The organism is Terriglobia bacterium (assembly GCA_020073185.1).
Taxonomy (GTDB): domain Bacteria; phylum Acidobacteriota; class Terriglobia; order Terriglobales; family Acidobacteriaceae; genus JAIQGF01.
Genome location: JAIQFT010000005.1, coordinates 1 through 101,467, shown reverse-complemented (window position 1 = coordinate 101,467; position 101,467 = coordinate 1). Strand labels below are relative to the sequence as shown.

88 protein-coding genes are annotated in these 101,467 nt (G+C 61.9%); 39 read left to right on the top strand and 49 right to left on the bottom strand.

What is annotated here, in order from left to right; translation table 11 throughout:
* Window positions 1-163: 163 nt before the first annotated feature.
* Window positions 164-604, top strand: coding sequence for a DUF4928 family protein (locus LAN64_02590; GenBank protein MBZ5566719.1), 441 nt, complete (start codon window positions 164-166; stop codon window positions 602-604).
* A gap of 354 nt (window positions 605-958) precedes the next feature.
* On the opposite strand, the gene LAN64_02585 is transcribed toward LAN64_02590, so the two are convergent.
* Together LAN64_02585 and LAN64_02580 are read right to left on the bottom strand one after the other, a co-directional pair.
* Window positions 959-1,621 carry a DUF2306 domain-containing protein gene (locus tag LAN64_02585; GenBank protein ID MBZ5566718.1) on the bottom strand — a complete coding sequence of 221 codons (663 nt, stop codon included), beginning with the start codon at window positions 1,619-1,621 and terminating at the stop codon, window positions 959-961.
* 232 nt (window positions 1,622-1,853) lie between these two features.
* Complete coding sequence (locus LAN64_02580; protein ID MBZ5566717.1) at window positions 1,854-2,036, bottom strand: hypothetical protein; 183 nt, start codon at window positions 2,034-2,036, stop codon at window positions 1,854-1,856.
* Window positions 2,037-2,494: 458 nt separating this feature from the next.
* On the opposite strand from LAN64_02580, the gene LAN64_02575 reads away from it, so the two are divergent.
* From LAN64_02575 to LAN64_02565, 3 genes are all read left to right on the top strand, one after another.
* Window positions 2,495-3,751: an ABC transporter permease gene (locus tag LAN64_02575; protein ID MBZ5566716.1), complete on the top strand. Its 1,257-nt coding sequence runs from the start codon at window positions 2,495-2,497 to the stop codon at window positions 3,749-3,751.
* A gap of 33 nt (window positions 3,752-3,784) precedes the next feature.
* The gene (locus LAN64_02570; GenBank protein ID MBZ5566715.1) at window positions 3,785-5,038 is read left to right on the top strand and encodes an ABC transporter permease; all 1,254 of its coding nucleotides are present in this window, start codon (window positions 3,785-3,787) and stop codon (window positions 5,036-5,038) included.
* 130 nt (window positions 5,039-5,168) lie between these two features.
* Window positions 5,169-5,528 carry a hypothetical protein gene (locus LAN64_02565; protein ID MBZ5566714.1) on the top strand — a complete coding sequence of 120 codons (360 nt, stop codon included), beginning with the start codon at window positions 5,169-5,171 and terminating at the stop codon, window positions 5,526-5,528.
* A 3-nt stretch (window positions 5,529-5,531) separates the two neighbouring features.
* Here the strand turns inward: LAN64_02565 and LAN64_02560 are convergent, their stop codons facing one another.
* From LAN64_02560 to LAN64_02550, 3 genes are all read right to left on the bottom strand, one after another.
* Window positions 5,532-6,503 (bottom strand): radical SAM protein, encoded by a 972-nt coding sequence (locus tag LAN64_02560; GenBank protein ID MBZ5566713.1) that lies wholly within the window; start codon window positions 6,501-6,503, stop codon window positions 5,532-5,534.
* 275 nt (window positions 6,504-6,778) lie between these two features.
* Entirely contained in the window at window positions 6,779-7,975 is a 1,197-nt protein-coding gene (locus LAN64_02555) for a glycosyltransferase family 4 protein (protein MBZ5566712.1), read from the bottom strand.
* A 63-nt stretch (window positions 7,976-8,038) separates the two neighbouring features.
* A complete protein-coding gene (locus tag LAN64_02550) occupies window positions 8,039-9,592 on the bottom strand; it encodes a M20/M25/M40 family metallo-hydrolase (GenBank protein MBZ5566711.1) in 1,554 nt (517 codons plus the stop codon).
* Between the two features lie 105 nt (window positions 9,593-9,697).
* On the opposite strand from LAN64_02550, the gene LAN64_02545 reads away from it, so the two are divergent.
* Window positions 9,698-10,063, top strand: a complete 366-nt coding sequence (locus LAN64_02545) for a VOC family protein (GenBank protein ID MBZ5566710.1) — start codon at window positions 9,698-9,700, stop codon at window positions 10,061-10,063.
* Window positions 10,064-10,300: 237 nt separating this feature from the next.
* On the opposite strand, the gene LAN64_02540 is transcribed toward LAN64_02545, so the two are convergent.
* The 3 genes from LAN64_02540 to rpiB all read right to left on the bottom strand — a co-directional run bounded on the left by LAN64_02540 (window position 10,301) and on the right by rpiB (window position 12,742).
* On the bottom strand, window positions 10,301-11,599 hold the full coding sequence (locus LAN64_02540) for a serine hydroxymethyltransferase (protein MBZ5566709.1): 1,299 nt from the start codon (window positions 11,597-11,599) through the stop codon (window positions 10,301-10,303).
* 137 nt (window positions 11,600-11,736) lie between these two features.
* On the bottom strand, window positions 11,737-12,216 hold the full coding sequence (locus LAN64_02535; GenBank protein MBZ5566708.1) for a GNAT family N-acetyltransferase: 480 nt from the start codon (window positions 12,214-12,216) through the stop codon (window positions 11,737-11,739).
* Between the two features lie 67 nt (window positions 12,217-12,283).
* Complete coding sequence (gene rpiB, locus LAN64_02530; GenBank protein MBZ5566707.1) at window positions 12,284-12,742, bottom strand: ribose 5-phosphate isomerase B; 459 nt, start codon at window positions 12,740-12,742, stop codon at window positions 12,284-12,286.
* 142 nt (window positions 12,743-12,884) lie between these two features.
* Here rpiB and LAN64_02525 point away from each other — a divergent pair, with 142 nt between their 5' ends.
* Window positions 12,885-13,676 carry an enoyl-CoA hydratase/isomerase family protein gene (locus LAN64_02525; GenBank protein MBZ5566706.1) on the top strand — a complete coding sequence of 264 codons (792 nt, stop codon included), beginning with the start codon at window positions 12,885-12,887 and terminating at the stop codon, window positions 13,674-13,676.
* A 118-nt stretch (window positions 13,677-13,794) separates the two neighbouring features.
* On the opposite strand, the gene LAN64_02520 is transcribed toward LAN64_02525, so the two are convergent.
* On the bottom strand, window positions 13,795-14,865 hold the full coding sequence (locus LAN64_02520) for an alpha/beta hydrolase family protein (protein MBZ5566705.1): 1,071 nt from the start codon (window positions 14,863-14,865) through the stop codon (window positions 13,795-13,797).
* A gap of 288 nt (window positions 14,866-15,153) precedes the next feature.
* Here LAN64_02520 and LAN64_02515 point away from each other — a divergent pair, with 288 nt between their 5' ends.
* On the top strand, window positions 15,154-16,668 hold the full coding sequence (locus LAN64_02515) for a restriction endonuclease (GenBank protein MBZ5566704.1): 1,515 nt from the start codon (window positions 15,154-15,156) through the stop codon (window positions 16,666-16,668).
* A gap of 3 nt (window positions 16,669-16,671) precedes the next feature.
* Here the strand turns inward: LAN64_02515 and alr are convergent, their stop codons facing one another.
* A complete protein-coding gene (alr, locus tag LAN64_02510) occupies window positions 16,672-17,814 on the bottom strand; it encodes an alanine racemase (GenBank protein MBZ5566703.1) in 1,143 nt (380 codons plus the stop codon).
* Window positions 17,815-17,979: 165 nt separating this feature from the next.
* On the opposite strand from alr, the gene LAN64_02505 reads away from it, so the two are divergent.
* Window positions 17,980-18,285, top strand: coding sequence for a hypothetical protein (locus LAN64_02505; protein MBZ5566702.1), 306 nt, complete (start codon window positions 17,980-17,982; stop codon window positions 18,283-18,285).
* 241 nt (window positions 18,286-18,526) lie between these two features.
* Here LAN64_02505 and dnaB read toward each other — a convergent pair whose 3' ends face one another.
* Window positions 18,527-19,897 (bottom strand): replicative DNA helicase, encoded by a 1,371-nt coding sequence (gene dnaB / locus LAN64_02500; GenBank protein MBZ5566701.1) that lies wholly within the window; start codon window positions 19,895-19,897, stop codon window positions 18,527-18,529.
* Window positions 19,898-20,619: 722 nt separating this feature from the next.
* On the opposite strand from dnaB, the gene LAN64_02495 reads away from it, so the two are divergent.
* Window positions 20,620-20,865 carry a hypothetical protein gene (locus tag LAN64_02495; GenBank protein MBZ5566700.1) on the top strand — a complete coding sequence of 82 codons (246 nt, stop codon included), beginning with the start codon at window positions 20,620-20,622 and terminating at the stop codon, window positions 20,863-20,865.
* A 15-nt stretch (window positions 20,866-20,880) separates the two neighbouring features.
* On the opposite strand, the gene rpoD is transcribed toward LAN64_02495, so the two are convergent.
* From rpoD to LAN64_02470, 5 genes are all read right to left on the bottom strand, one after another.
* A complete protein-coding gene (gene rpoD, locus LAN64_02490) occupies window positions 20,881-22,581 on the bottom strand; it encodes an RNA polymerase sigma factor RpoD (protein MBZ5566699.1) in 1,701 nt (566 codons plus the stop codon).
* Between the two features lie 310 nt (window positions 22,582-22,891).
* On the bottom strand, window positions 22,892-24,820 hold the full coding sequence (locus LAN64_02485; protein ID MBZ5566698.1) for a DNA primase: 1,929 nt from the start codon (window positions 24,818-24,820) through the stop codon (window positions 22,892-22,894).
* Window positions 24,821-24,856: 36 nt separating this feature from the next.
* Window positions 24,857-25,135: a hypothetical protein gene (locus tag LAN64_02480; GenBank protein ID MBZ5566697.1), complete on the bottom strand. Its 279-nt coding sequence runs from the start codon at window positions 25,133-25,135 to the stop codon at window positions 24,857-24,859.
* A gap of 142 nt (window positions 25,136-25,277) precedes the next feature.
* Complete coding sequence (locus LAN64_02475; protein MBZ5566696.1) at window positions 25,278-25,874, bottom strand: carbonic anhydrase; 597 nt, start codon at window positions 25,872-25,874, stop codon at window positions 25,278-25,280.
* 2 nt (window positions 25,875-25,876) lie between these two features.
* Complete coding sequence (locus tag LAN64_02470) at window positions 25,877-28,429, bottom strand: Smr/MutS family protein (GenBank protein MBZ5566695.1); 2,553 nt, start codon at window positions 28,427-28,429, stop codon at window positions 25,877-25,879.
* Window positions 28,430-28,605: 176 nt separating this feature from the next.
* Here LAN64_02470 and LAN64_02465 point away from each other — a divergent pair, with 176 nt between their 5' ends.
* The 10 genes from LAN64_02465 to sucB all read left to right on the top strand — a co-directional run bounded on the left by LAN64_02465 (window position 28,606) and on the right by sucB (window position 40,445).
* A complete protein-coding gene (locus tag LAN64_02465; protein ID MBZ5566694.1) occupies window positions 28,606-29,085 on the top strand; it encodes a polymer-forming cytoskeletal protein in 480 nt (159 codons plus the stop codon).
* A gap of 179 nt (window positions 29,086-29,264) precedes the next feature.
* Complete coding sequence (gene hemB / locus LAN64_02460) at window positions 29,265-30,320, top strand: porphobilinogen synthase (GenBank protein MBZ5566693.1); 1,056 nt, start codon at window positions 29,265-29,267, stop codon at window positions 30,318-30,320.
* Between the two features lie 290 nt (window positions 30,321-30,610).
* Complete coding sequence (locus LAN64_02455; GenBank protein ID MBZ5566692.1) at window positions 30,611-32,395, top strand: CocE/NonD family hydrolase; 1,785 nt, start codon at window positions 30,611-30,613, stop codon at window positions 32,393-32,395.
* Between the two features lie 218 nt (window positions 32,396-32,613).
* Complete coding sequence (lpdA, locus tag LAN64_02450; protein MBZ5566691.1) at window positions 32,614-34,041, top strand: dihydrolipoyl dehydrogenase; 1,428 nt, start codon at window positions 32,614-32,616, stop codon at window positions 34,039-34,041.
* An 84-nt stretch (window positions 34,042-34,125) separates the two neighbouring features.
* Window positions 34,126-35,037 (top strand): lipoyl(octanoyl) transferase LipB, encoded by a 912-nt coding sequence (gene lipB, locus LAN64_02445; protein ID MBZ5566690.1) that lies wholly within the window; start codon window positions 34,126-34,128, stop codon window positions 35,035-35,037.
* A gap of 221 nt (window positions 35,038-35,258) precedes the next feature.
* Window positions 35,259-36,554, top strand: coding sequence for a thiamine pyrophosphate-dependent dehydrogenase E1 component subunit alpha (locus LAN64_02440; protein MBZ5566689.1), 1,296 nt, complete (start codon window positions 35,259-35,261; stop codon window positions 36,552-36,554).
* Window positions 36,555-37,265, top strand: a complete 711-nt coding sequence (locus tag LAN64_02435) for a DUF3800 domain-containing protein (protein ID MBZ5566688.1) — start codon at window positions 36,555-36,557, stop codon at window positions 37,263-37,265.
* Complete coding sequence (locus LAN64_02430; GenBank protein MBZ5566687.1) at window positions 37,258-37,758, top strand: hypothetical protein; 501 nt, start codon at window positions 37,258-37,260, stop codon at window positions 37,756-37,758. Before LAN64_02435 ends, LAN64_02430 begins: the two co-directional genes overlap by 8 nt.
* A gap of 126 nt (window positions 37,759-37,884) precedes the next feature.
* Window positions 37,885-38,859, top strand: coding sequence for an alpha-ketoacid dehydrogenase subunit beta (locus LAN64_02425; protein ID MBZ5566686.1), 975 nt, complete (start codon window positions 37,885-37,887; stop codon window positions 38,857-38,859).
* A gap of 155 nt (window positions 38,860-39,014) precedes the next feature.
* Window positions 39,015-40,445: a 2-oxoglutarate dehydrogenase, E2 component, dihydrolipoamide succinyltransferase gene (sucB, locus tag LAN64_02420; protein MBZ5566685.1), complete on the top strand. Its 1,431-nt coding sequence runs from the start codon at window positions 39,015-39,017 to the stop codon at window positions 40,443-40,445.
* Between the two features lie 92 nt (window positions 40,446-40,537).
* Here the strand turns inward: sucB and LAN64_02415 are convergent, their stop codons facing one another.
* From LAN64_02415 to LAN64_02310, 22 genes are all read right to left on the bottom strand, one after another.
* The gene (locus LAN64_02415; protein ID MBZ5566684.1) at window positions 40,538-40,798 is read right to left on the bottom strand and encodes a hypothetical protein; all 261 of its coding nucleotides are present in this window, start codon (window positions 40,796-40,798) and stop codon (window positions 40,538-40,540) included.
* Between the two features lie 175 nt (window positions 40,799-40,973).
* A complete protein-coding gene (locus LAN64_02410; protein MBZ5566683.1) occupies window positions 40,974-41,210 on the bottom strand; it encodes a hypothetical protein in 237 nt (78 codons plus the stop codon).
* Between the two features lie 34 nt (window positions 41,211-41,244).
* Window positions 41,245-43,557, bottom strand: coding sequence for a hypothetical protein (locus tag LAN64_02405; GenBank protein ID MBZ5566682.1), 2,313 nt, complete (start codon window positions 43,555-43,557; stop codon window positions 41,245-41,247).
* A gap of 88 nt (window positions 43,558-43,645) precedes the next feature.
* Window positions 43,646-44,623 (bottom strand): hypothetical protein, encoded by a 978-nt coding sequence (locus LAN64_02400; GenBank protein ID MBZ5566681.1) that lies wholly within the window; start codon window positions 44,621-44,623, stop codon window positions 43,646-43,648.
* The gene (locus LAN64_02395; GenBank protein ID MBZ5566680.1) at window positions 44,620-45,117 is read right to left on the bottom strand and encodes a hypothetical protein; all 498 of its coding nucleotides are present in this window, start codon (window positions 45,115-45,117) and stop codon (window positions 44,620-44,622) included. Before LAN64_02395 ends, LAN64_02400 begins: the two co-directional genes overlap by 4 nt.
* Window positions 45,118-45,136: 19 nt before the next feature.
* Window positions 45,137-45,541, bottom strand: coding sequence for a hypothetical protein (locus LAN64_02390; GenBank protein MBZ5566679.1), 405 nt, complete (start codon window positions 45,539-45,541; stop codon window positions 45,137-45,139).
* 153 nt (window positions 45,542-45,694) lie between these two features.
* Window positions 45,695-46,315, bottom strand: coding sequence for a hypothetical protein (locus LAN64_02385; GenBank protein MBZ5566678.1), 621 nt, complete (start codon window positions 46,313-46,315; stop codon window positions 45,695-45,697).
* Window positions 46,316-46,398: 83 nt separating this feature from the next.
* Complete coding sequence (locus tag LAN64_02380) at window positions 46,399-47,358, bottom strand: hypothetical protein (protein ID MBZ5566677.1); 960 nt, start codon at window positions 47,356-47,358, stop codon at window positions 46,399-46,401.
* 119 nt (window positions 47,359-47,477) lie between these two features.
* Complete coding sequence (locus LAN64_02375) at window positions 47,478-47,915, bottom strand: hypothetical protein (GenBank protein ID MBZ5566676.1); 438 nt, start codon at window positions 47,913-47,915, stop codon at window positions 47,478-47,480.
* A gap of 83 nt (window positions 47,916-47,998) precedes the next feature.
* Entirely contained in the window at window positions 47,999-48,592 is a 594-nt protein-coding gene (locus tag LAN64_02370; protein ID MBZ5566675.1) for a hypothetical protein, read from the bottom strand.
* Between the two features lie 241 nt (window positions 48,593-48,833).
* Window positions 48,834-50,027, bottom strand: a complete 1,194-nt coding sequence (locus LAN64_02365) for a phage portal protein (protein ID MBZ5566674.1) — start codon at window positions 50,025-50,027, stop codon at window positions 48,834-48,836.
* 74 nt (window positions 50,028-50,101) lie between these two features.
* Window positions 50,102-50,902 carry a DUF3037 domain-containing protein gene (locus LAN64_02360; protein ID MBZ5566673.1) on the bottom strand — a complete coding sequence of 267 codons (801 nt, stop codon included), beginning with the start codon at window positions 50,900-50,902 and terminating at the stop codon, window positions 50,102-50,104.
* 15 nt (window positions 50,903-50,917) lie between these two features.
* Window positions 50,918-51,742, bottom strand: coding sequence for a phosphatidylinositol kinase (locus LAN64_02355; protein MBZ5566672.1), 825 nt, complete (start codon window positions 51,740-51,742; stop codon window positions 50,918-50,920).
* 159 nt (window positions 51,743-51,901) lie between these two features.
* A complete protein-coding gene (locus LAN64_02350) occupies window positions 51,902-53,461 on the bottom strand; it encodes a terminase (GenBank protein MBZ5566671.1) in 1,560 nt (519 codons plus the stop codon).
* A gap of 73 nt (window positions 53,462-53,534) precedes the next feature.
* On the bottom strand, window positions 53,535-54,539 hold the full coding sequence (locus tag LAN64_02345) for a M28 family peptidase (protein ID MBZ5566670.1): 1,005 nt from the start codon (window positions 54,537-54,539) through the stop codon (window positions 53,535-53,537).
* Window positions 54,539-55,258: a hypothetical protein gene (locus LAN64_02340; protein MBZ5566669.1), complete on the bottom strand. Its 720-nt coding sequence runs from the start codon at window positions 55,256-55,258 to the stop codon at window positions 54,539-54,541. Before LAN64_02340 ends, LAN64_02345 begins: the two co-directional genes overlap by 1 nt.
* Entirely contained in the window at window positions 55,255-60,378 is a 5,124-nt protein-coding gene (locus tag LAN64_02335; protein MBZ5566668.1) for a discoidin domain-containing protein, read from the bottom strand. Before LAN64_02335 ends, LAN64_02340 begins: the two co-directional genes overlap by 4 nt.
* Window positions 60,379-60,446: 68 nt before the next feature.
* Window positions 60,447-60,905, bottom strand: a complete 459-nt coding sequence (locus tag LAN64_02330) for a dual specificity protein phosphatase family protein (protein MBZ5566667.1) — start codon at window positions 60,903-60,905, stop codon at window positions 60,447-60,449.
* A 184-nt stretch (window positions 60,906-61,089) separates the two neighbouring features.
* Window positions 61,090-61,260: a hypothetical protein gene (locus tag LAN64_02325; protein ID MBZ5566666.1), complete on the bottom strand. Its 171-nt coding sequence runs from the start codon at window positions 61,258-61,260 to the stop codon at window positions 61,090-61,092.
* Between the two features lie 56 nt (window positions 61,261-61,316).
* On the bottom strand, window positions 61,317-61,976 hold the full coding sequence (locus LAN64_02320; GenBank protein MBZ5566665.1) for a hypothetical protein: 660 nt from the start codon (window positions 61,974-61,976) through the stop codon (window positions 61,317-61,319).
* Window positions 61,973-62,200: a hypothetical protein gene (locus tag LAN64_02315; protein MBZ5566664.1), complete on the bottom strand. Its 228-nt coding sequence runs from the start codon at window positions 62,198-62,200 to the stop codon at window positions 61,973-61,975. Before LAN64_02315 ends, LAN64_02320 begins: the two co-directional genes overlap by 4 nt.
* A 142-nt stretch (window positions 62,201-62,342) precedes the next feature.
* The gene (locus LAN64_02310) at window positions 62,343-62,618 is read right to left on the bottom strand and encodes a hypothetical protein (protein ID MBZ5566663.1); all 276 of its coding nucleotides are present in this window, start codon (window positions 62,616-62,618) and stop codon (window positions 62,343-62,345) included.
* Window positions 62,619-62,755: 137 nt separating this feature from the next.
* Between LAN64_02310 and LAN64_02305 the strand changes: the two genes are divergently transcribed.
* Both LAN64_02305 and LAN64_02300 read left to right on the top strand, forming a co-directional pair.
* Window positions 62,756-63,472, top strand: coding sequence for a S24 family peptidase (locus LAN64_02305; GenBank protein ID MBZ5566662.1), 717 nt, complete (start codon window positions 62,756-62,758; stop codon window positions 63,470-63,472).
* Window positions 63,473-63,615: 143 nt separating this feature from the next.
* On the top strand, window positions 63,616-63,837 hold the full coding sequence (locus LAN64_02300) for a hypothetical protein (protein MBZ5566661.1): 222 nt from the start codon (window positions 63,616-63,618) through the stop codon (window positions 63,835-63,837).
* Between the two features lie 180 nt (window positions 63,838-64,017).
* Here the strand turns inward: LAN64_02300 and LAN64_02295 are convergent, their stop codons facing one another.
* The 7 genes from LAN64_02295 to LAN64_02265 all read right to left on the bottom strand — a co-directional run bounded on the left by LAN64_02295 (window position 64,018) and on the right by LAN64_02265 (window position 74,146).
* The gene (locus LAN64_02295; GenBank protein MBZ5566660.1) at window positions 64,018-64,464 is read right to left on the bottom strand and encodes a hypothetical protein; all 447 of its coding nucleotides are present in this window, start codon (window positions 64,462-64,464) and stop codon (window positions 64,018-64,020) included.
* A gap of 192 nt (window positions 64,465-64,656) precedes the next feature.
* Window positions 64,657-66,540, bottom strand: a complete 1,884-nt coding sequence (locus LAN64_02290) for a LysM peptidoglycan-binding domain-containing protein (GenBank protein ID MBZ5566659.1) — start codon at window positions 66,538-66,540, stop codon at window positions 64,657-64,659.
* A 167-nt stretch (window positions 66,541-66,707) separates the two neighbouring features.
* On the bottom strand, window positions 66,708-67,898 hold the full coding sequence (locus LAN64_02285) for an aminotransferase class I/II-fold pyridoxal phosphate-dependent enzyme (protein ID MBZ5566658.1): 1,191 nt from the start codon (window positions 67,896-67,898) through the stop codon (window positions 66,708-66,710).
* A 118-nt stretch (window positions 67,899-68,016) separates the two neighbouring features.
* Entirely contained in the window at window positions 68,017-71,742 is a 3,726-nt protein-coding gene (locus tag LAN64_02280) for a TonB-dependent receptor (protein MBZ5566657.1), read from the bottom strand.
* A 206-nt stretch (window positions 71,743-71,948) separates the two neighbouring features.
* A complete protein-coding gene (locus LAN64_02275) occupies window positions 71,949-72,896 on the bottom strand; it encodes an isoaspartyl peptidase/L-asparaginase (protein ID MBZ5566656.1) in 948 nt (315 codons plus the stop codon).
* 108 nt (window positions 72,897-73,004) lie between these two features.
* The gene (locus LAN64_02270; GenBank protein ID MBZ5566655.1) at window positions 73,005-73,664 is read right to left on the bottom strand and encodes a CDP-alcohol phosphatidyltransferase family protein; all 660 of its coding nucleotides are present in this window, start codon (window positions 73,662-73,664) and stop codon (window positions 73,005-73,007) included.
* A complete protein-coding gene (locus LAN64_02265; GenBank protein ID MBZ5566654.1) occupies window positions 73,661-74,146 on the bottom strand; it encodes a transcription elongation factor GreA in 486 nt (161 codons plus the stop codon). Before LAN64_02265 ends, LAN64_02270 begins: the two co-directional genes overlap by 4 nt.
* 287 nt (window positions 74,147-74,433) lie before the next feature.
* Between LAN64_02265 and LAN64_02260 the strand changes: the two genes are divergently transcribed.
* From LAN64_02260 to LAN64_02225, 8 genes are all read left to right on the top strand, one after another.
* Window positions 74,434-74,970, top strand: a complete 537-nt coding sequence (locus LAN64_02260; protein ID MBZ5566653.1) for a CarD family transcriptional regulator — start codon at window positions 74,434-74,436, stop codon at window positions 74,968-74,970.
* Between the two features lie 78 nt (window positions 74,971-75,048).
* Window positions 75,049-75,288, top strand: coding sequence for a hypothetical protein (locus LAN64_02255; protein ID MBZ5566652.1), 240 nt, complete (start codon window positions 75,049-75,051; stop codon window positions 75,286-75,288).
* 760 nt (window positions 75,289-76,048) lie between these two features.
* On the top strand, window positions 76,049-77,632 hold the full coding sequence (locus tag LAN64_02250; protein MBZ5566651.1) for a hypothetical protein: 1,584 nt from the start codon (window positions 76,049-76,051) through the stop codon (window positions 77,630-77,632).
* A 173-nt stretch (window positions 77,633-77,805) separates the two neighbouring features.
* The gene (locus LAN64_02245; GenBank protein MBZ5566650.1) at window positions 77,806-78,894 is read left to right on the top strand and encodes a VWA domain-containing protein; all 1,089 of its coding nucleotides are present in this window, start codon (window positions 77,806-77,808) and stop codon (window positions 78,892-78,894) included.
* Between the two features lie 24 nt (window positions 78,895-78,918).
* A complete protein-coding gene (locus tag LAN64_02240) occupies window positions 78,919-79,434 on the top strand; it encodes a rhodanese-like domain-containing protein (protein ID MBZ5566649.1) in 516 nt (171 codons plus the stop codon).
* Between the two features lie 3 nt (window positions 79,435-79,437).
* Window positions 79,438-79,968: a TlpA family protein disulfide reductase gene (locus LAN64_02235; protein ID MBZ5566648.1), complete on the top strand. Its 531-nt coding sequence runs from the start codon at window positions 79,438-79,440 to the stop codon at window positions 79,966-79,968.
* A 168-nt stretch (window positions 79,969-80,136) separates the two neighbouring features.
* On the top strand, window positions 80,137-81,381 hold the full coding sequence (locus LAN64_02230) for a BON domain-containing protein (GenBank protein ID MBZ5566647.1): 1,245 nt from the start codon (window positions 80,137-80,139) through the stop codon (window positions 81,379-81,381).
* 414 nt (window positions 81,382-81,795) lie between these two features.
* Entirely contained in the window at window positions 81,796-85,047 is a 3,252-nt protein-coding gene (locus tag LAN64_02225) for an N-6 DNA methylase (protein ID MBZ5566646.1), read from the top strand.
* A gap of 470 nt (window positions 85,048-85,517) precedes the next feature.
* On the opposite strand, the gene LAN64_02220 is transcribed toward LAN64_02225, so the two are convergent.
* From LAN64_02220 to LAN64_02205, 4 genes are all read right to left on the bottom strand, one after another.
* Window positions 85,518-85,961, bottom strand: a complete 444-nt coding sequence (locus LAN64_02220; protein ID MBZ5566645.1) for a hypothetical protein — start codon at window positions 85,959-85,961, stop codon at window positions 85,518-85,520.
* A gap of 44 nt (window positions 85,962-86,005) precedes the next feature.
* Window positions 86,006-86,935 (bottom strand): carbohydrate ABC transporter permease, encoded by a 930-nt coding sequence (locus tag LAN64_02215; GenBank protein MBZ5566644.1) that lies wholly within the window; start codon window positions 86,933-86,935, stop codon window positions 86,006-86,008.
* A gap of 1 nt (window position 86,936) precedes the next feature.
* Entirely contained in the window at window positions 86,937-87,833 is an 897-nt protein-coding gene (locus tag LAN64_02210) for a sugar ABC transporter permease (GenBank protein MBZ5566643.1), read from the bottom strand.
* Between the two features lie 97 nt (window positions 87,834-87,930).
* Complete coding sequence (locus LAN64_02205; protein ID MBZ5566642.1) at window positions 87,931-89,259, bottom strand: ABC transporter substrate-binding protein; 1,329 nt, start codon at window positions 89,257-89,259, stop codon at window positions 87,931-87,933.
* A gap of 284 nt (window positions 89,260-89,543) precedes the next feature.
* Here LAN64_02205 and LAN64_02200 point away from each other — a divergent pair, with 284 nt between their 5' ends.
* The 10 genes from LAN64_02200 to LAN64_02155 all read left to right on the top strand — a co-directional run.
* The gene (locus LAN64_02200) at window positions 89,544-90,062 is read left to right on the top strand and encodes an LUD domain-containing protein (GenBank protein MBZ5566641.1); all 519 of its coding nucleotides are present in this window, start codon (window positions 89,544-89,546) and stop codon (window positions 90,060-90,062) included.
* A 3-nt stretch (window positions 90,063-90,065) separates the two neighbouring features.
* A complete protein-coding gene (locus LAN64_02195; GenBank protein ID MBZ5566640.1) occupies window positions 90,066-92,390 on the top strand; it encodes an LUD domain-containing protein in 2,325 nt (774 codons plus the stop codon).
* A gap of 100 nt (window positions 92,391-92,490) precedes the next feature.
* Window positions 92,491-93,729 carry an amino acid ABC transporter substrate-binding protein gene (locus tag LAN64_02190; protein MBZ5566639.1) on the top strand — a complete coding sequence of 413 codons (1,239 nt, stop codon included), beginning with the start codon at window positions 92,491-92,493 and terminating at the stop codon, window positions 93,727-93,729.
* A gap of 7 nt (window positions 93,730-93,736) precedes the next feature.
* Window positions 93,737-94,630 carry a branched-chain amino acid ABC transporter permease gene (locus LAN64_02185; protein MBZ5566638.1) on the top strand — a complete coding sequence of 298 codons (894 nt, stop codon included), beginning with the start codon at window positions 93,737-93,739 and terminating at the stop codon, window positions 94,628-94,630.
* On the top strand, window positions 94,627-95,652 hold the full coding sequence (locus LAN64_02180; protein ID MBZ5566637.1) for a branched-chain amino acid ABC transporter permease: 1,026 nt from the start codon (window positions 94,627-94,629) through the stop codon (window positions 95,650-95,652). Before LAN64_02185 ends, LAN64_02180 begins: the two co-directional genes overlap by 4 nt.
* Window positions 95,561-96,337 (top strand): ABC transporter ATP-binding protein, encoded by a 777-nt coding sequence (locus LAN64_02175; GenBank protein MBZ5566636.1) that lies wholly within the window; start codon window positions 95,561-95,563, stop codon window positions 96,335-96,337. Before LAN64_02180 ends, LAN64_02175 begins: the two co-directional genes overlap by 92 nt.
* A complete protein-coding gene (locus tag LAN64_02170) occupies window positions 96,327-97,061 on the top strand; it encodes an ABC transporter ATP-binding protein (protein ID MBZ5566635.1) in 735 nt (244 codons plus the stop codon). The genes LAN64_02175 and LAN64_02170 overlap by 11 nt, the downstream gene beginning before the upstream one ends.
* A 78-nt stretch (window positions 97,062-97,139) precedes the next feature.
* Entirely contained in the window at window positions 97,140-98,699 is a 1,560-nt protein-coding gene (locus tag LAN64_02165) for a hypothetical protein (protein ID MBZ5566634.1), read from the top strand.
* Between the two features lie 34 nt (window positions 98,700-98,733).
* A complete protein-coding gene (locus tag LAN64_02160; protein ID MBZ5566633.1) occupies window positions 98,734-100,260 on the top strand; it encodes a hypothetical protein in 1,527 nt (508 codons plus the stop codon).
* A 998-nt stretch (window positions 100,261-101,258) separates the two neighbouring features.
* The coding region (locus LAN64_02155) for a transposase (protein ID MBZ5566632.1) at window positions 101,259-101,467 on the top strand (209 nt) is incomplete at its 3' end.

Below are 101,467 nucleotides of genomic sequence, written 5' to 3'. Positions count from 1 at the left end.
TTTTCCCAAAGTGCTGAGGGTGTGGTAGCTTCGCTTCAAGGCGGTTCTCCTTTCGTTGAGAAAGTTTCCAACCCGACTCTATCAAGAGCCGGGTCGAGAACCGCCCCTCAACCTTCAACTATGGATGGGACACCCTCGGAAGTCCGACGCAGTTGCACAGTACTTGGTCGGTGCAAAGCTTCAGCTCCGTTTCCCGAAGGCCGACATCCCAAACCAATCGTATAGCACGGCAGACGAGCAGCTCGGGCGAGCCGGGGATTTCGAAATCGGAGACACTGTGTTTCACGTAACGATCTCCCCTACGTCCGGCCACTACGAAAAGTGTGTTAGGAACACCGAGCGCGGGCTTTGCCCCTATTTGCTCGTCCCAGGTGCTTTGTTGGAAGGCGCAAAACAGAATGCCGACTATTCGGCACCCGGACGCATTACGGTCGTGTCGATCGAGTCGTTCATAGCCCAAAATGTGGATGAACTCGGGCAATTCACGATTGCGAGCACGAGAGAACACCTTAGGGGATTGCTTATCGCCTACAACGCGCGAGTCGAAGCAGTCGATACGGATAGGTCTCTTTTGGTCGAGGTGCCTCTGAACCTGCTCGACTAGTCTAGTTGGGCGGAATTGTTGTTCCAAGCTGCCATCCGTTCCAATTTGGAACCGGCACCGCACCAAACCGCAAATTTTTCCTGAACATCACAGACTTTCGCCCCCTTCAACCAGCTATCCTGGCTTTGCGCACCAGTGCGTAGGAGTGGTGGTGTCGATAGCCGCCACTAGTTAGTTCTTTGACAACAAAATGCCTCGCGCCGACTCGTCATTTCGCTACCTGACGGTAACCGACGGTTACCGTGCGGATTTGACGGTATACCGTTTGTAACTTATTGAATATACGCGCAAGCAGGGGGATGGGGGTGGGTGCCGTCCATGGTTTACTGATTGGTAATCTTACGACGCTACTGCTCATTTCACCATCACCGCCTTCTTTTGGAACGTTCCCTGCCAGGCGATGACCACCGACGGCACGAATCCGGCCAGCGCGATGACCGTCCACACCGTCGAAACGACGCCGACTTCGCCCAGGCGCGCGACGGCTGGAATGGCCAGCACGGCGCGCACGAAAACAAACACCATGGCGAAGGGATAGCCGCGCATCATCCACTGGCGGTGCTGCTGGATGTTGCCGCTGCGCACGCAGTAGAGCGCCACCGCGGTGCACAGAATCCACCCGCCGGCCTGGACGACGGTGGCCATGAGCAGCGTCGGCGGGCCAAGACGCATGGAGATGACAACCGCGACAGGAGCGGCGATGAAGGTCGCGCCGATGTAGATGCGCCCCATCAGGCGATGCACCGCCAGATATCGGCTGCGCAGCCGGCTGGAGAACTGGAAGATGCCGAGCGTGAGCGCGAGCGCGCCGAACACGCCGTGGGTCAGCATCAGCCAGGGTATGGGCGCAAAACGCTGGCGTAGCGGCGACGCGGGATCGAGCAGCGCCAGGTCACGGGTGTAGAGCACGAGCAGCGTCAGCAGGCCGAAGACGACAAACAGCACGTGCTTGGCTTGCAGCGGACGAGTGCGCGGAGCGGACGGAACGGTTGCGGTTGTTAAGGACGGAGCGGCCACGGTTCCCCACCTCCCAGTGGCTGAAAAAGTGATGAGAGAATAGCAGAAGGAGAAGACGGCGGTCTATGGTCGACGGTCGACGGCAAAAGCAAGGCAGTTTATCCGGCGCACACTGCGTTCATCGGCGGCGAAGAATTGCACAATGGTGCTTCTCGTAACCCAGGTGGTGCGTCAGTTCGGCGCGCATCGCTGCAGCGGGCTTGAGACGGCCGATTGATGTCGAGGCTTTCGGTCAGGCCGAGAGCTTCTGCCGACGCTTGATCCGGCGGGCCCGATCCCGGGCAATCAGATCGTGCACGTCGTATCCGTACGGTCCATAGGCGCGAAACACCGTGGGATCGTAGAGACGCTTGATGCCGCATTCGTTGCACACCTGATACGAATAATGTTCGTCGTACTGCAGCGGCCAACCCATGTGCGTATGCCAGCACCCTCGGAAGAGGATGGTCGCGGCAGCGCCTAGTCCAGCGACCGCAAGGCCAAGCGGCCAAATCCAGTGCGAATGTTTACCACCACGGGACATCTGGGAACCTCACAACGTATGCAGCTATGGTAGCGCACCGGTGAGCAATGTGCGACAACGTTCGAGGGCCTCTCGTTGGGGATACGGCAATTCCTGAACTGCTCCAACGAAACAAGCTGTTCGACGCGCCGGCAAGGTTAGCCGCAGAGGGCACGGAGAAATAAGCAAAAAGCCTTCTGTGTGCGCTGTGGCTAAGAAGGGAGTTTAGGGTGTCCTTCGTGCGTTTGCTCGAGTGCCGCGGGGTAACGGTTGCGAGCCAGGTCCGTCTAATTCGCAGATCGAGGCCGTAAAACTCCGAACCAGAATGCCGGTTCGGACGTACCCTCGGTTAGCGGTAAAGAACTGAGCCCATGCAACTGCGAGACCTGTTTCTCGACACGCTCCGGACCCTGTGGACGCACAAGTTGCGTACTTTTCTTACCATGTTCGGAATCGCCTGGGGCGTCGTGTCGATCATGTTGATGGTGGCGGCGGGCGAAGGTTTGCGAGTGGGGCAGCAGAAGGTTTCGCAGAATTTCGGGCGCGACATCATGATTATTTTTGCCGGCAGGACCAGCACCCAAGCCGGCGGTCTGCGCGCCGGGCGGCGCGTTCGCTGGGAAGACAGCGACATACCGCTCGTCCAGGAAAAAGCGCCCGCGTGCCGTTATGTATTGCCCGAACTGGGGAACAACGTTCGCATCCATAGCAACTTCAACGCCGCAACGCTGCTGGTCACAGGCTCCCATCCGTCGTTTGCCGAAGTGCGCAGCATCAACGTCGGCGAGGGGCGTTTCTACAACTGGGACGATGTTCGCGAGGCGCGCCGAGTCGCGTTTCTGGGCAGCGATGCGCGCAAGCAGTTGTTCGGCTCGCGGCCGGTAGTTGGTGAAAGCGTCTATCTCAACGACATTCCTTACCAAGTCATCGGGGTAATGCAAACCAAAAAGCAGGATTCCAGCTATGACGGCATGGATGTGAACAAAATCTTCATCCCTTACCCACCAATGCGCGAGGACTTTCCGAACAAAGCGCCGGACACGCCACATACGCTGGACCGGCTGCTGGTAACGCCGCGCAGCGTCGCGCTGCACGAGCGGTGCAAGGCGGAAGCGGTGGCGGCACTGGCCGGCATTCACAACTTCGATCCCACCGACAAAGAAGCCGCCAACGTCTGGGACACGGTGGAGGAGGCCAAGGCATTTCAGACCATGACCGACGGGATGAAGTACTTCCTGGGCGCGGTCGGTCTGGTCACGCTGTTTCTCGGCGGCATCGGGGTGATGAATGTCATGCTGGTCGCGGTGCGAGAGCGTACCCGAGAGATCGGTGTACGCAAGGCCGTGGGCGCCACTTCGCAGACCATCCTGCGCCATTTCTTCCTGGAAAGCCTGATCGTGGTGTTCCTCAGCGGCTCCATAGGTTTTGCGGTTGCGTTTGGCATATGCGCGCTGGTGGATATGGCGCACATGCCGGATTACTTCGCGGGCCTGATCCCGACATGGCAAGCGGGCGCCCTGGCTTTTGCGCTGCTGGGCACGGTTGCCGTGGCATCGGCAATTTATCCGGCGCGCCGCGCCGCTTCGGTCGATCCCATTGAAGCGCTGCGGTACGAGGCGGGAGGTTAAGCAGGGTATGGCTGGTCGGTTCCTGGCGCACAGATGTTGATCCAAACCATCGCCGATGCGTGGCACGCCTTGCTTCGCAGCAAGACGCGCTCCATCCTCACCATGCTTGGGGTGGTGTGGGGGATTGTGACGGTGACGCTGCTGGTGGCCTACGGCAGCAGTTTCCGCGGTGTCCTGGTGCGCGCCTTCGAAGCGTTTGGCCACGGCGCCGTGGTCTGCTGGCCGGCGCAGACCAGCGAACAGCCCGGCGGCCAGCGTGCCGGCAAGGTAGTGCGGTTCGAGCAAGCCGATCTGGAGCGCGTCAAAGAGGAAGGGACGCTGGTGAAGACGGTGTGCCTCGAAACCGTGAGGTGGCTGTCGGTTTCCTATCAAGGAAGGCTCGCCAACACCGCCATCCGCGGCGTCTGTCCCGAGTACGGCGAAATGCGCAACGAGGTGGCGAAAGAGGGACGCTGGATTTCCGCGCAAGACCTGGTCGAGCGGCGCCGCGTAGTCTTCCTGGGAGGACGCATTCGCGAACAACTATTCGGAGGCCGTCCCGCGGTCGGAGAAGAAGCTGAGATCAACGGCATGAGGTTTACCGTCATCGGCATCATGGACCGCAAGCTGCAGATGAGCAATTACTTCACCAGCGACGATCGTTCGGTGTTTATCCCGTTCACCACTGCCGGTGACCTGTGGAACACGAAGTACGCCAGCGTAATGGTTTTCGAGCCGGTGGCGCCGCGCTTCGAGGCCAAGGCCGAGGCGCAGGTGCTGGCGGCCATTGCCGGGCGCCAGGGTTTTTCGCCGACCGACAAGAAAGCGATCCAGATGTTTGGGCGTGAGGAATTCCGTCCCATCATTGACGGCATCACCATTGGGCTGCAGGTTTTGCTGGTGTTTATCGGCGCGCTGACCCTCGGCATCGGCGGTGTCGGGGTGATGAACATCATGCTCGTCTCGGTCGACGAACGCATCCGCGAGATCGGTTTGCGCCGCGCCCTCGGCGCGACCAAGTGGCACATCCGCATTCAATTCCTGGTCGAGGCGCTGTTGATCATGCTGTTCGGCGGCCTGTTGGGCATCGCGCTGTCCTACGCGGTGGCCGCGCTGGTCCCAACGCTCCCGTTGCTCGGCCCACTTTTCAAGGACACCTCCGGGAAGGGCGATATTACCTTGCATATCTCCCCGACGACGGCCATGTTTTCCGCAATTATTCTGATCATGGTCGGGACCCTGAGCGGAATCTTTCCCGCCCTGCGCGCCGCCAAGCTGGACCCGGTCGAAGCCTTGCGCTACGAGTGAACGGGGCGTCCCAAGTTTCCACAACAGCATAGACACTGCGCGGCCAGCGACCTCCATGTCGGGATCATTGACCGGCATTCCCAAGCTGGCGTAGCTTGTCCGTGATCCTTCTCTGAAGCGTGAGTCGAACATGGCTGATCTGCGGGGACGCAAGCTGATCGAAGAGCGCTTTGGCAAGCTGGGGAGCGGGACCGATACGGTTCTCATCGGCGATGCCGAATACGATATTGGAGCCGTGCTCGCGCGCCTGGACCTCGCTCTTGAAGATAGCTGGCCGATTGATATCCAGAAGGTCTCGGAAGGGCATTTCTGCGTCCGCTACTACGACGGGCAGGACCAGCGCATCGTCGCGCACGAGTTCGACGCGGATTTCAATTTCATCGCCGAGTACCGTGGACATATCGCGGAGTGGGTGGGCGAGGATCTGTATTACGAGTGGTTCCGCAGTACGCCGTTCCGCTGTCCGTTGGTGCCGGGAGATGATTTTTGATGGCTAGGCCGCTTTCGCCCGCGCTACTGCGGAGCCGACCAGGTTGGAAGCGCGCAGAAAACCGGCCAGGGTGACCCCCGCGAACTTCTTCCGCCCAACGCCCGCCAGTGCCATGGAAGCGACGCAGCCGCATTGCGAGCAGTCCGGATCGCCGCCGAACTGGCAGGGCGTGATGCGCGTCTTCAGGTCCGCCGAGACCGTTTCCGTCGTCTGCGCAAAGACGCATTGTTCCGGCGAGGATGGCGGGTATTCGTACTCGCGAATCGTCTCCTCCTTCATGTCCAGCTTGGGATACATCGGCCGGAGCCGCAGCATCTCGCGCACCACGAGGCTCCGCTGCGCCCGGGTGAGGACCTCGGGCAACTGCTCGCCCTTTTGTGGGGTAAACGTGCTGAACCACACGCGCTCGATCTCCGGGCGCGCCGTCCAGAAATCGAGAAAGCGCTCCAAGTAGTCTGGAGAATTCAGCATCAAGCCGGTGACGGTGCAATGCACCGTGACACGCTGGCCTGCGATGTTGTTCAGGATGCGCTCGTAGGTGGCCGGTTTGCGGCGGGCGTCGTGTTCCGGCTGCAGGCCGTCAATGGAAACCACCACCTGCACCCGATTCATGCCGGCCCATGCCGGCGGAAGCGGTCGGAACGCGCTGGTCACCAGCTGCACAAAAATTCCCCTGCGCACCAACTGCGGCATCAGCTCTTCCAATTCGCGGTAGCGGACCAGCGGATCGCCCCCCACAATCGAGACGTGCAGCGGCTGCAGGCGGTCCACCAGTTCGAGCACCCCGCGCACCAAGGCGTCGCCGCGGAGATCGCGCAGTTCGCGCAAGGTTGTGAGACCGCCGAGGTGCTGGTCGCCGTATGCATAACACCCCGGACAGCGCAGCGGACACTCGCGCGTGATTTCGATGGAGAGCAGCGGTTTTCGCCCGGAAAGAATTCGCCCCCAGGCCTGGAGAACGTCGTTACGATTCATCGCGCCTCGTTTGCGGTAGTGACCGCGTGGCCGAAGGGGGACACTGCGACGAACGGGAGAAGTGCCACCAGCAGAATTCCGACAATGACGCACGGCTCTCCCCACATCGCAAGTGGTTAGACGTAATCCGCCGCCGAGAGGTTGTTTTTTGTGGCTGAACCTCCTGGAGAAAGAGAAATCGTGAGCCACCTGTGGCCTGCGAGTAGCCGCCGGCTTGCGGATCGAAGGACAGGGGCTCGACAGGAGAAGGTCAAGACTGCCGACTGAAGATGGTCTCAGGCCTGTCGCACTCCGGTTGGCGCGGGTATGACGGCGGGTGCACCGGCAACCTCGCGATAGACATTCAGGATGCGCTGCACCGAAGCCTCCCAGGAGAAGCGCTGCACCTGCTCGTAGCCTCTCCGCTTGAGTTTCTCGCGCAGGGGCGGGTCGACCAGGACCTTGTGCAGGGCGCGCATGATCTCGAAGACGTTCTCCGGATTGACCAGCACGGCGGCATTCCCCACCACCTCGGGCAGCGAAGAGGTGTTGGAGGTCACCACCGGCGTGCCGTGCGCCATCGCCTCCAGCGGCGGCAGCCCGAACCCTTCGTACAGCGAGGGGAAGACGAAGACTTTTGCCACGTCGTAAAAGATGCGCAGCACCTCGATGGGCACGAATCCCAGGAAGCGCACGTCGTTCTGCACGCCGCTCTTGATCACGGTGCGTCGCAGGTCGGGATGGCGCGAAACTTCGTCTCCGATGATGATCAGCTTCAGGTCGGGGAACTTGCCTTCCTTCTCCAATTCCGTCTTGAGCGCGGAGAACGCCTCGATGATGCGGACCACGTTCTTGTGCGGGCTGATCCGGCCGGCGTAGAGCAAGAACGGGTAATTGCACTGGTAGCGCTCGGCAATCAATTCGCGGTCCGCATCGGTGGCGTGGCCGACGCGGAAGCGGTCGTCAATGGCGTTGTAGGCGACCTCGATCTGGCTCTCGGGAATCCTGAACAGCCGCTGAATATCCATCTTGGTGAACTGGGAAACCGCCAGGATGCGCGCAGCATGGCTGATGACGCGGTGGGTAAGATAACGCTGCGCGGCGCGCCGCATTCCCGATCCATTGTGTGCGCGGTACATGAAATCCAACAGGTCGTGCACCGTCAGCACGTACGGGCAGGGGAGGTACAGAGGTGTCCAGTACAGGTGCGGAATGTGCACCAGGTCGCAGTCGTAGTAACGCAGGACTTGCGCAAACCCGATGTAGCTGCGCGCCGAGCCTTCTTCGACGGTGAACGGAACAATGTGGAAGTTCGGCGGGAGCTTGCCGATTTCGCGCACGCGGTCGCGTCCGCCGATCAGGAAGTAGTCGCTGCACTGGTCTAGTTGCCCGAGCGTCCGCACGACGTTTCGGACGTAGGTTCCGACGCCGAAATCGTGGATCGGGCGGATGTCAATTCCAACGCGCACGTGGATAGTGTAGCGCGAAGGCATACTCGAAGCTCGGAACGGTTGAAGCTGTGGCCTGTGCCGGCTTAGACCAACCGCCGGCCTGCCCTAATTCCCGCCGGCCTTGCTGCTCTCTTGCTTGGCAGTTTCCTTGCCCAGATCGCCGAACGGCCAGATGCCGAACGCCTTCAGCATTGTGTCCTGCTTTCTTTCGATGAGCATTCTCGCCGTCTTTTCCGCCGGCCAGGGGCTGGCGAACCGCTCCGGACGCGAGGCGATCCAGTACGACGTGAGCGCCACCAGCGCGGCGTCGCGCGTCAGCAGATCGGGCTTCACCTTGTCGAAGGTATCCACCACCGAGTGGTGCGTGTATTTGTACTCCGGCGAGTCCTGGTTCATGTTGATGCCCGGCAGACCGGCGAGGATGAACGGGCCGGCATCGGTGCCGAAAACGGCCCTGTCGTCCACCTTCACCTCGCCGAATGCCTTCACCGAATCGGCAAACTTTTCGACGGCTGGAATCAGGTCCTTATGCCCACCGAGATTCAGGCTGACCACCGGCCCCTGGCCGTTGTCCAGAATGACCGCGCCGAGGTGATTGGCCATTTCGGCGGCGTGCGTCTTGGTATAGGCCAGCGAGCCGAGCAGACCCTGCTCTTCGCCGGTAAAAAGAACGAAGCGTATGGTGCGCTTTGGCTTGAAACCACTGGCCATGATCGCCTCGGCCGCGCCCAGCGTGGTCGCCACGCCGCAGCCGTCATCGGTGGCGCCCTGCGCCAAGTCCCAAGAGTCGAGATGCCCGCCGACCACCACCACTTCCTCCGGATGTTCCGAGCCGCGGATATCGCCGACCACGTTCGCCGATTCCACCGGACTACTAGTCACCTTGTTCTGTACATTGATCCGAAGGCGCACGCTTTTGCCGTGGTCGAGGAAGCGTTCCAGTTGCGCCTGGTCCTCGGCGGTCATGCTCACCACCGGGATGTCGTAGTACACGTCGAAGCCCATCGCACCGGTGTGCGTCAGGTGCATGCCGCTGGCGTGCGACCCGCCTTGGCCGCCGATTACCGCCACCGCGTGCGCTTCCCAGGCCTTCTTCAGCAAGCCCCCGAACTTGGCGAAGGTGCCCATCCTGTCTTTCGGCGGTTCGCCCTTCTTGACTATGATCAGGATCTTGCCCGCCCACTTGCCGGAATTCCGGTTGATCTCCTCGTCGAGCGCGTTGATGTTCACCGGCACCAGTTCGGCGGTGACGCCGTCCTTGGGCGTCGATCCAACCCATCCCATGGAATCGATGTCCAGCTTGCGCTGGATGGGCTCCACCAGTTCGGCGGTGGCGGAACCGCGCGACCATCCGCGCGCGAGAGACCACTTCTCCGCGTGCACGTTGTCGAGCCCGATCGCCTTCATCTTGGCGATGCCCCAGGCGATCGCCTTCGCCGCTTCCGGCGAACCCGTGACGCGCCCGCCGATCATGTCGCTCAGCTCTTCCAAGTCTTCGTAAGGATGAGCGCTCATCATGCCGTGGCCGGCAATCGCGACCAGCGCCGGCATGGTCCCGTCGACAGAAGGCGCGGGCGGTTCTGGGGCGGAGGTCTCAGCCGCAACGCACATCGTGAAAAGCGCAATGACACACACGAACGGCAGTGAAAGACGACGCATATACAAGGTCTCCAACGAGAGATGCGGAAGCGAACTGTACTGTAACACCCACATCATTGGGCGCGCAAAAGCCTGCTAGAATGACGCCGCTCTGAAGGAGTCCTGATGCCTCCCAAGTTCGCCAATGGCAAAATCTGCTACATCGAGATGCCCGCTACCGATATTGCGCGCTCGGCTGATTTCTACCACAAGGTCTTCGGCTGGAATCTCCGGCAACGCGGTGACGGTCACACCGCCTTTGATGACTCGGTCGGCGAAGTGAGCGGCACCTGGGTGCTGGGGCGTCCCCCCGCAGCTAAGCCCGGCCTCATGGTTTACGTCATGGTGGACAGCGTGGCCGCGACCCTGGAGCTGATCGCCGCCAACGGGGGCGAGATCGTGCAGCCGATCGGCGTGGACGCGCCCGAGATCACTGCCAGGTTCCGCGACTCGGCAGGAAACGTGATCGGTCTCTACCAGCAACCCGGATGATCGCAGGGCTACGCAGTAGTCAGGTGGCGCACGAACTTCGATTCTCCGAAGTCCGTGGTGCAAGAATGGCGCAGGCTTTGAGACGTGCGATCCGCAGCCAAGAAGACAAGGGCTTCAGCCCCTGAGGTACTGCGCCCGAAGTACCACAGTGGCTGAAGCCGATCTCGAATGGGCAGCTTTCGATGCAGGGCTTGAAGCCCTGCTCCACCCATCTCCATCAGAAACTGAAACTCGAAACTATCTAGTCCCCGCCATCGCCCGTGCCCTTCGCTCCGGATAGAGCGGGAAAGCCTCGCACATCGCCAGCACCTCGCGCTTGATTTTGGCCAGCACCTGCGCGTCGGTACGGTTGTTGAGAGCCTGCGCGATCCAGTGCCCGATCTGCAACATTTCGCGTTCCTTCATGCCGCGCGTGGTGAGCGCCGGGGTGCCGATACGGATGCCGCTCGGCTTCATGGGGGGGTTGGTATCGAAAGGAATGGCGTTCTTGTTGACCGTGATGCCGGCCTCGCCCAGCGCCTTCTCCGCTTCGCTGCCGAGCATGCCCTTGCTGAAGACGTCCACCAGCATGAGGTGCGTGTCGGTGCCGCCGGAGATGATGCGGAAGCCATCGTCGGCCAGCGTTTTCGCCAGCACCGCGGCGTTGGCGACGATCTGCCGCGCGTAGTCCTTGAACTCGGGCTGCATCGCCTCGTGGAAACACACCGCCTTGGCCGCCACCATGTGCACCAGCGGGCCGCCCTGGTCGCCGGGGAATACCGTCTTGTCGATCGCGGCCGCCAGGTCCACCTGCTTGTCGCCAATCTGCGCCATCTTCTGGCACAGGATCATGCCCGCGCGCGGGCCGCGCAGCGTCTTGTGCGTGGTGGTGGTGACAATCTGCGCGTGCGGCACTGGCGACGGATGTACGCCGCCCGCCACCAAGCCGGCGAAGTGCGCCATGTCCACCAGGTAAAGGGCGCCGACCTTGTCCGCGATCTGGCGCATGCGCACGAAATTAATAATGCGGGGATAGGCCGAGCCGCCGCCGATGATCAGCTTCGGCCGCTCGCGCTCCGCCATCTTCTCCAGGTCGTCGTAATCAATCGTCTCCGTTTCCTTGGTCACGCCGTAGGGGACGATCTTGTACGTCTTGCCGGAAAAATTGAGGTGATGCCCGTGGGTGAGGTGGCCGCCATGCGCCAGGTTCAAACCAAATACCACGTCGCCCGGTTGGACAACCGCGGCATACGCTTCCATGTTCGCCGACGAACCCGAGTGCGGCTGCACGTTGGCGTGGTCGGCGCCGAACAGTTTCTTGGCGCGCTCGCGGGCCAGCGTCTCCACTACGTCGGTAAACTCGCAGCCGCCGTAGTAGCGCTTGCCGGGATAGCCCTCGGCGTACTTGTTGGTGAACACCGAGCCCATGGCCTCCAGCACGGCTTCGCTGACGAAGTTCTCGCTGGCAATCAGCTCCAGCCCCTCGTGCTGGCGGCGCTCTTCGTTGGCAATGGCGGTGGCAACATCCGGATCAACTTCAAAAAGAGGGCGGGACATGCGGTGGTTGTTCATAAAGGCTCTCAGCTCTCAGCCGTCAGGTCTCAGCCTGCGCGGCGAATCAGGAAACGGTAAAGCATACTCCGCAACAGGAGCGTATCCAAGACGGAGGCGGGCAGCAGAGGTCGGAGATGCGGTTAGCCGTGCTTATACATCCCCGGATCGAAAATCTCCATGTAGGTCGCCGGATCGGTGAGTGCTTTGAACCCGACTTTGGCGTAGATGCGCTGGTCATGCGTGTAGAGCATCCAACGGCGCAGCCCCCGCAATTCTGGACGCTGCTGGATGGTCTGCATCAGCCATTTGCCCAAGCCGCGGCCGCGATGGCTCTCCTCAATGTAGTCGTCAAGAATAAAAGCGAAGGTGGCATAGTCGGTGACCACGCGCGCAAACCCGATTTGCCGCGCGCCCTCGTACACGCCGAAGCAAAGTGAATTCGCCAACGCGCGCTCCAGCGTCGCGCGTGGGATACCGTCGGTTTCCCAACCCGGCCAATGTGACAGGAATTTGTGAATGGCGTCCAGGTCCAGGCGGCGAGGATCGGTGCTGATCACGTACTCGCCGTTGCGATACTCCTGGAATTCCGGCGGGCGATTGGGCCGTGGTTGCGTGGCCATAGATGCCTCCGGTGATCAGCCGAGTCGCGCGTGTATCTTGCGCGCACCCGCGATGCGAGACCCGCGACTAGGCACTAGGTACTCGTTCTTCGCGCTCGATCTGGGAAATCTTGTCCACGCGCCGCTGGTGCCGCCCGCCAGCGAACTTGGTGCGCAGCCATGCGTCGAGAATGCCGTGCGCCTGGTCCTCGGTGAGCACGCGCCCGCCCAGCGTGAGCACGTTGGCGTCGTTGTGCTCGCGGCTCATCTGCGCCTCAAACACGGTGTGGGGATTGGCGGCGCGCACGCCCGGGATCTTGTTGGCCGCGATCGACATGCCGATCCCGCTGCCGCACACCAGGATGCCGCGGTCGGCCTGCTTGGCAGCGACCGCTTCGCCCACGATGCGCGCGAAGTCGGGATAGTCCACCGACTCGTTCGAAAACGTGCCCTTGTCGTCCACCTGTACACCTTGTTCGATGAGCCACTGCTTGACCCGTTCCTTCAGCGGAAACCCGGCATGATCGGCGCCCAATGCGATTTTCATAGGCCTTCATTGTACCCCGGGCAGATGAGTGCGGCAGCGGTCGTGTGGCGCGGGTCTGCGACCCGCGATAACCGACACGTCAGCTTGTCCGGCCGGCCGTTTCGTCACATAATGCGCCCGCGGAACAATTCGGGAGGAAGACATGGCGAGCAGGCCAGGCGTCGCGCAGGATTTCAAGTACATCAAGTTCGACCACAGCACATTCGTCGCGCGCATCACGCTGAATTACCCGCCTTACAACGTGCTCACCGTGCCGCTGATGGTGGAGCTGGCGCAGGCCATCGAGAGCCTCAACGGCCGCGCCGACGTGAAGTGCATCATGCTCGATTCCTCGCAGAAGACTTTTTCCGCCGGCATCTCGGTCGAGGACTCGCGCCCGGAGCGCGTCTTCCAGACCCTGGAAGCCTTCAACCGCGTTTTCCAGGCGATTAACGAAATCTCCAAGCCGCTCATCGTGGTGGTGAACGGACCTGCCATCGGCGCCGGCTCCGAGCTGGTGGCCTTCGGCGACATGGTCATTGCCACAACCAACGCTCGTTTCGCTCAGCCCGAGGTGAAGATGGGCGTGTTTCCGCCCTTCGCCGCCGTCATGCTGCCCGCGGTGATTGGCCCCAAAAAAACCTACGAGCTGATCCTTACCGGCCAGCCGCTGACCGCGGAAGATGCGCTGGCGCTTGGCTTCGTCAACAAAGTGGTGTCGGAGGCCGACCTGTCCAAGGCGGTCAACGAAATCCTGGCGCGCATCTGCGAGTTCAGCGGGCCGGTGCTGGAGATGACCAAGCGCGTGATCGCCGGCACCAGCGGCAAGCCCCTGCCCGAGGCGATGAAGGAATCGCATGATATCTACCTCAACCAGCTCTACGAGTTACAGGATGTCGCCGAGGGGCTGCGCGCCGTGGTGGAGAAGCGCAAGCCGGTGTGGAAGAACAAGTAAGAGATTCCCAAAGTTCGCAGGATTTGCACCATTGCTCCACGCGGAACAATTTCCCGAAAAGAGAACGAGGGCGGCTGGCGTAGCCTCTTGGGATGATATATCGTAGGGCGATATTTCGTTAGAGGGCGTTGCTGATGAACCGCACCAGGTGCCAGGCGTCGAGAAATTTATAGGGCGTCTCGCCGGTGGTGTAGTGACCGCAAGGGAGGACGGCGACGCGGTGATCGAGCCGGCGGCGCCGGAACTCGGCAACCACCTGGCGCGAGAACTCGGGCAGAAACGTCAGGTCATAGGTGGCATAGACAATCAGCGATTTCTTGGGGAAGCGGCTGAACTGGTGGAAATACGACATGGGGCTGATGGCGAGCCAGGACTGGCGCAGGCTTTCCAGCGTGATCTCGCGCTCGACTCCGGCGCGAATGTGGCGGGTGGACTGTCCGGTCCAGACGACGTCGGCAAAGTAGGTCGAGGCGTGGTTGAAGGCGTTCACGCGCAGGCGCTCGTCGTGGGCGCTGGCGATGAAGGCGTAGCAGGAGCCCAGGCTGGTGCCGAGAATGCCGAACTGACGGTAGCCCTGCGACTGGAGCCAGTCGAGGCAGGAGCGAACGTCCAAGATGGCCTGGCGGGCGGCGGCAATGGTGCGGCCGACGTTGGCGGAGACGGCGTAGTCGGCGCGCTCCAGCTCGGCCGGGCGGCGGACGTCGTGATAGGGCATGCTGAGGCGCAGCGCGGCGATGCCGCAGAAGTTCATCATGCGGCAGAGGGCGTTGTGACCGATCGCGTCGGCGTTCCATTGCGGCAGCACGATCATGGCGCGGCGTCCGCGGGTGGGAAACCAATGCGCGTTGGCGATGTTGTTCTCCGGATACGGCGTCGAAACGGCCGAGGTGAACCGCAGGAAATCCCCCACGCCGCGGTCTTCGTCGTCGCCGTGATTGCCGCCCGCTGCGTGCAGCTTGACGGGATGCTGCTCGATGCGGAAGTCGGTGGGGGTGCGGTAGGCGAAGAACTCGTCGCTGTGGACGACGATGTGGCGGTTGAGGCGGTGGAAGAATTCTTCCTCTGAATCGTGAGTCGGAAGGTTGCCGTTTACGCCGGGCCAGCCGCGGGTCCATTCCACGCCCCAGTCGAACGGACGCACCACCCGGTTGGTGTCGCGGGTGGTGAGGCGGGTCTCCCAATCGTGCATCCAGTTTTGATAGCGCCGGCGCATGGATGGAAAAAGCATAACAAAAGCGGTTCGCTTTTGGCTCTTAGCGTGGGCTCGTAACTGCCGGAATCCCTTGTGCCGCTTACCGCACGGGAGGCGCTCGATCCGCGTCGCTTCCCGCCGCCCTGTTTCCCGAAATGAAACAACACTAAAGTAACTGCACGTTGTCGTTGGAAAGCGCACCAGTTCCGGTAGCCTATAAGTTCTCTCCCCCAGTAACAGAGTTCCATGCAACGGCGCATTCCTTCTCCACCGAAGTTGTCTTCCTTGATCGACACAGAGGTGGTTTACTGCGGCGACAATCTTGACCAGCTTCCGAGGCTACCCAACCACTGCATCGACCTCGTTTATATCGACCCACCGTTCAACTCGAATCGCAATTACGAAGTGTTTTGGGGCGAAACGCGGGAGATGCGGTCGTTCGAAGATCGTCACGGCTCCACCCAGGCGTATATCGATTTCATGCGGCCACGGTGCGTCGAGTTGGCTCGCGTACTGAAACCGACAGGTATCTTCTACTACCACTGTGACTGGCACGCCTGCCACTACGTCAAAGTGATGCTGGACCAGATCCTGGGCGAGGACAACTTCGTGAACGAGATCATTTGGAAGCGCCAGTCATCGCACAACGACGCGAAGCAGGGGTCAAGACATCTGGGACGCGTGCATGACACGCTGTTCATGTATGCGGGCAGCAAAGATCACTACTTCAAGCACCTGTACCGACCGTACGACGCCGAATACATTGAGAAGTTCTATCACCACGTTGAACCGGAGACCGGTCGGAGATACCAGCTAGGCGACCTCGGCGCACCTGGGGGCGCCGCGCCTTCGAAGGGGAACCCGCATTACGACTTTCTCGGGGTTAGTAGATATTGGCGCTACAGCAGAGAAAACATGCAGAAGCTCTATGCTGAGGGGCGCGTGGTTCAGACAAAGCCGGGTGCGGTGCCACGCCTGAAACGCTATCTTGATGAAGGGAAAGGAGTGCCTCTAGGCTCCGTTTGGGATGACATCGGGCCGGTGCAAGGAGTCGCTGACGAGCGCATCGGATTTCCAACCCAGAAGCCGCTGAAACTGCTCGAGCGCATTATCGAAATCTCCTCTCAACCGGGAGACCTGGTGCTAGACGCGTTCTGTGGATGTGGCACGGCCCTGGTGGCTGCCCAGAATGCTGGTCGCCACTGGATTGGCATTGATGTTTCACCGACCGCATGCCGGGTCATGGCGAAGCGACTGCGCGACTCTTGCGGCCTGACGGAGAATGAGAAGCTCTGGAAAATTGGCCGTGGGTTCGTGGTTCGTGACCTGCCGTGGACGGAAGAGCAACTGCGGAAGCTGCCTCCGTTCGAGTTTGAAAACTGGGCGGTAATTGCCGTCGGTGGCACGCCGAACAAGGCCCACGTGGGAGACATGGGCATTGATGGCCGAATCTACCCCATGTCTGCTATTCCCAAGGGCAGGGCACGCGAGGACCAGTTTGCGTTTATGGATGATTGGTTCCCTATCCAGGTGAAGCAGCGCGACAAGGTGGGACGGCCAGAGATCGACCAGTTCGAAGCCGCCATGATGCGTGAGAACCGCGAGAAGGGCTTCTTCGTAGGCTTCGACTTCACATCTGACGCGCGGGCCGAAATTGCTCGATTCCATGGCCGGAGCCAACGAGAAATAATCGCTATTACCGTCGGGGAACTCCTGCAGGACGAACAAGTTAAACGTCGCATCCCCCCGTCGCCCGCGAAAGCGAGTAACGGACGCATTCCCAGGATGCGGTTCAGCTGAACGCTATTCCTGATACGTGCGGCGGACGCGGCTGCCGACGCGGCAGAGGACTTCGTAGGGGATGGTGGCTTCGAGGCGGGCGTGCTCCCAGGCGTCAATCATGCAATCGCCATCGGAGCCGATGATGGTGACCTCATCGCCGAGCGCGGCGCCGTTGACGTCGGTGACGTCCACGACGGTAATGTCCATGGAAATGATGCCCACCATCGGCGCGTAGGTTCCGCGCACGATCACGCGACCGCGCGAGGAGAGATGGCGCGAGAGCCCATCGGCGTAACCGACGGGAAGAACGGCGAGCTTGGTCGGACGGTTGGTGACGTAAGCAGCCTTGTAGCCGACGGTCTGGCCGGCGCCCACGTCTTTCATCGAAATGATCTTGGTTTTCCAGGAAAGAGCGCGCTTGACCGGCAGTGGGTGCGGAATCTCGGGATCGTTTTCGGTGCGCATGAGCGGCAGGCCGTAACCGTAGAGCAGCATTCCGGGACGGACCATGTTGCGCCAGAGCGAGGGACGCCCGCCGACGGCGGCGCTGTTGGCGATATGGCGAAACTGGGGTGAGAAGCCGTGATCGGCGATGAACTGCTCGAATTCGGCGAAGCGGTTGGCCTGCTGCTTGGCGTCTTCGGCGTCGAGCACCTCGGCGGAGGCGAGATGGCTGAATACGCCTTCGAGTGCGATTGGTTCTGCGGCTTGGAGGCGCTTCAGGAATAGGCCCATGAAGTAATCGGGCACGCCGAGGCGGGCCATGCCGGTGTCCACCTTGATGTGCACGGGAAACGAGCGGGGCGGTGCGTTCTGTTTGGCGAGCATCGCCTCCAGCGCCCCGATCTGCCACCATTCCCACACCGTGGGAGTGAGGTTGTGGCGGATGACGTCTTCCTGCTCGCCGCGCCAGAAGCCGGTCATCAGCAGGATGCGGCCGGCGACATCGGCCTCGCGGATCTTCACGCCTTCCTCAGTGGAGGTGACGCCGAACCAGGTGGCACCGGCCTCCTGCAGGGCGCGGGCGCATTCGACGGCCCCGTGGCCGTAGGCGTCGGCCTTGATGACAGCGCAGACGGTCACGTCGGCTCCGACGTGCTGCTTGATCAGGCGAAAATTATGGCGCAGAGCGCCGAGCGATACCTCCGCCCAAGTGGGTCGCATGGGATTTCCGATATAAGGCCGGCCGTTTCAGATTGCCGAACTGCGATTGTAAACGACGATGTGCGAGCAGGAGCGGAAACGATAGTGTGACTGAAAATAAGTTTGCAAGAAATGGTTGGGAGCGCGTTCTAGCGGCGGAAGTGTGTTGTTCCGAGGGAGGAGATCATGATGGCAGAGTCGCTGCAGGAGATTGTGGCGGCGCGTCGGCGGTGGAAAATGATCGCCATGGCGCTGCTGATCGCACTGGTTGGCTCGTTGGCGGTGAATGCTCGCGCCGACTTGCCGTTTCCCGAGCGGGTGAGGGCACGCACGGTGGAAGCGCAGGAGATCGTGCTGAAAGATGGCGAGGGGCACGTCAGAGCACGGTTCTCGGTGCAAGGGGAGGCGGCGCGGCTGATCATCTTTGATGCGAAGGGGAAAGCGGTGGCTGAGCTGCCGGAGCGTGCGCGCATGAAGGAGTTGGGGCAGTAATTCAGTCGTCTCTACGGGACTTGGTGCGACTTTGCAGCCCGACCCGGCACTTGAGGCGCCGGGCTATTTTCATTCGCGCCTGCGGCGCTGCACGATCGAGCACTGTCTGACGCGTCGCAACAGCAGATTTCCTCGCGGGCTGAGAGCCCGCTCGGAATGGTAATTTCTTAAGCGTATGTTTCGCCGGGCTGAAGCCCGGCGCATCCAGCCTGCACACGCGAGGGCGCGGCGCCACAGCGCGCTATTGGCTGTCGGAGGCTCGGGATTCGAAACGGGTGCTGCGCTTGAGGAAGGCCAGGTCCACCTTACCGGTGGGGCCGTTGCGCTGCTTGGCGACGATCAGTTCAGCGAAGCCTTCGTTCTCCGGCTTGGGGTCGTACACCTCTTCGCGGAAGATGAAGGCGACGACGTCGGCATCCTGCTCAATGGAGCCGGATTCGCGGAGGTCGGATAATTGCGGACGGTGGTCGCCGCTGCGACTTTCGGGGGCGCGGCTCAACTGGGAAAGCCCAACCACGGGCACACGCAGCTCCTTGGCCAGCAGCTTGAGGCCCCGGGAGATGGCGGAGACTTCCTGAGTGCGGTTCTCGAAGCGCGTTTTGCCGCCGGGGACGCCGCCTGACATGAGTTGCAGGTAATCCACGATAAGAAGGTCCAGCCGCCCGCCCGTCTGGTGCTGCAAGCGGCGGGCCTTGGCGCGCATTTCGCTGATGGTGACGCCGGGCGTGTCGTCAATGAAGATGGGCGCTTCGGCGAGACGGCCGAGGGCTTCGACGAGCTTTTGATAATCGTCGCGACCAAGAAAGCCGGAGCGCAGCTTGTGCGAGTCCACCTGCGCGTTGGAGCAGAGAAGCCGCAGTAATAGCGCTTCGCGCGACATTTCCAGCGAGAACATTCCGACCACCTTGTTGTCCTTGATTGACGCGTTCTCCGCGATGTTCAGCGCAAAGGCGGTTTTGCCCATCGAGGGACGGGCGGCGATGATGATCAGGTCGGAATGCTGCAAGCCGCTGGTTAGGTTGTCGAAATCCACGAAGTGCGTTTCCAGGCCGGTGACGCGCTGGCCGCGTTCGTAGAGCGCATCAATGGAGCCGAAGGACTCTTTGACGATCTGCTTCACGTCGCGGAAGCCGGAGATGAGCCGCCTGTCGGAGAGTTCGTAGATGGCGGCTTCCGTGGAGGTAAGGACGTCGTGCGCTGGCTCGGATTCGTCGATGGCGCGCGCGATGGCGGCGTTGGCGGCGAAGATGAGGCCACGCAGCAGCGCCTTGTCCTTGACGATGCGGACGTATTGTTCGATGTTGGGGCGGTGCGGCAGGCCGTCGGTGAGTGAGGACAGGTAGGCCACGCCGCCGATGGCTTCCACTTCCTTGCGCCGGCTTAGCTCCTCGGCGAGGGTGACCAGGTCAACGGGACGGCCGGAGTCGGCTAGCTCGGTAATGCGAGCGTAGATGCGGCGATGCGAGTCGAGGAAGAAGTCGTCGGCTTGGAGGTTTTCCGCAGAGGCCTGAGTGTAGGTGAAGTTGTCCAGCAGGATGGCGCCAAGGATGGAGCGCTCGGCGTCAAGGTTGGCGGGCAGGCCGCGCTCGAGACTGTATTCGGTGGTGGCCAAAGTTTACCGATCAGAATATGAGGCGAAGCGGGGGAAAAGACAAGATGGAATATCGGAGATTAACGGTGGAAAAGCGGGAAGTTGGCAAGGTGCACGTGCGTGAGAGCGATTAGCGATGGGCAATTAGCGATTAGCCATTGAAAATCTAAGCAATCGGCACTGACAATTAAGAAGCGCGGTTCACGCCAGCCAACGTGAACCGCGCCGTTGCGGATGTCCTAGAGCCGCCGGGAACGCGCTTCAAGCAGAGATCGCTCCCAGCACCGGTTCAGCGCCTGCAGCGAGTTGGAACTCAGGGCGGCGCTCTCCGGCTGTGCGCGGTTCGGCACCCCTCGACGGCGGACCGCTGCGGGCGACAGGCACGGGGTTCGAAGCGCCCTTCGGGTGCGGAATCCGCATCCATCGGCGTCTCGGCAAGTCCAGCCGCCTCGGCCGGCACACGCAATCCATGCCTGCTAACCGAGGCCAGTGGGCCGAATGCCGTGCCACGCTCCCCTGAACCATTCAGGTGGAAACCGCCTTCCACCCCATCACGCGCAAAACCGGCGCGTGCTGGGAACCCAGGTGGGCTGCGTTGCCAAGCACCCATGCTGCCGTGTCGTGCCCGCAGAACTGGCCGTTACCTACGAGGAGCTCGGAAGTGCCGAACCTGCCAAGCCAGTCCTCCGTTGCCGAGGACCGGTTGCCAGCGAACTGCGCTCTCCGTGAGGCGCAGCGGGCCGTTGCATCACCGCAAGTTCGGCATTTTACCCGCGCGACGCGCTCCAGACATCAACGCTCGCGTGCGAAAGAATTTGCCTGAGTCCGTTGATCCGCTCAATGCGAAACTGAGGTTGCGCTGTGCAGAAGTTGTGAAGGTCAGGGATTTGTTGTGGAAAGGACTGGAAATCGAGGTTGAAATTCAAAACGTCAACCGCGAAGGACGCAAAGCAAAAAGAAAGGCGCTGCTGTTTGTAGCGCCCTTTTGATCCGAACTTGGATTGTTAGTCCCGCACGCCGTCCATGAAGGCGCGGAGCTTGCGCGAGCGCGAGGGATGACGCAGCTTGCGCAGCGCCTTCGCCTCGATCTGGCGGATGCGTTCGCGAGTGACGGCAAAGGACTGGCCGACTTCCTCGAGGGTGTGTTCGGAACCGTCTTCCAGGCCGAAGCGCATCTTGATGACCTTCTCTTCGCGCGGGGTGAGAGTGCGCAGCACCTGCGCCGTCTGGTCCTTGAGGTTGACGTTGATGACGGCCTCGGCGGGTGAGATGACGGCGCGGTCTTCGATGAAGTCGCCGAGATGGGAATCTTCCTCTTCGCCGATCGGGGTTTCCAGCGAGATCGGTTCCTGCGCGATTTTGAGCACCTTGCGGACCTTGGCGACCGGAATATCCATGCGCTTGGCGATTTCTTCCGAGGTCGGTTCACGACCGAGCTCCTGCACTAGCTGACGCGAGGTGCGGATGAGCTTGTTGATGGTCTCGATCATGTGCACCGGGATACGAATGGTGCGGGCCTGGTCGGCGATGGCGCGGGTGATCGCCTGGCGAATCCACCAGGTGGCGTAGGTGGAGAATTTGTAGCCGCGGCGGTATTCGAACTTGTCCACCGCCTTCATCAAGCCGATGTTGCCTTCCTGGATCAGGTCGAGGAACTGCAGGCCGCGGTTGGTGTATTTCTTGGCGATGGAGACGACGAGGCGCAAGTTGGCTTCGATGAGCTCACGCTTGGCCTGCTCGGCGTCAATGTCGCCCTGGATGATTTCGCGCTGAGTGCGCTTCAGCTCCTGAAAGCTGGTGCCGGATTCGACTTCCAGGCGCTCGAGGTCGGCGCGAATCTGGCGCGCCTGGCGGCGGAGGTCCTTTTTCTGCTCCTCGTTGCGCGAGGCGTCAATCTTTTTCTCGGTGTTCTGAATCTGGCGGTCGAGCGCGCGCATGCTGTCGACGGCCTTGTTGACGCGCTCGATGAGGCGCTTGCGCTCGTTGTTGGTGAAGCCCAGGAAACGAATGCCGCGCGAGACTTCGACCAGCTCGCGAGCCAGCGCCCAGCGGCCGCGGCGTCCTTCGCGCTGCTTTTTCTTGACGGCGGGAATGGCCTCGAACTTTTCGGCGAGCTGCTGCGACTTCTTGTAGTGCTTGTTGATCTCGTCGATCTTGCCGGTCATCTCCTTCAAGCGGTTGAGAAGGATTTCCTCGGTGATCTCCTCCTCGTCGAAGGTAGTGATCTCCTTGACCGAGCGGACGCCCTTCTTGAGGTCTTCGCCGAGGCCGACGATTTCGCGGATTACGATGGGGGAACGGGAGAGCGCCTTCAGCACGCGGAGCTGGCCGCGCTCGATGCGCTTGGCGATCTCCACCTCGCCTTCGCGAGTGAGCAGCGGAACCGTGCCCATCTCGCGCAAGTACATGCGAACCGGGTCGTTGGTCTTTTCCAGCGCGCCGGGCGTGAGATCGAGCTCGACCTCTTCGCCTTCCTCGATTTCCTGGTCGAACTTCTTCTCCAAAGCCGAGGAAGGCAGCTTCGCCGGACCTTCGAGCACATCAATGCCCTGCGTGCCGATGGTGGTCAGCAGGTCGTCGAGGTCCTCGGGCGAATGCACGTCGTGCGGGATGAGGTCGTTCACCTCGTTGTAGGTGAGATAGCCCTTTTCCTTGCCCGCATCGATCAGCTTCTTAATGTCGTCGTACTTGTCTTCCAGAGCCAAGTGGCAATACCCCTTACTGCACGGCACTTCCCGTAGGGCCGGGAAGCCGGTCGCGCGCATAGCGGCGGGAGCTGTATTAGGAGACTACGGCCAAGCCAAAACTTTCGAATTTTAGCACAACCAGGCCGCGAGTCTCAGCAACAACCAAGTAAACCTTTCCAATTCTGGAACTATTATGCTTGCCGTCAACAGTTTAGATGTCCCAGACCGGCCTTTGGTTTCGAAGAACCCTCATTATCTGACCTCGTAGCACAGCACCCTACGGCGATAAAGTGGCGCTGTCCGGGGCCGCCGTGCTACCCAGGGCACGTTACTCAGCCGTCTGAAGCGGTGCGCCACTATAGTTTCTCGCCGTCGGTGCGCCCACTAGGTTGCGCACAGCGCGTTCCAGTCGGCTCTGTTCGGCTAAGAGCTCCACCGGAACTTCATTAACCGCGAGCCGCATTGCCTTGATCTTATCCTGAAGCAGCGTGAGCTCTCGTTTGAGCTTCTTTTCACGCAGCGCACTCAGTGCTGAATCCACGCGTTCGGGCGTTAGTTCCTCTTGCTCATGCAGCAGGACCTCGGCGACGAGGCGGCGGTGGGAGTCGGACAGCGGGAGAGACATTGCGTCAGCCGACTCGTTGGCGAGTAGTTGTTCGAGCAGAGACTCGGTGGCGAGGCCTTCTTGCAGGGGCTCGTGATGCAAGGCGAAGCGGGCTTGGCGCGCGGGATCGAATTCGTCATCCGCGCCGTTACGGGAGGAGGTGGAGTTCTCGCCAGGTGCGATGTTGGCGGCAGAAGCGAGGGCGCGGATCAGGATGCGCTCCGCCTGTGTGACCTGGGCTTCGGGCGAGGCAGTGACCTGCCGGACGCCGCGATTGGCCGCGGCGTGCTTGAGTTCCTGGCGCAGGACAGCGGAGTCAATGCCGAGTTTCTGGGCCATTTCGTTGGCCAGTTCGTCGCGCACGATGCGGCTGGGGACGCGCTGCAGGTGCGGGAGCAGGTAGTTGACCGCCTTCACCTTGCCCTCGGGCGTGCGCACGGGGAATTGAGCGCGGGCGCGGTCGATGAGGTAGTCGAAGTATTTGGGCGCATGGCGGAGGACATCCTCATACGCTGCGTTGCCCTTGCGGCGGATGAAAAGGTCGGGATCGAAGCCGGGCTCGAGCGTGACCACCTTGATCTGGAAGTCCTCCTGAACCAGCAACGCCAGGGAGCGCTCGGCGGCAGCGGCGCCGGCGGCGTCGGGATCGAAGTTGACAAAGATTCTTCGGCTGAAGCGCGCCAACAGACGTGCCTGTAACTCGGTGAAGGCGGTGCCGGAGGAAGCGATGACGTTCTGAATGCCGGCCGCGAAAAGACTGATGCAATCCATCTGGCCTTCGACGAGGATGGCGTAGTCGAACTGGCGAATCCACGGCTTCGCTTTATCGAGATTAAAAAGCACGTGCGACTTGGAGTAGATGGGCGTTTCCGGCGAGTTGAGATATTTCGGGCCGGCCTTCTCGTCGGTGCTCAGGGTGCGACCGGTGAAGGCGATCACGCGCCCGCCTTCGTTGCAGATGGGGAAGAGGACGCGGTTGCGGAACTTAGAGTAAAGAGTCGGCGGCTTACTGTCTACGGTCGACGGCGGTTCGGCTTTGGTTTGGCCGTCAGCCGTCGACCGTCGAGGGTCGACATCTGATTCCTTCCACGAGAACAGGCCGCTGGCCTTAAGGATGTCTTCCTCGAAATCACGTTTTAGAACATCGCGCAGCAGGAAGCCGGAGTCGGGGGCGTAGCCGATGCGAAAGCGCGAGATCGTTTCCTCGGTGAGCCCGCGGCCGGCGAGGTATTCGCGGGCGTGGGCGCCTTCCGGCTTACGCAACTGCTCCTGGAAAAACTCGCAGGCGCGCTCGTGGATGTCGAGCAGCGCGCCGCGTTGATGAGCCTGGCGCGCTTCCTCCGGACTGCTGAATGTAACCTTGGGCGGCGCGATGCCGATCTTCTGCGCGACGGCGCGCACCGCCTCCGGGAAGGTGATGTTCTCGATCTTTTGCACGAAGCTGAAGACGTCGCCGGAAGCGCCGCAGCCGAAGCAGTGGTAGAACTGGCGGGTGGCGTGCACCGAGAACGAACCGGTTTTTTCGTTGTGAAAGGGGCAGAGGCCGGTGAAGTTCTGCGCGCCGGATTTCTTCAGCTTCACATACTCGCCGACGATGCGGACGATGTCGGCCTGCTGCTTGACGGTGTACGCGAAATCGCCGGGGTTCGCCATGAGACAGTGATCAGCGCTCAGCGACGGCCGTGGCGACTAGTGGATGTCGTACTCCCCAGGCGCATCGAAGCTGAGATACGAAAGACGCCGCAAGGTGCAGAGGTCATGCGACAAGCAGCACTCATAAATCTGTTTCCAGTGGCGGAGGTAATCTTCCGGTGGCAACTGCGCGTCGTCATGCGCGAGGTACTGGCGCGCGTTGATCCAGAACAGATTCTTCTTCCGCAGAGCGGCCGGCAATTTCTGCATCAGCAGTGTATCGCGGAACTCAGACTCCGGTATCCACTCGGGAGCCCGGGGGAGATTGTCTTTCATAGAGACGCCGTAAAGAGAGGCCTTTAGTAGCCTCTCAACCGCGGGGCGCGTCCACAAGAGCAAATCTACGCATTTCTGTTGAATACCTGTGGAAAACTAGGCGAAAAACTGCGGAAAACGTCGGAACACACAGGGTAAAAAGTCACAACCGTTCGACTACGCCGGTGTCGAGGCGATAGTAGGCCGTCACCACTGCAAGGTCGCCACGCTGCGCACGGTCGCGGAGGAGATCGCTGCGATCGAGCACGGAGCGCGCGACATAGCGGGCGTTTTCTTTCACCGCCTCGCACCAGCTTGCATCACCCACGGGGTCGACGCTTGGCCATGCGCCGGAAGCTCGAATGGCCTTGACGATCGCCTTCAGGTTGGGCGAACCGGCCTTATCGCTGGAACAGGCCGCCTTCACACCACCGCAGCTCTGGTGGCCGATGACGACGAGCAAGGAAACGCCGAGCTCCTCGGCGCCGAATTCGAGCGATCCGAGGGCCAGCTTGTCGATGACGTTGCCGGCGATGCGGACGACAAACAGGTCGCCCAGGCACTGGTCGAAAATGATCTCCGGGGAGACGCGGCTGTCGCTACAGGCGAGCACCAGGGCTTTCGGGCGCTGGGATTGCGCCACCGCTTCGCGCTCGCGCCGCAGGTCGCGCGGCCGTGGTTGGCCAGTGCGGAAGCGCTCATTGCCGACCATCAGGTCGGACCAGATCTGCTGGGGGTTGGGAGTGGTTTCTGTTTTCACGGTCAGACCCTCAGTTCCACCACCGTCGCGCCTCCGCCGCCTTCCTGCTGCGGCGGCTCGGTGACGCTGGCGACGTGCGGGTGCAATTTTAAATATTCGCGCAAAGCTTTGCGCAGAATTCCCATCCCGCTGCCGTGCACGATGCGGACCTTGGGCAGGCCGGCGAGGAAGGCGCGGTCCACGAATTTCTCGACTTCGCGGGTGGCGTCGTCGACGGTGCGGCCGATGACATTGATCTCGGTCGGCATGGTGAGATCTTCCTTCTCCAGCGTGACGGAAATACCGCGGGCGCGCGCCGCCTTGACCGGATTGTCGGCGGCATGGGCCACTACTTCCGCGATGTCGTCCTGCCGAACTTTCATCGTCATGAGGCCGACGGCGACCTCGTACTGATTGTCGGATATCTGGCGCTTCACCTGGGCAGTGCGGCCGAGCGACTTCAGCTTTACCGTGTCGCCCTCGAGGATGTGCTGCACAACGTGGGGCTGGGCATGCTGGTCGCCGCGGTCGGCGCCGGTGCTGTGCGCGACGACGGTCTGATCGAACTGCTCGCGGAATTCGCGGCGCAGCTTGGCCATGCGCCGTTCCGCTTCTTTCGACAGCTTCTGCTGCGCGGCGCGGTCCTGCACGGCCTGCACCGCGGCGCGCGCGTGGTACTCGAAATCGCGCATCAGGGAGGCGAGCTTGTCTTCGAGTTCGCGGATGCGCGCGCGCTGCTCCTTCAGACCCTCGGCGGCGAGACGGGCTTGTTCGCGCTGCAATTCCTGCTCGCGCGCCCGCACGCGGCAGCGTTCCGATTCCGCGTCGCGCAGTTCGGCGTGGAGGCGGTCGAGAAACTTGCCGACATCCTGCGCCTGGGCGCCGAGCCGCGCGCGCGCCGATGCGATGATGGTCGGGTTAAGCCCGAGGCGCTGCGCGATGTTAATCCCTGCCGAGGCCCCGGGCACGCCGACCCGCAGCTCGTAGGTCGGCTGTAGCGTGCGCTCGTCGAAGCCGACGGCCGCATTGACCACCCCAGGCGTGTTCGCGCCGTAAACCTTCAGTGACGTGTGATGAGTGGAAATCACGCTGGTGCAGCCGATGCGGAGAAAGTGTTCGGCGATGGCGACCGCGAGTGCCGCGCCTTCCTCGGCATCCGTGGCGGAGCCAAGTTCGTCGAGCAAGACAAGCGAATCGGGCGTCGCGGTGCGGGAGATGAAGTCAATGTTGGTGACGTGCGCGGAAAATGTCGAGAGGTTCTGCTCGATGGACTGGTAGTCGCCGATGTCGGCGAGCACGGCGTCAAAGACGGGCAGCTCGGCGCGCTCGGCGGGCACGGGAATCCCGGACTGCGCCATCAGCGCGAGCAGGCCGATGGTCTTCAGAGCAACGGTTTTACCGCCGGTGTTGGGTCCGGTGATGACCAACTGGCGATGAGCCGAATCGAGCTCAACCGAGATGGGGACTACGCGCTGATTTTTCGGACGCAGGGCGCGCTCAAGCAGAGGGTGACGGGCATTGTGCAGGACCAATGTTTCGCCATGTACCTCAGGGGCTAAAGCCCCGGCGTGAGCGCGGCTTGAATTCGCAGGGCTGAAGCCCTGCGCCGCCCGGTTACCAGCGACGAGGCCGACGACTGTGCAGTTGTAGTCTTCACCGAACCGCGCCTTGGCGAACTGCAGTTCCAGTTCGGCGAGCGTGTCGGTGGCAGCCTGGATGGCCCACGAGAGCTCGGCGACGCGGCGCGTCATCTCCAGCAGGATGCGGTGGATCTCCTCCTGCTCCTCCTCGAGCAGACGCACCAGTTCGTTGTTCTGCTCGATGGTTTCCAGGGGCTCGACAAACACGGTTTGACCGCTGGAGCTGGCGCCGTGGATCACGCCCTGCACGCGCTTCTTCTGCTCCACCTTGACCGGAATGACAAAGCGCTCGCCGCGAATCGTGACCAGTTCTTCCTGCGCTGCGCCGCCCTCGGCGAGCCGGCGGACGTAGGCGCGCAGCGATTCCTGGATGAGGCGCTTTTGCTTTTCGACGTCGCGGCGAAGGCGCGCCAGCTCGGGCGAGGCGCGGTCGTCCAGGGTGCCATCGGGCAGGATCTTGTTGCGAAACAAGCGCAGGAAGTCAGTGAAATCGGCAATGGCGGAGGAGAGCTCGGTGACTGCGGGCCATGGATTGCCGGTCTCGTCCGTCGTTTGCCCTGGCTGGCCCGGCTTGGGCGCGCGCATGGAGGAGGGCGGATTCTGCGAGATGTGGCGCCACTCGTCGGCGCGGTCCACCACCAGCACAATATCGCGCAACTGGCCGGTCTCGAGCGCCGCGCCTTCGATACGCGATTTCTCCACCAGCGCGGCGGGGTCAGTGAGTCCGGAAAAATCAAAATGCCCGCCGCAGCGTAAGAAGCGCCGGACTTCGGCGGTGAGCTGCTGCTGGCGCTCGATCCACGTCCGGTCGGCGGTGGGCTGCAGGCGTTCGATGCGCGATTTGCCGAGCGGTGACCAGGCGTAGCCGCTCAACATCTGGCGCAGCGAATCGAATTCCAGCACGCGCGCGCTGGGGTGGCGCGAAGGTTCCAGCATTCCCGACATGGTAAACGGTTTTGGGTCGGGAGGCACGGAAGGCCAATGGCCCGGGCCATGGCCTATCGGCACCTGTAATTGGGGGGCGGTCCGCGATATGAATTCAGAGCGCCACGATCCTGGAGGCATTTGCCATGTGGAATTCCAAGCCTGCGTATCCTCCCAAAAGCTCGCCTATGACCGAACCGCTGGTGGAATCGCCGCGACCGCCCAACACAATCGCCGCGCGGGTGTCGGCGTTGCCGCAGCCGGGGGCGGCGGTGATCGGCAAGACCATCACCATTGCTGGCGACATTACCGGGGCCGAGGCACTGCACATCGAAGGACGCGTGAAGGGACGTATCGGACTGGAAGGCGCCTACCTGAACATCGGGCCGGAGGCGGTAGTGCAGTCCGACATCAGCGCGCGCGAGGTGGTAGTGCGCGGAACGCTCACCGGCCAAGTGAACGTTAGCGAGCGCATTGACATCCGCAACGGCGGTTCGCTGGTGGGCGACGTTTCGGCGCACAGCGTCAGCATCGAGGAAGGAGCGTACTTCAAGGGCAGCATCGATATGCGGCGCTCTGAATCGACGCGGCAGAGCGCGCCATCTGTTTCGATTTCTACCTCCCCCAAATTGGTGGAACCGGAACGTGCGACGGTTGTCTCGGCGTAGCACCATCGGTTGACCGGGCGATCATGGCCGGGCCCGGGGGGACTCGGCCTTGGTCACCCGATCTCCCGCCAACTTCCATCACCTCCGTCTGTGACCGCCATCACACCTCGCTTAATCATGCCTGGCACGAATCGCTGCGCGATTCCCGGTGCTAGAATTTACTTTTACGCGAGGTCATGATGAGCTTCCCTATTCAGCGTCCACGCCGCCTGCGCTCCAGCGACGCCCTGCGTTCGTTCGTGCGTGAAACCCGCCTGACCCCCGAGGGATTCATCTATCCGCTGTTCGTCTGCCCGGGTGAGGGCGTGCGCAAGGAAATCCGCTCCATGCCCGGTGTCTTCAACCTGTCGGTGGACGAGGCGGTGAAGGAAGCGCGCGAGGTGAAGTCGCTCGGCATTCCGGCGGTCATCCTGTTCGGCCTGCCGGAGAAGAAGGACGAGATCGCCACCGGCGCGTGGGAAGACGACGGCATCGTGCAGCGCGCCACGCGGGCGATCAAACGCGAGGCGCCGGGCCTGATGGTGGTCGGCGACGTCTGCCTGTGCGAGTACATGAGCCACGGGCACTGCGGGATCGTGCAGCAGAAGGCGAAGCCGCGGCGGGAGACGCAGCGCGTCGTGGTCACGCATTCGGTGGGGGCCGCCGTCGAGCAGGCGCTCGCGGACGAGTTCGAGATCGTGAACGACGCCACGCTCGACATACTCGCTAAGACGGCGGTCTCGCAGGCGAGGGCGGGCATGGACATCATCGCGCCCAGCGACATGATGGACGGGCGCGTGGCAGCGATCCGCAAAGGACTCGACGACAACGGCTTCACCAACACTCCCATCCTTAGCTACGCCGCGAAATTTGCCAGCGGGTTTTACGGGCCGTTCCGCGAGGCGGCCGATTCGGCGCCGCAGTTCGGTGATCGGCGCAGTTATCAGATGGACCCGGCGAATTTCCGCGAAGCGCTGAAGGAGATCGAACTCGACCTCGAGGAAGGCGCGGACATCATCATGGTGAAGCCGGCGCTGCCGTACCTGGACGTGATTCACGCCGCCTACGAGCGCTTCAAAGTGCCGGTGGCGGCCTACCAGGTGTCGGGCGAGTTCGCAATGATCGAGGCGGCGGCGCGCAACGGATGGATCGACCGCGAGCGCGTGATGCTGGAGTCGCTGACCTCGATTCAGCGCGCCGGCGCAAGCATTATCCTCACCTACTTCGCCAAAGACGTGGCGAGGCTGTTGGCGTAGCAAGCCCTCAGCCGGTGGCATCTGGCCGCTCAGGCTCCGTGCTGATCCTGGGGCTTACGATTGGCAAGCGCTTGCAGTGCTACAGCCGTTGCGGTGTAATGCCACGTTCTGGTCTTCCCATCACATCGTGAGGTGATTCAGTGCGCCTGCTGAAGCGCGAAGTTCTGCTGTGCCTTGTCATCCTGCTGCTCGCGGTCGTGCCGGCTGCGGCGCAGGAGCGCAGCGAGCCCACGGCGAAAGAGAAAGAGCTCGCCGAATTCGTCAAAGCCAACTACACCAAGCACGAGTTCATGGTCGCCATGCGCGACGGCGTGCGCTTGTTCACCAGCGTGTACGTGCCCAAAGACGCGTCGGCCGCGAACCCGTACCCGATCCTGTACGACCGCACGCCGTACAGCGTCGCGCCCTACGGCACGGAGAATTACAAGGGACTGCTGGGTCCGTCGGAGCTGTTCACGCGCGGCAAGTACATTTTCGTCTACCAGGATGTGCGCGGCGCGTTCATGTCGGAGGGCGAGTTTGTGAACATGCGTCCGGAAGACGCGGCGGAAAAGGGCGGCAAGGCGGTGGACGAGTCCACCGACACCTACGACACGATTGAGTGGCTGCTGCGCAACGTTGCGCACAACAACGGCAAAGTCGGGATGTGGGGGATCTCGTATCCGGGTTTCTATACCTCGACTGGGATGATCAACGCGCATCCCGCGCTGAAAGCGGCGTCGCCGCAGGCGCCGATTGCGAACTGGTTCGTGGGCGACGACTTTCACCACCACGGCGCGGTCTACCTGCCGCACTTTTTCGGATTCATCTCCGTCTTCGGCCTGCCGCGTCCGGAGCCGAGGAAGGAGTGGCATCAGCGCGCATTCAAAATTCCCAACGACGGGTATGAGTTCTACAAGGGCATTGAGCCGCTGCCGCTGGCCGACGAAAAGTATCTGCATCACAAGGTCGCGTTCTGGGACGAGTTCCTGCAACATCCCAACTACGACGCGTACTGGCAAGCGCGCAACCTGCTGCCACACTTGAAGAACATCAAACCGGCGGTGCTGACGGTCGGCGGCTGGTTCGACGCCGAAAATCTCTACGGCGCGCTCAATACCTACAAGACGGTGGCGGAAAATTCTCCCGCGTCAGCAGTGCGGCTGGTCATGGGTCCGTGGTGTCACGGTTGCTGGGCGCGCATGGATGGCGAGCAGTTGGGCGACGTTCGCTTCAATGCAAAGACAGGCGAGTTTTATCGCGAGCACATCGAGTTCCCGTTCTTCGAGTACTACCTGAAAGGCAAGGGCGCGAACGACCTGCCGATCGCGTACGTGTTCGAGACCGGCACCAACCAATGGCGCAAGTACGACGCCTGGCCGCCGAAGAACGCGGCGAGGAAGACGCTTTACTTCGGCGCGAACGGAACATTGTCGTTCACACCGCCAGCGGAAACCTCCGACGCCTTCGATGAGTACGTGAGCGATCCCAACAAGCCGGTGCCGTATTTCGATCACACGTTCAGCGGCATGGCGCGGGCGTACATGGATGGCGACAACCGGCTGCAGGGACGACGCACCGACGTGCTCGACTATCAGACCGAGCCTTTGCCGGAGGACATCACGCTGGCAGGGCCGGTGCAGCCCAGCCTGATGGTCTCCACCAGCGGCACCGATTCGGATTTCATCGTCAAGCTGATTGACGTGTATCCCAATGATGCGCCAGATCCGGATCCGAACCCCGCCGAGGTTCACATGGGCGGCTACCAGCAACTGGTGCGCGGCGAACCGATGCGCGGCCGCTTCCGCAACAGCTACTCGAAGCCGGAGCCTTTCCAGCCGGGGAAGATAACGAAGATTGAGTTCGTGATGCCGGACGTGAACCACACCTTCCGTCGCGGGCACCGCATCATGGTACAGGTGCAGAGCTCATGGTTCCCGCTGGTGGACATCAATCCGCAGACGTTTGTGGACATTTACACGGCGAAGCCGTCGGATTTCCAGAAAGCGACCGAGCGCGTGTATCGCGGGAAGAACGCGGAATCGCACGTCGATGTGTTTGCTCTGCCAGCGGCGAGTGCCGGAAGCGGTAATTAGCCAACAAGGCCAGAGGTTGAATTTCCCAAGCTGGCGGAAAAATTCATCGGAACAATTCCTGCGAATTAGCAGCAGCTCTACGGATGCTTCAGCCTTGCTCTTGAGCTTGGACGCAGCCGCGTTCGATGCCAAGCCGTCAGTTCGCGCATCGCGCCCCCGTGTCGTAGAATCACTTGTTTGTGGATTGGCTCGAATTCATTCCTGTACGGAGCTAGACGGTGGCAGACAAGATTTATGACTTGGCAATCATCGGCAGCGGCCCGGCCGGCTACACCGCTGCGATTCGCGCCGGACAGCTTGGATTGAAGGTCGCGCTCATCGAGAAGGACAACAAACTCGGCGGTACCTGCCTCCACGTGGGCTGCATCCCGACCAAGGCGCTGCTGTTCAACGCGGAACTCTGGGACCACCTGAAGGCCGCGCAGGAGTTTGGGATCGAGGACCTGGGCACGCCCAAACTGAACTGGGGCGCGGTACAGCAGCGCAAGGACAAGATTGTCACCAAACACGCCAAAGGTCTCGAGTTCCTGATGCGCAAGAACAAGGTGGACACAATCACCGGCTACGGACGTCTGACCGGACCCGCCAAGAACGGCCTGCACGAGGTCGAGGTCTCTACCTCGGGTGGCGCGGCCGGGGAGCGCAAGACGGTCAAGGCGAAGAACGCGATGCTGGCCACTGGCTCGGAAGCGCGCATGCTGCCCGGACTGCAGCCCGACGACCGCATTCTCACTAACATCGAGATCCTCAGTCTGAAGGCCATTCCGAAGTCGCTGATCATCGTCGGATCGGGCGCGGTGGGCGTGGAGTTTGCTTCCATCTACAACTCCTTCGGTGTCGGTTGCACGGTGCTGGAAATGCTGCCGCGCATCGTGCCGCTGGAGGATGAGGAGATTTCCAAAGAACTCGACCGCGCATTCCGCAAGCGCAACATAAGGACGCTGGTGAATGCGTCGGTGAAAAAGGTGGAGAGGACCAAGGACGGGGTGGCGGTCAGCTTCGAGGTGGACGGCAAGTCACAGACCGCCGAAGCGGAGAAAGTGCTGATTGCGGTCGGGCGTAAGCCGCGCACCGAAAACGTTGGCGTGGAGAAAACGAAGATCAAGACCGAGCGCGGCTTCGTCCACGCCGATGGGTGGATGGAAACTGCCGAGCCGGGCATCTATGCTGCCGGAGACATCGTCGCGGGCATGCCGCAACTGGCGCACGCCGGATTCATCGGGGCCAAAGTCGCGGTGGCACATATCGCCGGGAAAAACGCGAAGCCGCTTGACCGCAATAAGATTCCCGCATGCACCTACTGCCATCCCGAGATCGGCAGCGTCGGCCTGACCGAGGCGTCGGCCAAGCAGGCAGGACGCACGGTAAAGATCGGGAAATTTCCGTTCTCGGCGAACTCGCGGGCGTCCATCGTCGGCGCGCACGAGGGATTCATCAAGATCGTTTCCGACGCGAAGTATGGCGAAATTCTCGGGGTGCACATCATCGGGCCGTCGGCGACCGAACTGATCGCCGAAGCCGTGGCCGCGATCGAACTGGAAGCCACGGTCGAGGACCTCATGTACACCATCCACGCCCACCCGACATTGTCCGAGGGCATGCTAGATGCGGTGGAGAGTGTGGACGGATTGGCAATAGATTTTTAGACTTCAGCCACAGAGGACACAGAGGTTTTTCGAGCGGTCGCTTCTTGCTTCCATTTCCTCCGTGACCTCTGTGGCTAGTTTCTTGTGATTATTTCCGTCGTCCAACTCGGCACCGTGGATTACGCCACCGGGCTGCGGCTGCAGCAGCGGCTGGTCGAGTTGCGCAAGAACAACGAGGTCGCCAACGTGCTGCTGCTGCTGGAGCACACGCCGGTCATCACGCTGGGGCGCAATGCGCGGCGGAACAATGTGCTCGCCTCCGATGAATTGCTGCAGCAGCGCGGCGTCGAGCTGTTCGAGTGCGACCGCGGCGGCGACGTGACCTATCACGGCCCGGGGCAACTCGTCGGCTATCCCATTTTCGATCTGCGCAGTTTTCTCGGGCCTGACGGGCGGCGCAAGACCCTTGGCGCTGTCGAGTACGTCCGCCGCTTGGAAGAGGCGCTGATCCGAACCTGCGCCGATTACGGCATCGCGACGGAGCGCGTCGCCGGCATGACCGGCGTGTGGACGCAACTTTCAACCGCTGTCATTCCGAGCGGACCGAACGACCCTGAGCTTGTCGAAGGGGAGCGAGCGCAGTCGAGGGACCCCTACCCGACCCACGAATCCCAGGCCAAAATCGCCGCCATCGGCGTGCACATCTCGCGCGGCGTCACCTCGCACGGCTTTGCGCTGAACGTCACCGACCAGCCCCTCGAGTATTTCCAGCTCATTGTTCCGTGCGGCATCAGTTCGAAGCCGGTCACCTCGCTGGAACAGCAGTTGTGTGGCCCGGGTCTCCGGTCCGGGGCGCGCGGGTCCGAGGCCCGCGCCACACCGTCCATGGATGACGTTGCGCAGGCGCTGGCACGCAACTTCGGGCGCGTCTTCAATTCGCAGATCGTCTGGGTGGATTCGCTCGATGCCCTGCTCGGCCGCTCGGTCGGAGTCCCCACTCGCGCACCCGAAGAACTGCGCAAGATGGTGGGCGAAGAAGATACGTTCTGGGTCTAGGCATTCAGCCGCCCCTACGGGGCTCTCATCTGACCGCAATGGATCCGGCAGTAAACTGAGGGGCTACTCTCATTTCGTCCCGTACGGGACGGCATGAGAATAGCCCGCCACTTGAGTGGCAGGAGTCGACCGCAAACGCGTCTGAGTCTCGTAGCGACGGTTGAAATCCTGCCTGCAGTGTGCCATTTCGTTGGGCGGTGCAATAATGTCCGGTCACGCCAATGGCCAAGAAGCGTTATGGCAGGACCAACAAAACGAAAACGCCGGCGTCGAAGAACTCGCGGCCGAGGGCGGCCGCGCCACTAGCGTCCGACCAGCGCTGTTACACCATCGCCGACTGGCGGCTGGAAAAGCCGGAGTTCAAGATCGAGCAGCAGCGCGAGGGTGAAGAAGTCCGCTACATCGTGCACGGCGACCTCAGCCGCGCAGCGCCGCCGATCCGCGAATCGAAATATCTCACGCGCGAGCAGCACATCGAAATCTACCGCTGGATGCTGCTCAACCGCCGCATGGAAGCCGCGTTGGAAAATCTCTACAAGCAGGGCAAGGTCGTCGGCGGCGTGTATTTCGGGCTCGGGCAGGAAGCGTGCTCCTGCGCTTCCACTTACGCGCTGAAGAAAGACGAGTGGATGGGCCCGATGATCCGCAACCAGGGCTCGCTGCTGGTCAAGGGGTTCTCCGCGCGCGACATCATGATGCAGTACATGGCGAAGGCCGGCTCGCCCACCTTCGGCAAGGACGCCAGCTCGCACTTTGGCGACATCTACGAGCGCAACGTCGTGTCGCCGATTTCAACTTTGGGCGATTTGATCCCTGTACTCACCGGCGTGGCGCTGGGCGCGCGCCTGCAAGGGCGAAACATCGCGGTGATGACCTACATCGGCGATGGCGGACAGTCCACCGGCGTGACCTACGAGGGCCTGAACTTTGCCGCCGTGCAGAAGCTCGGCCTGGTGCTGTTCGTCGAAAACAATATCTGGGCCTACTCCACGCCGACCGACGAGCAGTTCCGCGTGAAAGATCTGGCGGAGCGCGCAATCGCATACGGCATTCCCGGCGTGATCGTGGACGGCACCGACGCTTGCCAGGTGTACGACGTGGCGCACGAAGCCTGCGAGCGCGCCCGCCGCGGCGCGGGCCCGACGCTGATCGAGGCCAAGATGATGCGCATGAAGGGCCACGCCATCCACGACGCGGCGCAGTACGTGCCGCGCCCGCTGTTCGAGTACTGGACGCGGCGCGACCCGATTGCACGCTTCGAGAACTACCTGGTCAACGTGAAAAAGTGGCTCACGCGCGAGGAAAACGAAAAGCTGGTTGCCGAGGTCGAGCGCCAGTTGGACGAAGATCGCGAGTATGCCGTCAATTCACCAATGCCGGATCCGGCGACCACACCGCTGAACATCTGGTGCGAGGGCTGCCACGAGGTGAAGCTGAAGTACGCCGTGCCGCAGTATCCGAACGAAAAGAAATCCGCCGGACGCAAGCAGGTGGAGGCGGCGGGACATTTGAAATAGATGCCCAACACTTTCAACATCTACTGCGATGAAAGCTGCCATCTGGAACATGACCGACAACCGATCATGGTGCTGGGTGCAGTGTGGTGCCCGACAGAGAAGTCACGCGAGATCGCAGTCCGTATCAGAGAGCTGAAGCAGCGCCATGGGATCTCGCGTGACTACGAAATCAAGTGGGAACGGGTATCTCCGGGCAAGTTGGAATTTTATCTAGACGTTGTCGATTACTTCTTTGATGACGACCACCTCAACTTTCGTGCTTACGTCGCCGCGAAGCACGGTCTTCGTCATGAGGAATTCGGACAGGACCACGACACTTGGTATTTCAAAATGTATTTCCACATGCTCGCGTTGTTGTTGGACCCCGAGAGTCGCTACCGCATTTATCTTGATATCAAAGACTCACGAAGCGCAGCAAAGATCGCCAAACTACATGATGTCCTCTGCAACAATATCTATGACTTTCAACACAGGATCATAGAGCGGGTACAAACAGTTGAGTCAAAGCATGTGCAGCAGGTGCAACTGACCGATTTGCTTGTCGGAGCGGTTTCGTATGCGAATCGCAACCTGCAAACGAGCAAAGCAAAACTTGCGATTGTAGATCGGATCCAGAGGCGCTCGGGATACAGTCTGACTGGGAACACCCTGATGAGAGCACAGAAGGTGAACCTGTTCCATTGGTACCCCCAGGGAGCGCAACATGCCTGAGCCAGCGTGGGTACCGGCGCTTGTTTGTTTGGCGGATTCCGGTAACGACTGGACCGTGTACCTGGATGTCGTGTACCTGATGTTCAAGAAGGATTTCGTTGAAACTACCCCGGTGTTCGAAGGGCAGCGACTGCGCCTGAAGCGCCATCCGATGAAGGACGGACGAGAGGCGACCTTCTGGCATTTAGTCAGCGAAGGTGATGATGAAAGGTCGCGCGTTCCTGACGAAATGAGGTGCGAACGTATCCGCTGGCCAAAGGCAGTGATCGAAAAAGTCCCGTGCACGGAACTGAAACGCTGGGAATCAAAGCGCGGTAGCGAAACGAGGGTTGTTATCGCTTTTGACGATTACAGCTATGTCGTCGTCCTAGCAAAACGTAGCGGCTACTTCTTACCTTGGACGGCGTATCCGGTTGAGCGAAAGCATAGACGCGCCAAGCTGCGGAAAGAGTGGGAAGAGTACCAGCGAAAAAATACTGGGGCCGCCACATAGTGACGGCCCCGTTACTCCTTCCACAGTGGTGGATGAGCTACCTAAATTAGATGCGGCATGCACCAAAAAGTCAACGAAAACAGCGGCCGTGCTATCAATAGTTTACCCGGAACCTACGGTACCAAAATGGCACTAGTCACTTATCTCGAAGCCATTCGCCAGGGAATCTGGGAAGAGATGGAGCGCGATCCCAGCGTCTTCTGCATTGGCGAGGATATCGGCATCTACGGCGGCGCGTTCAAGGTCACCGAGGGCTTTGTGGACCGCTTCGGGCCGGAGCGCATCATTGACACGCCGATAGCCGAGTCGGCGATCGTAGGCGCGGCGTTCGGCGCCTCGCTCACCGGCATGCGTCCGGTGGCCGAGTTCCAGTTCATGGATTTCATCGGATGCGCCTTCAACCAGATCGTCAACATGGTCGCCAAGGCTCATTTCCGCTGGGGCGCGCCGGCGCCTCTCGTCTTACGCGGGCCCGGCGGAGGCGGCGTGCACGGCGGGCCGTTTCATTCGCAGAATCCCGAGGCGTGGTTTGTGCACGTGCCGGGGCTGAAGGTGGTCTGCCCGGCGACGGCGTACGACGCCAAGGGGCTGATCAAGTCGGCGATCCGCGATAACAATCCGGTGGTGTTTTTCGAGCACAAGTTTCTCTACCGGCGCATCAAGGAAGAGCTGCCCGAGGGCGATTACACGGTTCCGCTCGGCCAGGCTCGGGTAGCGCGCGAGGGACGCCATGTTTCCGTGATCACTTACGCCGCCATGGTGCACGCGGCACTGGAAGCCGCGGAAACACTGGCGAAGGAAGGGATCGATCTGGAAGTGGTGGACCTGCGTACGCTGCTGCCGCTGGATCGCGAGGCGATCGCGGCGACAGTGAAGAAGACGAACCGCGTGATCATCCTGCACGAAGATGTGCGGACCGGCGGCATCGCGGGCGAGGTTTCGGCCATCATTAATGAAGAGGCGTTTGACTGGCTGGACGCGCCGATCATGCGCATCACCGCGAAAGATACCCCAGTGCCATTCTCGCCGCCGCTGGAGGAATGGTTCTTGCCTAAGGCGGAGGATGTCGTCGCACAGGCGCGAAGTTTGATGCTTTACTGAGCGTTCTGCACTCAGCGGTCGGCATTGTGCCGCGCAGGGCTTGCTGGGAACCTCGGCCGGCTGAAATGCTGGCAGCTTATAATATTCGGTTGCGGATGAGGTGTCCGCATCACCGGTACTTGGTTCCGCTCTGGTTTCGCGAAAGAAGGACGACGATGCCGACTGACGTGGTCATGCCCCAGATGGGGGAATCGATCTTCGAAGGCACCATCACCAAGTGGCTGAAAAAGCCGGGCGACAAAATCAATCGCGATGAGCCGCTATTCGAAATCTCCACCGATAAGGTTGATGCCGAGATTCCGTCGCCGACGGCGGGCGTGTTGAAGGAGATCAAGGTTCCCGAAGGCACGACCGTGCAAGTGAACACGGTGGTGGGGACGATCGCCGCCGAGGGCGAAGCCGCGGGAGCACCGGCCGCCGCGCTCGCGCCTGCCAAGGAAGAAGCGTCGTTGCGCGCGCCGGCGCCAGCCAAGGTCACACCGAAAACTGGGGCAGGCACAGTTTCCACCGAGGGCCCCGCAATGCAGCCCGCGCCGGTGGCCAAGGCAAAAGTTCGGGAAGCAGCGACAGAGAAGCGCGAGACGGTGCTTGAGTTCCCGAATGTCACCGAGCCACAGCAGGGGGAGCGCATCCGGTCTTCGCCGCTGGTGCGCCGCATTGCCCGCGAGAACAACGTCGAACTCAACCGGGTTGCGGGCACCGGCTTGGGCGGACGCATCACGAAGGAAGACATCCTGCAGTTCATTGAGCACCGTCCGGCGCCGGGGCAACAACCGGCAGCGGCGGCGAGCGCAGGAGCGCCGGCGCCCGCGGCGCAGCGCGCGGCGTATCAGCCCGGGACGGCGGCGCCGGCCATGCCCAGCCAGCAGCCGATTGCGATTCCGGGCGAGCTGGTGGCGATGTCTCCGATGCGCAAGAAGATCGCCGAGCGCATGGTGGAGTCGAAGCGCACCAGCGCGCACGTGCACAGCGTCTTTGAAGTGGACCTGTCGCGCGTGATGGCCATGCGGCAGCGCGAGAAAGCAAGCTTTGAGCAGCGCACCGGCTCGCGGCTGACCATGATGACGTTCTTTTGTCGCGCGGCCATCGAAGCGATGCGCAACTGGCCGATCGTCAACGCGTCGGTCGAAGGCGACAACATCCGTTACCATCGCAATATCAATCTTGGCATCGCGGTGGCGCTGGACTGGGGACTGATCGTGCCGGTGATCAAGCACGCCGAGGAGCTGAATTTCCTCGGCGTCCAGCGCGCCATCCTCGATCTGGCGGAGCGTGCGCGCAGCAAGAAGCTGCTTCCCGACGAAGTCGCGGGCGGCACCTTTACCATCACAAACCCGGGCAGCTACGGCCAGATGTTCGGCCTGCCGATCATCATGCAGCCGCAGGTGGCGATCCTGGGTGTGGGGTCGATTAAGAAAGAGCCGGTGGTGATCACGGCCGAGAGCGGCGGAGATTCTATCGCCATACGATCCATTTGCCACCTGATCCTCGGCTACGACCATCGCGTGATTGACGGCGCCGTGGGCGACCAGTACCTGCGCGACGCGGCGAAATACCTGGAGAACTGGAACGAGCCGCTGGGATGACGCGGCCATCGGCTATCGGCCGTCGGCTTTCGGGCCGGCGGCCTTTTTCTGGTGGTCGCTTCGGCCGATCGCCGATGCCGAAAGACGACGGCCTATTTCGCCTTCGCCCAGGCGGAGGCGTTCAGGCACTGCACGGTGCCGTCGATGATCTGGCCGAGGCCGTTGCGGAACGTTTCCGGGTCCACGATCTCTTTCTCGGTCACGGCCTGGGTGATGGAGAGCGCCGAGGCCACGAAGTTCAACGCCGCCTCCTTCTTGTCCGTTCCGCTCTTGCTTCCGAAGACGGATTCGACGCCCTGCACGACGGCGGGGACGAAGGCGATGCCACGAAGTAGTTTTGCCAGGAAATTCATAGCTGCTCCTTATTATTAAAGATCGGGTGATCTGGTGATCGGAATCCAGCGTGTCGAGGCGGTTCTCGCGAGAGACGCGCAGGGGCCTCTCCGCGTGCTGCGGATCGGTGGCCCAGTGAGCGCCGAGGGCGCGCGCGCGTAGCGGCCGCAAGAAATTCAGGCTTGGTCACGCTGGTCAGCGGCTCACGCGGAGGAATTGGAGCACGACGTGGGCGACGGTCATCAGTGCGGCGAAGACGCAGCCAACGCCGGCGAAGCGCTGCACAACCCGCTCATGGCGATCGACGCGCTCCGTCAGTTCCTGGATGAAGCCAGGTTTTCCATTCCCGAGGAGCCAGCGCATGTTGGTCTTGATCTCGGCAAGGTCTTCCAGCACCTGGCGCTCGAAGTCAGCGACGGCGATTTCATGCATGATGTGCGTTCCTTGGAGAGAACCGGCCCCAGCGCTACCAGGGATAATCAACGTGCAACAGCACGGAGTATTGCGAGTAGCGCGGCGGCACCGAGGCGTCGTACTGGCGAATATAAAAGTCCTGCACGCGCGAGAGGCGGGACAGGAACAACACCGGTTCGGTGTAACGGCCGATTAGGTTGCGATCATTGTCCGCCCCCCAGGCGGTGTCGCTGCGCCGAACTTCGAGGCCGCCGCCGGCTGGCGGATCGCCGTGCGTGTCGATCATGACCGAGGTCGAGGTGACGTCAATCACCTCGGCCTCGGTCAGTGGCGTTAGCGGGGCGCCGGTGGCGGGGGCGGTTGCAGCTTGTGCGGGCACGGCGGCGTTGGCGGCCGGCCCAAGTTGGAAAGCGAACGGCTCGGCAAAATCGGTGGAGAACTTGATGGTGTATTGTGCGGCATCGCCGGCGAGGTCGGCGGCTTCGATCTCTACTTCGCGGACAATGGCGCGGAAAGCGGCGCCGCGCGAGGGCACGTTGACGGCGAGCGCATCGCCGGGCAGGACGTCCGCTGCCGCGCCGGGAAGGAAGTTGCTCCACACGGCGTATTCGCCCGACCACGCCGGTTGCGTGCTATCGTCGAGAAAGGCGAGCGCGGCCTGCTCACAATCGTCGGTAGTGCGGGCGGGCGGGGCGGTGAGCGACACCACGGCGCCACGCATACCATCGTCATTGTCGGTCGCGTTGGCGGCGATGCTCGCCGTATCGCACAGTCGTGCGATGGCGCGACCGGCGGAGCGGTAGCTGACCACGATTTTTTCGCTGGCCGCCGGCACATATGTCGGATAGAACGAGAGCTCGGGGGCGCTGGAAATGTGGCTCTCGGCGCCGTCAGAAAGCGCGCCGACCAAACGGCCGCGGTAACTGCCGCCCAGGGGGCAACTGCGCACTTCGGCGTCCACCGCGCGCAGGATGCTCGTGAAGGCCAGCGAGGCATGCAGGCTGGCGCCGTCGAGCAGCGCATAGGTGCAGAAGTCGGGCGCGGCGGGCAGGTAGGCGTCGAAGAGCACGGTGGAAGCGGAGACAATGGTCGACGGATTGTTGGGATCAAGATCATGCGCTTCCAGGATGACGCGCACCGCCGCCGCGATCGCCGCGCCGCCGCGCCCGCTGCCCACCGGGTGCAACGACGAATGAAAGGTTTGGGTGCGCCGAAAGATTTCCGACGCGTAGATGCGAGTGGTCAGCACGTAGCGATGCCCGGCAATGGTGGTCATGGTGGTACCGGCGGGCGAGCCGTTGACGATGGGGGCGATCACTGACTGCGCGCCCGAGGGAGTAACGCGGAATCCGGCGAAGCAGTCGGCGAGCGACACCGCGCCGGTGTACAGTCCGCCCACCGCGCCATCAGACGGGGCGGTAAAGCTGATGTCGCCGTGCCGCAAGAGGAGCGCGCCTCCGAGTTCGATCGCTTCGGCGAAGCGGACGGTCGCGTTGCCCTCGATGCGCAGCTCGCCGCCGGTAACGGCGACCGCATGCGCAGGATCATTGAGGAGCCACGCTGTCGGGCGCAGCACGCTGCCCGCGTATTCCTCATCGAGCACAAGCGATGAGCTGCGCCCGTACGGCACTTCGGACAAGTAGAAGTGCAGCGTGTAGCCGTCGCCGAGGAAGTAGTCTTTCACGTAGGCGCGCGGTTCGACGTACCCGACCACGGTGACGTCGTTCACAGGATGCTGTGACGAGCTGAGCCGCAGCGCGTCGGGACAAAAGAGGGGCGCGGCTTCATCGAGCGCGTGCTCGGTCGCGCCGATGGGACGAAAAAACAACTGCCCGTCGTGGGCGCGATAGGAGGCGCGGCTGAGCAAGGCGAGTCCGGCCGCGTGCTCGGACCACGGTTTGCGCGAATCCACAAAATAGCTGGGAATGACGGCGAGGTCCTCGACGCCGGTACCGTCGAACGCTCCGGGTTGGAGGTCTTCCGCGAGCTGTTTCAGCGCGTTCCCGGCGGCGCGATGGGTGAACGGGGCGCGCTGCGGGAGCGTTTTGTTGTCGAGCAGGAACTCGTCGCCAGCGGCACGCAGTGCGTAGCGATAAACGGGGCCGCGCGCGCCCCAGCCGAGGTATTCGTACTCCGGTGTGCTCGTGAGGTAGCCGGTGAAGATCTTTTCGCCGTCGTTGCGCGCCAGAACCACACCAGCGCCGCGGGTCGGCACGACAAACTGCGCATCGCCAGCGACGAGCGACGCCCGCAGCTCGGCCGGCCGATTCAGGCGCCGACGCACGCGCGGCGGGCAATCGACGTCGAGCGCCGCGGTGTAGTCGCGTGCGCCGGCGCCGTCGAAATTATCAATCGTCAGTTTCATGGGTTGCTCAGCTGGCAGTCTCCAGCCGTCAGCCAGCGGTTCCAGGCAGTTTCTCCTGGCGGCCGATGGCCGACGGCCGAAGACTTGCTCAGTACAGCGCCGAGGAGGGCGCGGGGAAAAAGCTGCGGTAGCAGACTACCTGCTCGCCGTCGTTGAAGTCGGTGAGCGGCAGAGCGAGGAACGACGCGTGCAGCGCCCAGCCGCTCAGTGATGCGGGCAGTTCGAAGCGCATCTCCCCGGCGGGCGCGGCCGGCTGTAGGCGCGGGTAGTGGAAGCAGACGCGCGCGCCGCTCTCCTGCTCCAGCACGAACAGCGCCGACCACTCTTGGAAGAAGCTGCCCCCTTCGCGGTCCACGAACGCGACCACCTTCTGTGCCGCCGCGCCCGCGGGCGGCACGCCGCCGATCAGAGGTTGCGCGAGGGTAACGGTGGTGACGGTTTTCAGGGCTACGCGGCCGACGTTGAAGGTGACGCGGCGCACGTAGTGCCGGTCGCGCAACACGTCCACGGGGTTGTTGACGTACGCGCCCGCGACGCCGGTGCCGACGTAGCCGGTCTGCTGCTGATAATCCACGTCCACGGCAAGCAGGTCGCCGTCTGCGAACGCCTCCACCGCGCCGGCGCCGAAGATGAGTTCCTGCGCGGTGGAGCCGGGCAGCACGGCGGTGGCCGAGAGCGGGCTTCCGCCGGAGGGCATGGCGTCGGCGTTAACGTCGGCGGCGAGAACGTTCATGTGCTGTGATCCGCCGGCGAGCGCCATCTGCAATTTACCCCACTCACGAAATTCGCACTCCACGCGCGCCTCCAGCTTCCGGCGCAACTGTGCGGTCGGCGCCCCTTTTGCGCCCGCGCGCACGGTGGCGAACGACGTCGCGGGAATGCGTTTCAGGCTTTCGAGCCAGCCGAGGTCGATCCACGGCGCGGGCGGCGTGTCCAGCTCGAAAGCGCCGTGCTTGGACGGATCGTAGATCGCCGGTGCGCCGGTTTCGCGATTCACCGGGGCGAAGTAGGCGCGCGTGCGCCGGGAGATGGCGGCCATGGGACCACGGGGTGCGAAGCTGCTCATGCCTGGTCCACCTCGGGAAAGAAGAAGACGGTGAGGCGCGCCTGGCGCTTCAGCTCATCGTGGGCGCTCTCGATGTCGCCGAATTCCGGCAGGCCCCAAAACACGGTGGTGCCGAGGCTGACCGGCGGCGTGGGAGCGCAGTCAAATTTGGGTGTGCGCGGTGGCGAGACGAGGCGCAACAGCTCGGAGTCGAGCGCAGCCAGGGCGCGTCCGCGGTCCACGGCTCCGGGCTGCGCGCCGCTGGCACAATAGAAGAAGCGGCAGTCGATCTTCATCAGCGGGCGGCGTGCGGACTCAGTGCCCTTCACGAACGCGGGGATTCCCCAGGTCAGGTGGAAGGCGTTGGGCAGAGGCGGTGCGGAATTTGCGGGCTCGTTTTCGTCCGCCAGTACGGCCGGCCGCATGCGGCCCTCGACCACCACGGTTCGCGCCGGATCGAGTGCCGCGAGGCGATCGCGCAGGGCGATGTAGAAGCTGTCTTTGGCAAATTGCATAAGGCATCTCACCTGTGAGCTAGCAGCTTTCACCGGCAACGACGCGGTAGAGGTACGGTGTCCCGGCGAACGAATCGGCAGTCATGCTCTCCACGTGCAGAAGTTTGTGTCCGTAAACGATGCCAAGGGCGCCGGTGAAGAAGTCTTCCGCCGATTCACCGCGATCGGCGAGATAACGCGCGAGCGAGGCAGGCGCGAAGAGGAATTCCAGACGCAATCCCGGGTCCGACGCCCGCGCCACACTGGAGCGCGCGACCGCGGGCGTGACCGTGAGGTCCACGGTAACCGGGCCTTCGATGCCGAGTTCGGCATTAGCCGCATTGCCGGCGGGCGCGACGGGACAGCGGATTACAACATCGCCGCCGCCGAGCGCGCGCAGCATGGCTTCGGCGGCGCGGGCCAGGGCGGCGGTGCGAGAGTTCATGGTGATATCGGGCATTTGTCTAGTCCTTGAACGGGGCCGTTAGCCGCAGAGGACACGGAGAACAGCAGGCAAAGCATTTCCGGTTTCTCGTGCGCCGCGCACATCGGCTGGTGAACCAATTCCTCTGTGTCTTCTGTGGCTAAATGCCCGGCGTCAGAGTTTCTGCGCGACGTAGGGCGCCAGCAGCTTGCGGACGGTGGGGTCCAGGAGCGTGTCGGCGAAATATTCCAGGTGCATGGTGGCGAGCGAGCCGGCGCGGACGTTGAGCGCGGGCGTGGCCTGGGCGTTGCGCACGATCTGCGCGCAAGCGACCTTCACCGCCCCAGGCAGATCACCGAACCCTGCGTTATAGGTCACATCCAGCTCGTTGAAGGTCAGGCCGAGCGCGTTGGCGGGCAGCGTTATTTCGCCGGTGTCGGCGCTCCATTCGATGGTCGCCGGGTCGAGTGCGGTCCACGAGCCCGGCAGCGAGAATGCCTGCGCGATCTCGTTGGCCGCGTCGCCGAGGCCGTCACCGCGACGCGGCACGCCGTAGCGAGCTTGCACGGTGACAAACGGAGTTGGGGCGGGCGCAACCGGCGCCAGAGGGAGGTAGCTCAGGCGGACCGTATTGCGCCCGCAGTCGAGGCGCGGGCGCTCGCGATACTGCGCCACTTCGAGTGTGGGACGTCGGCAGTGGGCGTCGATGAGCGCCGAGGCGGCGGCGATCCACGCGGCGGAAGTGGTCGCCTCCAGCCCGTACGCCTCGTATTCGTCGGGAGTCAGATAGTTCATGAAGTAAGGCTCCAGGCTTCAGGCTGCAGGCTTCAGGAAAGCCGGCCCGGAGCCTGACGCCTGAAGCCTGATGCCTAGTGTGTTTACCGCTCCACGTTCACTTTGTAGTGCGAGTAGCCGGCGCCCTTGACGACGACGGCGCCGAACTTCACCACCACCATCTGCTGTGCCAGCGAGCCGCTCAGTCCCAACTGGAAGACGCGCGGGTTGGGGTCGGTGAGCCAGTGATACTCGATCATGTCCTCGCTCACGATGTAGGCGGGGAACACGGCATCGGTGCCGGGCGTGCCGGTGTAAGGGAGCGACCACTCGGGGATGAGCGGCAGTTCGCCCGCCTGCGTGGAGAGCGTCTTCACGCGCAGGCCGGCCGCAATCTCCGTGGTGGAGAGCACAACATTGAACTGCGACTTCATCTCGCGGTCGACCAAGTCGAGCAGCACCGGGTTGGCGTAGATGGCGCTGGGGCGAACTTCGTAGGAGGAGTTCGCGACCATACCGGCGATGATCGCCTTCAGTCCATCGACGATGCTGGGATCGGCGCGATGAACCAAGCCCACATTGCCGCCGCCGGCGATCTGGCCGGCAGCGCCGAAGTACTGATTGGTGGTGGGCGCCGACAGGGAAGTATCGTTGCCGTTCCACAGCGCGACGTCGTGGGTGCGCATCAGGCCGTCCACCGCGTCCGCCAAATCCTTGGCCTGCAGGAACGCGAACTGCGATTGCTGCTGGCCGACCTCGAGGTCGAACAGGTTGTAGTTGATTTGCGAGACCAACGCCTTCAGCGGCACGCTGCGCTCGACGCGCGTGGGCGAGCCGACGGTGGCGACGATGTTGCGCGGGTCAACGAATGCGTTGGCGGCAGCGGGCGAGGTGATCGCCGTCTGCTCGAAGAAGCGCGACGGATGCCCGGTGGCGGGCATCTGCCCGAACACGCCGCGCCGGCGCACGATGTCGGTGATCTCGGATTGGTAGCGGTTGACCTCCAACGCGCCCGGACCGAGGAAATCGGCCGCCGCGTGCAGATCGAGGAATTGTGCGTTCATTTTTTCTCCGTTTCGTGAAATCCACCCCAGAGACACAGAGGCACAGAGCAACACAGAGGCTTCTTGGTCTCTGTGTCTCTGTGCCTCTGTGGTGCTGGTTTGATAGCTCGGGTCTGGGATTACTCCAGCAGCCCCGCACGCGCCATTTCCGCCTTGACGGCGATGCGCTGTTCGAGCGAGAGAGAGCCCAGAGCCTTGTCGAGCGCGGCGGAGTCGAGCGAGTCGTCGGCGTTGTTCTTGGAGAGCAACGCCGAGACCAGCGGCGGAAGCGTTTTGCGCAACAGGCGCGCTGCCTGCGCTTTCAGCTCCTGGTTGGCGTGCTCCAGTTCGGCGACGCGGGACTTCAGTTCCGCGGCTTCGGCGGGATCGGTCTGGTCGCCGGGGGCTTGTTCAATGCGCACCGCGATGGTGTCGTCAATAGCGGCGACGATGCGTTCCACCTTGGCGTTGAGTTCCTGGTGCTGCGCATCGAAGCGGGTGAGGGCGTTCTCCAGCGCTTCAGCGGCGGCGGCGAGCCGGGTGGCGGCAGTGGTGAGTTGTTCGTTGAGTTCGTCCATGTTTCTCCTGTTGAAATCGGGTGATCGGGTGATCTGGTGATCGGGCGATCTGAACTGTGGCGGATGTTCTTCCGATCACCGGATCACCCGATGAGTTCAATCCACGTGTCGCGGTACGCCGCTTTGTCGCGGCGGAGGACGGCGGCGCCGGTGAAGGTACACTCGCTGACCGTCCAGATGGCGGCGCGGAGGTCGTCAATGCGCGCGTCGGTGATCTCGTAGGACATGCCGAGTTTCTGGGTGGCGCGGGCGCCCTCGCCCGCGATTGTTTGCCGGCGCAGCTCACGCATGACCTCGGGGAAGTCGCGGGCGTAGAGGTAGCCGGCAATTTCGATGCGAGAGTGGTCAGTGGTCGGTGGCCAGTTGCCAGTCTTTGGTTTTGGCTGACCACTGATCACGGAACACTGGCCACTAACAATGTTGGCCTCGGTGATGATCCCCACCTTGTGGCGGGTGTCGTGGCGGTCGAGCGAGGGCGCGTAATCCAGCCCCATGCCGAGCAGCGAGGGCAGCGCCTGCTCGGCGGCGGAATGGGTGAGCACCACGCGATGTCCGCGCGCGCCCGAAGGCGCACGGTCGGATGGTGTGTCCAATAGGGTGAGCACGCCGCAAAACGGCGCGCGGTTCGGGTGCGCCGCGATCGGCGGCAGGTCAATGGCCATGGATTGCAGTTCGATGTTCATGTTGTTGTTCGGACGCGGTAATGGTCTAATTCGAGACGATGGCGAACGGCGAAGGACGAACACCGGACGCAGAGGTGTTAACAACCCGACTCCCGAAATCAAGGTACTTACCTTCGCTACATGCGTAACGGCGGTGCTCCTCTTCGCAATAGCACTACTAACCCTGGGATACCTGACGTGGGCGCTCTGCAAAGCGTAGCCCGTACTCTCCCAATCTCGCACTGCTCTGTTCTAGCTACAGCGGCGCCAATCCCCGCATTTGCCGCACTTCGTTCACCGTCAGCACGCCGGAGCGCAGCAGGATTTCCTGGATCTCGGCTTCGTCGCGCTCGTTCTTCGCGTCCACGTCGGTGAAGACAAATTCCAGATCGCTCCAGCCGAGTTTCTTGTGGAGCGCATCGCGCGTCAGGTGCTCGGCAAAGAGGCGCGCCGTGGGCACGATTGCCTGGCGGAAGGCCAAGTCGCTCAGTTCGGCGGCGGTGGAGCGGTTTACGTCGTGCTCCACGCCGAGGAAGAACGGTGGCAGATCGAAGGCGTCGGCGATGACCCTCAGCAGGAACTCCTGCCAGGCCAGCCGCAGGTCGCTGTCGTTGCCCTGGCCGAAGCGCAGTACCTCAGGCTTGGATTCCACCGAAAGTATCGGCACACGACCTGTTCCCTCAATCTCGTCCTGCCACCAGTGGATCAAGCGCTCGTGCTGCGCTGGGCCCAGGTCCTGCAGCCAGAGCGCGTACTGCACCACCGAATTCGAGGCCAGCCGCGCGGCGTAACGGTGCGCGCTGAGGAACTCGTTGATGGTTTCGAACGCCACCTCCAGCCGGCCCAGGCCAAAAGGCGTGTGCGTGCGCGGGTTGAGGCGGATGTAGCAGAGCTCGTCGTCGTTGAGCACGATCTGCCCCTGCGGCCCGTAGCGCCCGGTGGCCTGAACATAACGCGGTGACGTGGGCTGGCCGTCCCAGTCAGCTTTCATGCGGATGCTGGCGCCGTCCACCGGCCACATCACCAGCGGCTGTGAGGCGTCGCCGGTGGCCTGCAACTCGATGGCGCCGAAGCCGCCGACGATAACGTCCTCGAGCACCTGTTCCGCGAAGGAACGGAAGCTGTCGTCGGAGTTGGGCGAGTCGAAGTTGTCGGCAAGGGCGGCGATGCGCTCGGCGCCGAGCGCCAGTTCTTCGACGGCGCGACCCTTGCGCGCCTGCACCCGCCAGCGCATGCCGGCGATGCGGTCCTTGATGGTGTTGATCGCTTTGCGCGCGACCGGCGTCTCGGCGAAGCGACGCAGGTTGGCGGGCGTCGGCTTCGGCAAGGCGTCGGTACGCGGCGAGTAAGTGGAGAGGATCGAGGGCAACGGTTGCGTGCGCCGTTTTTCCGGCGCACGTACTCCTGCGATGCGGCCCATGAGGCCGCGAAGCGATTCTCGAATGTTCATGGTTTTGGCAGTCCGTAATCCGTAGTCGGTAGTCCGGCTACGCGAGGCGGTCGGTTCGGCTAGTTAAGATGCGCTTAGATTCGCAGGTCAAGTCGCGCCGCTTCGGCGAGGCGCGGTAGCTCATTCGTGGTCGCCACAGCGATCGCGCTGCGCTCCAGGGTTGCCAATGCGAACAGAATGGCTTCGTCGCTGCGGTCGAGGTCGGGTTCGATGATGGCCGTCAGCTCGGATTTCGCTTTCTCCACGCGCGCGATGCCGTCGCGAATGTCGGGATAAGTGAACGCGAGCACCTTGACGGCGTCCACATCCGAGTCGAGCGAGACCGCGTGGAACATCTTGATGACACCGTTGGGGCGATAGCCGCAGTCGATCTTGAGCGGGTCGCCTTTGTGCGTGTACTGCGCGGCCGCAATCTTCTTCTTCATCAGTGCCCAGACGCCAGCCTGCTCGAAGGCGTCTTTCATTTGGCCGAAGATCATCTGTCGACCGCTGGTCTCGCGGGCGCCGGCACGTCGCCGCTCCAGATACATCTGCGCCAGCGCTTGCAACTCCTGGGCCGGGTCAGCGGTCAGGCAGCCCTTGGGCGCGGTGAACTGCAGGCCGTTCGAAAGGTAGTCCTGCAACTTCGTCAGGAGCGTTTGTCGGTCGACAACACCTTGTGTGAGTTGTCGGCGCAGGTCGGCTTCGAGCGCTTCCAGCATTTCGACATCGGCCGCTGGATCGAAGCAGCGGACGCGGCGCCAGTCGCGGGTAAAGCGCAGATCAGCGCTGTCGCCGCTGAGCAGCAGCACGCCGATATTGACGAATTCATCCTTGACCGCATCGGGAACGTAGCGGATGAGCATGAACTCGCATTGTTTCAAGCTATCAGCCATCAGCTCAGCTTTCAGCTAGGCATGTCCGATCACCACTTCTGCCGCCGTCCAGTGCGGGAACGGCTGGCGGGAGGAGTGGCGAAACTCCGTAATCAGCGCCCGCACACGCGCGCGGCGCATGACGAGCGATTCGATTAGGCGCTCCAAAGCCTCGAAGTCGCTGCCGTACCACTCCGGCGGCACGGCCTCGGCGCATTGCCAGATCTGTTGCGCGTTGAGTTGCTCCAGGCGCGACAGCCAGGGCTCGAACGAATCCCAGCCGCGCACCCATTCGTAAACTTCGTTGCGAAGATACACGCCGCGCAAGGGAGCGTCTGGAAACGTCCACTCACCGGCGTTAAAGCAGTAGCCCTGGTCAATAAACGTTGCGTGATACTTGCGCTCGCGCATTTTTCTCCAGAACGCCGCCTGGCGGCCGTTGGCGTTGCAAGTCCACTTGTCGAGCGCAAGCATGCCGGCGAAGGCAGTCAGGTTTTTCACCTGCGCCAGCGACCCCTCCGGCAAATAATCGAACACCTGGCCTTCCGCCGGATCCACCACGAAGCGCGATCCGAACTGCAGTCCCGGCTGGCACGGGATAGTCTGGCGCGCCAGTTGAATCGTCAGCTCCGGCGTGTGCTTGACCAGCCAGTCTTCGACCTCGATCACCTCCGTTTGCGGCACCGGCAGGCCGACGCGCTCGGCCAGGCGGCTGACGATGAAGTCGTTGGCCAGCACGCGCCTGTGCTGCGGGTTATTCTGAAACTTCACCACGTAGAAGTTGCTGTCGCTGGCGCGCATCAGGTGCGCCTGCGCGCCGCCACGCATCCTTCGCACGTGTTGTACCGCGAAAAGGGCCATGGAGAACGCCGAATTGTACGCCTGTAGGCCAACCCATTTCCGTGATGGAACCCGAAACCATTTCCGACCGTGGATGGCCGATTGCCGCTTGAGCGCCGAGTACCCACTACCGAGCACCGAGGGGGTGGGGGAAAGGCCCGATACTCGATAGCTGGGTACTCATCTCGCCAGGCTGGCGAATTCCAATTCCTCGCGAAACTGCGGGCGGCCGGCCTGTTCGAAGCGGACCGCCTCGGCGATGGCCATGGCCATGACAGAGTCATCGTGCGTGCCATTGGCCGCACCGGCGGCGCCGTCCTCGTGACGAACAAATGTCCGGCACTCGCTGAGCAGGCGCGGACTGCTAAACAGGTCCGGGTGACGCGATAGCAGCGCGGCGAACTGTTCGATCATGCGCGGACGGCTGATCGAAGAGGTCAACCACCCGGGTTGCCGGTGCTGCTCGTAAATTTTCGAGCCGTCGTAGTGCTCGCTGGCGTCGAGGTGCGCGAGCACGGCGTGGCCGTGGTTGTTGCGCTCGACCGCAATGAGCGCGTCGTTGTATTCCCGGCCGAGCGCGGCGACGCGCGCGGCCAGCTCGCGAGGCGGCACGTGGTCCTGCAGTTCGGCGCATTGCAGTCCCGTGAGGCGATCAACGACCTGCGCGCAGGCGTAGTCGCCGGCGCAGCCGCCGCCGGCGGGATCCACGCCGATAATGTACGAGGCGCCGGGACGCGGCGGCCAGAAGATCAGCAGGCGGCCGTTGTCGCGAACCTCGATCGGTCGGACCACGGGCGTGGCGCTGCTCTCGGACCCCCGAGAACATAGGTCAGAGACCTGTGCCACACCATCACCGCCGCATTCGGCGAGGCGGCGCTGGACGATGTCGAGGTCGAAGACGCACTCCCCGGAGGCGATGAAGCAGGAGACCGGGTCTTCGGCGAACTCCTGGCGCGCCAAGCCCCGGAAGGTGGCGCGGACATCGCGGCGGTAGGCGATCTGTTCCGCTGTCAGGCGGTGCTTGGCGATTAGGTCCAGTTCTTCAACCGTGAAATCGTCAGCGGCTAGCGGGTTCTCGGTAGAACCCTGTACACACGAGGGCGCCTGTGCCACACGATCAATGGCGTATTCCTCCGCGTACCACCAGGGAAAGAAGTGCCGGCGGTAGCCGGTGCGCTCGGCTTGCTGCCACTCGTCGTAGAAGCAGCCACCGGCGCCGTTGGGCGTGGACTCGAGCACGATCATTCCGCCGGGTGGGACGGCGGCGCGCAGTGAGGCCAGGGTGGCGGCGGAATCGCGCGGCCAGCGGGCCACCTCCGAGCAATGCAAGTTGTTGATCGTGAGCCCACGGCCGGCGTTGGGGTCAGCGGCGGTCTCCACGCGGTACTCACTGTCGAGACGCGGAAAGACCAATTGGCTGACGTTGGCGCGCGAGGTGACCAGCAGGCTCCCAAGCAACCGCTCCGGTAGGTTATCCAGGAAGCGGTGCACGATACGGAAGATTTCTTCGGCGGAGCGCTGGTCGTGCGCCACCTGCACGCTCAGCGTCCCGGGCCGGGTGACGGTCGAGACAAAAAACCGCGCCGCGACCCAGGTGGTGATCCCGAGCTGTCGCGCCTTGAGCACGATGTCGCGACCGGTGGCCCGGCTTGCAAACTCGGCCTGGGCGCGATTGGGCACGAGCGGCTCCAGGTTTCCGTGCTTGTCGCGAATCTTGAGCAGGCCGGAGAACGTGAACATAATTGCTTCCTTAGCGCCAAAATGGATTGACACGCCTGCTCATGGCGCCACTCCCCTCTACAGGCTAGGCCGGTCATTGCATCGTGACCCCACCACCTATCCTTACTGAGCCGCTGATCGTGTTGCGGTTCGTGGCGGCATCGGCGGGCAGGGCCAGATGCGCCGCCGTACCCAGCGCGGTTTTCACGACCTTGGTGTAGTAAGGCAGGTTGAGCGTGGAAACCGAATCGCCGCTGCCGTTCATGTACGGTGACAATTCATTCACGTCCTCAAGGAAGCTCACCGCCGTCTTGCCGGCATTCCAGAAGGGCCAAGTATCGAGCGCACCGGGCGTGACCATGATGTCGCCGGAAACCTCGGTCAACCCGAGACTGTAGGTCGAAACCACGTTGCCCACCAAGGTCGCAATGGCAATTTCCGTTGCCGTTCCCGTGTGCTCGCTGAGCCCGCCCCCGGTGATGACGCTGAACTTATTGTCGGCGTTGGCATCGTAGGCGACCACATCGAAATTGATGTCCGCGTAAATGTTGTCGGAGCCGAGGCTGGCGACGTAGGCGGTGGAACCGAGTTCGGCCTGCTCTTCGCCGGTGACCAGGATGTATCGGAGGGTGCGCTCGAAGGTGTGCGACGCCATGATCTCGGCCAGATTGATGACCAGTACGCTGCCGGAAGCGTTATCGTCGGCGCCCGGCGGCGTGGCATCGATGTGCGCCGTCAGGGTGATGATCTCGGTCGCCTTGGTAGTGCCGGCCTTGGTGCAGATCACATTACGGCTGCTGTAGCCGCGGTCACTCCAGTTCTGATAACTGGCGGTTAGCCCCGCAGCCTGACAGCGTTCGTACATCCACTGCGTAGCCTTGGTTATTGGTGTGCCGGAATCGGTGGCGCGACTGGTGATGGTGTAGCTGCTGCCGCCGACGGTGATTGCCGTCACGCCGGTCAGCCCGTTCAGGTCGCTGGTGAGCGCGGTTTGCGAGACCTGCCCGATCATGCTGGCAACGGTGGCGGAGTACGTAACCTGCGCCATCGCGGGCAGGGCCATCATCAGCGCAAGCGCAATTGCCGACAGTCTCCGCATCAGTTCGCTCCAAAGGCGGCTGCGTAGGCCAGGCTCGTGCTCACGTTACTCTGCCCGAAGCTGGCGCTTAATCCAGTGCCGGCGGCGACATTAAGCCGGTACTCGATCACGTCCACGTGGCTGTGCTGGTAGGTGCTCAGCGTGAAGCCCGTGCCCTGTGTCCACGTCGGATCGGCATTTTCATTCAGCACAAAGGCCACAATCGCGGTCACGTGCGTGGTGTTGAAGGTGCTCGTCGTGACGGTGGTTTCGGCAACTGCCGGTGTGTGCGTCCCCACTCCGTCAACCGTTCCCACGAATCCTGTCGAGGACGTAACCTCGAACGTTGTGAGCCCGCAGTCAGAACCGCAACTGGTCAGCGTCACCGTCGCCGCGCCCGTTCCCGTAACCACGCAGTAGAATCCCTTGATCGAGCCGGCGGGCGTATTCAGTACGGCGCCGACCTGTGTCATGGAACCGCTGGCACAACGGCTCGCGGTGATGGCGGCGGTCGGGTTGGAAGTGCTGTCATTCCATCCCGCAAAGACCCCGATCAGATTGCCGGCGGTCACGTTTCCCGGAAAAGCGCAGGAGGTTGCCGGATAGCAGGAAGTTGTCTGGGTTGACGACCAGGTGATTGTGGCCGTGGCTCCTGCCGAATGTGGCGTGCCCGGCCCAGGCATCATCCCACCTTGAGCAAAGGCCGCAGCCGTCAGCGCCAGCCAGATCAACCGCCTCATCGCACGATCCTCCAGTTCAGCGTAATCGCTCCCGGCGTAATTGCAGCCGAAGTGTTATTGCAGACCTTGAAGTTCACGTTGTCGGCGGTCGGGTAAGCAATGATCGTCAACATTCCCGTCGTCGCCGGAGCGTAGCCGGTCACCCCGGTCGGGTCGCCGTTGAAGCCCCACCATACAACGTCGGTGGTCGCGGTTCCGGTCGCCGAAGTGGTTACCGCGGTGGCGCAAGCGGCGGATGCAATTGAACTCGTTCCCATTGCCGAGGAGCCGGCGGCGATGGTCCGGCTCGCTACTGCCGTGGCGCCGTTCGAGCCGAATACCAAGTTGTGAGTTGTAGAATTCACCGCAATCTGGCCATCCACGGTTGGGGCTCCACCCGCCGTAGTCGGAATCTTCAGTCCCGCCGTCGCCGCCGACGCGCTGAGGTCGAGAATGCTTGAAGCCCCTCCACTCAACGTATGCGTGCCGAACGTGAAGTCGGCGCCCATATCGCTAACTGCGCCCGTTGATGTCGCGTAATAGGCAATATGGCTAGCCGTGCCGGAGTTGACCGTGCCGGAGCCGCCCGCACCCAGTCCGGTGATACAGGCGAAGGCGTGGGTCGAGTTGTTCCATTGCAGCGCATCGCCACTGCCGGAGCAGCCATTGGTTCCGGTCGTCGGCAGCGCTTTAAATAAGGGATCGGCGCCGGTGGTGCCGTAAAGCAACGAATCGGCCGACGGCACCGTGATGGCCGAGGGAGAAGTTGTGGCGTTGCCCGCGTAAAGCGCGTGCGTCGTCAAAGTGCCCAGCCCGGTGCCGCCTTGCGCGACCGTCACTGCAGCGTTGCTGGTGAGAATCGTCGCGCTGGCATCCGGCAACGTGAAGGTTTTCTCGGCTGTCGTCGGGCCGCTGAACTTGGTGAACCCGTTCGCGGTCCCGCCCAGAGCCGATCCTAAGACGCTGGTAAACGTCCCAGTCACTACGTTGGCGGCATTGCTCCAGGTCAACAAGCCACTTCCCGCAGCGCCCGGGAACAGCAGGTTGTAACTGCTGACGCTAGGTGGAGCGGTGAATCCGACTGACGTCGTGCCGAGTGAGGCTGCGGTGCCTTGTTTCAAGTACACAGTGCCCGCGCCGGTGCCACTGGTCGCAAGCTGCGGAACCGCGATTCCACCAGTCCCCGAGTAACTCAGAGTGGTGCCATCGTCGGAGAGCAACGAATCGTCAAGTGTTGTCGCAGCGGTGTATTTCGGGATGGCATTGGTCGCACCGTTGCTGATGGCGCCTGAACCGCCGCCGCCGGAATCTGCCGAACAGGTCAGCGCGCCGGTCGAAGTATTGACACTGCTCACGTGCTGGCCGGCGGAGCAGTCAGCCGACATGTAGACGCCACCCAGCGCGCTGGTGGTGGGCTTGGGCAGCCGGGCGGCTGGCAGTGTACCGCTGCTGAGATCGCCGGCACTTCGCGTCGCCAGGTCCGCCAGGCTCGATGTGGTCTTGTCGATATTCGCCCAAATCGGCTGCGTTTTGCTGAACGCGTGGGTCGCCGAGTTGTAGCCGGTGAGGAAGTTGTTGGTCGCGCCCGGTTCATTGCCCGGAAGGTCAGTGGTCACCGCCAGCGTGCCCGAACTAGGGAAGGTCACGCCCGACATGTCCGCACCGGTGCCGCCGCGCGCTTTGCCGAGCGTGCCCGTCCAGCCGAGTGTGAAAGTGTGCGTGCTCGTAGCCGAGCCGATGGAAAGCGTGACGTTGGTGTCATCCACTTTGGCAAACGTCTGCGTGGCGGCGCTCAGCGTGTTAAGCGCGGTGATGCCGCCGCCGGCACCGCCGATTTGATCGGCGGAGCACACCGGAACGCCGTCCGTGCCGATGGCGGAAACTTTGTCGGTGCCGGTGCAGGTGAGCGACTTCACGCCGCCGAGCGCGGATGCGGTAGGTGTGGGTAACTGCGAAGCCGCGACCGAGCCGCTGATGTCGGTGAACGCGGGCCGCGTCTGCGCGAAGGCGCCGGTGGTGGCATCGTAGGACGCCAGCCACTTTTGCGATGCGCTCGTTTTGGTGGCGGGTAGAACAGTGGTCGCGGCGAGAAAGTCACTGGCGTGGCGTCCGTCGACCTCGTCCGCGTCGATGTTCTGTACCACGTCAATGGACATTTCGGCGACCGCCGGATTGGCGTTGCCATCGCCCGAACTCAGGATGCTGAACTTCACGTAGCGGGAGTTGGTGGCGGCCCAGGTCACGACCTTGGCGGTGTTGTCGTTAGCAAAAGTGCCCGTTGCGACCGCAGAGCCGTAGGTCGTGCCATCGCTGGAGAGCGCCACGGAATAATTCAAGACGCGGTAGCCAACGCTGTAGGGCGTATAAGTCAGTCCCGCGATGGGCTGTACCCGCCCGGTGTCGATCACGAGATCGGCAGTCGTACCAATGGCGTTCCAGTAGGTAGTCGTATCGCCGTCAATCACGTTGGCAACTGAGCCGCCGCCGGTGACCGCAGTTGAGCTTGCCGTCCACGGCCAGCGCACTAAAGTGGAGTTGGTGATGGGAACGCCATTCATCTTCAGTTTCGCGCCCAGCGCTAGATTGATGGAGCCGTCAGCGGTGCCCACCGTTGGGCACGCTCCGTTCGCCGCTAGACCCGTGTCGCTGAATTGCATCTGGGGAACGCCCGCGAAGGCCCAATTGGTCTTATCCGTGACGTAGACTGTGCCAATGATTCCGGTGCTGGAGGGCGTACCGCTGGAGGCTGTGCGGCAGACGTAATAGGCATAGAAGCCCGGACTATAGGTACTCGCTAAAGCGGGGTAGTCGGTCGAGTTCAACACCGCCGCGCCGTTGGTGACCGTTACCGATGGCCCGAGTGCGACCGTCCCGGCGCCGGATAGCCCGACAAGTTGGTAGGTATAGTGAGTCGAGCCTGCCGTGCCGTGCCAAGCGTATGTCAGGTTGCTGCTCATGGCTGCGACCTTGGTTGCTAAGCCACCCATGAATGGCGGTTGCGCGGTGACTCCGATATTGGAGTTGGAGACACCGGTGGGGTGGTAGAGAAGCAACGATGAGAAGTCGCTGGCACCAAAGCCTTCCGGCATATTCGCGAGCACGTAGTCGTCCCAGGCGCCGGCCCACGACCTGAAAATCAGTCGCGACGGCTGCCCATACGAAGTGTCTGGAGGCGCCAATCGCAGATCGTAGTTGCGCTCTTCCGTGGGCTGCGTCTCGGCAAGTGCGGGGTACTTCGATGCGTACTGGAAAGCCCTGCTGTCGAATAATCCGGTAAACGTTCCCGATGTCCATGCCCAACGGTTGGTGCCGTCGTCCATGAGGGACATCAGAGCGCCGTGACTGCTCAAGCTGTCGTGGGTGCCGATCAACGGGGCGTTGCTGGGCAGGTTGGGCGCGGCGTAGGTGTTGAAGCGGTTGTTGCGCAGCGTCGTCATGGGGCCTGACACATAGATGGCGCTGGTACTCGGCGCGATGTCGTTGGTGGCAAAATCATTGCCTTCAAACGTCAGATAGCAACCTGCCGCCGCCGCGACATCCAGAAATACGCCGGTGCCTTCCGTGCCCTTGTTCCAGCCGATGTACTGACTGGTGAGGCACGACTGAATGTGGATGGCTGCGCCGCCCGCGCCGAAGGTCGAGTAGGAGCCGTTATATCCGAACGTATTGTTGCGAATCTTGGAACCGGCGGACTGCCAGATGCCGTAATAGCAGTTCCCGATGTTGTTTTCCTCGACGATGTTTCCTTCGCTGTTGCCGCCGCTGATGTAGAGGCCGGTGCTGTTCGAACCGTAACAGCTGAAGTGATTGCCGCGGATCTTCATGTCCTCCAAGTTCGGTATACCCGCGATGGAGAGGCCGATATAGTTGGCGGCGACGCCATAGCCAAAAAACGAATTGTCCTGGAAAGTAAGGCTGGTTCCGGTGTAGCCTCCGCCTCCCGTGTTCGTCACCTCGATCCCGGTGGTCGCGGTGGAGGAGCAATAGGGACCGACATTGCGAATCATCAGCCCTTTGATCACCCCGTTGCCGGATCGGTTGAACTTGAGCACGCTCGTGCCCGCGGCCAGACAGCCCCAGAGCGTGAATCCCACCCCTCCCGTGGGTGATCCGCCATCAATGTAGAAACTCGTCTGACCGAAGACGACGATCTGGGAGTTGGTTCGGGCGGTGCAATCCGAGCCGAGCGGAAGCATCACCTTGCGCCCGGACATGTTGTTGAAGAGCGCGTTCAGGGCGGCATAAGAATCGGTCGTGCCGGTGCAGTCGATGGTGTAATTCACGCCCCCAACTGTGAAGTTGCGCGGGTCAATAAACACCGGCGCCTGCGCGGCGAACTTGGTGCCGTTGTAGGTTAACTGCTGCCCGGCCGCGTTGGGGTTGTCCACCGCCTTGCCCTGAATCTGCGTGGCGTTTGATGATCCGCCACCTGGCCACGCGCCTCCATTCCACAGCGGATTGCCGCCGTCCTCCCCGATCTTGGACAAGCTGGCAGCGTTGGCGAGGGTCGCCTGGAAGCTGCTGGCGTGCTGCCCATCGACCATGTCGGCATTGCTGGTCGCCACGCTGCAGTCGGAGGGTGCCGTTTCCAGGCGGGTGCCGCCTTCGGCGACGCGCACGCAGCGCCCCGAGGTCCACGAACTCTGGCCAGTGCCGCCCTTGTTCAGCGCCAGCGGGTTGCTCGGCGTGCCTGCGGCGGCGGCGATGGCGCTATCCACGTACTCGCGCGAGACGACCTGCAGGGCCACTGTGGCGGGCACAACCGAAGATCGAATGGCGGAGATGGAGGTCGGCGAGTTGCTGGGGACGGACCAGTATTCTTGCGAGCTGGCGCCGTTGTCGAGGGTGAAGATCACCTTGTAATAGGTGCCGGCGGGCGTGGCGCCCTGGGTGGGCACCAGCGGAAGGTTGACCGCGCCGTCACGGATCTTCACGCTTAACGAACCGGCGGCGACCGACTTGCCATCGGCGGTGACAAAGGCCGGCCAAGAGACCACCAATGTGCCCGCGGCCGGCGAACCATCCGCGCGATAGAGGGTATCCTGGATGAGAGTCTTGGCGGGATCGGCGGCCCAGGCAGCATGGCCGAACAGCAGCAGGCAACAAAAAAGCCGCACGAAGCGGCGGGTATCCATAGTCATAATGATTCGTCGCTAGTTGTTGGTCGTTGGCTAAGGACACGCGCGGGCGCGTCGGGCACGGTCGTTTCCTATTTGGCCGGAGCGGATTCGTAGGCGCGGATGAAGTTCTCCACGCTGCGCACGTAAACCGCCGCAAAGTCTACCACCGGGCGGCGGCCCTCGATCATTTCCATGGCCTCGGGCAACGGAAAACCGAGGACTCGAAGGATGCCGAGGGTCATCATGGGCGCGCGGTGCACGCCGGCGGCGCAATGGACGAACAGCCGATTACCATGGCCGCCATTCAGGGCGCCGAGCGCGAACTCGACGCCGCGCCGAAACACTTCCGCGCCCTTCAGCTGGAAATCGTCGTCGGTCGGGTTCCACAGCACCTGGATGCCGTGGGGCTGGGCCAGGGCAGTGTCGTCGAACTCGACCTGCATATCAATGATGTGAGTGACGCCGCTGCGCGCCACCTGCTCCATCTTGTCCTTCGTCCAGATACCGCCGCCGACCGCGATGCGGTCGGTTACCCAGGTCATGTCCATGCGATCAGCCGCTCCCGTGCAGCACGTAGGTTTTATAGATTCATTCTACGGCACGACGTTGGCTGAAAATTCGGTGGCAACTCATTCCTGCGATTCCGGAATCTGCAATTGGTCCAAAAGCAAACGCAGGTCCGCGATCTGGTCCAACGGCGAAGTATGGCCCGCCCGGGTAATGTCGCCGAACTCAAAGAGGCCATTTGGCGCGCTGATAGCAGCCGTCGTCAACGGCCTTCTGCATGACGGCATGGACGATCTTGTCCTTCGCTTCCCGAATCTGGGTGAGGGCGTCCTGCAATGGGCCGCCGGGCTCTAGTTCCAGGGTCGGGTCGGCCAGGCTTTGCTTTAATTTCATCATAAATAAGGAAAAGCGCGTCGGTTGCCCGGCGCGCCTCTCAGAAAGATTGCTTCTAATCAACTTATAAATTCAGCATAGCACACTCGAGAGGGTAAACCCGCCACATCCGGAAGAATTATATTTTCTTTCTCTTGGGGAGGATAGAGAGGATTGTCCGGATTTGGGGGCTTGACAAGCAATTTCTGCGGTTGGGGAATGTCGGCTGTGGGGCGGATTCTGGATGCGGTGGCTTGAGCCTGGATGCGTGCCCGTTGAGGAACGCGCTTGCGACAATGGACCTGCTTTTCGGCGGGCAGAATGGCATGGTGAGGAACGCGCTGCGCGGTGTTGAGCATGGAATTGTTCAGAAACATCTCGGTGAGCGCATCGAGCGCTTCGGGCAGACGGCGCTCGATGGTGCGCAGGCCACAGTGCAGCAGCTTGGCCGCCTCCTCTTCTTCGTATTCCTGCAAAACGATACGCGCCACCAGATCCTGATCGAAGGGTTGGAGGCGGTCCAGGCAGCGTTCGACATCAATAACGAAGATGGCGATGTTCTCGAAGGAGTGCACGTGATAATCCTGAGCGTTCGTGCGGAAGTACTCGCGGCCGAGCAGGGCGGGCAGACGTCCGATCTCGACCGCCATGTAAAAATAGCGGCGCAATAGGGCAATGCAGTGGTCGCGGTAGACGGAAACTTCAGGGCGAGGGACTGGCAGAGGCTCACCGTCAGTCATACCCACCATCCCGAAATCACCGTGAGCATGGAGACCATGGCAGGAACCAAGGCGCGACGCACCGGCTTGCGCTGGTTGCGCGGGTTTCGCAGCGGCAGCACGGCCATGAAGGGCTCGCAAGCGGGACAGTAGGGAATCGTGGCCCCATCGGGGCGCAGCCAGAGGCCGCCACAGCGCTCGCAGTACTTGAGTTGGAGGTGGGGGAGGGTAGTAAGGGAATGCATGAGTTCTCCTGGATAATAAGAAACCCTGCTGCCGTGCGGCGCGGGCCGGACGGAGCAGGGCTGGTTGATCGTACCGTGGACCTGCTGGGCTATTTAGTTGGAAACGGCGTCTTGCCGGCTCGACCGGCGGCGGCCAGCATCGCTATCCGCTGCCGAGGTCGTTATTTCTCCGGAAATATCCCTCTTCATAAGCGGACTTGATAACGCGACCGTTATGGATGACGACGGTGAGACGGCCGTTGAAGTGCGTCTTGAGCAGCAGCCGCTCGGTGGCAGAGGAGAGTAGTTCGGACTCTTGCACTTTGCGGCGCATTTCGAGAAACATATTTTCGTCGGCGGAACAGATGTTGGATCCGGTGCGGGCCGGCGTCCTCGAAATGGAACCGGTTTCCGCAAGTGGACTCGGAATTTCGGACATCGCTGCACCTTTTCGGTCAGCTATACGAAGAATTGCAAGATATAGCTTGCTGCAGTTCCTTGTCAAGATTTCTATTCCTTTTGTCTTTGGTAACTTGCGCGATGTATAGCTGCATGATATTGCGGTGATAAATCTCCATGAAATTCCGCACCTTGCAGGAGAGGCTCCGGCGACTGCTGCTGGCGCGTATCGCGGCGGGAGAGTTGACCGGCTTGAAAGTGGCGCGGCTGGCGGGTTTCCAGCAGGCGCACGTCTCCAACTTTCTGAACCGCAAGCGGGCGCTCAGCCTGGGGGCGATGGACCGGGTGTTGGTGGCACTGCGCCTCTCGGTGCTGGACCTGCTGGACCCGGCCGAACTCGGCAAGCGCGCCACCATCCTGCCGCCCAGCGAAGACGAGTTCGAAAACGTGCTGCTGGTGGAGGGGACGATCGCCGCCGGCGAGCCGGTGATCACCAGCGAGGCGGTGCGCGACATCCTGAAGTTCAAGAAGGCGTTCCTGCGGCGGCTGCGGGCCGAGCTGGCCAGCCCGCGCCAGGGCTGGCGCCGCTTCGTGCTGGTGAAGGTGGACGCCCACGACGGGATGAGCATGTACCCGCGGATGCTGCCCGGATCGCTGTTGCTCATCGACCGCCATTACAATTCGTTGAAGCCGTATCGCCGCCACGAGCAGAACATGTACGCGGTGCGCGCCTGCGGCGGCTGCACGGTGAAGTACGTTGAGTTGGCGGGCCGCAACCTGGTGCTGCGCCCCCACAACCCGGCGTACCCGGTGTGTGTGCTGCCGATCGAGGAAGGAAAACGGTTGTCGGATTACATCGTGGGCCGGGTTTGCCATGTGGGGATCGAGACGTAACGAGTTGCGAGTTGCGAGTTTCGAGTGACTGCGGGGCTGTTCGCATGCCCTTTGGTATGATCGTCAGGCATTGATCTTGGCGCGGAGCCGCGCACACCCGCGCAGACCAGCCCTTCATCCTTATCTCACAGGGAGGAGTTTTCATGGACGAAACGCCAGGCGCCACCGTCGGTTCGCGGCGCAACGAGGACATCGCGCTGGACATGATGAAGTTCATCGCCATGACCACCGGCTACGGCAAGACGGGATCCGCATCGGGAGTCACCGGATTCCAAGGCGGCCAACCGGTGAAGCCGTCCGAATATGTCGACCATCTGCTGGATCTCTACGGCCGGTGTTTGAATGCGGTGCAGGGGAAGAAGTAGCGGGTTGCAAATGTCGAGTTCTGAGCTGCGATCAGCGCGCTGGCGCCCGGGCGGGCTTGAGCGGAGGGTTTGCGCGGAACTACAAAAGCCGCGAACTATTCGCGGCTTGGCTATATAACCTGCAATGGATCTCAGATCGCGAGGCTGAACACGCGAGGGTGCGTGTGCCACACCTTGCGTCTAGCGGCGCCCGCCCTTCTTCTTCGCGCCACTTTTCTTGCGGGCAGCGCCTTTCTTCTTGCCTCCGCCCTTCTTGGGCGCGGCGGCGCCTCTCTTTTTCGCACTGGCGGCTTTCTTTTTCGCGACGCTCTTCTTCGGCGCGGCGGCGGCTTTCTTTTTCGCGACGCTCTTCTTCGGCGCGGCGGCGGCCTTCTTTTTCTCGCCGGCTTTCTTGCGGGCCGCTTTTGTAGGTTTCCCGCCGCCAACGGCGGCAGCCTCCCCCCCCGACGGGGCGCCGCCGGTCGCGATGCCTGCGCCGCTCGGAGTTGAGGTCAGGGCGCCCGCCGGCTCTTCCTCCTCTTCCTCTTCTTCCTCGAAATCCTCTTCCAAGTTCTCGCCGTAGGAGCCGGCCTCGCCGAATTCATCCATTTCGTCATCCCGTCCGTAAAGGGTGATGTCGTCGAACATGTTTCCTCCAAGTTTGGCGAGCGGGGCGTCATCGCACCCAGGCAGCTCGCGTTGTGCCCGGTAAAAACAGACAACAGAACCGATGAATGCAAGCAAAAACCGCGGCGGATTATAGCACAGCAATTTTCTTGTCAAGGACCAAGCTCAGAGATGGATGCCGCCCAAAGTGGGAGATGTGCGCGGGGGAATCTGCTATGGCGTGCGTATGACGAGTACGTCGCCGGCCTTCAGGCTGGATACCCTGTTGTCGCGGCGGAGGGTGGCGACGCTGGTGTTGTAGCGGCTGGCGATGCTCACCAAAGTCTCACCCTTCTTGACCTTGTGGTGCAGCAATTTACGCCCGTTGGACGCCCGTAAGCTGCTGGATTTACTAGACTTTCCATTCCTTCTTGCCGCCAGCGTCCGCCCCACGGCGGCTTCTGCCGCGACCGGCCGGTAGATACGCAGCGAGTGCCCGGCGCGCACCTGATTGCCACGTAGATGGTTCCATTGGCGGACCTTCGCGGCTGGCACACCAAAATCGTCGGCAATGGAAAGCACGGTGTCGCCCTTCCGTGCCTTGTAAATGGTCGGGCGCTTGGAGTAGACGACCCCTCCCATCTCCCCTGCCCCGCGCCTTCCCGGAGCGACGGGAATGATCAACTTGGACTCGGCTTCAAGGTCGCCTTCACGCAAGTTGTTGACTTCGGCGATCGCGGCAGACGTGGTGTGGTACTGGCGCGCGATTGCGGTCAGGGTCTCGCCCCGGTTCACCTTGTGATAGCGCCACCAGACACGCATGTTTTTGGGAATGGCGGCGATGGCCTGCTGGAATTTTTCCGCACTGCCGGCGGGCAGCGCCAGTGAGAACGAGCTATCTTTGGGTGTGGTCATGCGCAGCAGGCTGGGATTGAGTTCCTGGAGGGTGGCCACGCTGGTGTCCGCGCACTCAGCCACCAGGCGCAGGTCTAGCGGGTAATTGATCTCGACGCGGTCGGCCTTCAGCGGGGGTTCCGGTGTGAGATGGTCAAGCCCGTACTGCGCCGGGTTCTTCGCCATGATGGTAACGGCCAGGATGATGGGCACGTAGTTGCGAGTTTCGTTGGGGAGCACGCCACGGCGGTACAACTGCCAAAAGTCAGCGTACCCGGTACGCTGCACCGCCGATTGCACCGTGCCCGGGCCGGAGTTGTAAGCGGCCATGGCCAGATACCAGTCGCCGAACTGGTTGTAGAGATCCTTCAAGTGGCGGGCGGCGGCGCGCGTGGCCTTCTCCGGGTCCTGGCGGTCGTCCAGCCACCAGTTTCGCTGCAATCCGTATCCCGAAGCGCGTCCGGCCATGAACTGCCACATGCCGCGGGCTCCCGCGCGCGATAGGGCCAGTGGGTGGAAGCCCGACTCGGCCTGCGCCAGATAGATTAGATCCTGCGGCACACCTTCTTGTTTCAGGATGCGCAGGATCATCTCGCGGTACCGCCCGGCGCGGGTGAGCGCGTGCTCCAGTGTGCCGCGTCCGCGGCTGGAGAAATAGCTGATGTAGCGCGCGACCTCGTCGTTGATCACCAGCGGCAAGTCGGAGTGGATATCCTTCATCTCCGCTTCGGCCTTGGCGCGAATGTTGGGATCAACCGGAAACGTGACCTCGTTGGCTTCGTCGATGGGCGCGGGCTCGGGTTTCTGTTCCGTGAAACCGTCTCCCGCCTGCAGGGCGATTATTTCCAGGTTGTTGACGCCCTCCACCAGCTTGTCGAATTCCTGCTGCAGGCGGTCGTTGCCGCGCACGTCGAGCCCCGACTGGAGCAGCAGGTCGAAGGCGCGGTCGAAATTTTCCTTGGCGGCTTCGAGGTGGCCGGCGCTGTAGTTGGCGAGGCCCGCCTGGTATTCCTTGTCGGCCTTGACGATGACGGCCTCAACCGGATCGACCTTGGGCTGGATCTTTTCTTCAATTTTCGGCGGAGGGGGCGCCACGGCAGTCAAGGTGGGCGCCGTGGCTTGCGCGGGCGGATCGCCTGACGCGTCCTTCGTCTCCGTGGTCTTGCACGAAAGCAGCGTCAGCAGCAGCGCGCCAACAATGGGAAAGGACCAGTACCTATGCATTCAACCTCGTCGAACAACTTCGGTTCGCGTAGATCCCTCCGTCCGATACGCTGAAATAATGCCCCTCACCCACAAGATCGTACCGTGCTGTTGATTGGCGGGTCAATCGCGGATCGTCCTCGTGGTGCCCGGAAGGACACGGCCTGCGGATCCCGGAACGACGATGCTCAAGCGCGGTCCAAGGCCTGCTCAATGTCGGCCACTAGATCGGCTGGATGTTCGATGCCCACCGAGAGCCTCACCGTTGCCGCCGAGACATCGAGCAGCTTCAGTTGCTCGTCTGTGAGCCCCACGTGAGACGAAAGGAGCGGATAAGAAACGGTGGACTCAACACCGCCCAGGCTGGTCGCCAGGTACCACAGCTGGAGCGAATCAATGAATTTCTCGGCTGCCGGTCCGCCGCCCCTGGTTTCAAACGAAACCATCATGCCAAAATCGCCCATCTGGCGGCGAGCTATGTCGTGGCCGGGATCGTCGGCGAAGCCGGGATAAAGCACGCGCCCTACTTGCTCGTGCTTGCGCAGCGCTTCGGCGATGAGGCGCGCGTTCGCGCAGGCGCGCTCGACGCGGATCTCCAGCGTCTTAAGGCCTCGGATAAGCAAGAACGAGCCCAGCGGATCCAGGCAACCGCCGGTGAACTTCACCATTTCGCGAATCGTGTCCAACCTCTGGCGCGACCCGGCGACGGCGCCTGCGGTCAGGTCGTTATGCCCCCCGAGATATTTGGTCGCCGAATGGATGGTGATGTCGGCGCCGAGCGCGAGGGGCTTCTGCAGGATGGGCGTGGCGAAGGTATTGTCCACCACGACCACCGCGTTGTGTCGCTGCCCGATTGCAGCGAGCTTGCGGATATCGGCGCAACGCAGCGTCGGGTTCGTCGGCGTTTCCAGAAACAACAGGCGCGTCCGCTCGGAGAAATAGCGCTCGATCTCATCGAGCTCGGTAAACGGCACCAGGCGGGTGCGGATGCCGAAGCGCGGCAGCACGCTCTGGAACAGCTTGGTGGTGCCGCCGTAGAGATCGAGCATGGAGACGATTTCATCGCCGGATTCGCACAATGCCATGAATATCGCCAGTTCCGCCGCCATGCCGCTCGCGGTGACCACGCAGGCTTCGGCGCCTTCCAGCGCGGCGATCTTCTGCTCCGCCACCGTGGTGGTCGGGTTGGCGTAGCGCGAATACATGTAGGCTTTCGACTTGCCTTCGGCATAGCGCCGGAGCTCGTCGAGGCTGGGCATGACGAACACGGAAGTCTGTGCGATGTCAGTGGTCAGGCTGGCGTTGGTGCCGTGGCGCTCCTCGCCGGCATGGACGCAATGAGTGGCATCGGCTACAGACGCCTTTGCGGGTTCCGACATAAGACTGAAATGGTAAACGCAAGCGAGGGAACCACAAAGGCCCAACACTCACTACGCCAAGAAAAAAGCTCCAAGCCGTGCAGCCTGGAGCTTTGTTCGTGGAGCCTGGAGCCGGTTCTTACCAGGCCAGCTTTAGGCCGAACTGGAACTGACGGGGATCAAAAGCCGCTGTGGCCCGGCTCAGGTACCTGTTGCCCTCCCTCTTGTTGAATGCATTCACGTCGGTGAACTGCGGCGACACCGCGGCCTCGTTGAAGCGGTTGAACAGGTTAAACCCTTCAGCAATCACGTTCAGCTTGAGCCGTTCGGTGATCGGAATCGCACGGCTGATTCGCATATCGAACGAAGCGAAGCTGGTCGTGACCCCGGCGTTGCGGCCGAGGGTGCCGTCGGAAAATGGCGCCGGCAAGGTAAGCACACCATTGGCGCCAACACCGGGACGATCTGTCTGACTGGACTGATCGGCATTGGTATCCACCCCGGTGAGAATGTTGAACGGCCGTCCGGAGGAAATTTCGATGATCGGCGCCACCGAAAAATCTGCAAGCACACGAGTGAATCGGCCTGCCGAACGCCACGCAGGAGGTGAGCTTAGGAGCCCACTGAACACGAACCGGTGCCGCTGGTCAAACAGTGAATTGGAACGCTCTGCCCTCAGGTTGAGGTTGTCCTGGGGCAGGAGCAGGGTCTGCAGGTCGGAAGAGTCGTCGATGGAATGCGACCAGGTGTACGACGCCATGAACTGGAAGTTACGGCTGAACCGCTTCTTCAATTCGGCGTTGAACGCGTTGTAGTCCGACGTGCCGGTGGACAACTGGGCGTTCATCGAGCTGAACGGGCTGATGACTCCAGGCGTTCGCAATGAACCGGCGATCGCGGCGTTGAAAGCGGCGGGCGTCACCGCTCCACCAGTGAGGGCCGCCACCAGCAGGTAGTTAGGCGCGCTGGGACGGAAGAAACCGGCCGCCGCCGGGTTCACGATTTTCTTGCCGGTGGCATTGTTCACCACTACCAGCCCCGGGATGACCACCGTGAATGCCGCGCTGCTGACGGTAGGAAGCGAGAACGCCTGGGCCTCGGTGGTATTGGCCGGCGCGCGCCCGGCGAAATCGGTGAAGTTCTGAACCAGCAGGTTCGTGTTGGGAGCGTTTACGTCAATCGGCCGCGGGAGGTGACGATTGCCCACGAACACGTACCCAAGGGAGACTGACAGGCTGCTGGTGAACTGGTGTTCCATCGAGAAGCTAGCCTGGTTGGCGTAGGAGTATTGGAAGTTCTTGGAGATCGGCAGGGTGAAGGGCAGCACTGGCCCGAAGCCGGGGAACGTCTGGTCGTTGAAGCGCTGGCGTAGGAACTGGTACTGCGATCCGACGGCCACGCCGGGGGTCACCACGCCAGGGGCACAGACTGGGGTCAGGGCAGCTCCGGGAACGCACACTGTGCCCTGGAAGATCTGCGTCGCATTCAGCGAGGCCGTCGGCGAGGGGCTGCCCGGCAGTTCCACCAACTGCTGCTGTTGCGCCGCATCCGCGATGTCGGAATTGAAGGCGATGGCCTGCAGCGGATGGTCGTAAAAGAGCCCGTACGCGGCGCGGACAACCGTCTTGCCGCTATTGAACGGGTCCCAGGCGATAGCCAGCCGCGGGGCGACGTTGTTCTTGTCGATGGGAATGCCCTGCTGCACGTTGAGCGCGTCCTGCGCGGCAATTATGTCAGACGGGCTGAGCGTAATTCCGGTGAGCGGGTCCTTGACGCCGACCGGGTTGATCTTCTGCGTGAACTCGATGTCGTAGCGCACGCCGTAGTTGATGGTCAGGTTCGGGCGGATCTGCCAGGAATCTTGCGCGAAGAATGCAATCGGCTTATTGCTGAGCGCGCTGGCCGGATTGCCGAACCCCTGGATGTAGTTGGCGGGGAATCCCAGTCCATACTGTTGCACCGCCGTGAAAGCTGGAGCGCAGTTCACCGCGCCGGGAGTACAGCCGGGCACGTTCACGAACGCCGAGTTCAAGGTGGAAGCATCCAAACCGCCGAAATTGAACAGGCCGGCAAAGTTCAGTTCGAAAGTCGCGGCCACAGAGATCCAGTTGACGTCCCCGCCGAACTTGAAGGTGTGGTGGCCTTTGTTCCAGCTCAGGCTGTCGGTGAACTCATAGCGAGTTTCGGTGCGGCGCACCGGAGAGAACAACTCGCGGCCGAAAAACGCGGCGCCGGAGATGTTGGATGCCACCGCGTCGCCTACCCCGGAACGAAAGCTGGCAGCCCGACGTCCGTAGTTGAAACGCGCGTCATTGACCAGCCGCTGCGACAGAGTCGAAGTCAGCCCGACCATGCCCGACCAGTCATGAAACTCCTGTATGCCGGTTCTGGAAAAGTCGTTCTGACCCAGCGACTGATTCTGCGATTCCACCTGGATGCCCGTGATGCGGCTGGGATTGAACCCGGCGCGCGCGACCAACTGGTGGTTGTTGTTGATCTGATGGTCCAAGCGCACCGAAGAGAAGGTCGTTCCCTCCGACACAGGGAAGATTTTCTGCAACTGCGTGAGCGCGCGGAAAGCGATAGGATTTCCCTGCGCATCCGTGGTCGTCAAAGGTACAGGAGCTCCGGAAAGCAAAAACCGAGAGCCGACCACGCCCGGAAGAATGGGGCTGATGGCCGGGCACCCGCTGCCATCGTTCGGGCTACTCAGAGGATTGGTACCGTTGAGAGCAGTTGCGCCTCCGCTGGCGGCCAGGAAGGCATAGCCGCGGGCTCCACAAATCCCATTCGGCGTCCCTGTGGCCAAAAGCGCGTTGACGTAACTTACTTGGTCGGTGGTCAGATTATTGAATGTCCGCGCCACCGGGTTCAGTCCTGGAATAACCGGTATGCTGACTGACCCTTGCAGTCCCGCCGTCACGTCCGAGGTGAAGAAGCCCGACTCCTGGCGGCGGCGCTGCTCGAAGGCAGCGAAGAACCAGGTCTTGTCCTTCTTAATCGGCCCGCCGAGGCTGGCGCCGTACTGCGTGCGCGTGAAGGGCGGATCGGGGATGGGTGCGAACGCATTTTTCGCCTGGAAGCTGCGATGGCGCAGGAAACCGAACATATCGCCGTGCAACGCGTTGGTCCCGCTTTTGGACACGACGTTGACCACCCCACCGGAGGCGCGGCCGTATTCCGCCGCGTAGGAATTTGTGATGACCTGAAATTCCTGCACTGCTTCCTGGCTCAGCGTGGAACGCGCGGCATTGACCGAGGTGTCGGTATTATCGGCGCCGTCCACCTGCACCAGCGTGGACCGGCCACGCTGACCCCCGATGTTCAGCCCCGAGGTGGGAGCAGGCCCTATGGGTCGGCCATTGTCGCGGGTCACCGTGGAACTGGTCTCCGCGAAGGAGAGGTAATTCCTCTCATTGATCGGCAGGTTTTCGATGCGTTGCTGGTCCACCGTGCTGGCCACCGCCGAACGCTGCGTCTCGATCAACTCCAGTTCGCCGGTGACGTTAACCACCGATTCCACCGCGGCCAGTTGCAGGGCGATGGGCAATTCCGCTCTCTGTCCAACAGTGACGGTCACATTCGTGGCCATCGTCTTGGCGAATCCGGGCGCCTGTACGGAAACGTTGTACTGTCCCGGCGGCAGCGACAGGAACTGGTATGCGCCTTCCGAATTCTGAACGGCGGTGCGCTGAATGTTTCGGGCTGCGTTCGAAGCGGTGACGGTGGCGTTCCGGACCACCAGACCATTAGGATCTTTCACCGAGACATCCAACTCGGCGGTTGCGGCGGACTGCGCGGCGGCGCTGCCGCTGATCAGTATGATTGCAACCCATGTCAGCCACACCTTCATCAATCGCGTCATCGTCCTACCACCTTTCACCCGCTGACGTTTCCGAAAGACCGAGGACGCGAACTTGCACCATCCGGATTCACATCCTGGCCAGGAATGAAGACAGCCTATGTCAATGCGGGCAATGGAGCAGGCTTGTATAACAAAAGTACTCGGAAGGCAAGCGCAGCCCTCGGCCGAAGCGTCTTGGCGCATGGTTATCCTGGCCCAATTAGGGACTACGGAAGAGGCTGCACAGCTGGGATGGGTTCAATCTTGATCCCGCGATCCTGCTTTTCGGGTGTGCGCAGCGCCCATGCCATGCGTGGGGTGTTGTGCGCCAGGCCGAAGCGTCCCTTCGCGTCCAGCAGAATCAGGCCGCCGTGGCCGTGCAAGCGGCGGTGCAGGTAGTGAATCGCGTCCCGTGCTACGCGTGCCGGATCGCCTCTCGCCAGCACCTGGTCGGCCGCCCACTTAGCCAGCACCAGCTTCATCATCGGCTCGCCCCACCCGGTGGTCGAGCAGGCAGCGCTTTCGTTGTCGGCATAACAGCCGCAGCCGAGGAGGGATGAATCGCCAACCCGCCCCGGAGTTTTATTGAGCGTACCGCCGGTCGAGGTCGCCGCTGCAATGCTGCCTTTCCGGTCGAGCGCGACCGCACCTACTGTGTCGTGGGAGACCGCTGGCGAAGCGAAGATCTCGTGTTTTTCGCCGGCGCTTTCTTTTTGCTGCGCCTGCGTCAGGCGCTCAATCTCGCGTGGGATGATCAGCTCCGCGTTGCTGCACAGCTCGATCCCGTGCTCCTGCGCAAAAGCTTCCGCGCCTTGCGCGACTAGGTACACATGCGGGCTTTCCTCCAGGACCTTGCGCGCGGCGCAGATAGGGTTACGAATGTGCTCCACGCATCCGACGCCGCCGGCGCGCAGTGTGCGTCCGTCCATCATCAGCGCGTCTAGTTGCACCCGCCCATCGCGGGTTAAGAAGCTGCCGCGCCCCGCGTCGAAAGTTTCGTCATCTTCCATGACGAGGACGGCGGCCTCGATTGCGTCCAGCGCCGAGCCGCCGCATTCCAGCACGCGCCATCCCGCCTCCGCAGCGTTGCGGACGCCATTCAGATGCGCTTCCACCATGTCGTCGGGGATGGCCCACGCTCCGCCGTGGACTAAAAGGATCGGCTGGCTCGGCAAACAGGTTCCTCCGCTGGCTCGCCCCACTCGGTTGCCATGGAACGCCTCATCATAGCGCGATCACGCTCCGAGACCACCCAACATTTGCGAAGGAAAAAGGTAGACAGGTTACTTCGGCGCCCACTCCTGCTCGATCGGTTCGGGCTCACGCGGCCGGGACAGGTCGCGTTGGCGCGTCTCCAGATAGGTGTGTGCGATGCGATGAATCACCGTGATCTGCCCGAGCACCGCAATCACCCACAGCACCGGTGCCATGCGGTCGAACAGCGCGCCGATGATCACCAGCACAATGCGCTCCGGCCGCTCCATGAATCCGACCTTGCATTTGCCGATCAGCGATTCCGCTCGCGCCCGCGTGTAGCTGATCATCACCGACGTCACCATCACTACCGCCGTCAGCACCACGTAGAAGAAGCGGTTGGCGCGCGCGTAGTACACCAGCAGGCCGAAATACAGCGCCACGTCGCTGTAGCGATCAATGACGGAATCGAAGAAGCCTCCGAAGTCGGTGACCTGCCCCGTGGCCCGTGCTACCCGACCGTCCACCATGTCGAAGATCCCTGCCCCGATGATCACCAGGCCGGCGTAGCGGAACAGCCGCGCCTGGTTATCGGCATTGCCGTATCCGAACAGCACCCCCGCCCCCAGGTTGATCACGAATCCCAGGAACGTCAGGTAGTTGGGATTCACCCGGGTAAGCGCCAGCCCGTGCACGATCTTGTGCAGAATGACTTTGCACCCCCGGCCGAATGCGCTAGTCCAGGTCATGGCAACCCTTGCTGCTCCGCATCGTGGATCGTCACCAGCGAGAGCACTTCCATCTCCCGGTTGCCGGTCGGGCTCACCACCGTGGCCGTGTCTCCCACCTTTTTTCCCATCAAAGCTTTGCCGATCGGCGACGTCGTCGAGATCAGACCCTTGCTGACGTCGGATTCCTCGCTGGTCACCAGCTTGTATTCGATCTTCTCGTCCTTCGTGGAGTCATAAACCTTCACCGTCGATCCCAGTGCCGCCCGGTCCCTTGGGATATTGTTCATGTTCACCAGCGAAAGGTCGCCCATTCTCTTCTTGAGCTGCCCCAGCCTGGCGCGCACGTATTCCTGGCGCTGCTTCGCCATGTGGTACTCGGCGTTTTCGCTCAGGTCCCCCATGGCCACCGCCTTCTTCAGTTCCTTGGGGAGCTCGTGGTTCAGCTCGTATTCCAGCGCCTGGATTTCCTCGGCAAGCTTCTTCTTAATGTGTTCTGGCATGTGGAGTAGACGGTCTCCGCCGCTCCGGCCCGCGGCCTGGGATGGTCAGTCCGCCGCATCCTCGGCGGCTAACCCGCTGTGATTATAAATCGTTCTTCCCGGCGGGTACCTCCCCTCGGCCACTCTGCGCCAAGATGCGCCACCCCTCCGGCAAATTGATTCTAAAGCATAACTCCACCGAAAACCTCTAAGTTATAGGCTGATTTGACGTTTTTGGAGATTTACGATATATTAACAACTGCTTACCTCCAGCTCGGACTGCCTACCACATTTCGCAGGTGCCCTTCATGAGTAGCAACTCGAACCTGAGCTTCGACATCGGTGACAAAGTTGTCTATCCCAACCACGGCGTAGGAACCATCGAACAGATCAGCAGCCGCACCATCGGCGCCAGCGTCGAGCGTTTTTATCTCCTGAAAATCAAGTCCAGCAGTTTGAAAGTCATGGTTCCGTTCAACAACGTAGCCAACGTCGGCCTGCGCCGGGTTATCCGCAACGGCGAAGCGCAGAAAGTCATTGACTTCCTTACCGACGGAAAGTGCTGCAACCACAGCGATTGGAAGTACCGGTTCAAGGAAAACTCGGAAAAGATGCGCACCGGATCGCTCCTGGAGGTCGCCGCAGTGCTGAAAGGGTTACTCCTCCTGGCCCAAAGCAAGCCACTTTCATTTCGCGAGAAGAAGATGCTGGAGCGCGCTCGCTACCTGCTGGTAAGCGAACTCGCCATGGCCAAGAACTGGGATGAAGCCCAGATTGAGCAGCTCCTCTCCAAGACTCTGGCTAAGTCAAGGCTCCGGTTCCCGGAGACAATTGCTGAAGCATAGTGTTTCCGTACCTTCGACGACGCTTCGCTTCTGGCTGAGCGAGATGCTGGCGTAGCGCATTTCCACGTTCTCACCTGGGTGGCCGGCCAGGGCACCAATGCGACGGCACCAACGACCGCCTCTTCGTCGACGCGGGCAACTCCCACTGCCACCGCCACCAACGAAATTGGCGGCACCAGCGGCATCGTCGTGGACAGCAACAGCGGCCAAGGCCAGGCTTCCAGCATCTACTTTGGGACACTGCAGCCGAGCGCCGCTTCGCCCTGTGGCGCCAACCTCTATTGCGCGGTGAAGCTCGCCCAGGGCACGCTGCAGTGAACCGGCAGACCAGCCAAACTTTTTCGCGCAATTCGGGGTTCCTGCGCAGGATGTCTCCGAGATAAACCAGGCACCCAGTTGCCTGAATGGTCTTACCAGAGGCTGGGAGAGGAGGAGTGTTGCAAAAAATCGAAAAAATCGGCCGATTCCGGCCGTGCCGGTGCTGATGGCAAACCGTCGGGAGTCCTCCGAAAAAGAATCGTTTCGCGAACAGGCGAGATGGCCGTACAATAGCGCCATTTTCGAGATCAAGAAGGAAATTCCGGATAACCTTAACGGTTAAGAAGAGCGCATAAAACGGGTGGTTAGGCTTGTCCTCGCCCGGGATTTGCCCGCGTTCATGCGTTTCTCGACGGCTCTGCACCATTCGCGTTGAGGACATTTTCGGTTTGATGACCGGTCGGCGTTTGGCGCCTGAGCAGAGAGTGTGGCAACTACAGATGTTGGATCGAGGCAAGTGATGCGGCGCCGAGGATCTGTTCATATTGTTGTTCTTCTCGCGGTATGTGCGGTTGCGATGTTGTTCAGCATTCCAATGTCTGGAGGGGGAAGGGATGTCTCCCACCGTGCCGTTCCGGAGTTCCACGATTGGAGCACGCGCCACGTCGTCTACTCGAGCCAGGGATTCCTCCCTGATCTGAATCTGGCAGGTTTAGATCCGCGCGCCTCCTTCAGTTGGCGCAGGCGTGCGCTCGACGACAGACGCCCTCGCGGGAGTCCAATTTCCCGGCCTCGGCCTAAACGTCGACCGAGAACGACCATGCACCGTGATTGGAGCATCAATCTTGGTACCGCGGGTACCGCGCCGGGCATGTTCCCCGCGAAATTCACCTTTGACGTGACGCAAGCTCCCAGTTGCGCTAACGACTATGTCGTCTACCCGATCGCCGCGAGGGGCAGCGCAACCCAGCCGAATCTGGTGGCCTTCAACAACCTTTACAGCGGCACTGCCGGGGGCACGGGCGTCTGCAATCGTACCGCGAGTGCGTCCGACGTCGGCACCTCCGCGACGGTTCTCTGGTCGTACAACATCCAGGGAATCGCCGGTGGCGGCGCTGTGCCGACCTCACCCGTGCTTTCCTACGACCACATTAACGCGAACTCCGGAACGAAGATAGCCTTCGTCGAGTCGGTCACAGGCAGCCCGGCTCACTTTCACGTGCTCGCCTGGAAATCCGGCGATGGGCAAAATGCCGGCGACGTGCAAAGCGTTCTGACACCCGCGACGATTAGCACTTTTTCTACGACGGCGCCCGTCGCGGGCAGCGGCACAGCGACCGACCTGGCGCTCGGCGTCTCCACCAGCGGCACTGACACACACTCTTCGCCGTTCGTGGACTACGACCGCGATGTCGCTTACGTCGGCAATGACCTGGGAGTTTTATACCGGATCAAGGATGTCTTCTGTACCTCGGTCACTTGTTCGGGTACGAATCCAGCGCCGAGTCTGGATGCAACCTGGGGCATCGGAGGCGCCGTAACAGTTTGCAGCGGAGCACTCACCGCCCCCGTCCTCGACTCCGTCACGCTTAATGTGTACGTCGGCTGCTCCGACGGCAAGCTCTATTCGATTTCGCAGTCCGGAACCATCCAGTCGATCGTGGTCGGCGATGGCATCGCCAGCATGACATATGGCGCCATCGTCGATGCGCCAGTCGTGGATAGCGTCAACGGCTTCGTCTACGCCGCCAGCGGTTCGGCAAACGGCGGCGCAAATGGCGTGATGGTCCAAGCCACCGTGACCTTCAGTTCCTCGGTCGCCGTACCCATTGGCGCAGGCAATCAGTGCAACGTGCACGCCCCTGTCTTCAATAACGCCTACTACACCAGTCCAACCGCGGCTGGCGCCATGCTTTATGTCGGAGGAGTCGCCGGCGCGGTTAGCCAACCTTGCTCGGCTAGCTCGACGACGAGCGGAAATGTCTTTATTTATGGTGTCACGTTTGGTGCGGGAGGAGTGATGACCTCGGGAGCACCGGCGAACAGTCTTAATGCTGGTGGTGGCCCCGGCGCCGAATGGGCTCCTCTGCTTGAATTTTATAACGCGACCACGGCCACCGATTGGCTGTTCGTCGCTGCTCTCCAAAGCAGCCAAACGAACATGGCTGCGGTGAACATCACCACGAGCGCTTTCGGAGCATTTGGCCCGTTTGTCGAATACGGCGCGGGCCCCAGCGGAATGATTGTGGATAACAACGCCAGCACAGCGACCTTCCCGCAGGCTGCCAGCATCTATTTCAATTCTCTGCAGCAGAATGCAGCCTGCAATAACAACACTCCCCCTACGGTATTGACGAACACCGGCGGGTGCGCCGTGAAACTGACTCAGGCGGCTCTGCAATGAAAACCATCGCCCCAGGCTGCCGCGCGTTGTGAAACCGGCGGGCCGGTGAAGCAAATAAGAATCGTCAAGCCATCGCTCGAACATGCGAACCTGCTAACCAGCCAAACTTTTTTGCGCAACTCGGGTTATGAACTGTGGGTAGGGTGCTTGCCACGCCAGCCTGTCACATTGCCATGAGCGGGTCGCCACCACCAAGACACGAGCGAGCCGGCGCGCCGACGCTACGCCGAACGGTTAGCGCGCTGGTTGCACTGCTGTCTCTCGGCCTGCCTGCAAGCCCGGTCCGCGCCCAGCAAATTCCCACGTTCTCCTCCAACGTCAAGGTAGTGAACGTTCCAGCGACGGTGCGAACCAAGAAGGGGGAGATTGTCCGAGACCTCACCAAGGATGATTTCACGGTGTCGGAAGATGGGCGTCCACAAACGATCAAGTATTTTGCCAAGGAAAGCGATCTTCCGCTTTCGATTGGCTTGCTGGTCGACACCAGCCTGAGCCAGAGGCGGCTGATTGACCAGGAGCGCAGCGCCAGCTTCTCGTTTCTACGTCAAATGCTGCGGGAGGATAAGGACCGGGCCTTCGTCATTCACTTCGAAGGCGAGGTGGAACTGCTCCAGGACCTGACCTCGTCCCGGCAAAAACTAGAGTCGGCCCTGAACGCGCTGGAGACGCCCCAGCAGGTCCGAAGAGGAGGAGGCGGCGGGTGGCCGGGATCGGGGCGCAGGGGCGCCGCACATGGGACCGGTGGGACCGCGCTCTATGACGCGGTATTCCTGGCTTCCGATGAGGTGATCAGAAAACAGGAGGGCAGGAAGGCGCTCATCATCCTCTCCGATGGCGTGGACAACGCCAGTCGAGTCTCGCTGGAACGGGCGATTGAATCGGCGCAGCGCGCCGACACCATGGTGTACTCCATCCTGTTTGCCGATGAGGAGGGGTACGGAGGAGGCTGGGGCAGGATAGGCGGGGGGATGGGCAGGCGCGGCGGCGGCTATCCCAGATATCCCCAACCTCAATCGTCCACGGCGGACGGCAAGAAGGTGCTGGAAAGGATATCCAGGGAAACCGGCGCCCACTTGTTCGAGGTTTCCAAGAAGCTGCCGATCAACGAAATCTACGCCCGCATTCAAGAAGAACTGCGCAACCAATACAGCCTCGGATACACTCCCGATCGCATCGAAGGCGGCTATCACAAGATTCATCTTGCGACCAAGCAGAAAGACCTGATCGTGCAGGCGCGAGACGGCTATTACGCGCAGCCGTAGTCCTCGCTTACACTAGATGGTGCTATGAAGGGAATAGAAAATCGCCTGCCTGGGCGCGGCGGTGTTGCGGCCGCGCTGATCGTTTTCCTTGTCACCTGCCTGGCGCTGATCGCCGCGGCCCAGAGCGGGGGGAAGGCGATACCGTCTTCCGAATTGCCATCGGGCAGCGCGGAGTTGATCCAGCCCGAAGAGCTGCTCAAGACGCTTTCGTCGCGCGGTGCCAAATCGCTGGTTCTGTATGTTGGCCCGCGCTTCCTTTACGCGCAAGCGCATATACCCGGTGCGGAATTTATCGGGCCGGCCTCAGACCCGCAAGCGCTTGATCGTCTGCGAAAACGGGCTGCGGCACTGCCGAAAAATGCGCGCATCGTGCTGTACTGCGGATGTTGCCCGTGGGAACACTGTCCCAATATCCGGCCAGCGTTCCAAGAACTTCAGAAGATGGGGTTTAGGAATGTGAAGGCGTTGTATTTGGCGAACAGCTTCGGCGCCAACTGGGCGGAGAAGGGGTATCCGGTGGAGAAGGGTGAAGCGCGATAGGTGATGAGGAAGGCCGCTATCATCGTCGCTGCCGTCGGCTTCATCATTGCTCTCTACGTTGGGACGCGCCGCCACGCCGGGGACCGCAAAGCTGTTGCCGAGCCCAACTCCGCGTCCGCGATGGCGCCCGCGCTGTCCCTGGTGGACCTTGGTGGAAACAAAATCGAGACCGCGAGCTACCGGGGCAATGTCGTGCTCATTAATTTCTGGGCGGCGTGGTGCACCCCGTGCGCGCAGGAGATTCCGCAGTTTGTAGCCTTCCAGGACAGGTACCGCGGGCAGGGATTTCAGATCCTCGGCATTTCCATGGAGGACCAGGAGAGCGCGCTGCGCCGGTTTTACGCAACATACAAGATGAATTATCCGGTGGTGATCGGGAACCAACGGATCGCGCAGGATTACGGCGGCATCTTGGGGCTGCCGACATCGTTTCTCGTCGGGCGCGACGGCCGCATCCAACAGAAGTATGCCGGCGTGACCGATTTCGCCCGGCTGGAGCACGATATTGTGGCACTTTTGCAGGCGGGCAAGTAGCGGTGTACGGCCTGGGTTGAACCCCTTAAGCCGGCAGGCAAGGAACTTTTGTGTCTTGCCGGGGTTAAAAGTTCGTAGCAACCGTTTTCCGGGCTCCGGTGGTGTTGTAGGCTTGTGGCAGAGGGTTTCGGTGCCGCGCCGGGGCCAGTCAGGGGTGACGTTATGACGATGAAGCGGGTATCCATTCTTCTTTTTCTGGCCGCGGTGGTGCTGGCCCTGGCGGTGGGTTGCAGCCGTGCACGCAGCGACGCGCAGATCATCGGCGAGGTCGTAACCAAGATCAACGCCGATCCCAAGATTTCCGAGAAGCATGTCTCGGTCATGTCCAGCAACGGCGTGGTGACGCTGAGCGGCTCGGCCGTGACAGAGGAGGAACGCGCCCAGGCCGCCAATGACGCCGCGCAGGTCGAGGGAGTGAAGACCGTTGTCAACAACCTCCTGCTGGACGCGCCGCCCTCGATGCAGGCCAGCGCGCTGCCGCCCGCGGTGGATGAAAAGGTGGAGAAGCCGGCCGCGCGGACGGCGTCGCCTTCACGCCCCGGCAAGAAGCCCTCGGCCTATCGCGAGCGTCGCCAGGAAAGTGCTTCGGCGCGCAACGCGGCCAACGACATGCCGATCATCTCATCCGGCCCCAGCGTGAACACCCCCATGGTTGCCATGGCTCCCATGCCTACGTCGAGCGCTCCCGCAGTTCCGCCGCCTCCGCCACCGCCGACGCCGGTTACGATCGAAAGCGGCACCGTGCTCAACATACGTATGATTGACCCGGTGGACACTGGCAAGAACCACGCCGGCGACAGCTTCCGCGCCACCCTGGATTCGCCGATTACGGTCGGCGATAAGGTCGTGATTCCGGAAGGAGCTGACGTGGTCGGCCGGATCGCCGACCTTAAAGATGCGGGACATTTTGCCGGCCAGCCGGAGTTGGCACTCGAGCTAAGCAGTCTGTCGGTGAATGGCCGCAAGTACACGCTGCACACCAACCAGTACTCGCGCCAGGGGAAGTCCCGCGGCGCCAGTACCGCCAAGAAAGTAGGCGCCGGGGCGGCTATCGGCGCCATCATCGGCGGGATTGCCGGCGGAGGCAAGGGCGCTGCCATCGGCGCGGCCACCGGGGCCGGCGTCGGCGGCGGGGCGCAGGCCGTCACCAAGCCGGAGGAGGTGCGGGTGGATTCGGAAGCGCTGCTCAGTTTCCGCCTGGAGAGCCCGCTGACCTTGATGCCGGTGTCCAACCTCCAGCGGCCGCGCAACAATTACAGTGGCACCTATAATGCGCCTCCGCCGCCGGACAACAACGACGACGACATCATCGATTACTCCGACAATTCCAATAGCAACAGCAACTCGAACCGGCCGGTGCTGAAGCGCCGGCCCGGCACGACCGATCAGAGCGGCAACAATCCGCCGCAGTAGCGCGTTTGTGGCACACGCGCCCTCGCGTGTGCCGGGCTTCAGCCGCTGAGGTGGAAGTGCCGAGCGCAACCTGTCCCGATGCGCAGCGAGGGAGCCCGGCGAATAAGGCCGCTTGGGATCCTGTGGCTTCAGCCGCAGAAGTGAAGTCCCGCCAGGGACGGCAGTTCACAGCCCGGGACGTCAGTCCCGGGGACAGGTCCAACTTACGACCGGAGTCCCGTAGGGACGGCACCTAAATCTATTCACCCCGCAGTGGACCAAAACACCAAAGGCCTGACTCACAACTCACAACCCGCACGGAAAAACCTCTCCGCCACCCGCGTTACTCGATGCTAAACTCCGCCCCAAGCATGTTGAGGCGCTTGCGCGGCGTCTGAGCCGCGCGCCGAAATCCTGAGCGAAGCGAAGGACCTGTTGCTCCACATTGCCATCAAGCCCGCCGATAAGCTCATCAAGGGCTATTACGACGTTCTCGGCGGCCTCGGTCAGCTCCATTTCGACCACGAAGGCGCCGTGCGCACCGCCTTCCATGACGTGCTAGCCGGCTACGGCAAGAAATTGCATTGGACGCTCGTTGACGAGTACCCGATGAAGGGCCGCCAGGGCCGGATCGCCATTGACGGCGCCCTCCTCGACGAATGGAAACAGCGCCACGGCTTCTGGGAAGCCAAGGACATCCACGACCAACTCGAACGCGAGATCCGCAAGAAGATCGAGCAGGGATATCCAACCACCAACACCATCTTCCAAATGCCCGAGCGCGCCATCCTCTACCAGAAGGGTGTACCGATAGGGCTCAACGAAGACATACGCGATGCCAAGAACCTTGTCGAACTGCTAAGGAACTTTTTCGAGTACCGCGAGCCCGACCACGAGGAATGGGACGCTGCCGTCGCCGAGTTCAAGCTCCGCATTCCCGAACTCGCCGAGCGCGCCAAGCAGCTCATTGACGCCGAGCACAAATCCAACCGCGCTTTCCGCGACAGCTTCGAGGCCTTCTACGCCCTCTGCCGTCAGGCCATCAATCCCAACCTTACTCGGGATGCGGTCGAGAAGATGCTCATCCAGCACCTGCTCACCGAGCGCATCTTCCGCCGCGTCTTCCACGCCGAGGAATTCCGCAGCCGCAACGTCATCGCCGCCGAGATCGAGAAGGTCATCACCTCCATGACCTCTCGCCAATTCTCGCGCGACCAGTTCCTCTCCGACCTCGACCGCTTCTATAAAGCCATCGAGCGCGCCGCCGAAGACAAGGACGACTACTCCGAAAAGCAGGCCTTCCTCAACACCGTTTACGAGCGCTTCTTCCAAGGCTACTCCCCCAAGGAAGCCGACACCCACGGCATCGTCTACACTCCGCAGCCCATCGTGGACTTCATGGTCCGCTCCGTCGAGGACATCCTCAAGAAGGAGTTCGGCCGCTCGCTCGCCGACCGCAACGTCCACATCCTCGACCCCTTCGTCGGCACCGGCAATTTCATCACGCGCGTCATGCGCCAGATCGCCGAAACCGACAAGGGCGCTCTCCCCTACAAGTACGAAAACGAACTCCACTGCAACGAGGTCATGCTGCTGCCTTACTACATCGCCAGCATGAATATCGAGCACGAGTACCTCGCCCAAACCGGCGAGTACAAGCCTTTTGATGGCATCTGCCTGGTGGACACGTTCGAACTGGCCGAACCCGAACAGGGCGGCCTGGAGTTCATGACCGAGGAGAACACCGAGCGCGTCAAACGCCAGAAGCAAGCGCCGATCTTCGTGATCATCGGCAATCCGCCGTATAACATGGGCCAAGTGAACGAGAACGACGAGAATAAGAACCGGTCCTACCCGACACTTGACGCCCGGGTTGCAGATACGTACACCGCGCGTTCGCTAGCTACACTCCGAAATAAATTGCTCGACCCATACGTGAAAGCTTTTCGGTGGGCAAGCGACAGGGTTCGCGAAGAAGGCGTTGTCTGCTTTGTCTCCAACAACAGCTTTCTTGACAACGTGGCGTTTGATGGGATGCGAGCGTGCCTCGAAACTGATTTCGACGCGGTCTACCATTTGAATCTGAAGGGCAATGCTCACACCTCGGGTACCCGGCGAAAAGCTGAAGCCGGAAACATTTTCGATGATCAAATCCGTGTCGGCGTCGGCATCACCGTTCTCGTCAGAAAATCGCCCCACACTAGGCCTGCAACAATACAGGTGTATTCCGTTGACGACTTTTGGACCTCGGAACAGAAGCGCGATCTCCTCATCGCACAACGGAGCTTCACTCGTATCGCGCTGCAACCTGTAGCGCCTGATGAGCACCACAACTGGATCAACAAAGGTGTGGATGAATTCAAGGCTCTCATTCCATTCGCTGGCAAAACAGCGAAGCACGGCGGCTCTCTCGACTCAGTTTTTTCACTGTATTCGCTGGGGGTTGCGACAAACAGAGATGTTTATGCGTTCAACTTCCAATTCGAACAATTAGCTTCTGCTGTAAGCGGGATGTTGCAGGCTTACGAAGAGGCTGTAGCCATCAAGACACTGGACCCGCAGCGACCAGTCGAAGCGTTGGTTGACACGAATGACAAGCGCATCAAGTGGACGCGCCAGACGAAGGCCGCTTTGGGGAACCTGAAACAAACCGCGATACGACGGGAGTGTTTCCGGAACGCGCTCTACAGGCCATTTACCAGCTGTTTCCTGTATTTCGACGATTTCTGGAATGAAGAGCAGTACCGGATTCCAACGATATTCCCAACCCCGCAATCGGAAACTGAAAATGTTGCCATAGTCGCCAGCGTCATAGGCTTCAGGGCTCCCTTCACAACGTTCGCGACTTCTAGGATCCCCGAACTGCATTTCGGTTGCAGCACAGATGGTTTCCAGTGCTTCCCCTTCTACACCTACTCCGAAGACGGCCCCAACCGCCGCGAGAACATCACCGACTGGGCCCTCGAACAGTTCCGCTCCCACTACCACGACCCCTCCATCTCCAAGTGGGACATCTTCCACTACATTTACGCCGTCCTCCACCACCCCGAGTACCGCTCCCGCTACGCCGCCAACCTCAAGCGCGAACTCCCCCGCATCCCCTTCCTCGCCGCCGCCGCCGCACCCGCAGATGCTTCTTTGAAGGGGCACGACTTTAGTCGTGCCGAAAAGACCGCTCCCACTCCTCCGGCTTCAGCCGCTGAGGGAACGTCCTCTTCGGCCTCTGTGCCCTCTGTGGTTAATGTTTTTCGCTCGTTCGTCGCCGCCGGCCAACGCCTCGCCGACATCCACGTCCACTACGAACAACAACCCGAATACCCACTGGAAAAACTCTGGAAACCCACCGCCAAGCTCGACTACCGCGTCACCAAAATGCGCCTCTCGAACAAAGACAAATCCACCCTCTTCTACAACGACGCCCTCACCCTCAAAGGCATTCCTCTCGAAACCTACGACTACCGCCTCGGCAACCGCTCCGCCCTGGAATGGATCATTGACCAGTACCAGGTCTCCACCGACAAGCGCTCCGGCATCACCAACGACCCCAACCGCCCCGACGACCGCGAATACATCCTCCGCCTTATCGGCCAGGTCATCACCGTCTCGCTCGAAACCGTCCAGATCGTCAAATCACTTCCCGAATTTATCCTCGCCGACAAAGCAGGTGCAGTGAGCAGTGGCAGCTAGCCGACAGAGAGGACGCCGATTAACCGACAACCCATGCCCAGTTCTGCAAGCCGCACAAAACGCGCAGCAAATTTTTCTTGCTTGTCACAGACTTCTCTCTCCCAACCCGCTAACCTGTTTCTGCGCACAATGCGCCGGATGTGGTTGTGTCGTTCACGACCACTGTTTAGTTCTTTGACAATATGCACTACGCGCCGGCAGCCGCCAAAGTTACCTCAACGGTACACACCACCGCTCTAGGTAACCCTCGGTTACCGGTCGGTATCGCGACGGTATCCGTGAATGTCGTTTCGCCCGCAACTGCTTCTTGCCGTGAGCCTTGCTCCTTATGCCCTGAGCCTGATGGGGGAGGGGGGTGGGTAAACACCCGGCGAGCGGCGTTATTACCTGCGAAGTTAAGCTTGGCCGCACCCGTTGAGTCGCAATTGGGTTGGAAAGCGTGCTCGCGCAGTGCGAACACCGGCGTTGGCTCAATAGGCTTTATCGATCACGACATCAATCTTGCTCGAGCCTACGGGGACGGGGTTACTCGCATAGGAGCCGCCGAACGTGCCGGGGCGCGGCGGCCCTACCATGCCGGCAGGATCAATGCGCGCGACAACGTACATTCTCCCCTCGAACGATGAGCCCACGAGAGTGATGTCGTCGGCTGTGAGCTTGTACGGGTAGGGAAATGTCGCTCCGGCTTCCCGCTTGACCACCAGCGCAGGCCTTGTCGGATCGGGCGTGGTCGAAGCAGTAATCATCAGCAGGGGCGCCGGCCCCACTTTGTCCTTTAATTCCGGACTGATGGTGATCGTTCCCGAGATCGCGCCACCTCCGGCGCCGGCTGCCGCCGTTGAAGTGTTCTGCTCAGGCTTCTTGCTGCAGCCGATCAGCCCGGCCACCAGGGCAAAAAGTATGACGGCCATCATCAGGTTTCGCCTGCGACTCCTCCGCGCTCCCACTTGGACCTCCTTTAACCCTTGACCGCGCCGGTCATACCCGCCACATAATGCTCGACGAAGAACGAATAGATCAGGGCCACCGGTACCGAGCCCAGCAGGGCGCCGGACATCAGCTCTCCCCAGTAAAAGACATCGCCCTTGATCAACTCGCTGACCACTCCTACTGGCACCGTCTTGTTGCTGGCATCATAGATCATGATCAGCGCATACAGGAACTCATTCGCCGACAGCGTAAACGCGAACATCCCGGCCGACAGCACACCCGGCAACGCCAGCGGAAGCACAATCTTGAACATCGCCTGGATCCGCGTCGCTCCGTCTACCATCGCTGCCTCTTCCAGCTCCTTTGGTATCGTCCGGAAATAGCCCGTCAGCAGCCATGTGCAGAAGGGAACCTGGAAGGTGGGATAGGCAACAATCAGCGCCCACGGCGAGTTCAGCAGGTTGGTGTGCAGCAGGGGCAGATTGCCGATCACGTCGGAGAGCGGGATGAAGAGCAGCGTGGGCGGCACCAGGTAGGTGATGAAGATAAGAATGCCCAGAGTGTTTGCGCCTCGGAAATTGAGGCGCGCCAGCGCATAGGCGGACGTAATCCCCGCGAACAGCGAGATGGCCGTGGAAACGAATGCCACCAGCAGCGTGTTCTCCAGCCAGCGGACGAACAGCGTGTCCCGCAGCAGGACCCGCCAATGGTAGGCGCAGTTGTCCATCAGCGCCGCTCCGTCGAAGTGCCGCGTGCGCACTTGTTCGACCACCGTCGCCGTGCAGGTCACCGGGATGTACGGATTGACCTCGCGTTTGTAGGTTTCTTGCGTTGACTTGATCGACGTTACAAACATCCAGTAGAAGGGGAACAGGGCGAAGAGAACAAAAAAGAAAAGCGGCAGATGAAAAAACGCCAGCCGCTTGGCAAAGGTTTCGCCGACCACTTTGCTCGCCATGCTATGCCTTCTCCCGCCGCAGGTATACGAGCTGGAAGATGATCACGACGGCCAGGAACGGAAGCATGAAGAGCGAAATGGCCGCCCCCAGTCCCAGCCGCGACCCGACCATGGCCACCTGGTACGCGTAGGTGGCAAACAGGTGCGTGCTGTTCGCCGGTCCCCCGCGCGTAAGCACGTAGACGATCTGGAAGTCGGAGAAGGTCACAATCACGGAAAAGACCAGGACGACGATCATGATGGGCTTGATGCCCGGCAGCGTCACATGCCAGAAGCGCTGCCAGCCGCTGGCGCCGTCGATCATCGCCGCCTCGTAAAGCTCCGGGCTGATCGTCTGCAGGCCGGCGAGAAAAGAGATGGCGAAGAACGGCGTGCCGCGCCAGATATTCACGAACGTAACCGATGCCAGCGCCAGCGTGGGATCGGCCAGCCAGAGCGGTCCCCTGACGGATCCCCACCCCATCCAGCCGTAAACATGCCGCAGCGTCCAATTGATCACGCTGAAGTCGGGGTCAAAGATCCACAGGAAGGCGATCGTGCTCAGCACGGTGGGCACGATCCACGGCAGCAGTACGGCGGCACGCACGATCCGCTGCAGGCGGACCATCCGGTTGAGCAGGACAGCCAGCCACATACCCAGGGCCCACTTGACTACCGTCGCGACGCCCGTATAGGCGAAGCTGTTCCACACTGTGGTCCGGAAAATCGCATCCTTCGTCACCAGGTCTACGTAATTGCCCAACCCGACGAACTTCACCTGCGACCACGCCATGCCGATCTGCTTGTTGGTGAGGCTCATCCAGACGCCCCAGGCGAACGGATAGGCGATGAAGAACAGGATGATAAACCCGGCTGGCATCATCAGCAGGTAGCCAAGCACATCAGGCCGCTCCAGCATTTCTAGAGCGGCCTTGTTCCTGCCTCTTCCTGGCTTCCCTGGTCCTTGCTCGGGATGCGATTTTTCCCTGCCGGCCTGGGGCACGGTTGTCGCCGCGTCATGCTCCATAGATCGTCTTGAGCTGACCATCGGCCCACTTCAGCGATTCCTCCGGCGTCATCTTCCCGGTCGCCACATTCGCCAGCATGTCAATGAGCACGTAATTCTGTACCACCCGCGCTGCGCTGGCGTCGGCGGCGCCTTTCCAGCCGACGTGCTGAGCTTCCAGGAGATGGTCCCGGTAAGGCTTCAGCGCCGGGAACATGTCCCACATCGCGTCCTTCATGTAGTCCTTCAGAGCAGCCGCCTGGTAGGCCTGGCCGCGCCGCAGGTACTTCGTAAACTGCTCCTTGTCCATCAGCCAGCGGATGAATTCCTTGGCGATGTCCGCGTTCTTGGAGTATTTGGGAATCGCCAGTTGCTGGCTGTAATGGTAGTGGAAGATGCCCGCGGGACCGGCAGGGTTCGCCACGTGCAGGATGTCGTTGACCAGCGGTGTGCCTTTGTCGTCCAGGATCACCTGGTTCGACGCCGTCAGGTAGATGCTGGGCGCATTATTGGTCGCGGTGACCGATCCCGCGAGAAACGCGCGATTGTTAGCGGAATCGTCCCACCCCGCGCCCGCCGGATCCATGGCATCGTCCCAGAACGCCTTGAAAAACTTTAGTGCCTCCAGCGTCTGCTTGCTGTTGATGGTGACTCGACCCTTTTCGTCGCGTTCCGCAACCCCGTAGCTCCACAAGTACGGATATGCGAAGTCGACTGCATCGCCGAAGGTGTGGCCGACCGTTTGGCCGATGGGGTGCCCGGCCGCCTTCCACTTTTTCCCTTCGCGCCGCAGCTCCTCCCAGGTCTTGGGCCACTGCGTCGTCCCCGCGGCCTTCATGTACGAAGAGCGCACCACGAAAATGTTGGGAACGATGGTGTGCGGGACCGCGTTGAACTTTCCGTTCAGCATCGCATCCGCCTTGGCGTAGGGGATGTATCCGCCATACTTGGACTCCAGCGCGGTGCAGATGTCGGTGACGTCAACCAGCGAATCCCCATACTGGTTTTGCCAGTTGTGGAAGAACTGAATGATATCCGCCCCTTGTTTGCTCTCGATGGCGGCGGCAGCTCGGGCGGGAATGTCATTGGCGTTGATCTGTTCGATCTTGACCTTGACTTTGCTTTGCTTGCTCCACTCGTCGCCCTGGCGCAGGATTTCGACATCGGCCGGCGGCGAGAAATTCTTCCATAGCAGGAAATGGAGCGACCTCTCCTGCGCGAAGGCTGGAGCCTTCCCTAATACTCCGGCGCCCACCACGGACGCTCCCGCCATGCCGGCGATTTTGACAAAGTCGCGGCGCGTGATTCCTCGATTACGGTTTGCTTTTTTCTTCGCCATCACATTCCTCCTTGTGAGCCCAAGGAGCCCTTGGACGCCTTCATCTGCACTGATCAATGTACGAGACAGAGTTATGGGCCGGACATTTCAAGCCCTCACCCACTGAAGGCGTTCTGTGCGGCATGGTATATGCTGTTTGCAAACGATTTGTCAATCGAAACTACATAGTCATCTCGGGAAGAACACACATGGGGCGCGGGTTTTGGCGCAGCAACCTCGCGAGTGTGCGTGCCGCGGGTCTCAAGCGATAACCGACAACCGTTTCTATGTCACAATCTGCCTGCATGTCGCTAGTGGATGCCTTCGAAAAATCGGTCACCGCTGCTGCTGCTACCGTTGAATGTGTCGCCCGCGATGCGGAACAGATCGCGGTCGCGGTCGCTCGCATTGCTCCCGCCGGCCCCCTGGCCGTCGCTGAACCTCTTTGTCTGCCGTCGAGTTTGTTCGACGCCTGCCGCCGTCTTCCCGGCGCCTTCGATGCCCGCAGCCGCAAGGCGATGGACGACTGCGCGGTTGGCATTACCGATGCCTTCGCCGGTGTGGCGCACAGCGGTTCCATCTGTGTCTGCATTGATCACGAATACGCCGGCTACGTCAGCCTGCTCTCGCGTTTCCACGTGGCTGTGCTGGCGGCGGAGAACATCGTCGAGCGTCCCGGCGACCTGTTTCGTCCCGACTGCCTTAACGGCGACGGCCTGCGGCACAACTTTGTCTTTATTACCGGGCCCAGCGCCACTGCCGACATGGGACCGCTGGTCCGAGGCGTGCACGGGCCGCATCGTCTGCACGTAATCGTGGTATAGCCTATGCCTGCACCGGCACAAGCACCCGAGTCGCCGCGCGTGGTCGCCAACAAGAGCTCCAAGCGCACGCTGCTGGCTGCCATCCGCATGGCGCTGCGCATCGAAAGCTCCGCGGTGCGCCACAACACGCAAACTTTCAATCGCAACCGCTACGCCGCCACCGGCGCCCTGAGCGATTACGAGCAGCTCAAGGACCGAGCCCGCGCCATCAAGGAACGCGCCATCGCCAGCACCCCTGAACTGCTGGCGACGCTCGATGCGAGTGTGAAGCACAACGGCGGACACTTTTATCTGGCGAAGGATGCGGCTGACGCTACCCGCTACATCGCCGACGTCTGCGGCCGCGCCGGAGTTCGCCTCGTCGTCAAAGGCAAGAGCATGACCTCGGAAGAGGCTGGGGTGAACCATGTCCTGCAGGCGCGCGGAATCGAAGTCGCGGAGACCGACCTCGCGGAATTTATTCTCCAGGTCGCCGACGAGCAGCCCTCGCACATCATCGCGCCCGCCATCCACTTCAGCCGCGAGCGCATTACCGCGCTCTTCAAAAGCCGCCTTAAGACCGATCTACCGCTCGATTCAGGTGAGGAACTGACCCGTTTTGCCCGCGAGCATCTGCGGCAGAAGTTCCTGGCTGCCGACGCCGGTATTTCGGGCGCCAATCTCATCGCCGCCGACTCCGGCTCCATCGTTCTGGTCGAGAGCGAGGGTAACATTCGCATGACCTCGCTGCTCCCGCCGCTGCACATCGCCATTGCCGGCGTGGAGAAAGTTCTGCCCTCGCGCGCCGACTTCGCGCCCTTCCTTGAACTGCTCGCCGCCAGCGCTACCGGGCAAAAGCTCTCCTCTTATACCAGCATCATCACGCCGCCACTCGATGCCGCGCCCGTCCTCACCAACAGCGACGTTGCGCCGCGCCGCGAGTTCCATCTCGTGCTGCTGGACAACGGCCGCATGACGATGCGCCAAGACCCCGTGTTGCACGAGGCGCTCTACTGCATCCGTTGCAGCGCCTGCCTGAATTCCTGCGCCAATTTCCAGACCGTCGGCGGACACGCTTTCGGCGGCGAAACTTATTCCGGCGGCATCGGCGGCTCTTGGGAAGCCGGCACGCGCTCGCTCGACGCTGCCCGCTTCAATGAACTTTGCACCGGCTGCTCACGCTGCGTTTCGCAGTGTCCCGTGCGTATTGATATCCCGTTCCTCAACTCGACCCTGCGCCAGCGGCTCAACCAGCGTGACGCCGGGAAAATCGCGCAACTCTTCTCCACCGCGCTGAGCAGCGGCCATCGAGAGCCGGTAGACGTCGCCCCGTTGCAAAAGCTCTTCTTCGGCCACTACGATTTATTCGGCAAGTGGGGTTCGCTGTTGGCGCCGTTCTCCAACTGGATTAACGCGGTTCCGCTGACCCGCTCCGTGATGGAAAAATTCGTCGGTCTTGATCGCCGCCGCGAGTTGCCGCCGTTTGTCAAGCCCACGCTGGTGGAAGCGTGGGGGCAGCGGCCGGGGTCCCAGGCGTTAGCGGGGGTGGCGGAACCAGCCGCCCGCGCCGTCCTCTTCGCCGACATCTTCACCAACTACGGCTCTCCCTCACGTGGCCTGGCGACACTAGAAGTGTTCCAATCGCTCGGCATTGACCTGGTGGTCAGCGAAACCTGCGCCGACGGTCGCGCCCCGCTCTCGCAGGGCCTGATCGCCATCGCCGCCGAGCAGGCCCGCCGCACCGCCGAGCGGTTGCGCCAGTACATCAAGGACGACCGCGACATTGTCGTGATCGAACCCAGCGTACTGGCCATGTTCCGCCTCGATTACCGCCGCCTGCTGACCGATGGCGAGGGTCAGCTCCTCTTCCAGATGCTCCGCGACCACAGCTTCGACGCCGTCGAATACCTCTGGAGCTTCATCCAGGGCGTCGGCCTGGACGCCGCCCAGCTGTTTCCCGCCTCACGCCATCCGCTGGGCACGCGCCTCTTCTATCACTCCCATTGCCAGCAGAAGACAGTCGGCAGCGCGCTCGCAACCGAAGCCCTGCTCCGCGCCGCGGGTTTTGACGTCGCCACCTCGCGTGTCGAGTGCTGCGGCATGGCTGGCAGCTTCGGCTATAAGAAGGAGTATTACGACCTCAGCATGGCGGTCGGCCAGGACCTGTTTCAGCAAGTCGCCGAAGCGGAGGCTGACGGTTCCCGTGTCCTGGTCGCCACCGGAACCTCCTGCCACGAGCAACTCGCCGCAGGACTGAAGCGTGACGTCCTCTACCCCACCGAGCTGTTGGCCGCGCTAGTCCCAAAGCCGGAATCCCAAAACCGAAAACCAGCTGCCTGCCTCGCCTGAGCTTGCAGCTTTCGGCTTGGCGTCATATCATCCGCCACTGCACCAAGTCCGCGGCCCACTTTTGTGTGTATCTACTTCCAAAGCTCCAAGAGAGGGAATCGTGAACACTCGCCTCGTTCGATCACTCTGCCTAGCTGTCGCCAGTTGCATCCTCGTCCCCGCTACCTTTGTCTCCACCGCGTGGAGCCAGACGGAAATCAAGATCGGCGTGATCATGCCCATCACCGGCCGCGAAGCCAAGCCCGGCCAATTCCAGAAGGAGGGCCTCGAACTCGCCTTCAAGCAAATTAACGATCAGGGTGGCGTGTTCGTGAAGAGCTTGAAGAAAAAGCTGCCCATCAAGGAAGTGTTTTACGATGACGGCTCCGATCAGGCCAAGTCCACTTCGCTGGTCGAGCGCGCCATCAGCTCCGATGGCGTGACGGCCGTGCTCGGCGGCTATTCCACGGTGCTCGGGGAAGCTGAATCGGTGATGCCGGACCGCTACAAGACCCCCTGGATCACTCCCGGCGCCGCCGCTTCCTCCATCTTCGCCAAGGGCTACAAGTACACCTTCGGCACTCTCAGCCCGGTGGACTCACTGGGCGTTACCACCGGTGAATACCTGGGCTCGCTGATGGATTCCGGCAAGCTGAAGAAAGGCTTGAAGGTTGCCCTTGCGGTGGAGAACACCGACCACGGCGTGGACTACGTCAAGGGCATTCAGGAGTGGGCGAGCAAGCACCCCGGCTACTACACCGTCGTTTTCAATGAGCGCTTTGATCTCGGCTCGCCCGACTTCACCGCCCTGCTGCAGAAGGTGAAGAACGCTCACGCCGACATGTTCCTCTCCGACGCGCACTTGCAGGATTACATCACCATGCAGCGCCAGTACCTGCAAGGCGGCATGTACCATCAGATGGTCAGCTACGGCGCCCGCGGACCGGAATCCGACGCTCGCAAAGCGCTCGGTGACGGCACCAACTACATCTTCGCCGGCGTCTGGTGGTCCTCGGACCTGCCCTACCCGCAGGCGAAGAAGTTCATCCAGGACTACAAGCAGGCCACCGGCCGCAATCCCGACTCCTGGTACGCCGCCACCGCCTACGACGCCGCGCGGATTCTGGTGGCCGCCATCGAAAAGGCCGGCTCACTCAATAAGGACGCTATCCGTTACCAGCTCAAAACCGTGCAGCTCAAAGATTCCATCCTGCCCGGCCAATTGTTGAAGTTCGGTGCCAACGGCCAGGCCAATCTGCCCTTCGTGATCGTGCAGACCAAGCCCGGCGGCAAGACCGACATCGTTTATCCCAAAGACGCGGCAACGGGCGAATCCGTAGCCCCCATGCCGAAGAGATGACACGCTCATGACCCTGGTGGACTTCGCCAACTTGCTCGTCGCCGCTGTGCTGCTGGCGGGCATCTACGCTGTGATGTCGGTCGGCATGACCGTCATCTATGGCGTGATGAAGATCGTGAACCTCGCGCACGCTGGGTTCATGATGCTGGGCGCCTACTTCGCCATGGAACTGTTCGAGCGCCTCCACCTCGACCCAATCGTGGCGGCGCTCGCCGTTTTTCCCATCATGGTCGTGGTCGGCATCGCCGTGTACTACCTCCTGGTGCGCTGGCTGCCGCAATCGGACAAACCCACGCTGCCCTCGCTCCTGCTCATGTTCGGCCTGTGGCTTGTGCTGCAAAACCTCGGCTACGTCTTCTGGGGCAACGAGGACCGGTCGATCTTCACGCCGCGAACCTTCGACGTGATCCACGCCGGTCCCATCATCCTTCCCACCATTCGCGTTTACGTATTCGCGGCTGGCGCAGGATGTGTCCTGCTGCTGGAAGGGCTGCTGAACTGGACATGGTTTGGCCGCGCGCTGCGTGCTCTCGTGCAGAACCGCTACGCCGGCCAGATCGTGGGTGTGGACGACCAAAAAATCGCCGCACTGACCTTTGGCCTGGGCATCGGATTCGCCGGGCTAGCCGGCGCCTTGCTCGCCAGCCTCTATTCTTTTAATCCCGATTTCGGCCGGCCTTTCCTGATCCGCGCTTTCGTCATCATTGTGCTCGGCGGTCTGGAGTCGGTTTCCGGCGTCGCCATCGGCGCGCTCGTCCTCGCGCTGGTGGAGAGCTTTGCCATCATCTGGCTTCCCGCCGGCTACCAGCTCGCAGTTTCCTTCGGCATGCTGGTGGTCGTGCTGATTGTCCTGCCCGGCGGGATCGCCAGTTTGATCGGACGGGTCAGGCGGCTGGCATGACCCGCGCCCGGCTCTGGAGCTTTCTCCCGCCCATCGTGTTGCTGGGCGCATTACTGCTGCTGCCTACCTTTGGCATTCAGCCCAATGCCGTCCGCCTCCTGTTCGTCACCTTCGTCTGGATGACCGCCAGCATTGCCTGGAATCTGCTGGGAGGATTTGCGGGCCAGGTCTCCTTCGGCTTCGCCGTTTTCTACGGGGTGGGCGCCTACACCGCCGCCATCTTGATTGACGGCGGCCGCATGCACCCGTATCTGGCATTCGTCGCCGCCGGCATGGCCGCCGCTATCGCCTCGGTGCTGATCGGTCTGCCGACGTTTCGCCTGCGCGGTCCTTATTTCGCCATCGCCACCATCGGCGTCAGCGAAACCGTCCGCGTCGTCGCCACCAACTTGGAGTTCACCGGCGGCGCCAGCGGCTACCGGATCACCGAGCCGCGTCCTTTCAATCAGGCCGAGCATTACTACACTGCGCTCATCGTCGCCGCACTCGCGTTTGCCGTTTCCCTGTTCATCTCTCGCCACAAGTTCGGTCTCGGGCTCATCGCCATCAACCAGGACGAGGAAGCCGCCGCCGATACCGGCGTCAATCCCTTTGCCTACAAACTCAAGGCCCATGCGGTCGCCGCCTTCCTTACCGGCGTTGCCGGTGGTGTCTTCGCGCGCTACGCCGCTTTCATACATCCCAACGGCGTCTTTGGCTTTCCCATCAGCGTCCAGATCCTGCTCATGCCCGTGATTGGCGGGCTGGGCACGGTGTGGGGACCGGTCATCGGCGGCGTCGTCATCGGTGTCATTGAAGAAGAAATCGTGGCTTATTTTCCCCAGGTCCATTTGCTCATCTACGGCTTGCTGCTGATTGTCATCGTGCTGTTCGAGCCGGGTGGCGTCCTGGGTGCTATTCGCCGGCTGCAACGCTGGGTCAGGAGGATCCGTGACCGTCAAACAGACAAACGATCGGCCGATTCTCGAAGTAAAAAACCTGACGAAGTTCTTTGGGGGGCTGGCAGCGGTCCGGGACGTTAGCTTCGAAGTCCGTCGCGGTCAGATTTTCGGTTTCATCGGCCCCAACGGCGCCGGGAAGACCACGCTGTTCAACATGATCGCCGGCGCCTATAAGCCGACCTCCGGACAGGTGCTGAGCTGCGGCAGGAACATCACCGGGTTTCCGTCTTTTCGCCTCGTGCATGAAGGCATTGCCCGCACTCACCAGGTGGTGCGCCCCTTCCGCGCCATGACCGTGCTCGAAAACGTGCGCGTCGGCGCTCATTTCGGCCGTAACGGCGATGATCGCAAGTCCGCCGCCGATCGCGCTATGGATGCCCTGCGCGAGGTCGGCTTGCACCACCTCACCGACAGCTCGGCGCACGTCCTGTCCGTCGGCAACCAGAAAAAACTGGAGGTCGCGCGCGCCCTCGCTACTAACCCCGAGCTTCTCCTCTGTGACGAAATTTGTGGCGGCCTCACGCGCGCCGAGACCGATGCCATGCTCGACCTGCTGCGCCAAATTCGTGCCCGCGGCACCACCATCATGTACGTCGAACACGACGTCAGGGCGATCACCGCGGTTTGCGACCGCATCCTCGTCCTCAACTACGGCAAGAAACTTTCCGAGGGCACGCCAGAGAAGATCCAGCATGATCCCGCCGTCATCGAAGCTTACCTTGGTACTTCCGCTCCCCGCGTCAGGACAGGCACCAATGGCGAATGACCTCACACCTCCGCCGCTGCTTGCCGTCGAGGCTATGGAGAGCGCCTATGGTGCCGTGCAGGTGCTTTGGGGCGTCTCCTTCAACGTATGCCGCGGCCAGATCGTTACCATCATCGGCTCCAACGGCGCCGGCAAAACCACAACGCTGAACACCATTATCGGCGCCATGAAACTCCGTGCCGGGCGCATCCTTTTCAAGGGCGAAGATATCGGCGCCCTGCCACCGCACGAGCGCGTCAAGCGCCACATCAGCCTGGTTCCCGAGGGCCGCCAGCTCTGGCCTCGCATGTCGGTCGAGGACACCCTGCTCATGGGCGCCTATCAACCCAGCCTGCGCCGCGACGCTCGCCGCAGCCTTTCCCGCGTATACGATCTGTTCCCCCGCCTGAAGGAACGCCGCAGCCAGCTGGCCGGCACTCTTTCCGGCGGCGAGCAGCAGATGTGCGCGCTGGGCCGCGGACTGATGGCCGAACCCGAACTGCTCATGCTTGATGAGCCCTCACTGGGCCTCGCCCCCAAGCTGGTGGACGAAATCTTTGCCCACGTCGAGCAGATCTGCAAACAGGGGGTCACCATTCTGCTGGTGGCGCAGAATGTCAGCTACGCTCTGCAAATGTCGGAGACCGCGTACTTGATGGAAACCGGCCGCATCACCCTCTCCGGCCCCAGCCGCTCTGTCGCCGCCAACAAATATGTGATCGAGGCCTACATCGGCAAAACTTAGTCCACTCCTTCCCAGTCTCGCCGTCCACGGACGCCGGAAGCGCGGAGCCTGTTTTGATATGCTCATTCCATTCTCTCCATGCCTTCGGCCACCATCGGCGCCGCGACCCAACCCGCCACTGACGGCCCGCTCGTTGCCCGCAGTTCGGCGCGTCTGACCTGCGTTCTCGGACTGGTTGCTGTACTCGTGGCTTATTCCATCCCGCTGGCACTCGGGCTGGTGCAGGGCGGCCGTGTTCCCAGCCTGCTCTTCGAAGACGAAGCCATGTACGCGGTCCGCGTTGTTGACGCGTATCGCGGCGGCAATCTCGCTAATCCCTATCTCGCCGGCCACGAGCATGCGCCGCGCTTCATGCCTGGTTTTGCCGAACGCGCCATCGCATTGGCCGCCCGCACGGCACACATTCCGCCGCTGACTGCGATCGCCCTTTCGCGGGTCGTAATTCCGCTGCTTATCTTCACCATGATGTGGCTGCTCGCCCGCGTCATGGGCTTGGCGCCGCTGGGAGCGTTGCTGGCGGGGCTTCTCTCCGTCTTCGCGCTCTCCACGCGCGCCGGCAATCTCCATTTCCTGCGCTATCTCCGCGTCGTCAGCCCCGGCGCTAACGTGCTGCTGCTGGCCCTTGCGCTCTATTTTTGGATGCGCGCCTACAAGAAGCCGACGGCGGCGGCGGCCGTTCTTGCGGGCATACTCACGGCCGCGCTCTTCTACACTCCGCCTTACTACTGGAGTTTTGTCCTCGCCGGCGCGCTGGTGCTGACTCTCGCTTCCCCCGCGCCGGCGCGACGTTGCTTCCTGATTTCGCTGGTCATCGCAGTTCTCCTCGGCGCGCCTGCTCTCTGCACTTCCCTCAGCCTGTCGCGTCTTCCCGAAGTGCAGCAGACGCTCCATCGCATGGGCCTGATGACCCCGGGCCGAGAACCTGACTCGTTCGTTCTGCGTCACTTCGCGATGGCTATCGTCTTCGCCTCCGTCCTCTGGCTCGGGCGCCGGCGTCTCGCGACCAATGCCACCTTTCTGATTGCGTTTTTCGTTCCCGGCACGCTGTTGCTGCTGCAGAATGTGGTCACCAATCGCCGGCTGCAGAGCGACCACTGGATCGAGTGCCTGATTCCCGTCGCCGCGCTCGCCCTTGCCGCGCTGCTGCACGGGAGCGTCGACGCCTTCAGATCGCCGCGCCCCACGTACGCCGCCATCGGCGTGGTCATTGCGGTCGCCATGGCTGCACAAACCGTCTCCTACTTCCGATGGAAAACGGTGGCGGAACGCGATCCTCTCTACGGCGCCGTCGCCTGGCGGCGCGGGCAGCGCATGCCGCAAACGCTTGCCTGGCTCGACACGCACACGCCACCGCGCTCCATCGTGGTCACGCAATTCGGCGACGTCCTGCCACTGTTCACTCACAACGCGGTATATTTCGCCGCCTTCGGCGCGCAGCACGTCATCTCCGATTCCGAGTTCGCGGCGCGCGATCGCGGCCTCTTCTGGGACCCCGCGCGTGCGACACCGCTTCTTTATCCCGCCGACTACTTCCTCGGCCTCGACGCGCAATGCGCGCCTTCCCGTTTTGCCCCGCTCTATCGCAATCCCGCAGAACACACCTGCGTGCTCGACATACGCTCCGCGGTCGCACGCTGACTAGCGCCATTTGATATGCTCACCTGAACTCCGCATGTGCCCGACCTCCATCGCCGGCGCGCCCAAGTCGGCGACCGCTGTTGTTCCATCTTCGCGCCGCCTCTTCGCAACCGGGGCCCTTGCCGTGCTGATCGCATACTCGCTGCCGCTGTTACTCGGCTGGGCGCGCTCCGGTCACGTGCCCAACCTGCTCTTCAGCGACGAAACCATCTACGCCGCGCGCGTGCTCGACGCCTATCGCGGCGGGACGCTGGCCAGTCCCTATCTGGCCGGCCACGACGATGCGCCGCGCTACATGCCGGAAATCTCCGAGCGCGCACTCGCCTTGATCGCGCAGCTCACGCGCACTCCGCCGCTGACCATCCTTGCGCTCTCTCGTGTCATGGTTCCACTGCTGATCTTCCTGGCCCTCTGGCGGCTGGCGCGCGGGCTCGACCTTGCGCCGGCGCTGGCTCTGCTAGCCGCGCTGATCGCGGTTCTCGGGCTCTCGACCCATGCCGGCGGACCGCATTTCCTGCGCTACTTGCGCCTCGTCAGCCCCGCCACCTACGCGCTCCTCCTGCTGATCGCGTTACAGGGCTGGCTGCGGGTGTGGAAGAAGCCGTCTCTGAAGGCGGCGCTGTTCGCCGGCATCGCCGGCGGCGCTCTCTTCTATGTGGCGATGTACTACTGGAGCTTCGCCGCGATCGGCGCACTGGTGTTAGCGTTGACGCCCGCATCTTCGCGGCGCTGGATCTTCGCCGCGCTCGGAGTTTCCATCCTGGTCGGCGCTCCCGCGCTTTGGAACGCTGCCGTGGTGGCGCGCATTACCGCCGTCCAGCAGACGCTGCATCGCTTCAACCTGCTGACGCCGGGCCGCGGTCCCGACGTGTTCGTTCTGCCGCGCTTCGTGGCCGCCGTCGTGTTCTGCGCCGTGCTGTGGACGCAACGGCGGCGCATTGGCACGCGCGCCAATTTCCTGCTCGCATTTCTGGTGCCCGGAACTGTACTGCTGGTGCAGAACGCCGTCACCAACCGCCACGCGCAGAGCTATCACTGGGTCGAGTGCCTCATACCCGTGGGGGCACTCGCCGTCGCCGTACTGATCGAGGGCACGCGCTGGTGCCGTCCAAGGTTGTTGTACGCGGCTGCGATCGTGATTGTCGTTGCGGGCATCGCCTCGCACGCCGGCGCCTATTTCATCTGGGAAGACGAAGCCCGGCGCGATCCGCTCGACTGGCGTATCGACCGGCAGATTCCCGGCACGCTCGCCTGGCTGAACGCCAACACGCCGCCGCGATCCATCCTGCTGCTGCGCGACTATGGCAATGCGTTCCCCATGTATGCGGCCAACAAGCTGTACTTCGCGTATTACGCATCGCAGCACGTCATCTCCGACGACGAACTTGAGCGGCGGCGCGACACGGCCGAGCAATTCGATCCGGCGCATCCCACCCCGCTGCCTTATCCCGCCGATTATTATCTGGGCTTGGGCGAGCGCTGCGCCGCTCCTGCGCTTCCCGTGCTCTATCGCAACCCCGCCGAAGGCACGTGCGTGCTGGACTTGCGCGCACGGGATTAACCGACGCCTGGACGATCATTACTGGATTTTAGTCGGGTTGTTTGCGCGGACGTTCGTTGACCCGGAGGCGTCCCTGGTGGACCACCCAGCCGGTGGGGGGAAGTTCGTCGCCCTCGTAAACCCGAGGCAGAAGCTCGCGCAAGGCGCTATCGATGCGCTTCACCGGCGGTGTGCTTGCCGCGATTCGCGCGGAAGCGCGGCGGAAGAAAACGAACCGGCTGAAGCTGGCCGTAGATCAATCGCGAAATCACCGCGTTTCGCAGTTCCACTCTAAGCCGCGAAAAACCTATCTTCCGCACTTGACAGCTCCCAGCCTCGCCAAACCGGGCGGAAGGGACGGGCCACCCGCCTTCCTCCGCTGAGGGCCACTCGCTGACACGACTCCGCTAGGGGTCGGCTCCTAGGTAGCAGCGTTGCTTCTTGCCGTTTAAGTCTTTGTATGCTGCGCCCGATTCTGCCAAGCTGCAATAAACCCCTCTCCAGTAATTCCAATTCGACCGCATCTGTTCACCCGACAGTGATGACTTCGTCCTTGCTTGATTCTTATAGTCCCTGTGCCAAGCGTTCAACTCCCATTTTGCCCACTTCAAATTCGGGGGATTCGGTGGTGTCAAGCAATCAACACGATGCTTGCCGAATGCCATCCAACTGCCAGGATTATCCGCGCAATAATTATCAATCTGCGCCTCCTTCCAGGCGTCCAGCGGTGCATTGGGGCAGTCTATCGCAAGGCCATTACTGGTGTGATAGGTGGATGTTGAATTGGTTTTGCAATAAGAGTTGATACGGTGATTCTCTATGCTCCCGGCGATGGCAGAGCCAATTCCTGGCCCAATGGCCGCACCAGCTTCGTAATTCTGCTGTTGTATCTGCTTCTGTCGCTCGTCGTCCTGCTGCTGTTGCGTAGTACCAGAGGAGACACCGGTCGTAGATGTGTGGACTTCGCTGACCTGCTCCCCAAGAATTAGTCCATTGGAAATGTGACTTCTCCATTTACGATGCCCCGCTCGGGGCAAGGAGGAGGAGTCGTGCGCAAGAGTCGATTCAGCGAAGAACAGATCATCGCCTTGCTGAAGGAGTCCGAAGCGGGGGTAGAGCCCGGCGAACTGTGCCGGCGGCACGGGATCACGCGTGGCAGCCTGTACCGCTGGAAGGCGAAGTACGGCGGCATGGAGGTGAGCGAGGCGCGGAGGCTGCGTGCACTGGA

Bases quoted from the DNA above. Each gene is read 5' to 3' on its own strand.
- LAN64_02580 (MBZ5566717.1), bottom strand. From the start codon at position 2,036: ATGGGTTGGCCGCTGCAGTACGACGAACATTATTCGTATCAGGTGTGC.
- LAN64_02575 (MBZ5566716.1), top strand. From the start codon at position 2,495: ATGCAACTGCGAGACCTGTTTCTCGACACGCTCCGGACCCTGTGGACG.
- LAN64_02570 (MBZ5566715.1), top strand. From the start codon at position 3,785: ATGTTGATCCAAACCATCGCCGATGCGTGGCACGCCTTGCTTCGCAGC.
- LAN64_02565 (MBZ5566714.1), top strand. From the start codon at position 5,169: ATGGCTGATCTGCGGGGACGCAAGCTGATCGAAGAGCGCTTTGGCAAG.
- LAN64_02560 (MBZ5566713.1), bottom strand. From the start codon at position 6,503: ATGAATCGTAACGACGTTCTCCAGGCCTGGGGGCGAATTCTTTCCGGG.
- LAN64_02555 (MBZ5566712.1), bottom strand. From the start codon at position 7,975: ATGCCTTCGCGCTACACTATCCACGTGCGCGTTGGAATTGACATCCGC.
- LAN64_02550 (MBZ5566711.1), bottom strand. From the start codon at position 9,592: ATGCGTCGTCTTTCACTGCCGTTCGTGTGTGTCATTGCGCTTTTCACG.
- LAN64_02545 (MBZ5566710.1), top strand. From the start codon at position 9,698: ATGCCTCCCAAGTTCGCCAATGGCAAAATCTGCTACATCGAGATGCCC.
- LAN64_02540 (MBZ5566709.1), bottom strand. From the start codon at position 11,599: ATGTCCCGCCCTCTTTTTGAAGTTGATCCGGATGTTGCCACCGCCATT.
- LAN64_02535 (MBZ5566708.1), bottom strand. From the start codon at position 12,216: ATGGCCACGCAACCACGGCCCAATCGCCCGCCGGAATTCCAGGAGTAT.
- rpiB (MBZ5566707.1), bottom strand. From the start codon at position 12,742: ATGAAAATCGCATTGGGCGCCGATCATGCCGGGTTTCCGCTGAAGGAA.
- LAN64_02525 (MBZ5566706.1), top strand. From the start codon at position 12,885: ATGGCGAGCAGGCCAGGCGTCGCGCAGGATTTCAAGTACATCAAGTTC.
- LAN64_02520 (MBZ5566705.1), bottom strand. From the start codon at position 14,865: ATGCACGATTGGGAGACCCGCCTCACCACCCGCGACACCAACCGGGTG.
- alr (MBZ5566703.1), bottom strand. From the start codon at position 17,814: ATGCGACCCACTTGGGCGGAGGTATCGCTCGGCGCTCTGCGCCATAAT.
- LAN64_02505 (MBZ5566702.1), top strand. From the start codon at position 17,980: ATGATGGCAGAGTCGCTGCAGGAGATTGTGGCGGCGCGTCGGCGGTGG.
- LAN64_02485 (MBZ5566698.1), bottom strand. From the start codon at position 24,820: ATGGCGAACCCCGGCGATTTCGCGTACACCGTCAAGCAGCAGGCCGAC.
- LAN64_02480 (MBZ5566697.1), bottom strand. From the start codon at position 25,135: ATGAAAGACAATCTCCCCCGGGCTCCCGAGTGGATACCGGAGTCTGAG.
- LAN64_02470 (MBZ5566695.1), bottom strand. From the start codon at position 28,429: ATGCTGGAACCTTCGCGCCACCCCAGCGCGCGCGTGCTGGAATTCGAT.
- LAN64_02465 (MBZ5566694.1), top strand. From the start codon at position 28,606: ATGACCGAACCGCTGGTGGAATCGCCGCGACCGCCCAACACAATCGCC.
- hemB (MBZ5566693.1), top strand. From the start codon at position 29,265: ATGAGCTTCCCTATTCAGCGTCCACGCCGCCTGCGCTCCAGCGACGCC.
- LAN64_02455 (MBZ5566692.1), top strand. From the start codon at position 30,611: ATGGTCGCCATGCGCGACGGCGTGCGCTTGTTCACCAGCGTGTACGTG.
- LAN64_02440 (MBZ5566689.1), top strand. From the start codon at position 35,259: ATGGCCAAGAAGCGTTATGGCAGGACCAACAAAACGAAAACGCCGGCG.
- LAN64_02435 (MBZ5566688.1), top strand. From the start codon at position 36,555: ATGCCCAACACTTTCAACATCTACTGCGATGAAAGCTGCCATCTGGAA.
- LAN64_02430 (MBZ5566687.1), top strand. From the start codon at position 37,258: ATGCCTGAGCCAGCGTGGGTACCGGCGCTTGTTTGTTTGGCGGATTCC.
- LAN64_02425 (MBZ5566686.1), top strand. From the start codon at position 37,885: ATGGCACTAGTCACTTATCTCGAAGCCATTCGCCAGGGAATCTGGGAA.
- sucB (MBZ5566685.1), top strand. From the start codon at position 39,015: ATGCCGACTGACGTGGTCATGCCCCAGATGGGGGAATCGATCTTCGAA.
- LAN64_02415 (MBZ5566684.1), bottom strand. From the start codon at position 40,798: ATGAATTTCCTGGCAAAACTACTTCGTGGCATCGCCTTCGTCCCCGCC.
- LAN64_02410 (MBZ5566683.1), bottom strand. From the start codon at position 41,210: ATGCATGAAATCGCCGTCGCTGACTTCGAGCGCCAGGTGCTGGAAGAC.
- LAN64_02405 (MBZ5566682.1), bottom strand. From the start codon at position 43,557: ATGAAACTGACGATTGATAATTTCGACGGCGCCGGCGCACGCGACTAC.
- LAN64_02400 (MBZ5566681.1), bottom strand. From the start codon at position 44,623: ATGAGCAGCTTCGCACCCCGTGGTCCCATGGCCGCCATCTCCCGGCGC.
- LAN64_02395 (MBZ5566680.1), bottom strand. From the start codon at position 45,117: ATGCAATTTGCCAAAGACAGCTTCTACATCGCCCTGCGCGATCGCCTC.
- LAN64_02390 (MBZ5566679.1), bottom strand. From the start codon at position 45,541: ATGAACTCTCGCACCGCCGCCCTGGCCCGCGCCGCCGAAGCCATGCTG.
- LAN64_02385 (MBZ5566678.1), bottom strand. From the start codon at position 46,315: ATGAACTATCTGACTCCCGACGAATACGAGGCGTACGGGCTGGAGGCG.
- LAN64_02380 (MBZ5566677.1), bottom strand. From the start codon at position 47,358: ATGAACGCACAATTCCTCGATCTGCACGCGGCGGCCGATTTCCTCGGT.
- LAN64_02375 (MBZ5566676.1), bottom strand. From the start codon at position 47,915: ATGGACGAACTCAACGAACAACTCACCACTGCCGCCACCCGGCTCGCC.
- LAN64_02365 (MBZ5566674.1), bottom strand. From the start codon at position 50,027: ATGAACATTCGAGAATCGCTTCGCGGCCTCATGGGCCGCATCGCAGGA.
- LAN64_02360 (MBZ5566673.1), bottom strand. From the start codon at position 50,902: ATGGCTGATAGCTTGAAACAATGCGAGTTCATGCTCATCCGCTACGTT.
- LAN64_02355 (MBZ5566672.1), bottom strand. From the start codon at position 51,742: ATGGCCCTTTTCGCGGTACAACACGTGCGAAGGATGCGTGGCGGCGCG.
- LAN64_02350 (MBZ5566671.1), bottom strand. From the start codon at position 53,461: ATGTTCACGTTCTCCGGCCTGCTCAAGATTCGCGACAAGCACGGAAAC.
- LAN64_02345 (MBZ5566670.1), bottom strand. From the start codon at position 54,539: ATGCGGAGACTGTCGGCAATTGCGCTTGCGCTGATGATGGCCCTGCCC.
- LAN64_02340 (MBZ5566669.1), bottom strand. From the start codon at position 55,258: ATGAGGCGGTTGATCTGGCTGGCGCTGACGGCTGCGGCCTTTGCTCAA.
- LAN64_02335 (MBZ5566668.1), bottom strand. From the start codon at position 60,378: ATGACTATGGATACCCGCCGCTTCGTGCGGCTTTTTTGTTGCCTGCTG.
- LAN64_02330 (MBZ5566667.1), bottom strand. From the start codon at position 60,905: ATGGACATGACCTGGGTAACCGACCGCATCGCGGTCGGCGGCGGTATC.
- LAN64_02325 (MBZ5566666.1), bottom strand. From the start codon at position 61,260: ATGATGAAATTAAAGCAAAGCCTGGCCGACCCGACCCTGGAACTAGAG.
- LAN64_02320 (MBZ5566665.1), bottom strand. From the start codon at position 61,976: ATGACTGACGGTGAGCCTCTGCCAGTCCCTCGCCCTGAAGTTTCCGTC.
- LAN64_02315 (MBZ5566664.1), bottom strand. From the start codon at position 62,200: ATGCATTCCCTTACTACCCTCCCCCACCTCCAACTCAAGTACTGCGAG.
- LAN64_02310 (MBZ5566663.1), bottom strand. From the start codon at position 62,618: ATGTCCGAAATTCCGAGTCCACTTGCGGAAACCGGTTCCATTTCGAGG.
- LAN64_02305 (MBZ5566662.1), top strand. From the start codon at position 62,756: ATGAAATTCCGCACCTTGCAGGAGAGGCTCCGGCGACTGCTGCTGGCG.
- LAN64_02300 (MBZ5566661.1), top strand. From the start codon at position 63,616: ATGGACGAAACGCCAGGCGCCACCGTCGGTTCGCGGCGCAACGAGGAC.
- LAN64_02295 (MBZ5566660.1), bottom strand. From the start codon at position 64,464: ATGTTCGACGACATCACCCTTTACGGACGGGATGACGAAATGGATGAA.
- LAN64_02290 (MBZ5566659.1), bottom strand. From the start codon at position 66,540: ATGCATAGGTACTGGTCCTTTCCCATTGTTGGCGCGCTGCTGCTGACG.
- LAN64_02285 (MBZ5566658.1), bottom strand. From the start codon at position 67,898: ATGTCGGAACCCGCAAAGGCGTCTGTAGCCGATGCCACTCATTGCGTC.
- LAN64_02280 (MBZ5566657.1), bottom strand. From the start codon at position 71,742: ATGACGCGATTGATGAAGGTGTGGCTGACATGGGTTGCAATCATACTG.
- LAN64_02270 (MBZ5566655.1), bottom strand. From the start codon at position 73,664: ATGACCTGGACTAGCGCATTCGGCCGGGGGTGCAAAGTCATTCTGCAC.
- LAN64_02265 (MBZ5566654.1), bottom strand. From the start codon at position 74,146: ATGCCAGAACACATTAAGAAGAAGCTTGCCGAGGAAATCCAGGCGCTG.
- LAN64_02260 (MBZ5566653.1), top strand. From the start codon at position 74,434: ATGAGTAGCAACTCGAACCTGAGCTTCGACATCGGTGACAAAGTTGTC.
- LAN64_02250 (MBZ5566651.1), top strand. From the start codon at position 76,049: ATGCACCGTGATTGGAGCATCAATCTTGGTACCGCGGGTACCGCGCCG.
- LAN64_02245 (MBZ5566650.1), top strand. From the start codon at position 77,806: ATGAGCGGGTCGCCACCACCAAGACACGAGCGAGCCGGCGCGCCGACG.
- LAN64_02240 (MBZ5566649.1), top strand. From the start codon at position 78,919: ATGAAGGGAATAGAAAATCGCCTGCCTGGGCGCGGCGGTGTTGCGGCC.
- LAN64_02235 (MBZ5566648.1), top strand. From the start codon at position 79,438: ATGAGGAAGGCCGCTATCATCGTCGCTGCCGTCGGCTTCATCATTGCT.
- LAN64_02230 (MBZ5566647.1), top strand. From the start codon at position 80,137: ATGAAGCGGGTATCCATTCTTCTTTTTCTGGCCGCGGTGGTGCTGGCC.
- LAN64_02220 (MBZ5566645.1), bottom strand. From the start codon at position 85,961: ATGATGGCCGTCATACTTTTTGCCCTGGTGGCCGGGCTGATCGGCTGC.
- LAN64_02215 (MBZ5566644.1), bottom strand. From the start codon at position 86,935: ATGGCGAGCAAAGTGGTCGGCGAAACCTTTGCCAAGCGGCTGGCGTTT.
- LAN64_02210 (MBZ5566643.1), bottom strand. From the start codon at position 87,833: ATGCTGGAGCGGCCTGATGTGCTTGGCTACCTGCTGATGATGCCAGCC.
- LAN64_02205 (MBZ5566642.1), bottom strand. From the start codon at position 89,259: ATGGCGAAGAAAAAAGCAAACCGTAATCGAGGAATCACGCGCCGCGAC.
- LAN64_02200 (MBZ5566641.1), top strand. From the start codon at position 89,544: ATGTCGCTAGTGGATGCCTTCGAAAAATCGGTCACCGCTGCTGCTGCT.
- LAN64_02195 (MBZ5566640.1), top strand. From the start codon at position 90,066: ATGCCTGCACCGGCACAAGCACCCGAGTCGCCGCGCGTGGTCGCCAAC.
- LAN64_02185 (MBZ5566638.1), top strand. From the start codon at position 93,737: ATGACCCTGGTGGACTTCGCCAACTTGCTCGTCGCCGCTGTGCTGCTG.
- LAN64_02180 (MBZ5566637.1), top strand. From the start codon at position 94,627: ATGACCCGCGCCCGGCTCTGGAGCTTTCTCCCGCCCATCGTGTTGCTG.
- LAN64_02170 (MBZ5566635.1), top strand. From the start codon at position 96,327: ATGGCGAATGACCTCACACCTCCGCCGCTGCTTGCCGTCGAGGCTATG.
- LAN64_02165 (MBZ5566634.1), top strand. From the start codon at position 97,140: ATGCCTTCGGCCACCATCGGCGCCGCGACCCAACCCGCCACTGACGGC.
- LAN64_02160 (MBZ5566633.1), top strand. From the start codon at position 98,734: ATGTGCCCGACCTCCATCGCCGGCGCGCCCAAGTCGGCGACCGCTGTT.